Source organism: Microbacterium paludicola (assembly GCF_039529675.1).
Taxonomy (GTDB): Bacteria; Actinomycetota; Actinomycetes; order Actinomycetales; family Microbacteriaceae; genus Microbacterium; species Microbacterium paludicola.
The window spans coordinates 114,616-226,371 of record NZ_BAAANG010000002.1; the positions used below are offsets into that span (position 1 = coordinate 114,616).

General features: G+C 71.1%; 101 protein-coding genes and 2 riboswitches. Of the genes, 53 read left to right on the top strand and 48 right to left on the bottom strand.

What is annotated here, in order from left to right; translation table 11 throughout:
* Positions 1-298 precede the first annotated feature (298 nt).
* Positions 299-2,068 carry an acetyl/propionyl/methylcrotonyl-CoA carboxylase subunit alpha gene (locus ABD161_RS02275; RefSeq protein ID WP_343999311.1) on the top strand — a complete coding sequence of 590 codons (1,770 nt, stop codon included), beginning with the start codon at positions 299-301 and terminating at the stop codon, positions 2,066-2,068.
* A 75-nt stretch (positions 2,069-2,143) separates the two neighbouring features.
* Here the strand turns inward: ABD161_RS02275 and ABD161_RS02280 are convergent, their stop codons facing one another.
* Together ABD161_RS02280 and ABD161_RS02285 are read right to left on the bottom strand one after the other, a co-directional pair.
* The gene (locus ABD161_RS02280; protein ID WP_343999313.1) at positions 2,144-2,812 is read right to left on the bottom strand and encodes a hypothetical protein; all 669 of its coding nucleotides are present in this window, start codon (positions 2,810-2,812) and stop codon (positions 2,144-2,146) included.
* Between the two features lie 22 nt (positions 2,813-2,834).
* Positions 2,835-4,268 carry an NAD(P)H-quinone dehydrogenase gene (locus ABD161_RS02285; protein WP_135115557.1) on the bottom strand — a complete coding sequence of 478 codons (1,434 nt, stop codon included), beginning with the start codon at positions 4,266-4,268 and terminating at the stop codon, positions 2,835-2,837.
* Positions 4,269-4,384: 116 nt separating this feature from the next.
* Here ABD161_RS02285 and ABD161_RS02290 point away from each other — a divergent pair, with 116 nt between their 5' ends.
* The 3 genes from ABD161_RS02290 to ABD161_RS02300 all read left to right on the top strand — a co-directional run bounded on the left by ABD161_RS02290 (position 4,385) and on the right by ABD161_RS02300 (position 7,356).
* Positions 4,385-5,209, top strand: coding sequence for a purine-nucleoside phosphorylase (locus ABD161_RS02290; RefSeq protein WP_135115556.1), 825 nt, complete (start codon positions 4,385-4,387; stop codon positions 5,207-5,209).
* Positions 5,209-6,867: a phospho-sugar mutase gene (locus ABD161_RS02295; RefSeq protein ID WP_343999337.1), complete on the top strand. Its 1,659-nt coding sequence runs from the start codon at positions 5,209-5,211 to the stop codon at positions 6,865-6,867. The genes ABD161_RS02290 and ABD161_RS02295 overlap by 1 nt, the downstream gene beginning before the upstream one ends.
* Positions 6,868-6,951: 84 nt before the next feature.
* Positions 6,952-7,356, top strand: a complete 405-nt coding sequence (locus ABD161_RS02300) for a four-helix bundle copper-binding protein (protein WP_343999338.1) — start codon at positions 6,952-6,954, stop codon at positions 7,354-7,356.
* A 12-nt stretch (positions 7,357-7,368) separates the two neighbouring features.
* Here the strand turns inward: ABD161_RS02300 and ABD161_RS02305 are convergent, their stop codons facing one another.
* Positions 7,369-7,617 carry a hypothetical protein gene (locus ABD161_RS02305; protein WP_135115554.1) on the bottom strand — a complete coding sequence of 83 codons (249 nt, stop codon included), beginning with the start codon at positions 7,615-7,617 and terminating at the stop codon, positions 7,369-7,371.
* On the opposite strand from ABD161_RS02305, the gene ABD161_RS02310 reads away from it, so the two are divergent.
* Both ABD161_RS02310 and ABD161_RS02315 read left to right on the top strand, forming a co-directional pair.
* Complete coding sequence (locus ABD161_RS02310) at positions 7,607-8,860, top strand: type IV toxin-antitoxin system AbiEi family antitoxin domain-containing protein (protein WP_343999339.1); 1,254 nt, start codon at positions 7,607-7,609, stop codon at positions 8,858-8,860. The two genes, ABD161_RS02305 and ABD161_RS02310, sit on opposite strands and share 11 nt — an antisense overlap.
* 114 nt (positions 8,861-8,974) lie before the next feature.
* A complete protein-coding gene (locus tag ABD161_RS02315) occupies positions 8,975-9,235 on the top strand; it encodes an HPr family phosphocarrier protein (RefSeq protein ID WP_343999340.1) in 261 nt (86 codons plus the stop codon).
* A 61-nt stretch (positions 9,236-9,296) separates the two neighbouring features.
* On the opposite strand, the gene ABD161_RS02320 is transcribed toward ABD161_RS02315, so the two are convergent.
* Entirely contained in the window at positions 9,297-11,234 is a 1,938-nt protein-coding gene (locus ABD161_RS02320) for a BglG family transcription antiterminator (RefSeq protein WP_343999341.1), read from the bottom strand.
* A 117-nt stretch (positions 11,235-11,351) separates the two neighbouring features.
* On the opposite strand from ABD161_RS02320, the gene ABD161_RS02325 reads away from it, so the two are divergent.
* The 6 genes from ABD161_RS02325 (at position 11,352) to ABD161_RS02350 (ending at position 17,877) form a co-directional block, all read left to right on the top strand.
* A complete protein-coding gene (locus ABD161_RS02325; protein WP_135114205.1) occupies positions 11,352-11,684 on the top strand; it encodes a PTS sugar transporter subunit IIB in 333 nt (110 codons plus the stop codon).
* A 13-nt stretch (positions 11,685-11,697) separates the two neighbouring features.
* The gene (locus ABD161_RS02330; protein WP_343999342.1) at positions 11,698-11,967 is read left to right on the top strand and encodes an HPr family phosphocarrier protein; all 270 of its coding nucleotides are present in this window, start codon (positions 11,698-11,700) and stop codon (positions 11,965-11,967) included.
* A 100-nt stretch (positions 11,968-12,067) separates the two neighbouring features.
* Positions 12,068-13,678: a phosphoenolpyruvate--protein phosphotransferase gene (gene ptsP, locus ABD161_RS02335; protein ID WP_425560759.1), complete on the top strand. Its 1,611-nt coding sequence runs from the start codon at positions 12,068-12,070 to the stop codon at positions 13,676-13,678.
* A gap of 51 nt (positions 13,679-13,729) precedes the next feature.
* Positions 13,730-15,853 carry a PTS mannitol transporter subunit IICBA gene (locus tag ABD161_RS02340; protein ID WP_343999345.1) on the top strand — a complete coding sequence of 708 codons (2,124 nt, stop codon included), beginning with the start codon at positions 13,730-13,732 and terminating at the stop codon, positions 15,851-15,853.
* Positions 15,854-15,856: 3 nt separating this feature from the next.
* Positions 15,857-17,005, top strand: a complete 1,149-nt coding sequence (locus ABD161_RS02345; RefSeq protein ID WP_343999346.1) for a mannitol-1-phosphate 5-dehydrogenase — start codon at positions 15,857-15,859, stop codon at positions 17,003-17,005.
* Between the two features lie 131 nt (positions 17,006-17,136).
* Entirely contained in the window at positions 17,137-17,877 is a 741-nt protein-coding gene (locus ABD161_RS02350) for an IclR family transcriptional regulator (RefSeq protein ID WP_343999347.1), read from the top strand.
* A 33-nt stretch (positions 17,878-17,910) separates the two neighbouring features.
* On the opposite strand, the gene ABD161_RS02355 is transcribed toward ABD161_RS02350, so the two are convergent.
* The gene (locus tag ABD161_RS02355) at positions 17,911-19,830 is read right to left on the bottom strand and encodes an FAD-binding monooxygenase (RefSeq protein ID WP_343999348.1); all 1,920 of its coding nucleotides are present in this window, start codon (positions 19,828-19,830) and stop codon (positions 17,911-17,913) included.
* Positions 19,831-20,118: 288 nt separating this feature from the next.
* On the opposite strand from ABD161_RS02355, the gene ABD161_RS02360 reads away from it, so the two are divergent.
* Complete coding sequence (locus ABD161_RS02360; RefSeq protein WP_343999349.1) at positions 20,119-21,765, top strand: thiamine pyrophosphate-binding protein; 1,647 nt, start codon at positions 20,119-20,121, stop codon at positions 21,763-21,765.
* Positions 21,766-21,850: 85 nt separating this feature from the next.
* On the opposite strand, the gene ABD161_RS02365 is transcribed toward ABD161_RS02360, so the two are convergent.
* From ABD161_RS02365 to ABD161_RS02405, 9 genes are all read right to left on the bottom strand, one after another.
* Positions 21,851-23,233, bottom strand: coding sequence for an MFS transporter (locus tag ABD161_RS02365; RefSeq protein ID WP_343999350.1), 1,383 nt, complete (start codon positions 23,231-23,233; stop codon positions 21,851-21,853).
* A 378-nt stretch (positions 23,234-23,611) separates the two neighbouring features.
* Complete coding sequence (locus tag ABD161_RS02370) at positions 23,612-24,718, bottom strand: adenosine deaminase (RefSeq protein ID WP_343999351.1); 1,107 nt, start codon at positions 24,716-24,718, stop codon at positions 23,612-23,614.
* 76 nt (positions 24,719-24,794) lie between these two features.
* On the bottom strand, positions 24,795-26,114 hold the full coding sequence (locus tag ABD161_RS02375) for a thymidine phosphorylase (RefSeq protein WP_343999353.1): 1,320 nt from the start codon (positions 26,112-26,114) through the stop codon (positions 24,795-24,797).
* On the bottom strand, positions 26,111-26,533 hold the full coding sequence (locus ABD161_RS02380; protein WP_135114194.1) for a cytidine deaminase: 423 nt from the start codon (positions 26,531-26,533) through the stop codon (positions 26,111-26,113). The genes ABD161_RS02375 and ABD161_RS02380 overlap by 4 nt, the downstream gene beginning before the upstream one ends.
* Position 26,534: 1 nt before the next feature.
* A complete protein-coding gene (locus ABD161_RS02385; protein ID WP_425560750.1) occupies positions 26,535-27,812 on the bottom strand; it encodes an ABC transporter permease in 1,278 nt (425 codons plus the stop codon).
* Complete coding sequence (locus ABD161_RS02390) at positions 27,809-29,071, bottom strand: ABC transporter permease (RefSeq protein ID WP_343999354.1); 1,263 nt, start codon at positions 29,069-29,071, stop codon at positions 27,809-27,811. The genes ABD161_RS02385 and ABD161_RS02390 overlap by 4 nt, the downstream gene beginning before the upstream one ends.
* The gene (locus ABD161_RS02395; protein WP_343999356.1) at positions 29,068-30,612 is read right to left on the bottom strand and encodes an ABC transporter ATP-binding protein; all 1,545 of its coding nucleotides are present in this window, start codon (positions 30,610-30,612) and stop codon (positions 29,068-29,070) included. The genes ABD161_RS02390 and ABD161_RS02395 overlap by 4 nt, the downstream gene beginning before the upstream one ends.
* 102 nt (positions 30,613-30,714) lie before the next feature.
* Positions 30,715-31,848: a BMP family lipoprotein gene (locus ABD161_RS02400; protein WP_425560751.1), complete on the bottom strand. Its 1,134-nt coding sequence runs from the start codon at positions 31,846-31,848 to the stop codon at positions 30,715-30,717.
* 183 nt (positions 31,849-32,031) lie between these two features.
* A complete protein-coding gene (locus ABD161_RS02405) occupies positions 32,032-33,144 on the bottom strand; it encodes a mannose-1-phosphate guanylyltransferase (RefSeq protein ID WP_343999357.1) in 1,113 nt (370 codons plus the stop codon).
* A 191-nt stretch (positions 33,145-33,335) separates the two neighbouring features.
* On the opposite strand from ABD161_RS02405, the gene sdhC reads away from it, so the two are divergent.
* The 9 genes from sdhC (at position 33,336) to ABD161_RS02450 (ending at position 40,871) form a co-directional block, all read left to right on the top strand.
* The gene (gene sdhC / locus ABD161_RS02410; RefSeq protein ID WP_135114188.1) at positions 33,336-33,770 is read left to right on the top strand and encodes a succinate dehydrogenase, cytochrome b556 subunit; all 435 of its coding nucleotides are present in this window, start codon (positions 33,336-33,338) and stop codon (positions 33,768-33,770) included.
* Complete coding sequence (gene sdhD, locus ABD161_RS02415; RefSeq protein ID WP_135114187.1) at positions 33,770-34,243, top strand: succinate dehydrogenase, hydrophobic membrane anchor protein; 474 nt, start codon at positions 33,770-33,772, stop codon at positions 34,241-34,243. The genes sdhC and sdhD overlap by 1 nt, the downstream gene beginning before the upstream one ends.
* Before the next feature lie 28 nt (positions 34,244-34,271).
* Positions 34,272-36,098 (top strand): succinate dehydrogenase flavoprotein subunit, encoded by a 1,827-nt coding sequence (gene sdhA / locus ABD161_RS02420; protein ID WP_343999359.1) that lies wholly within the window; start codon positions 34,272-34,274, stop codon positions 36,096-36,098.
* Positions 36,098-36,913: a succinate dehydrogenase iron-sulfur subunit gene (locus ABD161_RS02425; protein WP_343999361.1), complete on the top strand. Its 816-nt coding sequence runs from the start codon at positions 36,098-36,100 to the stop codon at positions 36,911-36,913. The genes sdhA and ABD161_RS02425 overlap by 1 nt, the downstream gene beginning before the upstream one ends.
* A 137-nt stretch (positions 36,914-37,050) precedes the next feature.
* Complete coding sequence (locus ABD161_RS02430; RefSeq protein WP_343999362.1) at positions 37,051-38,535, top strand: aromatic ring-hydroxylating dioxygenase subunit alpha; 1,485 nt, start codon at positions 37,051-37,053, stop codon at positions 38,533-38,535.
* Positions 38,532-39,119 (top strand): 3-phenylpropionate/cinnamic acid dioxygenase subunit beta, encoded by a 588-nt coding sequence (locus tag ABD161_RS02435; RefSeq protein ID WP_055990437.1) that lies wholly within the window; start codon positions 38,532-38,534, stop codon positions 39,117-39,119. The genes ABD161_RS02430 and ABD161_RS02435 overlap by 4 nt, the downstream gene beginning before the upstream one ends.
* Positions 39,116-39,451: a hypothetical protein gene (locus tag ABD161_RS02440; protein ID WP_343999363.1), complete on the top strand. Its 336-nt coding sequence runs from the start codon at positions 39,116-39,118 to the stop codon at positions 39,449-39,451. Before ABD161_RS02435 ends, ABD161_RS02440 begins: the two co-directional genes overlap by 4 nt.
* On the top strand, positions 39,448-39,648 hold the full coding sequence (locus ABD161_RS02445; protein ID WP_343999364.1) for a ferredoxin: 201 nt from the start codon (positions 39,448-39,450) through the stop codon (positions 39,646-39,648). Before ABD161_RS02440 ends, ABD161_RS02445 begins: the two co-directional genes overlap by 4 nt.
* Entirely contained in the window at positions 39,645-40,871 is a 1,227-nt protein-coding gene (locus ABD161_RS02450) for an NAD(P)/FAD-dependent oxidoreductase (RefSeq protein ID WP_343999367.1), read from the top strand. The genes ABD161_RS02445 and ABD161_RS02450 overlap by 4 nt, the downstream gene beginning before the upstream one ends.
* 27 nt (positions 40,872-40,898) lie before the next feature.
* Here the strand turns inward: ABD161_RS02450 and ABD161_RS02455 are convergent, their stop codons facing one another.
* The 7 genes from ABD161_RS02455 to ABD161_RS02485 form a co-directional block, all read right to left on the bottom strand.
* On the bottom strand, positions 40,899-41,693 hold the full coding sequence (locus ABD161_RS02455) for an IclR family transcriptional regulator (RefSeq protein WP_055990449.1): 795 nt from the start codon (positions 41,691-41,693) through the stop codon (positions 40,899-40,901).
* Between the two features lie 70 nt (positions 41,694-41,763).
* Entirely contained in the window at positions 41,764-42,504 is a 741-nt protein-coding gene (gene phtC / locus ABD161_RS02460) for a 3,4-dihydroxyphthalate decarboxylase (RefSeq protein WP_230667726.1), read from the bottom strand.
* A complete protein-coding gene (hcaB, locus tag ABD161_RS02465) occupies positions 42,501-43,292 on the bottom strand; it encodes a 3-(cis-5,6-dihydroxycyclohexa-1,3-dien-1-yl)propanoate dehydrogenase (protein ID WP_055990451.1) in 792 nt (263 codons plus the stop codon). The genes phtC and hcaB overlap by 4 nt, the downstream gene beginning before the upstream one ends.
* A complete protein-coding gene (locus ABD161_RS02470) occupies positions 43,285-44,274 on the bottom strand; it encodes a substrate-binding domain-containing protein (RefSeq protein ID WP_055990453.1) in 990 nt (329 codons plus the stop codon). Before ABD161_RS02470 ends, hcaB begins: the two co-directional genes overlap by 8 nt.
* On the bottom strand, positions 44,271-44,972 hold the full coding sequence (locus ABD161_RS02475; RefSeq protein WP_055990697.1) for a class II aldolase/adducin family protein: 702 nt from the start codon (positions 44,970-44,972) through the stop codon (positions 44,271-44,273). The genes ABD161_RS02470 and ABD161_RS02475 overlap by 4 nt, the downstream gene beginning before the upstream one ends.
* A gap of 38 nt (positions 44,973-45,010) precedes the next feature.
* Positions 45,011-46,375, bottom strand: coding sequence for an SLC13 family permease (locus ABD161_RS02480; protein WP_343999371.1), 1,365 nt, complete (start codon positions 46,373-46,375; stop codon positions 45,011-45,013).
* Between the two features lie 149 nt (positions 46,376-46,524).
* Positions 46,525-47,676, bottom strand: a complete 1,152-nt coding sequence (locus tag ABD161_RS02485) for an MFS transporter (protein WP_343999372.1) — start codon at positions 47,674-47,676, stop codon at positions 46,525-46,527.
* A 79-nt stretch (positions 47,677-47,755) separates the two neighbouring features.
* Here ABD161_RS02485 and ABD161_RS02490 point away from each other — a divergent pair, with 79 nt between their 5' ends.
* The 15 genes from ABD161_RS02490 (at position 47,756) to ABD161_RS02560 (ending at position 65,317) form a co-directional block, all read left to right on the top strand.
* The gene (locus ABD161_RS02490; protein ID WP_343999374.1) at positions 47,756-48,652 is read left to right on the top strand and encodes an exodeoxyribonuclease III; all 897 of its coding nucleotides are present in this window, start codon (positions 47,756-47,758) and stop codon (positions 48,650-48,652) included.
* Between the two features lie 202 nt (positions 48,653-48,854).
* Positions 48,855-49,859 carry a tryptophan--tRNA ligase gene (gene trpS, locus ABD161_RS02495; protein ID WP_343999375.1) on the top strand — a complete coding sequence of 335 codons (1,005 nt, stop codon included), beginning with the start codon at positions 48,855-48,857 and terminating at the stop codon, positions 49,857-49,859.
* The gene (locus ABD161_RS02500; protein WP_343999376.1) at positions 49,852-50,403 is read left to right on the top strand and encodes a GNAT family N-acetyltransferase; all 552 of its coding nucleotides are present in this window, start codon (positions 49,852-49,854) and stop codon (positions 50,401-50,403) included. Before trpS ends, ABD161_RS02500 begins: the two co-directional genes overlap by 8 nt.
* A 76-nt stretch (positions 50,404-50,479) precedes the next feature.
* Entirely contained in the window at positions 50,480-51,280 is an 801-nt protein-coding gene (locus tag ABD161_RS02505) for a mechanosensitive ion channel family protein (protein WP_425560760.1), read from the top strand.
* A 79-nt stretch (positions 51,281-51,359) separates the two neighbouring features.
* Positions 51,360-52,220 carry an Fpg/Nei family DNA glycosylase gene (locus tag ABD161_RS02510; protein WP_343999380.1) on the top strand — a complete coding sequence of 287 codons (861 nt, stop codon included), beginning with the start codon at positions 51,360-51,362 and terminating at the stop codon, positions 52,218-52,220.
* Between the two features lie 150 nt (positions 52,221-52,370).
* On the top strand, positions 52,371-53,963 hold the full coding sequence (locus tag ABD161_RS02515) for an ABC transporter substrate-binding protein (protein WP_343999382.1): 1,593 nt from the start codon (positions 52,371-52,373) through the stop codon (positions 53,961-53,963).
* A 76-nt stretch (positions 53,964-54,039) separates the two neighbouring features.
* On the top strand, positions 54,040-54,981 hold the full coding sequence (locus ABD161_RS02520) for an ABC transporter permease (protein WP_343999385.1): 942 nt from the start codon (positions 54,040-54,042) through the stop codon (positions 54,979-54,981).
* Complete coding sequence (locus ABD161_RS02525; RefSeq protein WP_343999387.1) at positions 54,978-57,581, top strand: dipeptide ABC transporter ATP-binding protein; 2,604 nt, start codon at positions 54,978-54,980, stop codon at positions 57,579-57,581. Before ABD161_RS02520 ends, ABD161_RS02525 begins: the two co-directional genes overlap by 4 nt.
* Positions 57,578-58,585: a LacI family DNA-binding transcriptional regulator gene (locus tag ABD161_RS02530; protein ID WP_343999389.1), complete on the top strand. Its 1,008-nt coding sequence runs from the start codon at positions 57,578-57,580 to the stop codon at positions 58,583-58,585. Before ABD161_RS02525 ends, ABD161_RS02530 begins: the two co-directional genes overlap by 4 nt.
* Entirely contained in the window at positions 58,585-59,739 is a 1,155-nt protein-coding gene (locus tag ABD161_RS02535; protein ID WP_343999479.1) for an alpha/beta fold hydrolase, read from the top strand. Before ABD161_RS02530 ends, ABD161_RS02535 begins: the two co-directional genes overlap by 1 nt.
* Positions 59,740-59,794: 55 nt before the next feature.
* Positions 59,795-59,947, top strand: a riboswitch (FMN riboswitch).
* A gap of 78 nt (positions 59,948-60,025) precedes the next feature.
* A complete protein-coding gene (ribD, locus tag ABD161_RS02540; protein ID WP_343999391.1) occupies positions 60,026-61,117 on the top strand; it encodes a bifunctional diaminohydroxyphosphoribosylaminopyrimidine deaminase/5-amino-6-(5-phosphoribosylamino)uracil reductase RibD in 1,092 nt (363 codons plus the stop codon).
* On the top strand, positions 61,117-61,854 hold the full coding sequence (locus tag ABD161_RS02545) for a riboflavin synthase (RefSeq protein ID WP_343999393.1): 738 nt from the start codon (positions 61,117-61,119) through the stop codon (positions 61,852-61,854). The genes ribD and ABD161_RS02545 overlap by 1 nt, the downstream gene beginning before the upstream one ends.
* Entirely contained in the window at positions 61,851-63,158 is a 1,308-nt protein-coding gene (gene ribA / locus ABD161_RS02550; RefSeq protein WP_343999395.1) for a GTP cyclohydrolase II, read from the top strand. The genes ABD161_RS02545 and ribA overlap by 4 nt, the downstream gene beginning before the upstream one ends.
* Before the next feature lie 34 nt (positions 63,159-63,192).
* Entirely contained in the window at positions 63,193-63,699 is a 507-nt protein-coding gene (gene ribH / locus ABD161_RS02555; protein ID WP_343999397.1) for a 6,7-dimethyl-8-ribityllumazine synthase, read from the top strand.
* Between the two features lie 211 nt (positions 63,700-63,910).
* Positions 63,911-65,317 carry an MFS transporter gene (locus ABD161_RS02560; RefSeq protein WP_343999398.1) on the top strand — a complete coding sequence of 469 codons (1,407 nt, stop codon included), beginning with the start codon at positions 63,911-63,913 and terminating at the stop codon, positions 65,315-65,317.
* Positions 65,318-65,377: 60 nt separating this feature from the next.
* On the opposite strand, the gene ABD161_RS02565 is transcribed toward ABD161_RS02560, so the two are convergent.
* Entirely contained in the window at positions 65,378-66,778 is a 1,401-nt protein-coding gene (locus tag ABD161_RS02565) for a dihydrolipoyl dehydrogenase family protein (protein ID WP_343999399.1), read from the bottom strand.
* A gap of 47 nt (positions 66,779-66,825) precedes the next feature.
* On the opposite strand from ABD161_RS02565, the gene ABD161_RS02570 reads away from it, so the two are divergent.
* Positions 66,826-67,179 carry a Fe-S protein gene (locus ABD161_RS02570; protein WP_135114173.1) on the top strand — a complete coding sequence of 118 codons (354 nt, stop codon included), beginning with the start codon at positions 66,826-66,828 and terminating at the stop codon, positions 67,177-67,179.
* A gap of 526 nt (positions 67,180-67,705) precedes the next feature.
* Here ABD161_RS02570 and ABD161_RS02575 read toward each other — a convergent pair.
* The 4 genes from ABD161_RS02575 to ABD161_RS02590 are packed head-to-tail and all read right to left on the bottom strand — an operon-like array spanning position 67,706 to position 71,218.
* Positions 67,706-68,656 (bottom strand): VOC family protein, encoded by a 951-nt coding sequence (locus ABD161_RS02575; RefSeq protein ID WP_343999402.1) that lies wholly within the window; start codon positions 68,654-68,656, stop codon positions 67,706-67,708.
* A 25-nt stretch (positions 68,657-68,681) separates the two neighbouring features.
* Positions 68,682-69,758, bottom strand: coding sequence for a 4-oxalomesaconate tautomerase (locus ABD161_RS02580; protein WP_343999404.1), 1,077 nt, complete (start codon positions 69,756-69,758; stop codon positions 68,682-68,684).
* Positions 69,748-70,452 carry a 4-carboxy-4-hydroxy-2-oxoadipate aldolase/oxaloacetate decarboxylase gene (locus tag ABD161_RS02585; protein WP_343999406.1) on the bottom strand — a complete coding sequence of 235 codons (705 nt, stop codon included), beginning with the start codon at positions 70,450-70,452 and terminating at the stop codon, positions 69,748-69,750. The genes ABD161_RS02580 and ABD161_RS02585 overlap by 11 nt, the downstream gene beginning before the upstream one ends.
* A 10-nt stretch (positions 70,453-70,462) precedes the next feature.
* On the bottom strand, positions 70,463-71,218 hold the full coding sequence (locus ABD161_RS02590; RefSeq protein ID WP_135114169.1) for a PIG-L deacetylase family protein: 756 nt from the start codon (positions 71,216-71,218) through the stop codon (positions 70,463-70,465).
* Between the two features lie 118 nt (positions 71,219-71,336).
* Here ABD161_RS02590 and ligM point away from each other — a divergent pair, with 118 nt between their 5' ends.
* Positions 71,337-72,740, top strand: coding sequence for a vanillate/3-O-methylgallate O-demethylase (gene ligM, locus ABD161_RS02595; RefSeq protein ID WP_343999408.1), 1,404 nt, complete (start codon positions 71,337-71,339; stop codon positions 72,738-72,740).
* 10 nt (positions 72,741-72,750) lie between these two features.
* On the opposite strand, the gene ABD161_RS02600 is transcribed toward ligM, so the two are convergent.
* Positions 72,751-73,524 carry an NAD(P)-binding domain-containing protein gene (locus ABD161_RS02600; RefSeq protein WP_343999410.1) on the bottom strand — a complete coding sequence of 258 codons (774 nt, stop codon included), beginning with the start codon at positions 73,522-73,524 and terminating at the stop codon, positions 72,751-72,753.
* Positions 73,525-73,690: 166 nt separating this feature from the next.
* On the opposite strand from ABD161_RS02600, the gene ABD161_RS02605 reads away from it, so the two are divergent.
* From ABD161_RS02605 to ABD161_RS02625, 5 genes are read left to right on the top strand one after another with little or no spacing between them, the layout of a single operon-like run.
* Positions 73,691-74,473, top strand: coding sequence for an ABC transporter ATP-binding protein (locus tag ABD161_RS02605; protein WP_135114166.1), 783 nt, complete (start codon positions 73,691-73,693; stop codon positions 74,471-74,473).
* The gene (locus tag ABD161_RS02610; protein WP_343999414.1) at positions 74,460-75,170 is read left to right on the top strand and encodes an ABC transporter ATP-binding protein; all 711 of its coding nucleotides are present in this window, start codon (positions 74,460-74,462) and stop codon (positions 75,168-75,170) included. Before ABD161_RS02605 ends, ABD161_RS02610 begins: the two co-directional genes overlap by 14 nt.
* 1 nt (position 75,171) lies before the next feature.
* Positions 75,172-76,053, top strand: a complete 882-nt coding sequence (locus tag ABD161_RS02615) for a branched-chain amino acid ABC transporter permease (protein ID WP_135114164.1) — start codon at positions 75,172-75,174, stop codon at positions 76,051-76,053.
* Positions 76,053-77,093: a branched-chain amino acid ABC transporter permease gene (locus tag ABD161_RS02620; RefSeq protein ID WP_343999415.1), complete on the top strand. Its 1,041-nt coding sequence runs from the start codon at positions 76,053-76,055 to the stop codon at positions 77,091-77,093. Before ABD161_RS02615 ends, ABD161_RS02620 begins: the two co-directional genes overlap by 1 nt.
* Positions 77,094-77,113: 20 nt before the next feature.
* Positions 77,114-78,367, top strand: coding sequence for an ABC transporter substrate-binding protein (locus ABD161_RS02625; RefSeq protein ID WP_135114162.1), 1,254 nt, complete (start codon positions 77,114-77,116; stop codon positions 78,365-78,367).
* A gap of 82 nt (positions 78,368-78,449) precedes the next feature.
* Here ABD161_RS02625 and ABD161_RS02630 read toward each other — a convergent pair whose 3' ends face one another.
* Positions 78,450-79,103: a GntR family transcriptional regulator gene (locus ABD161_RS02630; protein WP_343999418.1), complete on the bottom strand. Its 654-nt coding sequence runs from the start codon at positions 79,101-79,103 to the stop codon at positions 78,450-78,452.
* A 213-nt stretch (positions 79,104-79,316) separates the two neighbouring features.
* Between ABD161_RS02630 and ABD161_RS02635 the strand changes: the two genes are divergently transcribed.
* Positions 79,317-80,873: an aldehyde dehydrogenase family protein gene (locus ABD161_RS02635; protein WP_343999420.1), complete on the top strand. Its 1,557-nt coding sequence runs from the start codon at positions 79,317-79,319 to the stop codon at positions 80,871-80,873.
* A 93-nt stretch (positions 80,874-80,966) separates the two neighbouring features.
* Here the strand turns inward: ABD161_RS02635 and ABD161_RS02640 are convergent, their stop codons facing one another.
* The 9 genes from ABD161_RS02640 to ABD161_RS02680 form a co-directional block, all read right to left on the bottom strand.
* The gene (locus ABD161_RS02640; RefSeq protein WP_343999422.1) at positions 80,967-81,749 is read right to left on the bottom strand and encodes an LLM class flavin-dependent oxidoreductase; all 783 of its coding nucleotides are present in this window, start codon (positions 81,747-81,749) and stop codon (positions 80,967-80,969) included.
* Positions 81,746-82,636 (bottom strand): alpha/beta hydrolase, encoded by an 891-nt coding sequence (locus ABD161_RS02645; RefSeq protein WP_343999424.1) that lies wholly within the window; start codon positions 82,634-82,636, stop codon positions 81,746-81,748. The genes ABD161_RS02640 and ABD161_RS02645 overlap by 4 nt, the downstream gene beginning before the upstream one ends.
* 113 nt (positions 82,637-82,749) lie before the next feature.
* Complete coding sequence (locus ABD161_RS02650) at positions 82,750-84,258, bottom strand: helix-turn-helix domain-containing protein (RefSeq protein ID WP_343999426.1); 1,509 nt, start codon at positions 84,256-84,258, stop codon at positions 82,750-82,752.
* Positions 84,252-85,283: a DUF917 domain-containing protein gene (locus tag ABD161_RS02655; protein WP_343999428.1), complete on the bottom strand. Its 1,032-nt coding sequence runs from the start codon at positions 85,281-85,283 to the stop codon at positions 84,252-84,254. Before ABD161_RS02655 ends, ABD161_RS02650 begins: the two co-directional genes overlap by 7 nt.
* 25 nt (positions 85,284-85,308) lie before the next feature.
* Entirely contained in the window at positions 85,309-86,397 is a 1,089-nt protein-coding gene (locus ABD161_RS02660; RefSeq protein ID WP_343999429.1) for an S-methyl thiohydantoin desulfurase family protein, read from the bottom strand.
* Complete coding sequence (locus ABD161_RS02665; RefSeq protein ID WP_343999430.1) at positions 86,394-87,473, bottom strand: S-methyl thiohydantoin desulfurase family protein; 1,080 nt, start codon at positions 87,471-87,473, stop codon at positions 86,394-86,396. The genes ABD161_RS02660 and ABD161_RS02665 overlap by 4 nt, the downstream gene beginning before the upstream one ends.
* Positions 87,470-89,020, bottom strand: a complete 1,551-nt coding sequence (locus tag ABD161_RS02670; protein WP_343999432.1) for a hydantoinase/oxoprolinase N-terminal domain-containing protein — start codon at positions 89,018-89,020, stop codon at positions 87,470-87,472. The genes ABD161_RS02665 and ABD161_RS02670 overlap by 4 nt, the downstream gene beginning before the upstream one ends.
* Positions 89,021-89,105: 85 nt before the next feature.
* Complete coding sequence (locus ABD161_RS02675; protein ID WP_343999434.1) at positions 89,106-90,446, bottom strand: purine-cytosine permease family protein; 1,341 nt, start codon at positions 90,444-90,446, stop codon at positions 89,106-89,108.
* Between the two features lie 144 nt (positions 90,447-90,590).
* Complete coding sequence (locus ABD161_RS02680) at positions 90,591-91,418, bottom strand: DUF1684 domain-containing protein (protein ID WP_343999435.1); 828 nt, start codon at positions 91,416-91,418, stop codon at positions 90,591-90,593.
* Between the two features lie 105 nt (positions 91,419-91,523).
* On the opposite strand from ABD161_RS02680, the gene ABD161_RS02685 reads away from it, so the two are divergent.
* The 4 genes from ABD161_RS02685 to ABD161_RS02700 all read left to right on the top strand — a co-directional run bounded on the left by ABD161_RS02685 (position 91,524) and on the right by ABD161_RS02700 (position 95,014).
* Complete coding sequence (locus ABD161_RS02685; protein WP_343999437.1) at positions 91,524-91,730, top strand: AsnC family protein; 207 nt, start codon at positions 91,524-91,526, stop codon at positions 91,728-91,730.
* A 5-nt stretch (positions 91,731-91,735) separates the two neighbouring features.
* A complete protein-coding gene (locus tag ABD161_RS02690) occupies positions 91,736-93,595 on the top strand; it encodes an ABC transporter ATP-binding protein (protein WP_343999481.1) in 1,860 nt (619 codons plus the stop codon).
* Between the two features lie 64 nt (positions 93,596-93,659).
* Complete coding sequence (locus tag ABD161_RS02695; RefSeq protein WP_343999440.1) at positions 93,660-94,217, top strand: dihydrofolate reductase family protein; 558 nt, start codon at positions 93,660-93,662, stop codon at positions 94,215-94,217.
* Positions 94,218-94,252: 35 nt separating this feature from the next.
* Positions 94,253-95,014 carry an alpha/beta hydrolase family protein gene (locus tag ABD161_RS02700; RefSeq protein ID WP_343999442.1) on the top strand — a complete coding sequence of 254 codons (762 nt, stop codon included), beginning with the start codon at positions 94,253-94,255 and terminating at the stop codon, positions 95,012-95,014.
* Positions 95,015-95,160: 146 nt separating this feature from the next.
* On the opposite strand, the gene ABD161_RS02705 is transcribed toward ABD161_RS02700, so the two are convergent.
* Positions 95,161-97,017 carry a phosphoenolpyruvate carboxykinase (GTP) gene (locus ABD161_RS02705; protein WP_343999444.1) on the bottom strand — a complete coding sequence of 619 codons (1,857 nt, stop codon included), beginning with the start codon at positions 97,015-97,017 and terminating at the stop codon, positions 95,161-95,163.
* Between the two features lie 128 nt (positions 97,018-97,145).
* Here ABD161_RS02705 and ABD161_RS02710 point away from each other — a divergent pair, with 128 nt between their 5' ends.
* Entirely contained in the window at positions 97,146-98,603 is a 1,458-nt protein-coding gene (locus ABD161_RS02710) for a helix-turn-helix domain-containing protein (RefSeq protein ID WP_343999446.1), read from the top strand.
* Between the two features lie 6 nt (positions 98,604-98,609).
* On the opposite strand, the gene ABD161_RS02715 is transcribed toward ABD161_RS02710, so the two are convergent.
* Genes ABD161_RS02715 through ABD161_RS02725 form a run of 3 tightly spaced genes read right to left on the bottom strand, consistent with a single transcriptional unit; the run spans position 98,610 to position 101,355 of the window.
* A complete protein-coding gene (locus ABD161_RS02715; protein ID WP_343999447.1) occupies positions 98,610-99,230 on the bottom strand; it encodes a pyridoxamine 5'-phosphate oxidase family protein in 621 nt (206 codons plus the stop codon).
* Between the two features lie 8 nt (positions 99,231-99,238).
* A complete protein-coding gene (locus tag ABD161_RS02720; protein WP_343999448.1) occupies positions 99,239-100,036 on the bottom strand; it encodes a creatininase family protein in 798 nt (265 codons plus the stop codon).
* Entirely contained in the window at positions 100,033-101,355 is a 1,323-nt protein-coding gene (locus tag ABD161_RS02725; protein ID WP_343999449.1) for an FAD-binding oxidoreductase, read from the bottom strand. The genes ABD161_RS02720 and ABD161_RS02725 overlap by 4 nt, the downstream gene beginning before the upstream one ends.
* 42 nt (positions 101,356-101,397) lie before the next feature.
* On the opposite strand from ABD161_RS02725, the gene ABD161_RS02730 reads away from it, so the two are divergent.
* The gene (locus ABD161_RS02730; protein ID WP_343999452.1) at positions 101,398-102,000 is read left to right on the top strand and encodes a helix-turn-helix domain-containing protein; all 603 of its coding nucleotides are present in this window, start codon (positions 101,398-101,400) and stop codon (positions 101,998-102,000) included.
* 20 nt (positions 102,001-102,020) lie between these two features.
* Here ABD161_RS02730 and ABD161_RS02735 read toward each other — a convergent pair whose 3' ends face one another.
* The 4 genes from ABD161_RS02735 to ABD161_RS02750 all read right to left on the bottom strand — a co-directional run bounded on the left by ABD161_RS02735 (position 102,021) and on the right by ABD161_RS02750 (position 106,204).
* Complete coding sequence (locus ABD161_RS02735) at positions 102,021-103,229, bottom strand: substrate-binding domain-containing protein (RefSeq protein WP_343999454.1); 1,209 nt, start codon at positions 103,227-103,229, stop codon at positions 102,021-102,023.
* Positions 103,230-103,311: 82 nt separating this feature from the next.
* Positions 103,312-104,190, bottom strand: coding sequence for an ABC transporter permease (locus ABD161_RS02740; RefSeq protein ID WP_343999456.1), 879 nt, complete (start codon positions 104,188-104,190; stop codon positions 103,312-103,314).
* Complete coding sequence (locus tag ABD161_RS02745) at positions 104,187-104,933, bottom strand: ABC transporter ATP-binding protein (protein WP_343999458.1); 747 nt, start codon at positions 104,931-104,933, stop codon at positions 104,187-104,189. The genes ABD161_RS02740 and ABD161_RS02745 overlap by 4 nt, the downstream gene beginning before the upstream one ends.
* Entirely contained in the window at positions 104,930-106,204 is a 1,275-nt protein-coding gene (locus ABD161_RS02750; RefSeq protein WP_343999460.1) for an amidohydrolase family protein, read from the bottom strand. Before ABD161_RS02750 ends, ABD161_RS02745 begins: the two co-directional genes overlap by 4 nt.
* A 179-nt stretch (positions 106,205-106,383) precedes the next feature.
* Between ABD161_RS02750 and ABD161_RS02755 the strand changes: the two genes are divergently transcribed.
* The gene (locus ABD161_RS02755) at positions 106,384-107,397 is read left to right on the top strand and encodes a PDR/VanB family oxidoreductase (RefSeq protein ID WP_343999462.1); all 1,014 of its coding nucleotides are present in this window, start codon (positions 106,384-106,386) and stop codon (positions 107,395-107,397) included.
* 16 nt (positions 107,398-107,413) lie between these two features.
* On the opposite strand, the gene ABD161_RS02760 is transcribed toward ABD161_RS02755, so the two are convergent.
* The 3 genes from ABD161_RS02760 to glyA form a co-directional block, all read right to left on the bottom strand.
* Positions 107,414-108,727, bottom strand: coding sequence for an amidohydrolase family protein (locus ABD161_RS02760; protein WP_343999464.1), 1,314 nt, complete (start codon positions 108,725-108,727; stop codon positions 107,414-107,416).
* A gap of 147 nt (positions 108,728-108,874) precedes the next feature.
* Positions 108,875-109,756, bottom strand: coding sequence for a bifunctional methylenetetrahydrofolate dehydrogenase/methenyltetrahydrofolate cyclohydrolase (locus ABD161_RS02765; protein ID WP_343999466.1), 882 nt, complete (start codon positions 109,754-109,756; stop codon positions 108,875-108,877).
* Positions 109,757-109,758: 2 nt separating this feature from the next.
* Positions 109,759-111,027 (bottom strand): serine hydroxymethyltransferase, encoded by a 1,269-nt coding sequence (glyA, locus tag ABD161_RS02770; protein WP_343999468.1) that lies wholly within the window; start codon positions 111,025-111,027, stop codon positions 109,759-109,761.
* 35 nt (positions 111,028-111,062) lie between these two features.
* Positions 111,063-111,146: riboswitch (ZMP/ZTP riboswitch) on the bottom strand.
* Between the two features lie 280 nt (positions 111,147-111,426).
* Between glyA and ABD161_RS02775 the strand changes: the two genes are divergently transcribed.
* Positions 111,427-111,678 carry an RNA polymerase sigma factor gene (locus ABD161_RS02775; protein ID WP_343999482.1) on the top strand — a complete coding sequence of 84 codons (252 nt, stop codon included), beginning with the start codon at positions 111,427-111,429 and terminating at the stop codon, positions 111,676-111,678.
* Positions 111,679-111,756 lie beyond the last annotated feature (78 nt).

Below are 111,756 nucleotides of genomic sequence, written 5' to 3' on the forward strand. Positions count from 1 at the left end.
CCAGCACCTGCCAGCGAAGCGAGCGCGCCGCGGACGCGGCAGGCGCGACAACGCCAGCACCCACCCCGTGCGAGCGAAGCGAGCGTGCCGCGGATGCGGCCCGCAGCGCGAAGCGCTGCCCTCACGCCTTCGATGGAGCGAAGCGACAGCGTCCGCAGACGCGAGCGGCATCCGCGAAGCGGGTGCCCGAGCGGATGCGGCAGGCGTGAGCAACCAGTGGACCGCCCCACACGTTATGGCGGTTTTCTTGTCGAGCGGCGTCAAATGCCGCGGCACGCCCGTGGGTAGGCTCGAATCCATGCCTTCCATCGCCAAGGTGCTCATCGCGAACCGCGGCGAGATCGCCGTACGCATCGTCCGCGCGGCGCGCGACTCGGGGATCTCGTCTGTCGCCGTCTACGCCGACCCGGATCGCGATGCGCTTCACGCACGTCTCGCCGACGAGGCCTACGCCCTCGACGGCGCCACCAGCGCCGACACGTACCTGCAGATCGACAAGATCCTCTCGGTCGCCCGCCGCTCCGGCGCCGACGCCGTGCACCCCGGCTACGGCTTCCTCGCCGAGAACGCCGAGTTCGCGCGCGCCGTCATCGGCGCGGGACTGATCTGGATCGGCCCGTCGCCCGAGGCGATCGAGGCCCTCGGCGACAAGGTGACCGCGCGTCACGTCGCCGAGAAGGTCGGCGCCCCGCTCGCCCCCGGCACGCCGGGCCCGGTCGAGACCGCCGACGAAGTCGTCGCCTTCGCCCGCGAGGTGGGTCTTCCCATCGCGATCAAGGCCGCCTACGGCGGCGGCGGGCGCGGCCTGAAGGTGGCCCGCACGATCGACGAGGTGCCCGAGCAGTTCGAGTCGGCGACGCGCGAGGCGATCGCGGCGTTCGGTCGCGGCGAGTGCTTCGTCGAGAAGTACCTCGACAAGCCGCGCCACGTCGAGACGCAGTGTCTCGCGGATGCCGCCGGCAACGTGGTCGTGATCTCGACGCGCGACTGCTCGCTGCAGCGCCGCCACCAGAAGCTCGTCGAGGAGGCGCCCGCGCCGTTCCTCACGGACGAGCAGAACGCCACGCTCTACGAGGCGTCCAAGGCGATCCTGCGCGAGGTCGGCTACGTCGGCGCCGGAACCTGCGAGTTCCTCATCGGCGCCGACGGCACCATCTCGTTCCTCGAGGTCAACACGCGGCTGCAGGTCGAGCACCCCGTCTCCGAGGAGGTCACGGGCATCGACCTGGTGCGCGAGCAGTTCCGCATCGCCGCGGGCGGGCTGATCGACTACGACGACCCCGCGCCGACGGGCCACTCGATCGAGTTCCGCATCAACGGCGAGGACCCGGGTCGCGGGTTCCTCCCCCAGCCCGGCCCGATCCACGTCTTCAAGACCTTCGGCGGCCCCGGCATCCGTCTCGACTCCGGCGTCACCGCCGGCGACGTCGTGGGCGGTGCGTTCGACTCGCTGCTGGCGAAGATCATCGTCACGGGACGCGACCGCGCGGAGGCGATCGAGCGCTCCCGCCGAGCCCTCGACGAGTTCGAGGTCGCCGGGCTTCCGACCGTGCTGCCCTTCCACCGCAAGGTCGTGCGCGATCCCGCCTTCACGGCCGAGGACGGCACGTTCGGGGTCTTCACCCGCTGGATCGAGACCGAGTTCGTCAACGACATCCCCGCCTGGGATGGCGAGCTCGAGGCCGCCAAGCCCGCCGAGACGCGCCACACGGTCGTCGTCGAGGTCGCGGGAAAGCGCCTGGAGGTCTCGCTTCCCGACCGCATCGCCCAGGCCCCGGGCACGCAGGGACGCCCGGCGATCGTGCCGCCCTCGCGTCGCAGCCACGCCTCGGCCGCCGTGTCGAGCGGGGCGTCCGGCGACGCCGTGAAGTCGCCCATGCAGGCGACGATCGTGAAGGTCGCCGTCGAGGAGGGCCAGTCGGTCGTCAAGGGCGACCTGGTGGTCGTGCTCGAGGCGATGAAGATGGAGCAGCCGCTCCAGGCCCACAAGGACGGCGTGGTCCGCGCGATCGACGCGACTCCCGGTGCGACGGTGTCGGCCGGCCACCAGCTGCTGCAGATCAGCTGACGAGGACGCAGAAGAGGCCCGGATCCACTCGGATCCGGGCCTCTCTCACGTCTGCACGACGGGCGCGCGGCCGGGTCAGCGGCGGGAGCCCGCGGAGTCCTCGAAGACGAACGTGAGCTCGATCTCCGGATCGATCCCCGTCACGATCCGGCGATAGAAGCTCTCGGTCTGCTCCCGCAGCAGCGCCTCGTTGTCGGCGACGTACTGCGCCTTCACGTCGTCGCTCAGGATGCCGCGGACCATCTCGAGCTCGTCGATCTCGGGCGTGATCCAGCTGAGGGCGCCGTTGCGCTCCGTGATCAGCTCGAAGTGCTCGTCGTCGTGCCCGATGAAGACGAACTCCGGCACCGTGATCCGGTACTCGCCCTCGCCGGTCTCGTCGATGCGGACGTCCCCTCCCTCGATCCCGAGCTTGGCGCTGAACGAGTACTGCACGAACGTGGCGCGCTCGCTGCCGGGGATGTCGACGCCGAGGAACGTCGTCCTGTCCGTCTTCTCGTCGATCCCCTCGATCCCGAGGCTCAGCAGCACGACCTGCTCCTCGCGGGAGACGGCGGTGAGCACCTGCGCGTTGCGCTCCTCGGACTCATTGCCGAACAGCGCGATCTCGGGGATGACCTTCATCGCGCCGAGCAGCGCGAGCGACCCGAGGACGGCGAGGAACACCACGACGGCGCCGAGCACCCACCGCAGCACCCGCTGGGGCGCAGTCGACCCGGCCGGAGGATCCGTCGTCTCGGTCATGAGCGCCGCCTCCGGAGTCGTGTCAGGACTGGACGTGGTGCATGGCGCGGGCCGCATCCGTGATGGATCCGGACAGCGACGGGTAGGCCGCGAACGCCCGGGCGAGCTGGTCGACGGTGAGGCGCCGCTCGACCGCGAGGGACAGGGGGAAGATCAGCTCGGACGCCTTGGGCGCCACGATCACGCCGCCGATGACGGTGCCCGACCCGGTGCGCGCGAAGAGCTTCACGAAGCCGTCCTTGACGCCCATCATCTTCGCGCGCGCGTTGGACGACAGCGGGAGGGTGTGCACCTCGCCGTCGACGACGCGCTCCTCGATCTGCTTCTCGGTCCAGCCGACCGTCGCGATCTCGGGGTTGGTGAAGATGTTCGACGCGATCTTGCGCTCCTCGAGCGGGATCGCCGTGTCGCCCATCGCGTGGAAGACGGCGGTGCGCCCCTGCATCGACGCGACGGAGGCGAGCGGCAGCAGCGTGGTGCAGTCGCCCGCGGCGTAGATGTTCGGCACCGAGGTGCGACTGACCTTGTTGACCCGGATGTGGCCGGACTCGGTCATCTGCACACCGGCCTCCTCGAGGCCGATGCCCGCCGTGTTGGGCACAGCGCCGACGGCCATGAGGCAGTGCGAGCCCTCGATCGTGCGGCCGTCCGAGAGCGTGACGACGACGCCCTCGCCGGTGTTCTCGACCTTGTCGGCGCGAGCCTTGGCGAGGAGCGTCATGCCGCCGCGCTTGAAGACCTTCTCGAGCACCTTGGCGGCGTCGGCGTCCTCACCGGGCAGCACCTGGTCGCGGCTCGAGACCAGCGTGACCTTCGCACCGAGGTTCATGTAGGCCGAGGCGAACTCGGCGCCGGTCACGCCCGAGCCGACCACGATCAGGTGCTCGGGGACGGCCGTGAGGTTGTACAGCTGCTTCCACGTCAGGATGCGGTCGCCGTCCGGGCGCGCCGCGGGCAGCTCGCGGGGCGTCGCCCCGGTGGAGATGACGATCGTGTCGGCCTCGATGCGGTCGAAGTCGGTGCCGTCCTGGCCCGTCGAGACGACGACCGCGTCCTCGCCCTCGAGCCGGCCATGACCGGCGATGATCCGCACGCCCGCCTCGAGCAGGCTGCTGCGCATGTCCTCCGACTGCTGCCCGGCGAGCGCCAGAAGCCGCTTGTTGATCGCCAGCAGGTTGATCGCGATCTCGGGCTTGAGCGGTTTGCCGCTGTCGCCCTTGGCGTAGAACTGCACGCCGAGGTCGCCCGCCTCCGCGACCGCGAGCGCCGCGTCGGCCGTGGCGATCAGGGTCTTCGAGGGCACGACGTCGGTGATCACCGCCGAGCCGCCGATCCCGACGCGCTCGATGACGGTGACATCCGCCCCGAGCTGTGCGCCGGCGAGCGCCGCCTCATATCCGCCCGGGCCACCGCCGAGGATCGCGATCCGCTGCCTGCGTTCGAAGTCGAAGACCATGCCCCCATTCTTGTCCCCCGCGGGGCCCGCGTCGAACGGGCGCGGGTTCGGCGGCGCGAAGCGTCGCCCGAGCGGGTGCGAGCGGAAGAAAAGAACGGAACATCTATCGTGGATCCATGACCCAGGCACATCCGCTCGACGCTCCCGCCGATCCGTTCGAGGTCGCCACCGCGGCCGCCGCCGACATCGCCCGGCTGACCGGCGTCGACCGCCACGACATCGCCGTGACGCTCGGAAGCGGCTGGGGCAAGGCCGCCGAGCTCATCGGCGAGACGGTCGCGGAGATCCCCGCGACCGAGGTCACCGGGTTCTCGAAGCCCGCGCTCGCCGGCCACGTGGGAACGATCCGGTCGCTGCGCACCGAGGGCGGCAAGGCAGTGCTGGTGATCGGCGCCCGCACCCACTACTACGAGGGCCACGGCGTCCGCCGCGTCGTCCACAGCGTCCGCACGGCCGCCGCCGCCGGCGCGAAGACCATGGTGCTGACGAACGGCGCGGGCGGCATCAAGGAGCACTGGGCACCCGGCCAGCCGGTGCTGATCAGCGACCACCTCAACCTCACGGCCGACTCTCCGCTGGAGGGCGCCACCTTCATCGACCTGACCGACCTCTACTCGCGCCGCCTGCGCGACCTCGCGCGCGAGATCGACCCGAGCCTCGACGAGGGTGTCTACTGCCAGTTCCGCGGGCCGCACTACGAGACCCCCGCCGAGGTGCAGATGGCGAAGGCGATGGGCGGCCACATCGTCGGCATGTCGACCGCTCTCGAGGCGATCGCCGCCCGCCAGGCCGGCATGGAAGTGCTCGGCTTCTCGCTGATCACGAACCTCGCGGCCGGGATCTCGCCCGATCCGCTCAGTCACGAAGAGGTGATCGACGCCGGCCGTCAGGCCGAGCCGGTGATCTCCGACCTGCTCGCCCGCGTGATCGGACGACTCTGATGGGCGCGGCGATCCTGGATCGCGCCCGCGCCTGGCTCGCACAGGACCCCGACGAGCAGACCCGCACCGAGCTCGCCGCGCTGATCGAGCGCGTCGAGGCCGGCGACGAGGACGCGGCCGACGACCTCGCCGACCGCTTCGACGGCCGGCTGCAGTTCGGCACCGCGGGCCTTCGCGGGGCGCTCGGCGCCGGCAGCAACCGGATGAACCGCGTGCTCGTCGCGCAGGCCGCCGCGGGCTTCGCCGAGTTCCTGCGGACGCGCGACCCCGAGGCGACTCCGACGGTCGTCGTCGGCTACGACGGCCGCCGCAACTCCGACGTCTTCGCGCGCGACTCCGCCGAGCTGTTCGCCGGTGCCGGGCTGCGGGCCATCCTGCTCCCCCGTCGCCTGCCGACGCCCGTGCTCGCCTTCGCGGTGCGCCATTTCGGCGCCGACGCCGGCGTCATGGTGACCGCCAGCCACAACCCGCCGAACGACAACGGCTACAAGGTGTACCTCGGCGGCAGCGACGCCGGCTCCCAGATCGTCGCCCCGTCGGACGCCGACATCGCCGCCAGCATCCGTCGGGTCGCCGACGAGCAGTCGGTGAGCGACCTGCCGCGCTCGAGCGCGTACGAGATCGCCGACGAGGCCGTGATCGAGGCCTACGTCTCGGCCACCGCCGCCGTCGGGCCCGCGCCCGAGGGCGCCGCCGGCACGCGCTGGGTCTACACCGCGATGCACGGCGTCGGATGGGAGACCTTCTCGCGCGTGCTCGAGGAGGCGGGCTACCCCCAGCCGACGGTCGTGCCCGAGCAGATCGAGCCCGACGGCACCTTCCCGACCGTGGCGTTCCCGAACCCCGAGGAGCCGGGCGCCATGGACCTCGCGTTCGCGACCGCGGCGGCCTCGGGCGCGGAGTTCGTGCTCGCGCAGGATCCGGATGCCGACCGCCTCGCGGTCGCCATCCCCGCTGAGAGCGGCTGGCGTCGTCTCACCGGCAACGAGGTGGGCCTGCTGCTCGGCCGCCGCGCCGCCCGTGCCGCCGCCGGGACGCCGGATGCGTCGCTCGCGTGCTCGCTCGTGTCGTCGCCGGGGCTCGGCGCGATCGCGGAGAAGTACGGACTCGGCTTCCACGAGACGCTCACGGGCTTCAAGTGGATCTCCCGCGCCCCCGGCCTCGTCTTCGGCTTCGAGGAGGCCCTCGGCTACCTCGTGAACCCCGAGACGGTGCGCGACAAGGACGGGATCTCCGCCTCGATCGCGTTCCTCGAGCTCGCGGCGGAGGCGCGCGGACGCGGCGCCACCATCGCCGACCTGCTCGACGAGCTGACGGCCGAGATCGGCTTCTACGCGAGCGGCCAGGTGTCGCTGCGCGTCGAGGACGTCTCGACGATCGCCACGATCATGGCCTCGCTGCGCGCCGAGCCGCCCGCGGCCTTCGGCGAGACCGCCGTCGAGCGTGCCGACGACCTGCTGCAGGACCCGGCGCGGCTCGGCGGCGACGTCCTGCGCTACGCGCTCGCGGACGGATCCCGCGTCATCGCCCGCCCGAGCGGCACGGAGCCGAAGCTGAAGGCGTACCTGGATGTGCGCGGCGAGTCGGCGGAGGACTCGGCCGCACGCCTCGTCGCCCTCGAGCAGGCGGTGCGGGAGCTGCTCGACCGGCTCTCCTGACCCCTTGGCCGCCGTCTGCCCGAGTCGTAGCATTCGAGCAGACGGACGGCCGCCCGGCGCCGCCCCCGAGGAGAGGAAACGCGCATGGGAATGATGATGGAGATGATGGAGTCGATGCCGAGCGCTCAGACGAGCGGCATGGACATGGGCATGATGCAGGAGTGCATCGAGGCGTGCTCGGCCGTGAGCATGACCGCCACGATGTGCGCCGACGCCGATGCCGGCGAGGACATGGCGCGATGCGCGGCGATGTGCGCGAACATGGCCGACGTGGCGACGACCATGATGCGCATGATGATGCGCCCGCAGGGCTACGACATGGGCGTCATGCAGGGGATGATGACCGCGTGCATGACCATGGGCGAGGCGTGCGCCGCCGAGTGCCGCATGCACGCCGAGATGGCCGAGCACTGCCGCATCTGCGCCATGGCCTGCGAGGCGATGGTCGAGACCTGCCGCAGGATGATGGGTTCGATGCAGATGGCCTGACGGCCGCCGCCGTCAGCTGCGGCGAGCGCGGATGAGCTCGCCGCCGACCGAGACCACCTCGGCGACCGGATGGAACGCGACCGGCTCGCCGACGGCGACGCGCGCCCGCGTGTCGACCGAGAGGAGCTCTCCCGCGAGGGTGCTGAGCAGCAGGCCCGTGGCGTCCGAGCACATCACGAGCGCGTCGATCCATGCGCTCGGCCATGCCGAGGCGACGGCGCGCTGCACGGGCAGCACATCCTGGGTCGTCTTGTCGCTCATGCCCTCCACGGTAGAAACCGCCCCCTGCCCCTGTCACGCCGCCCGTCACACGCCGCAACACAGCCCGCTCGGCGCGGACCAGGCGTCCCTGCAGCGAACAGGCATCCCTGCCGCGAGCAGGCATGGGCGCGCATGCCTGATGGCGGCGCGGATGCCTGCTCGGCGCGGATGCGCGGTGGCGGCCCGGCGGCGCCGGGCGGCGCGGTGGCTCGTCCACAGCGGCGGTGTGCGCGCGGGCTTCGCCAGGACCGGGGTCGAGCCGAGCTGCGAGCAGAGTCGCCCGGCGATCATCGACGGCATGGCCGAGGAGATCGTCGTCAGAACCCTTGCTGAGCTCGAGGCACGCGGCATGAGCCAGCGGGAGGTGCTCGCAGCCGCCAAGCGCAAGGAACTCCGACGGCTGCACCCCGGGGTCTATGCCCGCGAATCCGAGTGGAAGGCCCAGTTCACGGAAGGGCGGCAACGCGCAAACGCGCGAGCGGCCGCGCGCGCCTTCCGAGCACCGCGGGTGTACTCACTGTTCACCGCCGCGGCTCTCCAGGACCTGCCGCTGTTCAGAGTCAGGGGCGAAGACGAACGCGTCCACACGATCACCTCTGTCGCCGCACCGGATACCGGCTCCGTGATCCGCCATGAAGTGCCGCTCCCCGACTCCGACGTCGTCGAGCGCGACGGCCTTCTGATGACGAGTCTCGAGCGGACCGTCTTCGACCTGATCCGGGTGCTGCCGACGGAAGCGGGCATCGCTCTGGCCGATGCCGCTCTGCGTCAGCGCGAAGACGAGGTCGTCGGCGGGGCGGAGCGTCTCCGGGCGACCCTTCTCGAGCGCATCGCACGCTCTCCCGGTGCACGCGGCATCCGACGGGCGCGCACGGTGATGGCGTTCGCGGATCACCGCGCCGACTCCCCCGGTGAGAGCGCGGGACGCTGGTTCCTTCACGTCCTCGGATTCCGGGACGTCCGGATCCAGGTGCCGTTTCCCGGCCCGAACGGCGCGGACTATCGGCTGGATTTCAAGTTCCGTCACGGCATCGGCGAGCTCGACGGGGCGGCGAAGTACACCGACCCACGATTCCTCAACGGTCGCACCCCCGAGCAGGCACTGATCGACGAGAAACGGCGCGAGGACTGGATCCGGGGGCGCACGCAGGAGCCGTTCGTGCGCTGGATGGACAAGGACATGCCCGACGCCGACACCCTCGGCCGGCACCTGGCGCGCTTCGGCATCATCCCGCCCGGGTGAGCCCGCTCACCGTCGCCGACCAGGCATCCCTGCCGCGAGCAGGCATGGACGCGCATGCCTGCTGGGGGCGCGGATGCCTGCTCGCGGGCGTGGCGCGGACGGTAGCGTGGGCGCATGGCGCTGCGCAGGGTCGTGATCACCGCTCACGCGGGGCTGCACGCGCGGCCCGCCGCGGAGCTGGCCCGGCTCGCGCAGGGGCGGGAGGGCGGCATCCGGATCCGCACGGCGGGCGCGACGGTGGATGCGACGAGCGTGCTCGCGGTGATGGACCTCGCGCTGGAGCGTGGCGCGGAGGTCGTGCTCGAGACGGACGGTCCCGAGGCGGAGGCCACGCTGGACATCGCGGCCGGCCTGCTCGATCCGCGCGGGGTGTGACGACCACGCTCGACTCGTCCGGAGCAGTGCCCAAGGTCTCCGGCTTCGGCGCGCCCTAGGATCAGCCGTCGATCACGGCGGCGAGCTCGTCAAGGAACGACGACAGGTCGACGCCGCGGCGGACGAGGCGCTGCGCGCTCTCGGGCTCGCCGAACACCTCGACGAGCTGCTCGAACACCGTCTGGAAGGCCGGGCGGTCGCTCTCGCTGAAGGCGACGAGGGCGACGACGTGCACCCGCGCATCGCCCCATGCGATCGGCTGCTCGCTGATCCCGATGGCGATGGCGGTGCGCGCGGCGGTCATCTTCAGCGCGTGCGGCACGGCCAGCGTCTCGGTGAACGCCGTCGACGACAGCCGCTCGCGCTCGATCGTGCTGTCGACGTAGTCGTCGCCGATCACTCCCTGCGCGACGAGCAGCGCTCCGAGATCCCGGATGACGCCCTCCTCGCCGCGGGACGCATCCACTCCCCGCAGGAACGCGCCGGGCGCGAAGTAGCGGGCGAGCTCCGCGCGCAGCCGGCCGAGGCGGCGGGCCCGGCGCACGCGCCCCGCCGCGGCGGTCACGCGCTCCACGTCGGCGTCGGTCAGGAAGGGCTGGATCCGCACGATGCGCTCCGAGGGGAGTCCCGTGACGTGGACGGGCGGCTCGATCGTGGTGAGCACGAGGTCGGAGTCGATCGCCGACCAGTCGGGGTCGACGCGGGTCTCGACGCCCGTCACCTCGATCGAGCGGCCGAGCGAGCGGTCGACGCTCGAGCGCAGCAGCTCGTGGAGCTCGTAGTAGCCGGGGCACACGATCGTCGCCGTGAGCATCGTCTCGGCGCGGCGGCTGCGCTCGAGGCGGCCTCCCACGTGCATCGCGATGTAGGCGATCTCGTCGTCGTGGATGGGAACGCCGAGCGTGACCGACAGCTCGCCGGCGATCGAGACGGCGACGTCGAAGATCATCGGATACGCCGACTTCAGCGTGCGGGTGAGCGGGTTCCGCGACCACGCCTGCTCGCGTGCCCGGTGCACGAGGTTCTGCACATGCAGCGCGAGACGCTCGACGAAGTCGTCGTGCGCGATGTCGACGAGGTACGACTCGGCCGCCCGCTCGACCGCCGTGCGCACGACGGCCGCGATGCGCGGATCCGGCGCGACGGCCGGCTCCTCGCGCGAACCGGGCACGACGACGCGCGTGAGCAGCAGCGCCGCGAGGTGGAGGCGGTCGCCCTGGCCGAGCTCGACCCCGAAGTGCCGACTGGTGAGCTCTCCGACGATGTCGGCGAGGCGGGCGCGGGCGGGCTCCGGGTCGCCGTGCACCGCGTCGAGCGCCCGGCCCTGCGCGACGCGGTCGGCGGCGATCGCGACATGCAGCACGACATCCGCGGCGGCGAACTCGTTGACGAAGTACCCGAGCTCGCCGAGCCGCGCGACGAGGTCGGTCTTGAACGCTCCGAGCGCCTCAGACGGGATCGCCATCGCGTCCGCCGCGCGCCGGAGGGCCTCGAGGTCGAACGCCCCTTCGTCCATCTCGTCGTGGGCGAGCCGGCTGACGAACCGCCGCTGCGCGAGCTCCGAGCCGACGAGCCGGATGCGCGAGCCCGCGCGCACCAGCGTCAGCCCCGCGCCGTCGCCGAGCAGCGACCGCACGCGTCCGAGGTCGGCCTCGAGCGTGGCGGAGCTGACGTGCATCCTGTCCGCCGTCTCGTGCACGTCGATCCCGTCGCCGGCGTCGAGCAGCGCGCGGACGACGCCGTGAAGGCGCTCGCGGGGCGTTCCCGGATCCGTCTCGGCGCCGGCCCGCAGCACGGCCGCGGCCGCGCCCGTGGCCCGGTATCCGGCCGGCCCCGACTCGATCGCCTCGGCGCCCGGCACGCGCGCGTTGACCGCGGTGACGTAGCTGCGGACGCTGCGCGGGGTCACTCCCAGCTGATCGGCGAGCGTCGCGGCCGTCACCCAGTCGCCGCGGCGGATCAGGATGCCGAGCACCCGGTCCTGCCGCCGCCTCGTCATATCCGCAAGTCAATCACGCGCGCGCACGCGGGATCTTCCGCGGGGGCGGAAACAATCCTCGTTGCGCCGCTCCCAGCCGAAGATCAGGATCGATTCCGAAGGGATGTGTGGGAATCGATGAGGATCCTCGTTGTGTGCGGTGCGGGCGCGTCCAGTACGTTCGTCGCGCTGCGGCTTCGTCGTGCCGCCGCATCGGCCGGCATCGACCTCACGGCCATCGCCGGCGCCGCCCCCTCCCTCGCGACCGACCTCGACACGGCGGATGTCGTGATGGTCGGCCCGCATCTCGAGCGCTCGCTCGACGAGATCCGCGCCCTCGCGAGACCGCGAGGAGTGCGCGTCGTGCTGCTGCCCGACGACATCTTCACCGACGGTGACGGCAGCCGAGCGCTCGCGCTCGCGGTCGCCGCCCCCTCCGACGTGGACTCCGCGGCCGCGGAGCCCGCCTGACGAAAGGATCACCATGGCCACTCGCACCCTTCAGCTGGGCTCGTCTCACGGACTCCACGCGCGCCCCGCGAAGCTGTTCGCGCAGGCAGCGAAGGAGGCCGGCATCCCGGTCACGATCGCGAAGGGCGACGGAAAGCCGGTCAACGCCGCCAGCATCCTCGGTGTCATCGCGCTCGGCGTCGAGCAGGGGGACGAGGTCACGCTGACGGCGGAGGGCGAGGGCGCGGAGGGCGTGCTCGACACGCTCGAGCAGCTGCTTGTCACCGACCACGACGCGCAGTGATCCCGATGCGACGCACCCACGAGCGGAACGAGACCAAGTGAGCGACACCATCAGCGGCGTCGGCATCGGCCTGGGCGTGGCCCAGGGGCCGATCGCGCGGATGCCTGAGCGCACGCCGGCGCCGAAGGACACGCGCAGCGAGCGTTCTCCCGAGGAGGAGGCCGCGCGCGTGCGCGAGGCCGTCGGCGCGGTCGCGGCCGAGCTGACGCGCCGCGCCGAGGCCGCGGGCGGTGCCGCCCACGACGTGCTCGAGGCGCAGGCGATGATGGCGGAGGACCCGTCGCTCGAGGAGGCAGTGCAGGCCCGCCTCGACGAGGGCAAGACCGCCGAGTGGGCGGTGCACGACGCGTTCGCCGAGTTCCGCGCGACGCTCGAGGCCGTGGGCGGCTACCTCGGGGAGCGCGCCGCGGACCTCGACGACGTCGCCGCGCGCGTGATCGCGCACCTGCGCGGCGAGCCGGCGCCGGGCGTCCCCTCGCCGGGGCACCCGTTTGTGCTGCTGGCTCCGGATCTCGCACCAGCCGACACGGCGCTGCTGGATCTCGACCCCGAGTCCCCCAACCGCGTCCTCGCGCTCGTCACCACCGACGGCGGCCCGACCTCGCACACCGCGATCCTCGCCCGCGAGAAGGGGATCGTCGCGGTCGTCGGCGCATCCGGCGCGACCGGCCTCGCCGAGGGCGACGTCGTGATCGTGGATGCCGCCGCGGGCGCGGTCGTCGCCTCTCCCACCGACGAGCAGCTCGCCGAGGCTCAGCGCCGCTCCGACGAGCGCGCGGCGGCCGTCGCCGCTCCGGTCACGCCGGGCGCCCTCGCCGATGGCACGCCCGTGCCGCTGCTGGCCAACCTCGGCTCCCCGAAGGGCGCGGACGAGGCACTCGAGCTGGGCGCGGAGGGTGTCGGCCTGTTCCGCACCGAGTTCCTGTTCCTGAGCTCGAAGGAGGCCCCGACGGTCGAGGCGCAGCAGGCGGAGTACACGAAGCTGCTCGCCGCCTTCGCGGGCAAGAAGGTCGTCGTGCGCGTGCTCGACGCCGGCGCCGACAAGCCCCTGCCGTTCCTCAACGACGCCGAGGAGGAGAACCCCGCCCTCGGGCTTCGCGGTCTCCGCGCCCTGCGGGCGAACGAGCAGATCCTGCGCGACCAGCTCACGGCTCTCGCTCGGGCCGACGCCGACAGCGACGCCGACCTCTGGGTCATGGCGCCGATGATCGCCACGGTCGAGGAGACCCGGTACTTCACCGACCTCGCCCGCGAGCTCGGCCTGAAGACCGCCGGCGTGATGGTCGAGGTCCCGGCGGTGGCACTGCTCGCCGAGCGCGTGCTGAACCACGCCGACTTCGCGTCGATCGGCACGAACGACCTGACGCAGTACACGATGGCGGCGGATCGCCTGCTCGGCTCGGTCGCGACGCTGCAGGATCCGTGGCATCCGGCCGTCCTGAAGCTCATCGCCGAGGTCGGCGAGGCGGGCAGGGCGCACGGCAAGCCGGTCGGCATCTGCGGCGAGGCCGCCGCGGATCCGCTGCTCGCCGTCGTGCTCGTCGGTCTCGGCGCGACCACGCTGTCGATGGCGCCCGCGGCCCTCGCCGACGTGCGCTTCTCGCTCGGCCGCTACACGATCGAGGACGCCCGGCGCATCGCGCAGGCGGCCCTCGACGCGGACGACGCGCCCGCGGCCCGTGCCGCGGCGCAGGCCGCGGCCGCCTCCTGACATCTCTCCCACCCGAAATCACAGCAGAACACAGCAGAAAGACGAGTCATCATGACTGACACCCAGGTCGCGGCGAAGGCGCCCGGCGGCATCCGCGTGGGCGTGCAGAAGGTCGGCACGTTCCTCTCGGGCATGATCATGCCCAACATCCCCGCGCTCATCGCGTGGGGCATCTTCACGGCGTTCTTCATCGCCGTGGGCTGGACGCCGAATCCGGCGCTCGAGTCGATCGTCGGCCCGATGATCCATTACCTGCTGCCGATCCTGATCGCCTACCAGGGCGGTCGGATGGTCTACGAGACGCGCGGTGCCGTGGTCGGCGCCGTCGCCACGTTCGGCGCCATCGCCGGCTCCGACTGGCTGATCGCCCTCCTCAACGAGGATCTCGTCGCGGCCGGAGAGAAGGAGATCGGCCAGATCCACATGTTCATCGGCGCCATGATCATGGGTCCGCTCGCGGCCTGGGTCATGAAGAAGCTCGACGCCCTATGGGAAGGCAAGATCAAGGCCGGCTTCGAGATGCTCGTGAACATGTTCTCGGCGGGAATCTTCGGATTCATCGCCGCAGTGTTCGCGTTCTATGTGCTCGCGCCGATCGTGAACTGGATCATGGACCTCCTCGGTGGCGCCGTGGGATGGCTTGTCGACAACGGCCTGCTGCCGCTGACCAGCATCCTGATCGAGCCCGCCAAGGTCTTCTTCCTCAACAACGCCATCAACCACGGCGTCCTGACGCCGCTCGGCACCGCCGAGTCGGCCGAGGCGGGCAAGTCGATCCTGTTCCTGCTGGAGGCGAACCCCGGCCCCGGCCTGGGCATCCTCCTCGCCTTCACCCTGTTCGGGGTGGGCGCCGCGCGCGCCTCGGCGCCCGGCGCGGCGATCATCCAGTTCTTCGGCGGCATCCACGAGGTCTACTTCCCGTACGTCCTGATGAAGCCTGCTCTGCTCCTCGCGGTCATCGCCGGTGGTGCGACCGGTGTCGGCACGAACGCGATCTTCCAGTCGGGCCTCGTCGCCCCCGCCGCGCCGGGATCGATCATCGCGGTGCTCGCGCAGACCGCGCGTGACAGCTACGTCGGCGTGATCCTCTCCGTCGTCCTGTCGGCGCTGGTGTCGTTCCTCATCGCCGCCGTCATCCTGCGCGCGAGCCGCACGCGCGACCTCGCCGCCGAGGCGGCAGGTTCCGACGGGTTCGCCACGGCCGTCGCTCGGACGCAGGCGAACAAGGGCAAGTCGTCGGCCACGCTGAGCGGCCTCGCTGGTGCGGGTGCCGCGGGCGGCACCGCCACCCTCACCGCCCCGGCGCACACCATCGAGCGCGTCGTGTTCGCGTGCGACGCCGGCATGGGCTCGTCCGCGATGGGCGCCAGCGTGCTGCGCAACAAGTTCAAGGCCGCCGGCATCGAGGGAGTGAACGTCACGAACAAGGCGATCGCCGCGCTCGACGGATCCGCGGACCTCGTCGTCACCCAGCAGCAGCTGACCGACCGCGCCCGCCAGCGCGAGCAGTCGGCGGTGCACGTCTCGGTGGACAACTTCATGAACTCGCCGAAGTACGACGAGATCGTGCAGATGCTGCTCGTGCAGCAGTCGGCCGACGAGACCAAGGCCGAGCACGGCGAGCCGACGGATGAGGGCGCCGGCTTCGTCGCCACGCCGACCCCGGCGACCGACGCTCCGGCCACGCGTGCCGAGGCGCGCGCCGCCGCGGCGGCCGTCGACTCCGGCGCCGCGGCGTCGGAGGGCGTGCTCACGCAGGGAAGCGTCCGGATCCACGCCGGCTCGGTCTCGCGTGACGAGGCGATCCGCGAGGCGGCCGACATCCTCGAGTCCGCCGGCGCCGTCACGGGCAAGTACTACGACGCGATGCTCACCCGTGAGCAGACGGTCTCGACGTTCATGGGCAACGAGCTCGCGATCCCGCACGGCACGAACGACGCCAAGGACGCGGTGCTCGCCTCGGCCCTGACCGTCGTCCGCTACGACGGCGGCGTCGACTGGGACGGCGACAGGGTCACGTTCGTCGTCGGCATCGCCGGCCGCGGTGACGAGCACCTCGGCCTCCTGCAGAACGTCGCACTGCTCTTCTCGGACGAGGAGCAGGTCGAGCAGCTCAAGCGGGCCGAGACGCCCGAGGAGCTGTACACGCTGCTCAAGACGGTGAACGAGGGCTGATCCATGGCGAAAGCGGTCCACTTCGGAGCGGGCAACATCGGACGCGGTTTCGTGGGGCTCCTGCTCCACGAGGGCGGGTACGAGGTGGTGTTCTCGGACGTCGCGACGGCGCTCGTCGACGCGATCAACGCGGCAGACGAGTACACCGTGCACGAGGTCGGTGAGGGGGGCCGCGATCGTGTGGTGACCGGCTTCCGCGCGATCGACAGCGCGGCCGATCCGGATGCGGTGGCGGCGGAGGTGGCGACGGCGGACGTCGTCACCACTGCCGTCGGCCCGACGGTGCTGCGCTTCATCGCGCCGCACATCGTCGCAGGTCTCGCGCGGCGGGACCCGGATGCCGCTCCCCTGCAGGTGATGGCGTGCGAGAACGCGATCGGCGCGACCGACACGCTGCGCCAGCAGATGCAGGACTCGGCGGGCGAGGGCTGGGATGCCCTCGCCGGCCGGGCCGTGTTCGCCAACACGGCGGTGGATCGGATCGTTCCCGGCCAGCCCGAGGGACACGGCATCGACGTGACCGTCGAGCCGTTCTTCGAGTGGGCCATCGAGCGGCCGCCGTTCGGCGACACCCCGCCGTCGATCCCCGGTGCCCACTTCGTGGACGACCTCGCGCCGTACATCGAGCGCAAGCTCTTCACGGTGAACACGGGTCACGCGACGGCGGCCTACCTCGGTGCGCGCGCGGGCCTCGAGAAGATCTCCGACGCACTCGCCGACACGGCCGTGGCCGACGGCGTCGCGGCGGCGCTCGAGGAGACCTCGGCGCTGCTGGCCGCGAAGCACGGGTTCGACCCGGCGGATCTCGCGCAGTACCGGGCGACGATCCTCGGCCGCTTCCGCAACCCGGCCCTTCCCGACACCGTGTGGCGCGTCGGGCGCCAGCCGCTGCGCAAGCTGTCGCGCCACGAGCGCTTCGTCGGCCCGGCGGCGGAGGCCGTCGAGCGCGCCCTGCCGGTGGACGGCCTCCTCGCCGCGGTCGACGCCCTCCTCGCGTTCGACGATCCCGAGGACGAGCAGTCGGTCGACCTGCAGCGCCTGCTGCGCGAGCTCGACGCCGCGGCCTTCACGGCGCAGGTGACGGGCCTCGAGCCCGAGCACCCCCTGTTCGCCCGGATCGCGCAGGTCGTGGAGCGCGCGCAGGCGGCGTAGGCCCCGAACACAGCAGAGGATCCCGCCGGGTCCGTGGCGCATGCCCCGGATCCGGCGGGATCCTCTGTTTCTGGGGCCGCCGGCGGTCCGGGCCATTCGATAATCGAACGCCGCGGCATAGGATCGAGCACGTGGCCACGCCGACCGAGACATCCGCCGGATCCGCCGCCTCCCACTCGGGCGCGCAGGCCGGATCGCAGACGCTGAGCCGCGGCATCCGCCTGCTGGAGGTGCTCGCGGCGGCCGACCGCGCGATGTCGATCGACGAGCTCGCGGCCTCCCTCGGGGTGCACCGCTCGGTCGCCTACCGGCTGCTGCGCACGCTCGAGGACCACGGGCTCGTCTCGCGTGGTGGCTCTGGCCTCGTCTCGCTGGGCGCGGGCCTCGCGGCGCTCGCGGCGAGCGTCTCGCGCGACCTGCAGCAGGCAGCGCTTCCCGAGCTCGCCGAGGCGGCCGACGATCTCGGCATGACCTGCCTGCTCGTGCTGCTGGAGTCGGATGAGGGGATCACGGTCGTGAGCACTCCCCCGCGCCGGACGGTCGCCGTGTCGTACCAGCCAGGCCACCGGCATTCGATCACGCGCGGCGCACCCGGCAAGGCCCTGCTGATGGAGCTTCCCGACACCGCGTGGCCCCGTGATGCGTCGCCCGAGCTGCGCGAGGAGATCGCGATCAGCCGGGAGCGCGGGTACGCGACGAGCCACGACGAGGTCGTCGCGTCGCTCTGGTCCGTCGCCGTGCCGCTTGTGCTGCCGGGTCAGCCGCTCGCCGCCGTCGCGGCGATCCACGTCTCACTCACCCGCCCCGAGCCCGAACTGGCCGAGCGGCTGCACGCCGCCGCCGCCGGCATCGCCCGCGCCTTCGGGGCGTAGGGCCTGCGTCAGGCACGCCTTCCGACGCGCGCCTCAGACGGCAGCCCGCTGCGGCGCGAACACCCCCGAGAAGAACGCGGCGAGCTCGTCGATCGCGTCGAGCGGCAGCACCTGCGCCACGTAGTGGTCGGGCCGCACGACGACGATCACCCCGTCGCGGCTGATCTCGCGCGCCTCGAAGATGTCGTCGGCGGGATCCGCCGCGTACACCTTCTCGTAGTCGACGATCTGGAAGGGACCGACCTTCGGCAGGAAGAGCCTCGGCACGTCGTTCGTCTCGACCCGCGTATGGTCCTGCTGGTACACGACCTTGACGTCGAACCACGCGTCGACGTCGGCACCCTCCGGCGTGAAGGCGACGACCGGGGAGTCCGGCGACGACGCGAGCCACTCGGCGAGATCCGTCGTGCGCGAGGCCTCGCCCGGCGCCGCCGCGTCCGCGAACACGTAGATCCGCCAGCGGCCGTCCGCCCGGTGGTGGTGGCCGAGGTGCTGCGGGTTCGCGTCGCATACCCGCACGACCGGGTGCGACTTGAAGCGCTTGCCGACCGGGAACCCCGCCGCGAGCTGCGGATGCGCATCCGTCCCCATGATCATCGACGGCCCGTACTGCGTCATAAATCCCGCCGGGAACTCGATGGTCTTCATGTAGAAGTCCTCGAGCGCCGACGGATCCTCCATCTCCTCGGGCTTCGCGGCCATGAGCGTCGACCACTGCTTGTCGAACTCGATCAGATTCACTGCCACCTGCTGGCGCTCGGCCGAGTAGGTGTCGAGCAGCGCCTCGGGTGCCCGCCCCTCGAGCACGTGCGCAAGCTTCCAGGCGATGTTCCAGCCGTCCTGCATCGACACGTTCATCCCCTGGCCGGCCTTCGCGCTGTGCGTGTGGCACGCGTCGCCGGCGATGAACACGCGGGGCGTGCGCGCCCCGTCCTCACCGGACGGCACGTCGTCGAACTTGTCGGTGACGCGGTGGCCGACCTCGTAGACACTGCGCCACGCGACGTTCTTCACGGTGAGCGTGTAGGGGTGAAGGATGCGGTTCGCCCGCGCCTCGACCTCCTCCTGCGTGGTCTGGCGCACGCGGCCGTTGTCGTCGGGCGGCACCTCGCCGAGGTCGACGTACATCCGGAACAGGTGGTTTCCCTCGCGGGGGATGTGCAGGATGCTGCCGCCGTCGTGCGACTGGATGGCGCACTTGGTGCGGATGTCGGGGAAGTCGGTCTCGGCGAGCACATCCATGACGCCCCACGCGTGGAAGGCCTGGTCGCCGACGAGCCTGCGGCCGATCGCCTCGCGCACCCGACTGCGCGCCCCGTCGGCGCCGATCGCGTACCTGGCGCGGACGGCGCGCTCCTCGCCCTCCGCCACGCCGGCCGACGCGCCCGCGCCCTCGGCGCGGCGCAGCGTGGCGACCACGGGGTGGTCGCCCTCGTCCTCGACCCGCAGCGTCACGAACTCCCAGCCCCAGTCGGGCTCGAGGCGTCCGGGGGCGTTTCGCGCGTACTCGGCGAAGTAGTCGAGCACACGCGCCTGGTTCACGATCAGGTGCGGGAACTCGCTCATCCCGTGCGGATCATCCGGGGTGCGGGCCGAGCGGACGATGTTCTGCGGGTTCTCCGGGTCGGGCTTCCAGAAGCACATCTCGGTGATGCGGTACGCCTCGTCGGTGATCCGGTTCGCGAAGCCGAACGCCTGGAACGTCTCGACGCTGCGCGCCTGGATGCCGTCGGCCTGTCCCACCGCGAGCCGCCCGGGACGCCGATCGATCAGGCGCGTGGAGATGCCGGGGAACTGCGCGAGCTGCGCCGCGGCGATCATGCCCGCGGGCCCCGCGCCGACGATCAGGACGTCCATCTCGTCGGGAAGCTCCGGCGAGCGGTCGAGCCCGATGCCCTCGGCCGGCTGCACGCGCGGGTCGCCGGACACGTAGCCGTGGTGGTGGAACTGCACGCGATCTCCCTCGATCCTCGCCCTGCGCCCGCGTCGTCGCGGGTAACGCCCGTGATCGCATATCGAACACACTGTTCGCTTATCGATCACGGAAAGTCTACGAATGCCTAAGGACGACCGCAACCGATTAGGATCGTGCCCGTCCGGCCGACGATGTTGAGGCCGGTGCTCGAAAAAGGGGCACGAAGCACTGCCGATGACGGCGGCGAGACACATACGGAGTATCTGACCCGGGTGCCGCACGAGCGGCGCCTGCCGGCTCGTCCACCCCGTCTCGAAAGGCATCCGATGCCGTCTGTCTCCGCGCATGTCGCCGCCGCCCTCTCCCGCCACATCGACCAGGTGTTCGGCCTGATGGGCAACGGCAACGCCTACTTCCTCGACGCGCTGCTGCGCGACACCGGCACCACCTACACCGCCGTGCGGCATGAGGCCGGCGCCGTCGTCGCCGCCGACGCGCACTTCCGCGTCTCCGGCCGGATCGCCGCGGCGAGCACCACCTATGGCGCCGGGTTCACCAACACGCTCACGGCGCTGGCGGAGTCGGCCCAGGCGCGCATCCCGCTGGTGCTCGTCGTCGGCGACCAGCCGACCGCGGGGCCGCGCCCCTGGGACGTGGATCAGATCGCGCTCGCCTCGGCCGTGGGAGTGCGCACCTATACGGTCGGCCGCCTCGACGCGGCGGCCACCACGGTCATCGCGATCGAGCACGCGCTCGCCAACCGCACTCCCGTCGTGCTCGCGCTTCCCTACGACACCCCGACGCTCGAGGCGGGTCCCGTCCCGGACCTGCCCGAGCCGCGCCTGCCCCAGCCGATCGCCCCGACCCCCGACGGCCGGGCGGCGATCCGCCGCGCGGCGCTCGCCCTCGCCGGCGCCGAGCGGCCCGTGCTCCTCGCCGGGCGCGGCGCCTGGCTCGCCGGGGCCGGCGAGGCGCTCGGGCGCCTCGCGGATGCGGCGGGGGCCGTGACGGCGACCACAGCGCTCGGACGGGGAGTGTTCCCGGATGACGCCCACGACCTCGGCGTCACCGGCGGCTTCGGCGCCCCCGCGGCGATGGAGCTCATCCGCAGCGCCGACGTCGTCGTCGCGATCGGCGCGAGCCTCAGCCCCTTCACGATGCGCTTCGGCGAGCTGCTCGCCCCCGAGGCGCGACTCATCCAGGTCGACATCGCCCCGACCGCGACGCACCCTCGCGTGGGCGAGTACGTCCGCGGCGACGCGCGGGTCGTGACCGAACTGCTCGCGGACGAGGTCGCGGCCGCGCACGCGACGGCGACGTGGCGCGACGGTCTCGACGTGGCGGCCCTGCGCCGCCAGGTCGTCGAGGGCGAGTTCGCCCCCGACGGCCGCCTCGATCCGCGTGCCGCCGCGGCCCGCATCGGCGAGCTGCTGCCCGAGAACCGGGTGGTGGTGAGCGACGGCGGGCACTTCATCGCCTGGGCGAACATGTTCTGGCCGGTGGCATCGCCGGGCCGGATGATCATGATCGGCACGGCGTTCCAGTCGATCGGGCTCGGCTGGCCGAGCGTCGCTGGCGCGGCCCAGGCGGACCCGGACGCCGCGATCGTCCTGACCACGGGCGACGGCGGCGGGCTGATGGCGCTCGCCGACCTCGAGACCGCCGTGCGCAGCGCGGCCGGTCGCGGCCTCGCCGTTGTCTGGAACGACGCCGCCTACGGCGCCGAGGTGAACCTCTACGGTCTCAAGGGCCTTCACGAGGGGCCCATGCGGATCCCTCAGGTCGACTTCGCCGCGCTCGGTCGCGCCGCGGGCGCCGAGGGCGTCGTCGTCGAGCGCCTCGCCGACCTCGACCGGCTCGCCGCGTGGGCGGCCGAGCCCGTCGCGACGCGCCCGTTCCTCGTCCTCGACCTCCGCATCTCGGGATCGGTCATCGCCCCGTACCAGCACGAGGTCATCCGCTTCAACAGCTGACCCGCGCACGAGAATGCCGCCCCGGCAGAGCAGCCGGGGCGGCCTTCACGTGGAGCACTGCGCGAGCGCGGAGGCGCCCCCGCCGTCACTTCCAGATGTAGATGCGCTTCTCCTGGTTCGCCTCGTTCGCCGGCGAGAGGTCGATCCCCTTGCGGTCACGCAGCAGCAGCGTGCCGAGCATCGACACCGCGACGGTGCCGAGCAGGTACCAGGTGATGCCCGTGGTGGAGCCCGTCGACCCGAGGATCGCCGTGGCGATCGTGGGGGCGAACGCGCCGCCGAAGATCGAGCCGATCGCGTAGGCGATCGAGACGCCCGAGAAGCGCACGGAGGCGGGGAACAGCTCCGAGTACCAGGACGACTGCGCGCCGTAGGTCAGACCGAGGCCCAGGCCGAGCAGCACGACGCCCGCGGTCAGTCCGCCGATCGTGCCGGTGTTGACCAGCGGGAACAGCGCGACAACGGTGACGGCGAGCACGATCCAGCCCCCGATGTACACCGTGCGCCGGCCGAAGCGGTCGGACAGGATGCCCGCGGCGAGGGTCGTCACGAGCCAGGCGACGGCGGAGGCGACGATCGCCCACTGCACGGCGGCGGGGTTCAGCGCGAGCGGACCGTCGGGGTTGCTCGCGTAGTTCTGGATGAAGCCGCCGGTGGTCATGTAGCCGACGGCGTTGTTGCCGACGAACACGAAGGCCGCGAGCAGCACGAGCGGCGCGTACCGGGCGAAGAGGCGCACGACCGGGATCTTCGCCTGCTCGCGACGCTCGGCGATCTCCTCGAACACCGGGCTCTCCTCGACCCGACGGCGCACCCAGTAGCCGACGAAGATCAGCACGAAGCTCAGCAGGAACGGCACGCGCCAGCCCCAGGCGAGGAAGCTCTCCTGGTCGGGGGTGATGAGGCGCATGACGCCGACCACGGCGCTGGCGAGCAGCAGGCCGATCGGCACGCCGATCTGCGGCATGGCGCCGTACAGACCGCGGCGGTTCTTCGGCGCGTGCTCGACGGCCATAAGCACCGCGCCACCCCACTCGCCGCCGGCGGACAGGCCCTGCAGGATGCGGAGGAACACGAGCAGGATCGGGGCGGCGACGCCGATGGCGGCGTACGTCGGAAGCAGGCCGACGAGCATCGTCGCGCCACCCATCAGGATGAGCGTCGCGACCAGCATCGGGCGGCGACCGATCTTGTCGCCGAAGTGGCCCGCGAGGAACGCGCCGAGCGGGCGGAACAGGAAGCTCACGCCGATCGTGATCGTCGACCAGATCGGGGCGAGAGACTCGCCTGCCGGCTGGAAGAACAGCACCGCGAAGACCGAGCTTGCGGCGAACGCGTAGGTGAAGAAGTCGTACCACTCGACGGTGGTGCCGACGACGGTGGCGACGACCACGCGACGACGGTCGACGGGGCTGGCGATGGTGCCGGTGGGGGTGAGCGTGCCGGGGGCTGCGTCTCGGGATGACATCTGACCTCCCTTGGTCAAAGGCATGCGGCGCATCGTCGCGCCGGTTCGAGGGAAGAACTCCGCGAACGGGCTGTTCGCATATGGAACACCCTGTTCGCATACGGAATCGGGCGATCCGGATGCGACGCTACACCACGCGCGACCGCGGAACCAGCACAAAGCGACCGATCGGTCAGTATTGTTGCCGGAAGTCCGCCGAGACCGGTTCCTGATCTCCCCGCGAGCGCCGTGCGAGCGAACCCCGTGCGAGCGCAGCGAGCGTGCCCCGGATGGGGCCCGCAGCGCGAAGCGCTGCCGGCGATGGAGCGAAGCGACAGCGCCCTCGCTCGCGAGTGTCCGGCGCGCCAGCGCCGGCGCGAGCGTGCAAGCCGCGAAGAATCAGAAGCCCTCGCCGATGAGCTCGATGAGCTCCTCGCGCTCCTCGATCGGCAGGAAGGCCGCTGCCGCGGCGTTCAGCTGGAAGGTCTCGAGGTCGTCGAGGCCGTAGCCGAAGGCGGCGACGAGCTGGGCGAGCTCGCGCGTCAGCGAGGTGCGGCTCATCAGACGGTTGTCGGTGTTGACCGTCACGGCGAAGCCGAGCTGGTACAGCAGGTCGAACGGGTGGTCGTCGAGCTGCTTGCCCCACGCCGCGATGGCGCCGGTCTGCAGGTTCGACGACGGCGACAGCTCGAGCGGGATCTCGCGGTCGCGCACCCAGCGTGCGAGGTCGCCGAAGCGCACGCGCACCTCCTCGCCCTCGCGGGCGACGACATCCAGGTCCTCGGCGATGCGGACGCCGTGGCCGAGCCGCAGCGCGCGGCCGTCGAGCAGCGCGGAGCGGATCGAGTCGAGGCCCGCGCCCTCCCCCGCGTGGATGGTCGTCGGCAGGAACGCCCCGCTGACGATGTCGATCGCCTCGCGATGACCGGAGGCGGGGAAACCCTCCTCGGGGCCGGCGAGGTCGAAGCCGACGACGCCCTCATCGCGGAAGTCCACGGCGAGGCGCGCGATGTCCGCCGACCGGCCGTTGTGGCGCAGCGCGGAAAGCAGCTGCCCCACCCGGATGCTGCGGCCGGCGTCATCCGCGGCGTCCTCGCCCTCCTCGATGCCCTCCTGGACGGCCTCGACGGCCTCCTCGAGGGTCAGCCCGCCCTGCAGGTGCTGCTCGGGCGCCCAGCGCACCTCGCCGTAGATCACGCCGTCCTCCGCGAGATCCTCGACGAACTCGCGCGCCACGCGCGTGAGGCCCTCGCGGGTCTGCATGACGGCGGTCGTGACGGCGAACGTCTCGAGGTACTTCTCGAGCGAGCCGGCCTCGCTCTGCCGCCCGAACCAGGCGGCGAGCCGCGTCGGGTCGGTCTCGGGCAGATCGATTCCCGCCTCGTCGGCGAGCTCGACGATCGTGTCGGGCCGCAGGCCGCCGTCGAGGTGGTCGTGCAGCGACACCTTCGGCAGGCTGCGGATCGACACGCCCTCCACGCGGGCGTCTCCGAACGGATCGATCATTGTGCGCTCCTCGCGGTCGGTGTCCGCCCCGGCGAGCCGGCGGCGAGTCGAGAGCCCCCTCGGGGACCGTCGGTGTTCAGGATGTGGCCGCGATGCGCTCGCGCACAAGCGGAGTGCCCTCGGGCGCGGCGTCGCCGAGCTCCCACGCGCCGTCGAGCGCGTCGAGGGCGCGGGTGAAGCGGCTGTCGTCCGGCCCGCCCAGGGTGAACAGCGGCTGGCCCGCGGCGACGCGGTCGCCGGGCTTGGCGTGGAGGTCGATCCCCGCCGAGTGGAGCACCGGGTCCTCGGCGCGGGCGCGGCCGGCGCCGAGGCGCCACGCGGCGACGCCGAAGCCGTAGGCGTCGAGGCGGGTGACGTACCCGTCGCGCGGCGCCACCACCGTGTGCGTCTCGTTCGGCACGGGAAGCGCGGCATCCGGATCGCCGTCCTGCGCCTGGATCATCCGGCGCCACGCGTCCATCGCGCGGCCGTCGCGCAGCGCGGCCTCGACATCGGCGTCCGGCTGTCCCGCGAGGGCGAGCATCTCGCGCGCGAGCGCCACGGTCAGCTCGACCACGTCGGCGGGGCCGCCGCCGGCGAGCACCTCGACCGACTCGCGCACCTCGTTGGCGTTGCCGATCGCGAGGCCGAGCGGGGTGTCCATGTCGGTCAGCAGCGCGGTGGTGCGCACGCCCGAGTCGGTGCCGAGCTCCACCATCGTGCGGGCGAGCTCGCGCGCCCGGTCGAAGTCCTTCATAAATGCGCCGGATCCGAACTTCACGTCGAGCACGAGCGCATCGGTGCCCTCGGCGATCTTCTTCGACATGATGCTCGACGCGATCAGCGGGATCGCCTCGACCGTGCCGGTCACGTCGCGCAGCGCGTACAGGCGCTTGTCGGCGGGCGCGAGGCCCGAGCCGGCGGCGCAGATCACGGCTCCGATGTCGCGCAGCTGCGCGGTCATCTCGTCGTTCGTGAGCGCCGCGCGCCACCCGGGGATCGACTCGAGCTTGTCGAGCGTGCCGCCCGTGTGGCCGAGGCCGCGGCCCGACAGCTGCGGCACCGCGACGCCGAACGCCGCCACCAGCGGGGCAAGCGGCAGGGTGATCTTGTCGCCGACACCGCCGGTTGAGTGCTTGTCGACCGTCGGCTTGCCCAGCCCGGCGAAGCTCATCCGCTCCCCCGACGCGATCATCGCGTCGGTCATCACGCGGATCTCGTCGCGGTCCATGCCGTTGAGCAGCACGGCCATCGCGAACGCGGCCATCTGCGAGTCGGCCACGTAGCCGCGCGTGAACGCGTCGATCATCCAGCGCAGGGCCTCCTCGTCGACTCGGCCGCCGTCGCGCTTCGCACGGATGACATCGACCGCGTCGAAGGGCTCGACCGCCGCCGTCCCGGTGAGGGTGTCGCTCATCGTCCTGCCTCCTCGAGGTCGCGGGGCCCGAAGGCGTCCGGCAGCACCTCGTCGATCGTGCGGATGCCCGAGACGGTCTCGAGCAGCATGCCCGGGACCGCGTGCTCGAACAGCAGCTGGCGGCACCGGCCGCAGGGCATGATCGTCGCGCCCGTGCCGTCAACGCAGACGAAGGCGACGAGCTGGCCGCCGCCGCTGCGGTGGAGCTCGGACACGAGCCCGCACTCTGCGCACAGCGTCACGCCGTACGCGGCGTTCTCCACGTTGCAGCCGGAGACGATCCGGCCATCCGACGCGATCGCGGCGGCGCCGACCTTGTAGCGCGAATAGGGGGCGTAGGCGTGGTGCATGGCCTCGGTGGCGACGGCGCGGAGCTCGTCCCAGTCGATGTCGCCCGACCACGCGGTGGCGTCTGTCATCTCATCCCTTGATATACGGCTTGCCCGCGGCGGCGGGGCCCCGCGACTGTCCGACGAAGCCCGCGACCGCGAGGATCGTCACGACGTACGGAAGCATCTGCATGAACTGGCCGGGGATCGGCGATCCCAGCACGGTGAGCAGGTTCTGGAGGTTGGTGGCGAAGCCGAACAGCAGCGCCGCGAGCGCCGCGCGGATCGGGTCCCACCGGCCGAAGATGACGGCCGCGAGCGCGATGAAGCCGAGGCCGTCGGTCATGTCCTCGCCGAACTGCGGCACCGACACGAGCGTGAAGTACGCGCCGCCGGCACCGGCGATGACGCCCGCGAGGCTGACGTTCCAGAACCGCGTCGCGTTGACCTTGATGCCGACGGTGTCGGCGGCCTGCGGGTGCTCGCCGACGGCGCGCAGGCGCAGTCCCCAGCGCGTGCGGTACAGGCCCCACGCGACGAGGGCGACCGTGATGAACATCAGGTACACGATGAACGGCTGGTTGAAAAGCACCGGCCCGAGCACGGGGATCTCCACCAGACCGGGGATCGGCAGGCGCGGGAACGTCGCGGGGCGGTTCAGCAGCTCCTCGTTGGGCACCAGCAGGATGCCGTAGAGGAAGCCGGTCAGGCCCATCACGAGGACGTTCAGCACCACGCCGACGATGACCTGCTCGACAAGGTACTTGATCGCGAACACCGCGAGCACCAGCGAGACGAGCACACCGCCGATCATGGCGCCGACGAGTCCCACGTACGGGTTGCCGGTGAGGCTGCCGAGCACCGCGGCACTGAACGCGCCGAGCAGCAGCTGACCCTCGATCGCGACGTTGACGACGCCCACGCGCTCGCCGATCACGCCGCCCATGGCGCCGAACACGATCGGCACCGAGATCGAGAGCGCACCCGCCAGCAGGCTCACGACGGGCACGAGCCCGCCCGCGCCAGCCCAGGTGAGGAACGCGAACAGCGCGAGCACGCCGAAGGCGAGCGCGACCCAGACGCCGGGCGTCCGGTAGCGCCACGCCTGCACGGACGCGTACGCCGTGAGCGCGACCAGGAGCACCACGACGACCCAGACCGTCGGCCCGGCGGGAACGCTTACGTCGCCGAGGGCGAGCAGCGCCTCGCCGCCGCTCAGGCGGAAGGTGGTCACGCCGTCGCGTGCGCCGAACAGGAACAACGCGGCGAGCAGGATCGTCGCGATGCCGAGGGTGACGGGCACCTTCGGATGCCGCACGCGCACCACGGCGGGAGCGGCGCTCTCGGGGATCGTGGTCACGGCACTCACTGGGCCACCGCCTTCCGCAGGGCCTTGGCTCGCGCCTTGGCGCTCTTCTCCGCGTCGCCCTTGGGCAGGAAGAAGATCGTCCGCACCAGCGGAGGCGCGGCGACGAACAGCACAACGAGCGCCTGCACGACGAGCACGAAGTCGACCGGGATGCCGGCCGCCTGCATCTGGTAGGCGCCCGCCTTCAGCGCGCCGAACAGCAGGCCCGCCGCGAACGTGCCCCACGCGCGGCTGCGGCCGAGCAGCGCGACGGTGATCGCGTCGAAGCCGAAGCCCGCGTCGATGTGCTGGTTGAAGCCGCTCGTCACGGCGCCCTGCACCTGGTTCATGCCGGCGAGACCGGCGAGGCCGCCGGCGAACAGCATCGCGTAGATGTAGATGCGCGGCACGGAGATGCCCGCCGCGCGCGCAGCGTGCGGGTTCTCACCCACTGCCCGCATCCGCAGGCCGAGGCTCGAGTGCTCGAGCAGCCACCACACGAACACGGTCGCGAGGATGACGAACAGGAAGCCGAGGTCGAGGTTGGGGAAGGCCGGCCCGAGGTCGGGGAAGACGGCGCCGGACGGAGTGGGGTTCGAGATCGGCTGCGTGGTGCCGGCCTTCTGCAGCACTCCCTGCGTGCTGACCATCCACTCGACGAACAGCACGCCGACGTAGTTGAGCATGATCGTGAGGATTACTTCGTGTGCACCGGTGCGCGCCTTGAGCACTCCCGCGATGCCGGCCCAGATCGCGCCGCCGATGATGCCGCCGAGCAGCGTGATGGGAAGCTGCAGCGCGAGCGGCAGGTCGAGGCGGAACGTCATCAGCGCGGTGAACGCGACGCCGAAGACGATCTGGCCCTGGGCGCCGATGTTGAACAGGCCGACGCGGAACGCGACCGCGACGCCGAGCCCGGCGGCGATCAGCGGGGCGGCGGCGCCCAGCGAGTTCGTGAGCGAGCGGATGCCGCCGACGAAGTCGTCCGCGCGGGTGTTGAAGATCGCGCCGCGGAACAGCGCCTCGTAGCCGCCGGCGACGGCGGACCAGATCGCGGCGAGCGTGTCACCGGGCCGCGCGAAGAAGTACCCGGCCGACTCGGCCACGTCCTCGTCCGTCACCGCGATGAGGATGCCGCCGACGACGAACGCCGCGACGAGCGCGAGCACCGTCGTGACGACGCTGCCGCGCAGGATCTCGCGGAGGACCGTGTTCGACCTCGGCGCCTCGGCCGCGGTGTGGGGCTGTGGCGCCTGGGGCGCCGGAAGGGTCTCGCTCACTTCGACTCGCTCCGCTCGCGCAGTGCGTCGCCTGCGGCGTTCTCGTTCTCCTGTGCGCCGGCCATCATCAGGCCGAGCGTGTCGCGCGGTGTGTCTGCCGGGACGATGCCGACGATCCTGCCCCGGTACATCACCGCGATCCGATCGGCGAGCGCCGTGACCTCGTCGAGCTCGGTCGACACCACGATCACCGCCACTCCCGCGTCGCGCGCGGCGACGATCCGGGAGTGGATGAACTCGATGGATCCGACGTCGACGCCGCGGGTGGGCTGGGAGGCGAGCAGCAGACTCAGCTCGCGGCTCATCTCGCGAGCGACGACCACCTTCTGCTGGTTTCCTCCGGACAGCGTGCCCGCGGGGGTCAGCGGTCCCTGGGCGCGGATGTCGAACTCCTCGATCCGATCGCGCGCGAATCCTTCGAGCGCGCGGCGCATCAGTGTGCCGGCCCTGACGAACTCCGGCGACGACGAGCGGTCGAGCACGAGGTTCTCGGCGATCGACATGCCGCCGACGAGGCCGTCGACCTTGCGGTCCTCGGGGACGAAGCCGACGCCCGCGTCGAGGATGTCCTTGACCCCCTCGCCGACGAGCTGGCGGCCGTCGAGCGTGATCGATCCGGTCACGTGGGACTGGAGCCCCATGAGGGCCTCGGTGAGCTCGGTCTGGCCGTTCCCCTGCACGCCGGCGATCGCGAGGATCTCCCCTGGCCGCACGTCGAAGCTCACGTCGTCGACGACCACCGCGCCGGAGGCGGTGCGCACGTGCAGATCGCGCACCTCGAGCCCGCCCTCGCCGGGCGAGGCGGGGCCCTTGTGCACCGTGAGCTCGACCGCGCGGCCGACCATGAGGGCTGCGAGCTCGGCGTTCGTCGACTGCGGGGACGCCTCGCCGACGACCGTGCCGCGGCGGATGACGGTGATGCGGTCGGCGACCTCGCGCACCTCGCGCAGCTTGTGGGTGATGAAGACGATGCCCGTGCCGCCGTCGCGCAGCTGGCGCATCATCGCCATCAGCTCGTCCGTCTCCTGCGGCGTCAGCACGGCCGTCGGCTCGTCGAACACAAGCACCTCGGCGTCGCGCGCGAGCGCCTTGATGATCTCGACGCGCTGCTGCACGCCGACCGGCAGATCCTCGACGAGCGCATCCGGGTCGACGTCGAAGCCGAAGCGGTCGGCGATCTCGCGCACGCGTGCACGCGCGGCGTCGAGGTCGAGCCGGCCGAGGCGCGTCGACTCGTGACCGAGCGCGACGTTCTCGGCGACGGTGAAGACCGGCACCAGCATGAAGTGCTGGTGCACCATGCCGATGCCGGCGGCCATCGCGTCGCCGGGGCCGCGGAAGCGCTGCGGCTGGTCGTCGAGGAGGATCTCGCCTTCGTCGGCCTGATAGAGGCCGTACAGGACGTTCATCAGCGTCGACTTGCCGGCGCCGTTCTCGCCGAGAAGCGCGTGGATCTCACCCGGTTCGACGGTCAGGTCGATGTGGTCGTTTGCGACGAGGCTGCCGAATCGCTTGGTGATTCCGCGGAGCTCGAGCTTCATGATGGGCACCCTACCGTGCGGGTCTGGACGGGAAACGGAAGCAGGCACAGCACGAGGGCGACCGGACCGTGGCGGCCCGATCGCCCTCGTCGCACCTGCGGATTACGGGGAGTTCGGCGACTCGACGGTGATCTCGCCGGCGACGATCTGCTCCTGCAGCGCGGCGATCTCGTCGAGCGTGCCCTCGGGCAGCTCGGCCTCGAAGTCGTGGAAGCTCGAGAGCGCGACGCCCTCGTTCTCCAGCGTGCCGACGTACGGCGTGACGTCGAACTCGCCACCGGCGGCGGCGACGGTGGTGTCGAACACCGCCTGGTCGATCGCCTTCAGGATCGACACGAGCGTCAGGTCGGCGAGCTCCGGGTCCTTGACGGCGAGGTCGCTGTCGACGCCGAGGAGCTTGACGTCCGCTCCACCGTCGCGGATCGCGGCCGCGGCGCTGGTGTAGATCGGGCCGCCGACGGGAAGGATCACGTCGACACCCTGGTCGAGGATGCCCTGCGCGGTCTGGCGAGCGACGTCGTTGGCCTCGAAGCCGCCCGTGAACGAGCCCTTCTGCGCCTCGACGTCCCAGCCGACGACGCCGACCTCGGCGCCCTTGTCCTCGTTGTACTTCTCGACGCCCAGCTGGAAGCCGTCCATGAAGACCTTCACCGAGGGGATCTCGCCGCCGCCGAAGGTGCCGACCTTGTTGCCGCCGGCCTGCGCCGACCAGGCCGCCGCGGCGTAGCCGCCGAGGTAGGCGGCCTCCGCCGTGTTGAAGACGAGGGGCTTGATGTTCGGCGCGTCCGTCTCGCCGTCGAACTCGAGGTCGGCGTAGTCGTCGATGATCGCGTACTCGACGTCGGGGTTGGCGAGGGCCGACTCGACCGTGGCGGCAGCGAGGTTGAAGCCGACCGAGATGATCAGGCTGCAGCCGTTCGAGACGAGCGTCTCGAGGTTCGGCGCGTAGTCGTTCGCGGTCGTCGACTCCATCTCCTGGGCCTCGATGCGCAGCTCCTCGGCGGCGCGGTCCATGCCCTCCTTGGCGGACTGGTTGAACGAGCGGTCGTTCCAGCCGCCCTCGTCCGAGATGAGGCAGGGGATGAAGTCGTCGGCGGGCTCGGGTGCACCCGAGCCGCTGCCGGCGGGCTCCTCCTCCGGGGCGGTGCCGCAGCCGGCGAGAAGGATCGCCGACGAGACGATCGCGAGACCGGCGAGCGCGGCCTTCCGGGTGGTCCTGATCACACTGTCCTCCATGAAAGAGCTTCGGCCCGGCGTTGAGCGGGGCGTGCGCGACCCCGTTAGGGTGCGGGGCGATACGCACACGGTACAGAACGACAACCGCGCATATTGCACGGAGGGCACCGCTGAAACGCGATAGTTACAAACCCGTCTCAGAGGGATGCCATCCGCCTCGCAGGACGGAAGTCCGCCGCGGGCTCAGAGCACGCGGTCGTCGCCGCGCGACTGCAGAGTGCCGACCACGCTCTTCACACGCTGCGCGTGCTCGCTGGTGGTGACGAGCAGCGCGTCCTCGGTGTCGACGACGATGAGTCCCTGCACGCCGACCACGGCGATCACGCGGTTGGTCTGCGAGACGACGAGCCCCGTGGACTCGTCGGCGAGCACCATCTCGTTCCGGCCGAGGATCGACATGCGATCCGGACGCCCGCCGGAGATCAGCTTGGCGAGGCTCGCGAAGTCGCCGACGTCGTCCCAGTCGAAGTGGCCGGGCACAACGGCGAGGCGGCCCTTCTCGGCCGCGGGCTCGGCGACGGCGTAGTCGATCGCGATCTTCTTGAGCCCCGGCCAGATCCGGTCGGTGACCTCGGCGCGGCGGTCGGTGTCCCACGCCTCGGCGATCTCGAGGAGCCCGGCATGCAGCTCCGGCTCGTTCGCCGCGAGCTCGGCGAGCAGCACGTCGGCACGGGATATGAACATGCCGGCGTTCCAGAGGAAGTTGCGATCGGCGTAGTACTTGCGGGCCGTGTCGAGGTCGGGCTTCTCGACGAACTGCTCGACGATCGCCGCCATCGGGGCGCCCTCGACGTCGATCTCGTCGCCCTTCTGGATGTAGCCGAACCCGACCGACGGCTCCGTCGGCGCGATGCCGATGGTCGAGATGTAGCCGGCCCGCGCCAGCGCCACCGACTGCCGCACCGCGAACTCGAACGCGCGCTGGCGGGAGATGTGGTGGTCGGCCGCGAAGGATCCGATGATCACGTCCGGCTCGCGTCGCTGCAGGATTGCCGCCGCCAGCCCGATCGCCGCGGCCGACTCGCGCGGCGACGACTCGATGAAGACGTTGCCCTCGGGGATGTCGGGCAGCTCGTCCTCGACGCGATGCTCGTGCGCCTTGCCGGTGACGACGGCGATCCGGTTCGGTCCGGTCAGCGGCAGCAGGCGATCCCACGTGTTGCGCAGCAGCGAGACGCCCGACCCCGTGAGGTCGTGAAGGAACTTCGGCGCCTCGGCACGGGACAGCGGCCAGAGCCGGGAGCCGACGCCTCCCGCGGGGATCACTGCGTAGAAGTCCTCGATCGGCTCAGCCATGACAGCGAGGTTATCTTCTCCGGGCGTCGCGCATGGTCCCCTCGACAGGGGCGACGGTTTTATCTCGACGTCGAGATAGTTAGGTTCGCCTTCATCGCGGCGTTCGCCGAGGGCGAAGTAGAGTTGGTGGGCCCACGGACGCTCCGCGTGCCATCCGGGCGAGAGACCTCGCAACGACAGGGAGGAACGACGTGTCCGCTCCTACGCGCACGACATTGTCGGTCAAGGAGACCACTTCGAAAGTCCCCCGAGGAACCCTTTACCGGGGTCGCGAGGGAATGTGGTCGTGGGTCCTGCACCGCATCACCGGTGTGGCGATCTTCTTCTTCCTCCTTGTGCACGTGCTCGACACCGGCCTCATCCGCATGGCCCCCGAGGCGTACGACGCCGTGATCGGCACGTACAAGAACCCGATCATGGGCCTCGGCGAGATCGCACTGGTCGGCGCGATCCTGTTCCACGCCTTCAACGGGCTGCGGATCATCCTCGTCGACTTCTGGGCGAAGGGCGCGATGTACCAGCGCCAGCTCTTCTGGGGAGTCATCGCGATCTGGGTCGTGCTGATGGCCGGCTTCGTGCCGCGTCAGCTGATCAACACGTTCTCGCACATCGGAGGGGGACACTGATGACCGCCGACACGCTCGCCGCGCCGCGCGCGCCGCACCGGGCTCCCCGCAAGGGCGTCAACCTCGAGAAGTGGGGCTGGATCTACATGCGCGTCTCCGGCGTGCTGCTGGTCGTGCTCATCCTGACCCACCTCATGGTGAACCTCGTCCTCCCGGAGAACGGCGTGCACGCGCTCAACTTCGCGTTCGTGACGGGCAAGTTCTCCACGCCGTTCTGGCAGTGGTGGGACGTGCTCATGCTCTGGCTGGCGCTCATCCACGGCGGCAACGGAATGCGCACGATCATCAACGACTACGTGCACAACCAGAAGGTGCGCACGACGCTGGTGGCCGTCGTCTGGATCGTCGTGGCCTTCATGGTGCTCGGTGGCACGTGGGTCGTCTTCTCGTTCGACCCGTGCTTCGACGGCCTGGGCAACCCGTTCCAGCACGAGGCGGGCAGCATGCTCGCCGAGATGTGCGCCGCTCAGTAACCGTCGTCCGACGAAGAGATCCAGGAATATGACGATCCAGACCAGCGAGTCCGTCGTGCGCGACGGCGTCCACTACCACCAGTTCGACATCGTGATCGTCGGCGCCGGCGGCGCCGGCATGCGCGCGGCGATCGAGGCGGGCCCCGGCGCGAAGACCGCGGTGATCACGAAGCTCTACCCGACCCGCTCGCACACGGGCGCGGCGCAGGGCGGCATGGCCGCGGCGCTCGCGAACGTCGAGGAGGACTCCTGGGAGTGGCACACCTTCGACACCGTCAAGGGCGGCGACTACCTCGTCGACCAGGACGCGGCGGAGATCCTGGCGAAGGAGGCCATCGAGGCCGTCATCGACCTCGAGAACATGGGCCTTCCGTTCAACCGCACCCCGGACGGCAAGATCGACCAGCGCCGCTTCGGCGGGCACACCGCCGAGCACGGCAAGACGCCCGTGCGCCGCGCCTGCTACGCCGCGGACCGCACCGGCCACATGATCCTGCAGACGCTGTTCCAGAACTGCGTCAAGCTCGGCATCAACTTCTTCAACGAGTTCTACGCGCTCGACCTGATCACCGTGAAGGACGCCGACGGCAAGACGCAGATCGCCGGCGTCGTCGCCTACGAGCTGGCCACCGGTGAGCTCCACGTCTTCCACTCGAAGGCCGTCATCTTCGCGACCGGCGGCTTCGGCAAGATCTTCAAGACCACCTCGAACGCGCACACGCTCACGGGCGACGGCGTCGGCATCGTGTGGCGCAAGGGCCTGCCGCTCGAGGACGTGGAGTTCTTCCAGTTCCACCCGACGGGCCTCGCCGGGCTCGGCATCCTGCTCACGGAGGGCGCCCGAGGCGAGGGCGCCATCCTGCGCAACGCGTCAGGTGAGCGCTTCATGGAGCGCTACGCCCCCACCATCAAGGACCTCGCACCCCGCGACATCGTCGCCCGCTGCATGGTGCAGGAGGTCCGCGAGGGTCGCGGCGCCGGCCCGAACAAGGACTACGTGCTTCTCGACTGCACGCACCTGGGCGCCGAGGTGCTCGAGACGAAGCTCCCCGACATCACCGAGTTCGCGCGCACCTACCTCGGCATCGACCCCGTGGTCGAGCCGGTGCCCGTGATGCCGACCGCGCACTACGCGATGGGCGGCATCCCGACCAACAACGCCGGCGAGGTGCTCAGCGACAACGACACCGTGGTCCCGGGCCTCTACGCCGCCGGCGAGTGCGCCTGCGTCTCGGTGCACGGCGCCAACCGCCTCGGCACCAACTCGCTGCTCGACATCAACGTCTTCGGCAAGCGCTCCGGCCGCAACGCGGTGGAGTACGTCAAGACCGCCGACTTCGTGCCGCTCCCGGAGGACCCGGCCGCCGGCGTCCGCGAGATGATCGAGGGCATCCGCAACTCGCAGGGCACCGAGCGCATCGCCGACATCCGCAAGAAGCTGCAGGACGAGATGGACGACAAGGCGCAGGTGTTCCGCACCGAGGAGAGCCTGACGGACGTGCTCGGCACGATCGCCGAGCTGCGCGACCGGTACCGCAACATCTACGTCGACGACAAGGGCAAGCGGTACAACACCGACCTGCTCGAGGCCGTCGAGCTGGGCTTCCTGCTCGACATCGCGGAGATCGTCGCCTACGCCGCGCGCAACCGCCGCGAGAGCCGCGGCGGCCACATGCGCGAGGACTACCAGACGCGCGACGACGAGAACTACATGCAGCACACGATGGCGTACCTCACGGGCGACCCGCACTCGTCCGACCCCGAGGACCACATCAAGCTCGATTGGAAGCCCGTCGTGTTCACCAAGAACGACAAGGGCGAGTTGAACTACCCGCCGCTGGAGAGGAAGTACTGATGGCCGCCACCGCCGTCGTCGCCGAGACCACCGAGACCGCCCCCGCCGAGTCCGCCGACCCGGCGATCCAGTCGTACCTCGTCACCTTCATCATCCGGCGCTTCGACCCGGAGAAGGACAGCGAGCCGCGCTGGGTCGACTACGACGTCGAGATGTACTCGACCGACCGCGTGCTCGACGCCCTCCACCGCATCAAGTGGGACCAGGACGGATCGCTCGCGTTCCGCCGCTCGTGCGCCCACGGCATCTGCGGGTCGGACGCCATGCGCATCAACGGCCGCAACCGCCTCGCCTGCAAGACGCTGATCAAGGACCTCGACATCTCGAAGCCGATCTACGTCGAGGCGATCAAGGGCCTGCCGCTCGAGAAGGACCTCATCGTCGACATGGACCCGTTCTTCGACGCCTACCGCGAGGTGCAGCCCTTCCTGCAGGCGTCGTCGAAGCCCGAGAAGGGCAAGGAGCGCCTGCAGACGGTCGCCGACCGCGCGATCTTCGACGACACCACGAAGTGCATCCTGTGCGCCGCGTGCACCTCGTCGTGCCCCGTGTTCTGGACCGACGGGCAGTACTTCGGCCCCGCCGCGATCGTGAACGCGCACCGCTTCATCTTCGACTCGCGTGACGACGCGGGCGACGCGCGCCTCGAGATCCTCAACGACAAGGAGGGCGTCTGGCGCTGCCGCACGACCTTCAACTGCACCGAGGCCTGCCCCCGCGGCATCGAGATCACGAAGGCCATCGCCGACGTGAAGCAGGCAGTGATGCGCGGCACCGAGAGCCAGAAGAAGTCGCTCAAGCTGCTGCACGCCTGACGCCTCCTCGCTCGTCAAGGGCCCGTGGCTGATGCCACGGGCCCTTTCGCATGCCCGGGCTGGTGTCTCTCCGGATCTCGCGGTACAGTTTCTGCAGAGCAGATTTCGTTTCTGCAGATGACCGTGAAGGATTGGCGATGACGACAAGCCCCACCATCTACGACGAGGTGCGCAACGGCATGCTGCCCGCGCACATCTACAACGATGCCGAGATCTTCGAACGCGAACGCAGGAACCTCTTCAGCCGCGCGTGGCTGTTCGTCGGCCACGAGTCGGAGATTCCCCAGCCGGGCGATTACGTCGTCCGCAAGGTGCTGGACGACTCGTTCATCGTGGTGCGAGACGAGAAGGGCGAGATCCGCGCCCACTTCAACATGTGTCTGCACCGCGGCATGCAGGTGTGCCGTGCGGAGATGGGCAACGCCTCGCACTTCCGCTGCCCTTATCACGGCTGGTCCTACCGCAACGACGGCCGGATCGTGGGACTGCCGTTCCATCAGGAGGCGTACGGCGGCGAAGAGGGCTTCAGCCGCAAGGGGGCCCGCCTCCTTCCGGCGCCGAACCTCGACACGTACAACGGGTTGATCTTCATCAGCATGGATCCGGACGCACCGAGTCTCCCCGACTACCTCGGCGACTTCGCGTTCTTCCTCGACTTCTACACGAAGCAGTCCGCCGCGGGCATCGAGCTGCGGGGCCCGCAACGCTGGCGCGTGAACGCCAACTGGAAGATCGGCGCCGAGAACTTCGCGGGCGACATGTACCACACGCCCCAGACGCACACGTCCGTCGTGGAGATCGGCCTGTTCCGCGAGCCGAAGGCCGAGAAGCGCAAGGACGGCAACACGTACTGGGCCGGAAACGGCGGCGGCACCACCTACAAACTGCCGCCGGGGACGCTCGAGGAGCGGCTGCGCTACGTCGGATATCCCGACGACATGATCGAGCGGATGAAGCAGACCTGGTCGCAGGAGCAGCTCGATGTGATCGGCGACAACGGATTCATGATCTCGGCCGCATCCGTCTTCCCGAACATGAGCCTGGTGCACAACTGGCCCAAGGTGGAGGACGGCGACGATGTGCTCCCCTTCATCTCGCTGCGCACCTGGGTGCCGATCAGCGAGTGCGAGACCGAGGTCTACTCGTGGTTCGCGGTCGCGGCCGATGCGCCCGAGGAGTTCAAGGAGCTCAGCTACAAGGCGTACCTCATGTGCTTCGGCTCGACCGGCATGTTCGAGCAGGACGACGTCGAGAACTGGGTGTCGCTGACGAACACCGCCAAGGGCGCGATGGCGAGGCGCCTGCTGCTGAACAGCCGCATGGGCATGATGAAGGACGGCAGCCCCGTCGTGGAGCCGCTCGGCGACGACGAGTGGGCGGGGCCCGGCGTCGCGCACGTCGGATACGGCGAGTACAACCAGCGCCACCTGCTCGAGCGCTGGGCCGACTACGTGGAGGCGGATGCGCCGGAGCCGCAGCGGCCGATCGGACTGGGCGGGGTGCGACTGACGCCCTCGGCGGCGGTCGCCGCCGCGACGGGCGACTGCGCGACCGGTGATTCCTGCGACGCGGGCACCGCGGCCGGCGACGGCGCGGTGGACACGGAAGGAGTGACGGCATGACGTTCGTCGGAGCGGAGCTGTCCGCGGAGTCCGTGCTGAATCGGGGCGCGACGCAGGCCCGCAAGGTCGGACCGTCGCTGTCCTTCGGGGACGCGCGGCACCTCGAGCTGTCGCGCTGGCTGGTCGAGGAGGCGTACACGCTCGACGACCAGCGGTACGAGGACTGGCTCGCCACCATCGCGGACGATGTGCACTACCTCATGCCCGTGCGGGTCACGACCGCCCTCGGCGCGGGCTACACGACCTCTCCGGGCATGGCGCACTGGGACGAGAACAAGTACTCCCTGAGTCGCCGCGTAGCGCGGTTTCTCACCGAGCACGCGTGGACCGAGGATCCCCCGTCCCGCCTGCGGCACTACGTCACCAACGTGCGCACGTTCGAGACCGACGTGGAGGGCGAGCTCATCGTCGACTCCGCCGTGCTGCTGTTCCGCAGCCGCAGCGACACGAATCCCGCGTCGATCCTGTCCGCGCAGCGCGAGGACGTCCTGCGGTGCACGGAGGACGGCTACGTGCTGGCGCGACGTGTGATCATGATCGACGAGTCGGTGCTGCGCACCCAGAACCTGGCGATCTTCCTATGACTCTCGAATGGGAAGGCGAGGACATCGATCGCGCCGCCGCGCACCGCGCGTACGAGGCGCATCAGCGGCTCGTCGAGCGCACGATCGGCGTGCCGCTGACGATCGCAAACGAATTCAGCGAGATCCGTGTATCGCACGTGGAGACCCGAAACGGTGCGCGCCTGCTGATCGAGTCGCCGAAGTCGGGCCAGTGGATCGCCCTCGACCCGCTCGAGCTCGAAGCGCTCACGTGGCAGACGACGCAGACCTTCTCGGCGATGATCGCGTCGCCGTACGAGCCCATGTTCCCGGAGCCGGCACAGTCGCCGGCGGAGGGAGAGGTGATGAGATGACCGCCATTGTGAAGGCCGACCACGGCGCCTGCCAGGGCTACGCGAACTGCGTGGTCGGCGCCTCGGACTACTTCGACATCGACGACGACGGCGTGGTCGTGCTGCTGCAGACGGACGTCCCGGACGCGGAGCTGACGCGCGTCGAGGAGGCGGCCCGCAGCTGCCCGGTGTCGGCGCTGAAGGTGATCCGGGGATGACCAGGATCGTCATCGTCGGCGCCTCGGTCGGCGGTGTGAAGACGGCGCAGGGTCTGCGCTCCGGAGGATTCGACGGCGAGATCGTCGTGGTCGAGAAGGAGGACGTCGCGCACCCGTACGACAAGCCGCCCCTGTCGAAGGCCTACCTCACATCGCCGGACGACCTCGGCGCGATCCGGCTGATCGATCAGGAAGACCTCGCCGCGATCGACGCGTCCTGGCGCTTCGGCGTCGCCGCGACGGGGCTCGACCCTGCGGCGAAGGAGCTGCTGCTCGAGGACGGCGAGCGGCTGGCGTACGACGCACTGGTGATCGCAACCGGATCCCGCGCGCGCACGTCACCGTGGGGCGAGGGGCCGGGCATCCATGTGCTGCGCACGACCGCCGACGCACACGCGCTGCGTTCCGCGCTGCAGCCGGGCCGTCGTCTCGTGATCGTGGGCGGCGGGTTCATCGGCGCGGAGGTCGCGGCGACCGCACGCAAGGCCGGCGTCGACGTGACGATCGTCGATCCGCTGCCCGCGCCGATGTCCCGCGTGCTCAACGAGGACGTCGGGCGGATCTTCCTCGACAAGCACGCCGCCGAGGGGGTCCGGACGCGTTTTGGGACGGGCGTCGACGGTGTCGAGCGCGTCGGCCGGGAGCTCGGGGTCCGCCTCTCAGATGGCGAGCGGATCACCGCTGACGCGCTGCTCGTGGGCATCGGCGCCGTCGTCAACACCGAGTGGCTCGAGGGATCCGGGCTCGTTGTCGACAACGGCATCGTCACGGACGGCCGGCTCCGCGCGATCGGCGCCGCGGACGTGTTCGTCGTCGGCGATGTCTGCCGCTGGCAGCATGAGGACGGGTCGGGCTCGACCCGCCTGGAGCACTGGACGAGCGCCGCGGATCAGGCGCGTCTCGTCGCGCACAACCTGCTCTCCCCGGCGGAGGCGCGCGCGTATGTGCCGGTCGAGTACGTCTGGAGCGACCAGTACGACTGGAAGATTCAGGTGGTTGGCCGCACGGGCTCCGCCGAATCGCAGCTGATCGGCGACCCCGCGCACGATCGCTTCGCCGTCGTGTACTCCGACGGCGCGCGCGTGACGGGCGCCGTCATCGTGAACTGGCCGCGCGCGCTCATCGCCGCCCGCCGCGCGGTGGCCGATCGAGGCGACGCGGATGCGCTCGTGACGATGCTGACGGAGATCACCGCCAAGGCGCCGGCGCCCGTCGTCTCCTGAACGGATCGGCTGCGCGTCGCGCACTCCTCAGAGCGCCGTGATGGCGCTCTCGTCGATCGCCGACGCGAGCCGCTCGCCGAGGCGGGCGCGCGTGGTGTCGTCCATGCGGCTTGCGGGGACGGAGACGTTGATCGCGAGCCGCATCGGCAGGGCACCGGCGGGGAACGCGGCCGCGACCGAGCACACGCCGTGCTCGCTCTCCTCGTCACCCACGGCGTACCCGCGGCGGCGGACCTCTTCCAAGGCGCGCTCCAGCTCGGGGAGCCGTCGGATCGACTTCTCCGTCAGCGTCTCGAGCTCCTCACCGGGGAACGTCCTGTGCAGCTCGTCGGCCGACAGCGACGCGAGCATCGACTTCCCGGACGACGTGCAGTTGGCGGGCATGGTCCGCCCGAGGCGCGACGCCACCCGCACGGCCTGGGGGCTCTCGATGGCGTCGATGAAGCGCACCTGCGCGCCGTCGAGCGTCGCGAGGTGCACCGTCTCGCGGAACTCCTCGTTCAGCCGACGCAGCAGCGGGCGCACGGCCTCGCGCACGTCGAACCGCTGCAGGATCGCGAACGACACGCTCGAGAGCGCCCCGCCGGCCCGATAGGTCTTCGACGCCGCATCCTGGCGGACGAACCCGCGATACTGCAGCATCGCGAGCAGCCGGTGCGCGGTCGACGATGCGACACCGAGTGCCTCCGCCACCTCGGTCAGCCGCAGCTCGGGCCGCGCGCCGAGGAGATGGATGATCTTGAGTGCGTTGTCGACCGACTCGATCGGGTACTGCGGCGCGGGGCCGCTCGCCGGGAGGTCGACCGTACCGCTCTTCTTCATGACAGAAATCCTATGCGCGGCGCGGAGAGTCGCGGCCGGGCGTTCCGGACACTCGGCGCGGCGCGGTGGCTCATTCCGTGCGGACGACGCCCCGCAGCCGGGCGAGCTCATGCCGCCAGGCCGTGGCCGTGTTGAAACCGGTGCCGAGGTCCGGCAGCTCGGCCATGTCCGTCTCGGGAAGATCGACGATCTCTCCTCCCGCCGACGCGACAACGAGCGACAGACCCGCCAGGATGTCGACGCTGATCGCCTGCAGCACCGCCTGCTCGACGCCGGCGGCCGCGCTGGTGATGCCGTGCCCGCGCAGCACCACCAGCGGGCGCTCGCCCATCGCGTCCGCCATCTCGGCCGCCAACGTCCGGTTGCGGACGAGGACGCCGCGCGCGTACACGGGCACGCCGCCGGCCGCGAGCCGCGTGCCGGGGATGTCGAACGCGCCGATGAGAGGACGGATCCGGATCCCGGCGAGATCGGCCGCCACGACGCGAGGCGGGTGAGCGTGCACCACTGCCGCCACGGCCGGCCGGCGGCGCAGCACCTCCGCGTGCAGAGGCAGTTCGTTGGGGACCGACCAGCCGTCGAGCTCACCTGGTGCCGCGGCCTCGCCTTCGAAGTCCACGAGCCGGATGTCGTCGGGCGTGGTGTACCCGAGGCCGCGCTCGTGCGGGCCGCGGCACCGCACGAGCATGATGTGCTCGCCCACGCGCAGGCTGATGTGCCCCAGGATGCCATCTGCGAGACCGCGCCCCGCCAGCACACGGCAGGCGTCCGCGATGAGCCGCCGTTCCGCCGCGAAGTCCGCCCGCATCATGCCTTGATCCCCATTCCCCCGTCGGTGTGGATGACATCCCCCGTGATCCCCCGCGCACGGTCGGACGCGAGGAACACGTAGCTCCACGCGTGATCCGCGCCGGACAGCGCGACCTTCAGCGGGACTCGCGCGGCGATGTCGTCCGCGCGGTTCGGGACGTCGCCGAGACTGCGCGCGCCGAGGCCGAGGCTGCCGACGCCGCGCAGATCCGTGCCCACCGTGCCCCCGGGCGCGATGCCGTTCACCCGGATGTCCGGCGCCAGCTCGTGCCCGAGGGCCGTCACGAGCCCGCGCACCGCGAACTTGCTCGGCACGTACAGCACGCCGCCGCGCCCCGGGTAGTACGCGGATGTCGACTCCGTCAGCAGGATCGATCCGCGCGCCTCGCGCAGCGCCGACAGCGCGGCCTTGACGGCGTGGAGTTGGCTCTTCACGTTCACGCGGAACATCTCGTCGAACGAGGCGTCGATCTGATCCGCGTCGATGTCCGAGATCCCGCGATAGAAGTCGAAGATGCCGACGCAGCTGACGAGGACGTCCAGCCCGCCGTACGCGGCCACGGTCGCGGCGACCGCCGCCTCGTTCGCCTCGCGAGTCGTCGCATCCCCCTGCACGGCGGGCACCTCCGGCAGCTCGCTCCGGAGCGCGGCGACCTTCGCCGGGTCCCGCTCCAGGACCGCGACCCGCGCCCCCTCCGCGCGGTACGCGTCGACGACGGCCCTGCCGATCCCCGACCCTGCTCCGACGATCAGCGCGCGCTTCCCCTGGAGCCACCCGACCTCAGACAATGACGCGCTCCAGCGTCTCGGGGGCGAACAGGTCCTCGGCGCGATAGCGCTCGGGCGCGAGCCCCTGCTCATGTGAGTACCGCAGGAAGGTGTCCAGCACGTGGCGATTCGCCTCCAGCCCGTACGGCCACCAGTCGTCGCCGAGTGCCTCGCGTGTGCGCTCCACCTCCGCCCACAGCCAGGGCAGGGCGAACCTCAGCGCCGCGGTCTCGTCGATCCCCGCGAGCCCCACCCGCTTGGAGAGCTCCGCGGCTTTCATCAGCTCCCGCGGCAGCCACCGGTGCTGTTCATAGACGTCGCGGCGCACCACCAGGACGTGCATGATCGGGAAGATCCCGGTGCGCGCGAAGTAGTCCCGCTCCACCGCCTCGGTGTCCGGGAACAGTCGCCGTATGCCGCCATGGCCGGGTGCGTTGTACGGGCCAGGATTGCGCGCGCTGTGGATCGCGTCGATTTCGCCGTCGAGCAGCATCTGCGACAGCGTCCGGCCTTCGGAGATCGGGGTCACGGAGACATCGTCGGGCAGGTCGAGAGCGATCTTCTCGTAACGGCCCGGCTCGTCCAGGCCCCCTGTGCGGTACGACACGGACGAGACAGGCAGCCCGTGGTGCTCCGCGAGGATGCCCCGGATCCAGACGGCGGCCGTGATCTGGTACTCGGGGACTCCGACCGCGCGGCCTGCGAGCTGCGCGGCGTCGGTGATCTCGGAGTCCTCGCGCACGTAGATCGCGCTGTGCCGGAACGCACGCGAAGGGAACACGGGGATCGCGACGAACGGCGCTCCGCGGCTCAGACTCAGCGTGTAGGACGACAGCGACATCTCGGCGATGTCGAACTCGCGGAACCGCGCCATGCGGAAGAACGTCTCCTCCACCGGGAGATCGAGGAAGTTGACCTCCGCGTCCCCGAGCCGAACAGCGCCTCGGCGCAGCAGATCCATGCGGTCGTATGCCTGACAGGCCATCGTGAAGGTCAGGCTCATCCGCGCGCTCCTTCTCCCGGCAGCCGTCGCACGAGGTAGTCCCACACGCTCGCGAGCGCGGCCTCGTGATAGATGTGCCCGCGCTTGGCGAGCGACTCCTCGGCCGCGGACCAGCTGGGCCATCCACCGGCGGCGTGCGTGAGGATCTGCTGCTCGCACGCCCGCTCGAGCAGCACGGCCGTCACGGTGGCCTCTCGGATGTCCCGGCCGACAGCGACGATGCCGTGGTTCACGAGGAACAGCGCCTTCGCCTCGCCCAGCGCCGCCGCCACCGCCGCGCCGAGTTCGCGCGTCAGGATGAGGTCGGCCGTCTGCGTGAAGCGCGGCACGGCGGGCGGAACGAACATGTTCGCGGCGTGGCTCACCGGCCGCAGCTCCTGTCCCGTCGCGGCGAGCGCGACCGCGTGGGGCGGATGCGTGTGCACGACGGCCCCCACGTCCGGACGCGCCGCCATCACCTCGGAGTGGATCGCGCACTCGCTGTGCGGCTGCCCCTCGCCCTCGACGAGGCGGCCGTCGTCGTCCACGAGATGCACGCGCGACGGCGTGATCTCGTCCAGTCCCCACCCCGCGGCCTTGATCCAGATGCCGCGGCCCTCGGGATCCCGCGCCGACGCGTGCCCCCAGACGAGATCCCCGTGCCCGGCTGCGGCGAGCACACGGGAGGACAGCGAGACCTGCTCACGCACTTCGCCCATGGAGTCGTTCCCTCTCTTCGCGATCGTCATGTCGGTGGTCATGCCAGCGACGCCGGGAGGATGAAGGCGAGCCAGGTGAAGACCGGCGCCGTGACGATCATGATCCCGCCCCACAGGAGCATGAATCGGAACAGCTTCGGGCGCTCCTCCTCCGGCGCGGTCGACAGCGTCAGAGCGCCGACCGAGGAGAACGGCATCGCGTCCACCACCGTCGCGGAGATGACGAGCGCGACCAGCACCCACGTGGCATCGATCCCGCCCATGGCGATGAACGGCACCGCGAGAGGCACCAGTACGCCGATCAGCCCGGCACTCGAGCCGAACGCCGATGTCACGGCCCCGATGAGGCACAGCAGGAACGCCGTGAGCAGCGGCGCGCCGATGTCGGCGAGTCCGCCCCCGATCCACTCGACGGTGCCGAAGCGCTGCATGGCTCCCACGAGGGTGGTGATGCCGCAGATCAGGAGGACGACGGACCAGACGATCTTCTTGTCCGCGCCGTCGAAGTAGTTCGCGAAGATCGAGTGCAGCAGGGCCGCTGCCACCAGCGTGACGAAGCCCAGATCGAAGTCGAACACGAGCGCGGCGATCGCGACGCCGATGATGACGATCAGCGTGACCACCTGATCGAGGCGGATCGGGGTCTTCGGGTGCCCGAGCAGCTCCGTGAACCCGCCCTTGGCCGGGCCACCCGCGGACGTCCCACCGGTGACCGCCGCGCCCGTCGCGCCGATCGTCGCGCCGTCCGCAGCGACGAGCACGCGCTCGCTCACCGCGACGCGGTGGGCACGCGCATCGCGCATCAGGGTGCGCCCGCCGAAGACGAAGTAGATGACGACCGCGAGAGCCACGTTGTACCCGAGGTTGCCCAGGAACAGCGCGGTCCCCGACACGTGCAGGCCGTTGTTCTCCGCCGCGTGCTGTGCGATGATCGCGAGCCCGTTGATCGGCGAGAAGTTGCCCGCGCAGGATCCGTGCATGGTCATGAGCGCGGACATCCGCCGGCTGAGCCCGTAGCGCTCGCCGAGCCGAAGGCACAGCGGCGCGAGCATCGCGACCCCGGCCGGGCCCAGGGCGCCCGCCATGGTGGGCAGCGACGAGAAGATGAAGATCAGCCACGGGACAAGTGCCGGACGATCTCCGAACGCACGGGCAGCGCGTTCGACGATCCACTCCAGCGTCCCATTGGTCGAGGCGAGGCCGAACAGGTATGTCACGCCGACGAGCAGCACGAAGATGTCCGCGGGGAAGCCGGCCAGCACCTCCTTCGGATCCTCGCCTGCCATCGTGACGCCGATCGCGAATGTCGCGATCAGAGCGAAGATGCCGATGTTCACGGGGCGCACGGTGCCGAGTACGAACACCAGGACCAGCGCGATGACTCCGACGACGTGAATGCTCACGTTACGTCCTCTCCGCGCACGCCACTGTGCGCGTCTGTGAAGGGAGCGACAACGCCGCCGTCATCGCTTTCTGTCTTGCAGAACATGATTCTGATTGAACGAGACCGTGTCAACCCCCGCCGCTATGCCCCGTCCGCGCTCGGCGGTGCTCACCGGCCGCGGCGCGGACGGATCAGGGCGGCGAGCACTCCCGGCGCGCCCGCGGCGATCCCGCCCGCAGCCATGGCAATGGCCATCGGCGCGACGAGCGTGACCGCCGTCACGAGAAGCGGCATGGCCAGGAGCGCGCCCGCACGGAAGACGCCCGCGAACACGACGGCACTACCGCGTTGAGGATCGGGGACGGCCGCCGCCACGACCGTCGGCCCGAGCGTCAGGACCACACCCGACGCGATCCCCGCCCCGACGACGCCGGCGATCGACAGGACGGGTGCCGCGTCCGCCGCCGCGAGCGCGACGACACCCAACCCGATGGCCGCGGTCATCGCCGTGAGTGCAGGCGTGTGGCGACGGCGTGGCAGCCACCCACCGAGCAGCGCGCCGACCACGAGCCCACCGTTCGCCGTGCCGACCAGCAGCCCCACATCCGCCTCCGACCATCCGACATCGTCGAACAGCACCGGGACGAACGTGACGAGGATCGCATTGAAGCCCCCTGCCGCGAGGCTTCCCAGGGATCCGACCCTCACGTCGCGGTACCGCCAGATGCGGTTGTCGGCGCTCTTCGGCACGCGCTCGAAGAGCGGCAGCGGCGCCAACAGCGCGCACAGCCCCGCGCCCAGCACAGCGACGACAGCGATCGGGACGGCTGCGGATCGCGGGCCACCGTCCGCCAGCGCGCCCGCGAGCATCGGGCCGAGCGCGCCGAGCCCGTTGGCGATGAACTGGTTGCGAGCCATTCGCGGAGCGGGTCGGGCCGCGATCCGGATCACATGCACCTGCGAGCCACTCCAGAAGCACGCCCTCGAGACACCCTGCAGGACCTGGGCGAGCACGAGCCCTGTGACCCCAGGCGCCGCCAGCACAAGGACCATCGAAGCCGCAAGCATCCCGAGGGCGCCCGCCATGATCACACGATCGGTCGCCACGCGGTACAGCGCCCCGACCGCGACGCGCGAGACGAACTGCGCCGCCGCGGAAGTCGCCCCGAGAGCAGCGATGACCGCGAGGGAGAGCCCATCCGCAATGGCGACGAACGTGAGCATGACTCCCGACGCGGCGAGCGCGAGCGCGTAGAGCCCCGTCACGACATCGATCGCGACGGAGCCCGCCTTGCCACCCTGCCCTCGAAGACCGCGCACCCTGCGCATGCTATTCCACTGTGCAGAGACGGATTCCACGGCAGGACGTGATGTCGGGGGTCCTTGTTACGTTTAGGGCATGCCTCGTTCGGTCCGCATCGCCTCTGTCAACGTCAACGGGATCCGGGCCGCCGCCCGCAACGGGATGGGCGCGTGGGTCGAGGCCGCGCAGCCCGACATCATCACGCTGCAGGAGGTGCGCGCCGAGCTCGAGCACCTCGAGGCGGCGCTGCCGGGGTGGCGTATCGTGGCCGACGCGTCGCTGCAGAAGGGCCGCGCGGGCGTCGCGATCGCGAGCCGCGAGGAGTGCTCGATCTCGCGCGTCGAGCTCGGCGACGACGCGCTCGAGTCCAACGGCCGCTGGATCGAGGCCGACTTCGAGTTCGGGGACGAGACACTGACCGTCGTCAGCGCATACGTGCCCACGGGTGAGGCAGAGACCCCGGCGAAGCAGGATCCCAAGTGGGCGTTCCTCGACGCGATGGAGCGCCGGCTGCCGGAGCTGTCCGCCGACGGCGGTCTCGCCCTCGTGACCGGCGACCTGAACGTCGGGCACCGGCCGTTCGACATCCGCAACTGGAAGGGCAACGTCACCAAGGCCGGCTTCCTGCCGCGCGAGCGGGCGTACTTCGACCGCTTCCTGACCGCCGCGGGCGAGCCCGTGACCGGCCAGGAGGGCATCGGGCGTGGTCTCGGCTACGAGCGCAGCGACACCCGTGCCTTCAGCGCGGGCGCCACGGGTCTCGGCTGGGTCGACGTGGGCCGGGCGGCCGCGGGCGAGGTCGACGGCCCGTACTCGTGGTGGTCCATGCGCGGCAAGGCGTTCGACAACGACTCGGGCTGGCGCATCGACTACCACCTGGCCTCCCCCGCGCTGGCGCCGCGCGCCTCGGGCTATCGGGTCGACCGCGCCCCGTCCTACGACACCCGCTGGAGCGACCATTCCCCCGTGGTGGCGGACTACACCGTCGACTGACACACCGAGAACGCCTGCTCCGGATCCCGACGCTGCTGTTCCGACCACGTGCGAGCGAAGCGAGCGTGCCGCGAAGCGGCCCACCAGCGCGCCCCGGACGGAGCGGAGCGACGTGTCATCGATCGCGAGTCCCGGCGCGGAGCGTCGGGCGAGCGATCGATCAGCGCGCGGCGCGAGCGAAGCGAGCAAATAGACTCAACGGGTGACCAAGCAGCGCCTCTACTCCGGAATGCAGCCCTCCGCCGATTCGCTCCAGATCGGCAACTACATCGGGGCTCTCCTGCAGTGGCGCGGCATGCAGGACGAGTACGACGCATTCTTCTCGGTCGTCGACCTGCACGCCATCACGGTGGCGCAGGACCCGGAGCACCTGCGGGAGAAGACCCGTCGCACGGCGGCGCAGTACATCGCGGCGGGGATCGAGCCGTCGCGCTCGACCCTGTACGTGCAGTCGCACGTGCGCGCGCACGCCGAGCTGGCGTGGATCCTGTCGACCATCACGGGCTTCGGCGAGGCCGGCCGGATGACGCAGTTCAAGGACAAGTCGCAGAAGCAGGGCGCGGACGCGACCAGCGTGGGCCTGTTCACGTACCCCATCCTGATGGCGGCGGACATCCTGCTGTACCAGACGGATGTGGTGCCCGTCGGCGACGACCAGAAGCAGCACGTCGAGCTGACGCGCGACCTGGCCGAGCGCTTCAACTCGCGCTTCGGCGACACGTTCGTGGTGCCGAAGCCGGTGATCCAGGCCGAGACCGCGCGCATCTACGACCTGCAGGATCCGACGTCGAAGATGTCGAAGTCGGCCGAGTCGCACGCCGGCGTGCTGTGGCTGCTGGACGAGCCGAGCGTGACCGCGAAGAAGATCATGCGCGCGGTCACCGACAGCGAGGGGTCGGTGCGCTACGACCGCGCCGAGAAGCCCGGCGTCTCGAACCTGCTCACGATCTACGCGGCCCTCTCGGGGCGTCCGATCCCCGAGATCGAGGACGAGTACGCGGGCCGCGGCTACGGCGACTTCAAGAAGGGCCTGCGCGACGTCGTCGTGGCCGAGTTCGAGCCGGTGCGCGCCCGCGCGCTCGAGCTGCTCGACGACCCGGCCGAGCTCGACCGCGTCCTCGCCGCGAACGCCGACCGCGCGGCCGAGGTCGCCGACGCGACCCTCGCCACCGTCTACGAGCGCGTGGGTCTTCTCCGTCGTGGGTGAGCCGGTCGTCCTCCGGACCGCCCGCCTCACACTCTCGCGCCCCGTCGACGCGGACGTCGACGCGATCTTCGACGCCTGCCAGGATCCGCTGATCCAGCAGTACACGACGGTCCCCTCGCCATACGCACGCGAGGACGCCGAGAAGTTCGTCGCACTCGCGGCCCACTGGTGGGACGTCGGATCCGAGCTGGTCTGGGCGATCCGCGACGCCTCGGGGCTCGCGGGGATGATCGGGCTGCACCGGATCAAGGACGGCGCCGCCGAGCTCGGGTACTGGCTGGCGGCGCAGGGCCGCGGTCGCGGCTACATGGGCGAGGCCGCGCGCACCGTCGTCGACTTCGCGTTCGGCCCTCTGCGGCTCGAGCGCCTCGAGTGGCACGCGGTCGTGGGGAACACGGCGTCGGCGCGGGTGGCGCAGGACCTCGGCTTCCGGCTCGAGGGCATCCGCCGTCGGGGCCTCGCCGGGCATGGCCCGCGTGTCGACGGCTGGATCGCGGGGCTCCTCTCCACCGATCCCCGCACGCCTCAGGCCTGGGCGATCTGACCCGCAGCCAGGGCATTCCGCGCCCCGATCGGGCACGATACCCCCGCCTGGGCGTTCACGTGGTATCGGAGCCGGGCTGGGCGCGACGCTCGCCGGAGTCGGCGCGTTCGTGCTGCAGCTCATCGTGTTCCTGGTCATCCTGCTGATCGGATGGCTGATCGCGAAGGGCGTCGTCAAGGCGCTCACGTTCCTGCTGAACAAGATCGGGTTCCAGCGCATGCTCGACAGGTCGGGCCTGACGAAACTGCTCGCCCCGACGGGCATCAGCCCGATCGATCTGCTGCTGAAGCTGATCTACTACTTCATCCTGCTCATCACGCTGCAGCTCGCGCTCGGCGCGTTCGGCCAGGACAACCCCGTGTCTCAGATCGTGAACGACATCGTGGCGTTCATCCCGAGCGCCCTCGTCGCGGTCGTCATCGTGATCGTCGTCTCGGCGATCGCGAACGTCGTCGGCGATCTGCTGCGTCCGGTCCTGTCGAGGTTCTCGTTCGGGCCGCTTCTGACGCGGATCGTCGTGATCGCGATCATCGCGCTCGGGGTCATCGCCGCGCTGAACCAGATCGGCGTCGCCGTCACCGTCACGATGCCCATCCTCATCGCCGTGCTCGCCGCCATCGTCGGCGTGGTCGTCGTGGGTGTCGGCGGTGGGCTCATCAAGCCGATGCAGTCCCGCTGGGAGGGCTGGCTCGGCGCGCTCTCGCATGAGGCGGCGAAGGCCCCGGCCCCGGCGGCTGCCACCCGGACGGACGGCGCGCCGAGCGGGCCCGCGACCGCGCCGACCCGGCCGAACCCGGCCGCACACGACGTGCCGCCGGTCCCGCCTGTGCCGCCGACCCCGCCGGTCACGCGGCCTGGCGAGACACCGCCGGTCTGACCCCGCGCGCCGCGGCCCGCACCGCTCTCGGTGCGGGCCGCGTTGTGCGCGCGACCCACGGCGAGGCAGGATGGTCCGCATGCCGGAGATGCCCGAGGTCGAGGGTCTCGTCGAGTTCCTGCGCGCCAGGATCGGCGGTCTCGAGATCGCCTCGGCGCGGCTCGCGCAGATCGCCGCGCTGAAGACGTTCGATCCGCGGCTCGACGCGCTCGTCGGCAGCGCGGTGAGCGGAGTCGAGCGGCACGGCAAGTTCGTCGACGTCGCTGCCGGCGACCTCCACCTCGTCTTCCACCTTGCCAAGGCGGGGTGGCTGCGGTGGCACGACGCACTGCCCGCAACGGTGATCAAACCCGGCCGCTCGCCGATCGCGCTGCGCATCGGATTCGCCGACGGTTCCGGCTTCGACCTCACCGAGGCGGGCACGAAGAAGTCGCTCGCGGTGTATGTCGTCCGCGACCCCGCCGAGGTGCCGGGCGTCGCGCGGCTCGGCCCCGACCCGTTGGACGACGCCTTCACCCGCGACACCCTCGCCGGCCTGCTCGCCGGGCGCCGCACGCAGATCAAGGGCGTGCTGCGCGATCAGCAGACGGTCGCCGGCATCGGCAACGCGTACTCGGACGAGATCCTGCACGCCGCCCGGATGTCCCCCTACGCGCTCGCTGCCAACCTCGGCTCCGACGACGTCGACCGGCTGTACGTCGCGATGCGCGAGACACTGACAGACGCGGTCGCCGCCGCCCGCGGTCGCCCGCCGGCGGAGCTGAAGGACGCGAAGCGCCGCGGCATGAGCGTGCACGCGCGGGCGGGCGAGGAATGCCCGGTGTGCAGCGACACCGTACGCAGCGTGTTCCTCGCCGACCGCAGCTTCGAATACTGCCCGACGTGCCAGACGGGCGGCAAAGTACTCGCCGACCGGCGACTGTCGCGCCTGCTCAAGTAGCGCGTCCCTGGATCCTGGCGGTGCCGTGCGCCGGGTGGATGTAAAACTGTTCACATAAAGTGTTTTGCAGGGTGTCGAGGCCCTGATTGACTTCCCGGCACAGGGACGCGATGGCCACGTGAAGGCCGCCGCATCAGACGAGGAGGTCTCATGTCCGCTTCACCCATGCGTGCGGCATCCCGGGCCGGCGCGCACCGCGCCGCGACACCGCGCCGAACGCTCGCCGTCACCGCCACGCTGGTCACGATCGGCATCGCGGCTTCGGGCTGCGCGTCGTCGAAGGCCGACGACAGCGGCTCCGCCCGCGGCACTCTCACGATCGGCCTCGCCGCTCCCCCGTCGAGCCTCGATCCCGCGAACATGGAGCAGTCGACGAGCCCATTCGCGCAGCCCGCGTACGACGCGCTCATCCGCGTCGAGCTCGACGGCACGCTCAGCCCCGGGCTGGCGACCGAGTGGGGATTCGTCGACGACCAGAACCGCGTCTTCGAGATCACGGTCCGCGACGATGTGACCTTCTCCGACGGCGCGCAGCTCGACGCAGACGCCGTGATCGCGAACTTCGAGCACCTCGACACGGGTCGCAGCAACGTCGCGACGCTCGTCAACGGCGGGGCCTACGAGAAGGTCGACGACGACACGGTGCGGATCACGTGGGACACCCCGCACCCGCTCGCGCCCCAGGCGCTGACGCAGACGTGGGTGGCCGGCATGATGGTCTCGCCGGAGGCTCTGGCCGACGACCCCGAAGGGCTGGCGACGACCACGGCCGGTGCCGGTCCGTACGCTCTGGACGCGACGCAGACCGTCGCGGGGTCGCGCTATGTGTACGAGGCGCGTGACGACTACTGGGACGCGGACCGCCAACACTGGGATGAGATCGTCATCCAGGTGATGGAGAACCCGGAGCAGCGGCTGAACGCGCTGCAGGCCGGGGAGATCGACTACGCCGTCGGCGACCTCGCGACGGCCGGATCGGCCGAGTCCGCGGGCCTGGACGTGCTGTTCGCGCCCACCATCGCGTACGGCCTGAGCCTGTTGGATCGCGACGGCGAGCTGGGCTCGCCGCTGGGCGACGTGCGTGTGCGCCAGGCAATCAACTACGCGCTCGATCGCGAGGGCATCTCGGACGCGCTCCTGGGCGAGTACGGGTTCCCGACCGAGCAGGTGATGGTGCCGAGCGAGCCCGGATACGTCGAGAGCCTCGAGCAGCACTACCCGTTCGATCAGGAGCGGGCCCGCGAGCTGCTGGCCGAGGCCGGCTACCCGGACGGGTTCACGCTGCCCGTGATCGCCAGTACGTCGGCCACCGCCGCCACGCTCGCGCAGGTGTACGTCGAACAGCTCTCGCAGGTCGGCATCACGCTGGAGCTCGAGTCGCGGCCTGGTCCCGAGTACTTCGAGCTCATGACGGGCGGCACCTATCCGGCCGCGGGCATCGGGTACGGGTCGCAGCCGCTGCCGATGGAGTACGACGGGCTGTTCGGTCCCGACGCGATCTTCAACCCCCTTGGCTCCACGAGCGACTCGATCGAGGCGGCATACGCGGAAGCCGTGGCCGCGCCCGCGGCGGAGGCGACCGCGCTTTACGAGCAGATCACCACGGAGCTCGTGGAGGATGCCTGGTTCGCTCCGGTGGTTTTCGCTCCGGTGTTCTACTTCGCCACCGACACGATCGCTCCCGTGGAAGTGAGCGAGGCGCGCCCGCAGGTGCCACTGTCCGACATCGCCCCGGCCGAGTGACCGCGGGGCGGGGCGGATCCCTCCGGTCCGCTCCGTCCCACGCTCGTCCCACCGCTCCCGATCTGGAGGAGGACCCGTGCCACTGCGGCGCTTCGTCAATTGGCTCGTCATGAGCGTCATCCTGTTCTTCGTCATCTCGGCGCTGATCTTCGTGCTGGTCTCGCTGACGCCCGGCGATGCCGCCCGCGCGATCGTCGGTCCGACGGCGTCGCAGGAGCGCTATGAGCAGGTGCGCGGCGAGCTCGGCCTCGACCTGCCGCTCTGGCAGCAGTACGCCCGCTGGCTCGGCGGCCTGTTCCAGGGCGATCTCGGCGATTCGGTCGTGAGCGGCGTGCCGGTGATGCAGGTACTCGCCGATCGCCTCGAGCCCACCCTGGCGCTCATCGTCTGCACCTTCGTGTGCGCGTCGATCCTCGGCATCGTCCTCGGCGTCGTCGGCGCAGCGCGACCGGGTGTGGTGGGCAAGGCCGCCGACGTGGGAAGCGTGATCGGGTCGGCGGTGCCCAGCTTCTGGATCGGACTCGTGCTCGCGAGCGTGTTCGCGGTGCAGCTCGGCGTCGTTCCCACGAGCGGGTACACGCCGCTGATCGACGGCCTCGGACCCTGGTTGTCCCACATGATCCTGCCGATCGTCACGCTCACGATCGGCGGTACCGCGCTGCTCGCGAAGCAGACGCGCGATGCCGTCGCCGAGCAGCTGTCGCAGCCTTACATCGTGCTGCTGCGCGCGCACGGCGTGAGCGAGCGCCGCATCCTGTGGCGCCATGCCCTGCGCGGGGCCGCGGTGCCCATCGTGACGATCCTGGGCATGAAGATGATCGGTCTGACCAGCGGAACCGTGCTGGTCGAGAGCGTCTTCGTGATCCCCGGCTTCGCCGGATACTCCGTGAACGCCACGCTGCTGCACGACATCCCCGTGGTGCAGGCCATCACGCTGATCTTCACGATCGTGATCATCCTGACGAACCTCGTCGTCGAGCTCGTGTACGCCCGGCTGAATGTGAAGGAAACCGCATGACCAAGCCCGCCGAGGATCGCACGGAGGCGGTCCGCCAGCCCCGCGACACCCGGGTCGTCCGGCCCCTGTGGGCGCTTCTGCTGGCGCGCCCGCAGTTCGTGATCTGCACGACGATCGTGCTGGCTCTCGTGATCGCGGTGAGCTTCGCGCCCGTGCTCGCGCCGTACTCACCCGTGGCGCAGAACCTGACGGACACGCTCGCGGGCCCGTCGCTCGCCCATCCGCTGGGAACAGACGACCTCGGCCGGGATGTGCTGTCGCGCCTGCTCTACGGCGGCCAGGCGACGCTGGCCGGTGTCGCGCAGGCACTCGCGGTGTTCCTCCTCGTCGGCATCACCCTCGGGCTCGCGGCCGGGATGGCGCGGGGCGTGCTCGACACGGTCATCATGCGGGCCGCCGAGATCCTGCTGAGCGTGCCCGCGTTCATCATCCTGCTCGTGATGCTCTCGATCGTCCCGGGCAACATGTCGGTCGCGATGATCTCGTTCGGCGTGCTCACCAGCCCGCTCCTGGTGCGCGTCGTGCGCGGCACCACCCGCACCATCCGCAACGAGCTGTTCGTGCGGGGCGCCCGCACCATGGGCCTCACCGAAGCCCAGATCACGATCCGCCACGTGCTGCCTCGCCTCGCGGGGCCGATCATCGTGCAGGCAACGATCTTCGCCGGCGCGGTCATCATCTCCGAGACCGGGCTCGGCTACCTCGGGTTCGGCGTCAAGCCGCCCGCGCCGAGCTGGGGCAACATGGTGCAGACCGCCAGCGAGAACATCAGCCGTTCGCCGTGGCTGCTGGTGCCGACCGGCGGCGTGATCATCGTCACGATCATGGCGCTCATGCTCGTGGGCGACAGCGTGCGCGACACGGTGGCCGAGCGGTGGACGGGCACGTCCCGTCGGCCGCGCCCGTCGCGCGGCGCTCGTCCCGAGCCCGCCTCGCGCGCGGTACCCGAATCGCCCGAGGCACACGGCATTCTCGAGGTGAGCGGCCTCACGATCGTCGTCGACGGCCCCGCCGGACCCGTCACCCTGGTCGAGGACGTCTCGTTCGATCTGCGACGCGGCGAGACGCTGTGCCTGGTGGGCGAGTCCGGATCGGGGAAGTCGATCACGTCGCTCGCGCTGCTCGGCCTCAGCCGCGGCACGCGCGTCGCCTCCGGCCGCATCGTGGTGGACGGGCAGGAGGTCGTCGCGGACGATGCCGAGAAGATGCGGCGGCTGCGCTCGCGGCTGTTCGGCTACATCACGCAGGACCCCCAGCCGTCGCTCGACCCGTCGATGCGCGTCGGCGATCTGCTGGTGCAGCTGATCCGGCTGCATCAGGGCGTCGACAAGGCGACGGCGCGCACCCACGCGCTCGAACTGCTCGAGCGCGTGCGGATCCCCGATCCCGAGGCCGTCGCGCGACGCTACCCGCACCAGCTGTCGGGCGGCATGGCCCAGCGCGTCGTCATCGCCGCGGCGCTCAGCGCACGTCCGCGGATCCTGATCGCCGACGAGCCGACGACCGCGCTCGATGTGACCGTCCAGGCCGAGATCCTCGCGCTGCTGCACGATCTGTGCGACGACGACGACTCGATGTCGCTGCTGCTCGTCACGCACGACTGGGGCGTCGTCGCGGACATCGCCGACCGCGTCATCGTGCTGCGCGACGGGCGGATCGTGGAGGAGGCCCCCGTCGACGAGATCTTCACGGCGCCGGAGCACCCCCACACGCGGGCGATGCTCGCCGCCGACCCTGCCCGGCTGGAGATCCATCCGGTGCGCCCGCGCACAGAGCGGCTGCTCTCGGTCCGGGATCTCGAGATCGAGTACACCGGCCGCGACGCACGGGGGCGCGCGTCACGGATGACGGCCGTGAAGGGCATCGACCTCGACATCGACCGGGGAAGGACACTCGGCCTGATCGGCGAATCCGGATCCGGCAAGTCGAGCGTGGGCAACGCGATCGTCGGACTCGTGCCGACGGCATCGGGAAGCATCCGTCTCGGCGAGGACGAACTGGCCGGGGCGTCCCGGCAGCGACGGCGTGAGCTGAGCCGTCGCGCGCAGATCATCTTCCAGGATCCGTACGGGTCGCTGAACCCGGTGCGCACGATCGGCTCGACGCTCACTGAGCCTCTCGTACTCGCGCACGGCAAGAGCCAGTCGGACGCGCGGCGCCTGGTTCGCGAGGCGCTGGAGCGGGTCGGGCTGCCGGCCGGCGCGGTCGACCGCTATCCCGCACAGTTCTCCGGCGGGCAGCGCCAGCGCGTCGCGATCGCGCGGGCGATCGTGCTGCGGCCCGAGCTGATCGTCTGCGACGAGCCCGTCAGCGCGCTGGACCTGACGGTGCAGGAACAGGTTCTCTCACTGCTCACCGAGCTGCAGGACGACCTGGGCATCGCCTACCTCTTCATCTCGCACGATCTGTCGGTCGTGCGCAGCTTCTGCGACGATGTCGCGGTGATGCACCGGGGCACGATCGTCGAGCGCGGCACCGCGCACGATGTGATCCTGGACCCGCAGCACGCGTATACACGCTCGCTGCTCGAGGCCGCGCCGATCCCGGATCCGGCAGTTCAGCGACGCCGATCGCTCACGACAGAGAGATACATGGCGTGACCCGCGCCGTCACGATCCGCGATGTCGCCGAGGACGCCGGGGTCTCCATCGCCACCGTCTCGAACACCATGAATCGGCCCGCTCGCGTCGCGGCCGAGACGCGCAGCCGCGTGCTGCGGTCGGCCGACCGGCTGGGGTACGTCCCGCATTCGGCGTCCAACGACAAGGCGCCCTCCGCGAGCAAGCGGCTCGGGGTGATCGCACCGTTCCGCGCCTACCCCTCGTACGCGGCGCGCCTCAACGGCATCCTCGAGGTGATCGGCGGCGACCGGGTCGATGCCGTCGTCATCGACCACCCCTCTGCAAGCCGCTCCCCCTCGCCTCGTCTGGCGTCGCTGCCGTTCTCCGCCCGCCTCGACGGCCTGCTCATCATGGGCATCCCCGTCGACACCGGCCTGGGTGAGCGGATCCTCGATCGGGAGCTGCCGACGGTGCTGATCGACTCCACCCATCCCCGGTTCTCGTCCGTCGTGCTCGACGAGGCACACGGCACCCGGCTCGCCGGTGAGCACCTGCTGGCCAGGGGCTTCGAGCGCTTCGTCTATGTGACCGAGGGCCAAGTGTCGAACGACTACATCTCGCAGGGCAAGCGGCGCCTGTCGGGCTTCCTGCGCGTGCTCGAGCAGCACGGCGTGGAGGAGGAGCACGTACGACGCATCACGGCCCGCTCTGGCGACGTCGCGGCGGGCAGGAGCGCGGCGGACGTGATCGCCTCCATGTCGCGCGAGGCGCGTGTGGGTGTGCTCGCCGGGCACGACACGCTCGCCGCGGGCGTGATCGCCGGGCTGCGCGATCGGGGCATCGACGTCCCCGGGCGGGTCGGCGTGATGGGCTGGGACGGCGGCGACATCGTGGAGGCGCTCGGGCTCACGACCATCCGGCAGCCCCTTGCGGAGTCGGGCCGCCTCGGCGCGGAGCGGCTGATCGCCCTGATGCGGAGCGAGAGCGCTCCGCTCGAGCGTGTGCTGCTGGTCCCCGCGCTCGTCGAAGGGGTCACGACGTGATGATTCCGGACGAGCGGGTGCGCCTGCTGTTCGAGGCCGCCGCGCGCGAGCGAGGACGAACGGCGCCGGCACAGCCGCCCGCCGCGCCGTCTCCCGGCGAGGCCATCGACGATTGGCGAGGCAGGGTCGAGTCCGCCCGGCACGCCGCCGACGCTCATGCCGTCGCTCATCGCGCCGCGGTCGATCGTGCGGCCCAGCGACTGTTCGGGTCGACCGCGAGCGAGATCCTCGCACACGACGACTCCCCGCTCGTGCGAAGCACGTTCGAGCTGCCGGTGCCGGCGGCGCACAGCATCGGCGAGGTCGTACGGCAGCTGGATGGGCGGACCCCCGCCGGGCCCGGTCCGCGCGTGCCCGGCGTGCCCGCGCCTGTGCGCGTCACGCTGACCGCCCCGGCCAGGCCGAGTGGAGGCGCGATCCTGCAGCTGCACGGTGGGGCGTTCTGGATGGGCGGGGGCGACGCCGCCACGCGCATCGACGAGCTCCTCATCGAGCATCTCGCGCGCGCGACCGGCGCGACAGTGCTCAGCATCGACCATCGGCTCGCCCCTGAGCACCCGTTCCCGGCCGCCATCATCGATGCTCTCTGTGTGCTTGACGCGGTCCGCCACGGCCGCATCGCGGCCGACATCGATCCCGCCCGTCTCGCTCTCGTGGGCACATCGTCGGGCTCGAACATCGCGACGGTCGCGGCCATGGCCGATGCCGCCGCGCATCCGGCGCACCGGCTCGCCGCACTCGTGCTGATCGCGCCGTCGATGCTGCTGCATCGTGCACCGCCCACCATGCGCGCGAACCCCCACGGCTGGGAGATGCGACAGCGACAGCTGCGCGGTTACCTGGGCGATGCCGTCGCGGCCGACGACCGATGGGTCTCGCCCGGTGTGGCCGACGAGTTGCCCGGCATGCCGCCCACGCTCGCGGTGATCGCGGCGTACGACGAGATCGCGATGGGGGGTCACGAGCTCTGCGCGGCCATCGCCTCCGGCGGCTCGCCAGCGCGTGCACGCGAGTACCCGATGACTCATACGGTCGCCCCGCCGGACGTCGAGGCGGCGATCTACGCCGACATCGCCGAGTTCCTCTCGCCCTATGTCGGCGCCGCCGGCGCCCACCACGCCCACTCGGACGCTCAGGAAGCGTCATCATCCTGACCGGATGACGGGAATGGATCCGACCCGGATGCGTTCGGATAACCTGAGTGCAGCAACACGTGCTCCGGGGTCGGTGAGAATCCGAACCGGCGGTGACAGTCCGCGAGCCGAAGCGTCCCCTGGACGCCACGCTGATCCGGTGGAATTCCGGGACCGACGGTGATGTGCGACGACAGTCGCGCGAGTCCGGATGGGAGGCAGCACGGAGGTCTGTCGCGGTCAGCCGACCGCGCGATCTCCCGAGCATCGGCGATGTTCGACCCCGGGTTTCATCGAGGAGGGTCGGATGGCGCACAGCCCCGTGGAGGAGCGCGCGATGAGTCGCGCCCTCGAGCTCGCGCAGCGCGGGCCCCGCAGCCGCAACCCCCAGGTCGGCGCCGTCCTCCTCTCCCCCGAGGGCGAGATCCTCGCCGAGGGCTGGCACCGCGGCGCCGGCACGGCACACGCCGAGGTCGATGCGCTGAGCCGGCTTGCCGAGGGCGGCGCCCAAGGCGCGACCGCGGTCGTCACGCTCGAGCCGTGCAACCACACCGGCCGGACGGGCCCCTGCGCCGAAGCGCTGATCCGCGCGGGTGTCGCGCGGGTCGTGTACGCGCTGGACGACCCGGGCGAGGTCTCGGGCGGAGGCGCCGAGCGCCTTCGCGCCCACGGCGTCGACGTCGAGGCGGGCGTGCTGCGCGACGAGGCGGCGGCCCTGATCGGCCCGTGGCTCACCGCCACCCGCCTCGGCCGTCCGCACGTGACGGTGAAGTGGGCGCAGAGCCTCGACGGCCGCGCCGCCGCCGCGGACGGCTCCAGCCAGTGGATCACCGGGCCGCAGGCGCGCGCCGACGTCCACGCCCGTCGCGCGCAGGCGGACGCGATCGTCGTCGGCACGGGCACGGTGCTCGCCGACGACCCGGCGCTCACCGCCCGCGACGGCGACGCGCTGCGTCCTGAGCAGCCAGTGCCCGTGGTGATCGGCGCGCGCGAGACGCCGGCCGACGCGACCGTGCGCTCGCACCCGCGGGAGCCCCTGTTCTACGACACCCACGACCTCGACTTCGTGCTCGCCGATCTGTGGGACCAGGGCCTTCACCGTGTGTTCGTCGAGGGCGGACCGACGCTCGCCAGCGCGTTCATCGCCGCCGGCCTCGCCGATCGCGTCCTCGCCTACGTCGCCCCCGTCATCCTCGGCGGACCCCGCGTCGCGCTCGCCGATGTGGGCGTGCCGTCGATCGACCAGGCCCTGCGGCTGCGGGTGACCGAGACCGACGCCCTGGGCGACGACATCCTCTACGTCGCGGAGCTCCGCGACGCCGCCGAGCACAACACGAGAGAACACCCCGTCGCGGAGCAGGACCCGCCCGCGACCGCACCGACAGAAGGAGCCGCCTGATGTTCACCGGGATCATCGAGGAGATCGGCCGCATCACGGCCATCGAGCCCTCCGGCGACGGCGTGCGCCTCACGCTTCACGCGCCGCGTTCGATCGAGGGCGTGCAGCACGGCGACTCGATCGCCGTGAGCGGTGTCTGTCTGACGGTCGTCGACTGGACCGCCGACGGCTTCACCGCCGACGTCATGCGCCAGACGCTCGACATGTCGACGCTCGATGCCGCGCGGGAGGGGACGCCTGTGAACCTCGAGCGCGCGACCGCCGCGGGAGGCCGCCTCGGCGGGCACATCGTGCAGGGCCACATCGACGGCACCGGCGTGGTCCGCGAGGTGCGTCCCGGCGCGCAGTGGCGCGTCGTGCGGATCGGGCTGCCGGGGCACCTCGCCCCGCTCGTGGTGGACAAGGGCTCGATCGCCGTCGACGGCGTCTCGCTGACGGTCAGCGCGGTGAGCGCGGCCGGCGTCGCCGACCCGTGGTTCGAGGTCTCGCTCATCCCCGAGACGCTCACGGCGACGACGCTCGGCGAGCGCCTCGCCGGAGACCGCGTCAACCTCGAGACCGACATCCTCGCCCGCCACGTCCAGCGCCTGCTCGCCTTCGGTGCGAGCGCGCCCGAGGACCCGCGCCCGTGGTCGTTCGCGACCACCGAGGTCCCCGCCGCCGACTATTCGATCCTCGACCCGACACTCGCCCCGGCTCCGGCCATGGGCAGCCGCACAGAAGGAGGCTCCCGATGAGCCTGAACACCGACGACACGGTGAGCACGAGCTCGCTCGCCTCGATCGACGAGGCACTGGATGCGCTCCGCGCGGGACGTCCGGTGATCGTCGCCGACGACGAAGACCGCGAGAACGAGGGCGACGTCGTACTGTCCGCCGAGCTCGCCTCGCCCGAGTGGGTCGCGTGGGCCGTGCGCTGGTCATCCGGCTTCCTCTGCGCACCCATGCCCCAGGAGTACGCGGACCGCCTCGATCTGCCGCCGATGGTCGAGCACAACGAGGACGCCCGCTCCACCGCCTACACCGTGAGCGTGGACGCCGCCGTGGGCGTGACGACGGGAATCAGCGCGGCAGACCGCGCGCACACCCTCAACGTGCTCGCCGACCCGTCGTCGACCGCGACCGACCTGATCCGGCCGGGCCACGTCCTGCCGCTGCGCGCGGTTCCCGGAGGCGTGCGCGATCGCGCCGGCCACACCGAGGCATCGGTCGAGCTGATGCGACTGGCGGGTCTCGCACCGGTCGGCGTGATCGGCGAGCTCGTCGCCGAGGACGGCAGCATGATGCGGATGCCGGGGCTCGTCGAGCTGGGACGCCGCGAGGGGATCCCGGTCATCACGATCGAGCAGCTCATCGCCTACCTTGACGAGAAGGAGCCCCGCGACGGCGACCACCCGGTGGCGCGCCGCCAGGTGAGCCTTCGCGCCGATGCGACCGTGCCGACGGCGCACGGGACCTTCCGCTTCCTGGCGTACAAGGACCGGCAGACCGGCACCGACCACATCGCCGTCGTCTCGGGCGACCTCTCGGCCGAGGCCCCGCTCGTGCGCGTCCACTCGGAGTGCCTGACGGGCGAGGCCTTCGGGTCGCTCAAGTGCGAGTGCGGCCCGCAGCTCGAAGCGGCGCTCGACGCGATCGAGCAGGACGGCGGCGTCGTCATCTACATGCGCGGTCACGAGGGGCGCGGCATCGGCCTCATCAACAAGCTGCGCGCCTACGCGCTGCAGGAGCGCGGCCTCGACACCGTCGACGCCAACACGGCGCTCGGGCTCCCCGCCGACGCGCGCGACTACGCGGCGGCTGCGGGAATCCTCGCCGACCTCGGGATCGACAAGATCCGCCTGCTCACGAACAACACGGATAAGGTGGCTCAGCTGCGTGGTTTCGGCCTCGACGTCGTCGAGCAGGTTCCGCTGATCGTGGGCGTCGGACCGAACAACCACCAGTACCTGGAGACGAAGCGCGACCGGATGGGACACATCATCGGCGAGGAACAGCTCGCCGAGGCGATCGCCCGCATGACCGACGGCGGGCAGCGCTGATGGGGATCGGCGCCGACAAGAGGGGGAACAGCAGATGAGTGGAACAGGATCGCCGGAGCGGGCGACCGTCGACGGATCGGGACTGGATGTCGTGATCGTCGCCGGCACCTGGCACGAGCAGATCACGAACGGCCTCATCGCGGGCGCTCAGCGCACGCTCGACGCGGCCGGGGCGACGCACCACCTCGTGCGCGTGGCGGGCTCGTTCGAGCTCCCCGTGGTCGCGAAGGCGGCGCTCGACGCGGGCGCGGACGCGGTCGTGGCGCTCGGCGTCGTGATCCGGGGCGGCACGCCCCACTTCGACTTCGTGTCCTCGGCCGCGACGGACGGCCTCACGCGGGTCGCCCTCGACACCGGCAAGCCGGTCGGGTTCGGCGTGCTCACGCTTGACGACGAGCAGCAGGGCCTCGATCGCGCCGGCCTCGAGGGCTCCAAGGAGGACAAGGGCGCCGAGGCGGCGGACGCGGCGATGCGCACGGCGCTGACGCTCAAGGAGCTCCGCACGCTGCGCCTCGCGGACGACATCGACGACGAGGGCTGATCCGGGATCGGATCCGCCCGACGACGGGGACTCGGCATTACGCCGGGTCCCCGTTGTCGTCTGTCATCAGATTGCGAGATGCGCAGGCGAGCGGATCAGCGAAGAGCGCAACTGGGCAATTGTCGCCATTCTGGGCGAATAGACTTGCAACCTGCCATGCCGGCCACGCCGGCATGAGTCCCCCTTTTGTTGTTCCCCAGACAGGCATCACATGACCAACGCTGTTCAGCGCCCCACGAGCGCTGCCGCCCAGCCCGCCAACTCACGCTCGCGCGTGATCACGGCGAGCCTCATCGGCACCACCATCGAGTTCTACGACTTCTACGCGTACGCCACCGCGGCCGTGCTCGTGTTCCCGGCCCTGTTCTTCCCGACCGGGAACGACACCACCGCGCTGCTCGCGTCGTTTGCGACGTTCGGCGCGGCGATGGTCGCCCGCCCCATCGGCGCGGTCGTCTTCGGCCACTTCGGCGACAAGTTCGGCCGCAAGGCCACGCTCGTGGCGTCGCTGCTCACGATGGGAATCGCGACGTTCCTGATCGGCGTGCTGCCGACCTTCCAGAACATCGGCTGGTTCGCGGCATTCCTGCTGCTGATCCTCCGCCTTGCGCAGGGCTTCGCCCTGGGCGGCGAGTGGTCGGGCGCGGCGCTTGTGGCCACCGAGAACGCCCCGGCGGGCAAGCGCGCGCTGTACGGAACGTTCCCGCAGCTGGGCGCGCCGATCGGCTTCATCATCGCCAACGGCCTGTTCCTCATCATCAACTTCTCGATGCCCGGCGAGAACGGTGCCCCCTCCGAGGCGTTCCTCGCCTGGGGCTGGCGCATCCCGTTCCTGTTCTCGGCTGTGATGGTCATCATCGGACTGTGGGTGCGCCTGAAGCTCGTCGAGTCGGCGAGCTTCGAGAAGGCTCAGGCGACCGGCGCGATCAAGCGCTTCCCGCTGGGCGAGGCGTTCCGTCGCTACTGGAAGCAGCTGATCCTCGGCACGTTCATCATGCTCGCGACCTACGTGCTGTTCTACCTGCTGACGAGCTTCATGCTCTCGTACGGCACGAAGGCGCCGGTCGCCCCCGAGGGCTACGACGCCGCCACCTCCGGTCCGTGGGTTCCGGGCCTCGGCTTCACGTACGTCGAGTTCGTGCTGATGCAGATCGTGGGAGTGGTGTTCTTCGGCATCTTCACGATCCTGGCCGGACCGATCGCCGACCGGGTCGGTCGCCGCAAGCTGCTGATCGGCGTGACCATCGGCATCATCGTCTTCGGCACGCTGTTCCCCCTGTTCCTGCAGCCGCAGGGCGCCGCGACCGGCACCCTGATGGTGATCTTCCTGATCCTCGGCTTCGCGCTGATGGGGTCGACCTTCGGCCCGATGGGAGCGCTGCTTCCCGAGCTGTTCCCGACCCACGTGCGCTACACCGGCTCGGCCGTCGCCTACAACGTGTCGTCGATCCTCGGTGCCGCGCTCGCGCCGCTCGTGGCCGTGGTGCTGTGGGCGTGGGGCGGCGGCAACCCGTGGCTCGTCGGTCTGTACCTCTCCGCGGCGGGTGTCCTGACGCTCGTGGCGCTCATCCTGTCGCGCGAGACGAAGGACGTCGACTACGACGCCACGGAGCACTGAGCCCCGCGCTGATCCGCGACGAGGCCCCCGGAGCGATCCGGGGGCCTCGTCGCGTCCGGCTCAGAGTCCGTACTCCTCCAGCAGGCGCAGCCAGAACTCGCTGAGCGTCGGGTAGGACGGCACCGCATGCCACAGGCGCGTGAGCGGCACCTCGCCCGCGATCGCGATCGTCGCCGCGTGGATCTGCTCGCCGACACCGGGGCCGACGAGCGTGAGACCCACGAGCACGCCGCGATCCTCGTCGACGACCGCGCGGGCGCGTCCGGCGTAGTCGTCGGCGATCAGACCGGCGCCGGCGACGTGGGACAGGTCGTAGTCGACGACGCGGTTGCGCATCCCGCGCTTCTCGGCCTCCGCCGCGGTGAGCCCCGCGGACGCGACCTCGGGGTCGGAGAACACGACCTGCGGCACTGCCGCGTGATCCGCCGTCGCGACGTGACGGCCCCACGGCGCGTCGTCGACGGGCTCGCCCTTCGCGCGCGCGGCGATCACGTCGCCCGCGGCGCGGGCCTCGTACTTCCCCTGGTGCGTGAGCAGCACGCGCCCGGCCGCGTCGCCGACCGCGTAGAGCCACTCGGTCCCGGCGACGCGGAGCGTGTCGTCCACGTCGAGCCCGTGATCGCCGAGCAGGTCGTCGACCCCGATGCCGTGAACGCGCGGCGCGCGGCCCATCGCCACCGCGACCTCGTCGGCAAGGATCTCCTCGCCGCCATCGAGCAGGATGCGCACGGACCCGTCATCCTGTCGCGTGACCTCGGCGGGGCTCGCGTCCTCGCGCACCGTGACGCCGCGGGCGCGCAGCGCGTCGCGCACGGCCTCGCCCGCGAACGGCTCGAGCGAGCGCAGCAGGGGGCTGCGCGAGAGCAGTGTCACCTGGCTGCTGAGGTCGGCGAACATCGTCGCGGCCTCCACGGCGACGACGCCGCCGCCGAGCACCGCGAGCCGCCGTGGGATGGTCTGCGCGGACGTGACCTCGCGGCTCGTCCACGGCTTCGCCGCGCGCAGGCCGGGGATGTCGGGGATGCGGGCCTCGCTGCCGGTCGCGATCACGACCGCGTGACGCGCGACGATCTCGGTCTCGCGGTCCTCGCCCTCGACGATCACGCGGTGCTCCCCCGCGACGCGCGCGCGGCCGCGCACGAGCGCGATGCCGGCCGAGTCGAGCCACTGCACCTGGCCGGAGTCGTCCCAGTTCGCCGCGAACCCGTCGCGTCGCTTCAGGACGGCCGCCGGATCGAGGGCTCCGCCGGTGACACCCTCGACCGCCTGCGCGGCCCGCAGCGCGGCCCCCGGACGCAGCAGCGCCTTGGAGGGCATGCACGCCCAGTAGGAGCATTCGCCGCCGACGAGTTCGGCCTCGACGATCACCGCCTCGAGCCCGCCCCGCACGGCACGGTCGGCGACGTTCTCGCCGACCGGCCCCGCCCCGATGACAACGACATCCGTCTCGATCTTCGTCATGAGGCGAACGTACTGCGGCCTGGATCGCACGCGGTACCGTGGGCGGCATGGAAACCCTGCGCGACATCGTCATCGTCATCCACCTGATCGGATTCGCCATCCTGTTCGGCTCGTGGGTCGTCGAGGCGGTGGCCCGCCGCTACCAGGCGACGCGCCTGATGGACCTCGGCGTGCTCGTCGCGGGCGTCGCCGGCCTCGCCCTGGCCGCGCCGTGGGGTCTCGACGGCGGCGAGCTCAACTACGTGAAGATCGGCATCAAGCTCGTGGTGCTGATCGTCATCGGCGGCCTGATCGGCGCCAGCACGGGCCGCGCCAAGAAGGGCCGCCCGCTGCCGTCCTGGGTCTTCTGGCTGATCGGCGGCCTCACCCTCTTCAACGCCGCCCTCGCCGTCATCTGGTAGGAGCGAGCGCCCCGGGTACAGCCCCGATCGTTAAGCGAAGTCGAACCATCGGCCGAGGGGCCGGTCATAGCGGCTTCGACTCGCGGAGACCCGCACTGAGCGAGCGAAGCGAGTCGAAGTGTCGCTCAGCCCGTTTCGACTCCGCTTCGCTCCGCTCAACGACCAGTGGGCGGTCACAACCTTCTGGTCGTTGAGCGAAGTCGAAACGGGTTGAGCGACGAGCGCCAGCGAGGAGTCGAAACCATCGGCCGAGGGGCCGGTCACGGCGGCTTCGACTCGCGGAGACCCGCACTGAGCGAGCGAAGCGAGTCGAAGTGTCGCTCAGCCCGTTTCGACTCCGCTTCGCTCCGCTCAACGACCAGTGTGATCCACGGGCGAGCGGAGGCGGAGGGATCGGGTCCCGAAGGCGCATCAGGGTGTCTGGTCGGCTCGTCCGCTCTGCGGGCGAGCCGGCCAGACGGGTCCCCTGCTAGCGCCGGAGGGATCCGATCCCGCAGCCGCAGCGCAAGGTCCTCCAGTCGAAGCGCTACACAACCGGCGTCCCGTGGGTGTGGAACGTCTCAATGGTCTTCATGCCCCACGCCTGGCCCTTGCGGCGCTCGGCCTCCGACCATTCGACGACCGGCTGGTCGGGGTCGAGCAGCAGGCGGGCGCCGGCGTTGGCGAACTCGATGCGGTTGCCGCCGGGCTCCCACACGTACAGGAAGAACGTCTGGTTGATCGCGTGCTTGTGCGGGCCCGACTCGATGTGGATGCCGTTCTCGAGGAAGATGTCGGCGGCCTTCAGGATGTCCTCGCGCGTGTCGGGCGCGAACGCGATGTGGTGAAGGCGGTTGCCGTGCTTGGTCCAGTCGTCCGAATACACGACGTCGTACGACTTGAGCGAGAAGTGGAACCACCACGCCGCGAACCTGCCGTTGTCGAGCCGGATCCGCTCCGACTCGCGCATGCCGAGCGCCTTCGCGAGGAACTCGCCGTTCGCCTCGACGTCCTTCGCGAGGTAGTTGATGTGGTCGATGCGGCGGGCGTTCACGCCGCGGCCGGGGAACCGCGACGCCTGGTTCTTCAGCGCGGGACGGTCCTCGTCCGAGGCGACGTACCGCTCGGTCTCGTAATAGATCGCCATCTCGTGGCCGTCGGGGTCGTGGAAGCGGAACGTCGGCCCGGTGCCGACCTCGCCGTCGACCCAGCCGTCGCCGAGGCCCATCTCCTCGATCGCCGCGACGCGGCGCAGCAGCGCGTCCTGGCTCGCGGCGCGGAACGACGTGCGACCGACGCCCGCGGCCTCGCGCCGCGTGAGCTTGATCGTGTAGAGCTCGTAGTCGTCCCAGGTGCGCAGGTACACCGAGTCGCCGTGCTCGGCGACGACCCGCATCGCGAGCAGATCGCGGAAGAACCACAGGCTCCCCTCGAACTCCGGCGTGAACAGCTCGACGTTCGCGAGATGCGCGACGTCGAAGGCGGTGGAGTCGGTCATTGCGGTCCTCTCTGACAGCGACGTTTCAGGTGCGGGGGCGCGGAAAGACCGTGCCGTCCATGATCTTTCGCGCCGTCCGCAGGGCGGCGGAGCGCTCGACGACCAGGCCGTCGCCGCGACCGGCGATGGCGACGTCCACGTCGAAGTGCCCGGTCGGGTGCTCGATCGCGAACGGATCACCCGGGGCCGGGAGCCGTGCCAGGTCGCGTCCGACCGATCCGTCGGCGAGGACGCCCGCGGCGACCGTGAGCGCGCCGAGCACACCGATCGACGTGTGCACGCGGTGCGGCAGGAAGCTGCGGGTCGCGATGGCACCCCCGCTCCGCGGCGCGCTCAGCAGCACCATCTTGGGGACCGTCGCCTCGCTCACGTCGCCGAGCCCCATCCGCTCGCCGGCGGCGAGCCGGATCCGCTCGAGCCGCTCCGCGAGGGCTTTGTCGGCCTCGAGCGCCTCCGGGTCCTCGTCCCCCTCGAGCCCGAGATCGGACGCCCGGATCAGCACGCTCGGCATTCCGTTGTCGACGCAGGTCACGCGGATGCCGTCGACGTCGTCCGGGGTGGCGCCGGTCGGGAACAGGGCGCCCGTGGACGATCCGGCGGTTCCCTCGAAGTCGAGCGAGATCGCGCCCGCGGTGCCGGGCACGCCGTCGATGGCGGTACCGCCGTCGTAGTCGACGGCGCCGCCGGGCGTGGCGAACTCGGCCGTCGCGATTCCGCCCGTGTTGACCATCCGGATCCGGACGCGCGTGCGGTCCGGCGCGGCGGTGACGAGGCCCCGTTCGACGGCGAACGGCCCGATCCCCGCGAGGATGTTGCCGCAGTTCTGGCGGTCGGTGACGACCGCCTCGTCCACGACGACCTGCAGGAAGAGGTAGTCGACGTCGACGTCCGGATCGGCGGACGGCGAGACGACGGCGACCTTGGAGGTGAGCGGATGCGCGCCGCCGAGCCCGTCGATCTGCCGCGGATCGGGTGAGCCCATGATCCGCAGCAGCAGGTCGTCGCGCTCCGCAGGGTCGGCGGGCAGGTCGGACGCGAGGAAGTAGGCGCCCTTCGAGGTGCCACCCCGCATGAGCATGCAGCGGATGCCGTCAGCGGTCATGCTCGTCCTGACGGACGTATCGGATGCCGAGGTCGGACAGCAGCGCGCGCAGCCCCTTGCGGTCGAGGCTGAGCTCGACGCCACTTCCGTACGCCGCGCGATCCGCATCCTCCTTGGCGACGCGCGCGTCGGCCGCGGCGAGCGCACCCTCGGCCTCGAGCCGCGGCACGCACACAACCCCGTCGTCATCCGCGATCACGACGTCCCCCGGGTGCACGAGCATCCCGTCGACGACCACCGGGACGTTGACGGATCCGGCCGTCGCCTTGACGGTTCCCTGCGCGTGAACGCCGTTCGACCAGACGGGGAAGCCCATCTCCCGCAGGTCCTGTGTGTCCCGTACGCCGGTCGCGGTGACGAGGCCCCGCACACCGCGGGCCTTCAGCGCCGTGGCGAACAGGTCGCCGAACGCCCCATCCGTCGAGGGCGAGGTCGTCGCGACCACCAGGATGTCGCCGGCCTCGCACTGCTCGATCGCGGCGTGGATCATGAGGTTGTCGCCGGGCCAGCTCAGCACCGTCACGGCCGTTCCCGCCACGCGCGCGCCCCGCTGGACCGGCCGGATCGACGGCCCGGCGAGGCCCCGGCGTCCCATCGCCTCGTGCACGGTCGCGACGCCGTGGGCCGCCAGGGCGTCGACCGTCGCGCCGTCCGCGCGCGCGATGTCGGTCACGACGATGCCGAGCTCGCTCATCCGGTCTCCCTCATTCAAGGACGGAGGTGACCTGCGGGTAGTACCGCATGTACGCCTCGCCCATCGTCTCGTGGGGCAGGCCGAGGTTGGGGCCCGCGTTGCGCGTGAGCTGCACCCCGCGGCGCACGGCGAGCGACGTGTAGTACTCCCACATGTGCTTCTGGGCCGGCAGGCACTCCATCGCGGCCTTCTTGCGTGGGAACGCCTCCGTGATGTCCAGCAGCAGATCGGGCTTGAAGTCGGACTGCTCGGGCTGGTGCGGCTCGAAGAAGAACACCGGCGGCGCGCCGATGATGTCGTCCTTCGTCGGATACGAGCCGTCCGAGTTCGCCACACCGATCGCCTGCGCGAGAACGCGCGCCTGCAGCGCCATGCGCGCGGCGGCCGGGTGGTCGCCGTTGTACGGATCGGCGAGCGGATGCGTCAGCACGACCGTGGGCCGCACGCGGCGGTACACGTCGACGAGCCGCTGCACGGCCTCCGGGCTCTCGAGAAGGGGGTAGTCGCCGAGGTCGAGGAACTCGATCTCGGCGCCGAGCGCATCGGCCGCGGCCTGAGCCTCCGCGCGCCGGATCTGCTTGATCTCGTCCAGCGGCTTGCCGGCAAGCCACTGGCTCGCAGACTCGCCGCGCTCCCCGTACGACAGGCACACAACGGTCGCCCTGTCGCCGCGCTGAGCGGCGGCGGCGATGGCACCGCCGGCGCGCCACACGAAGTCTCCGGCGTGCGCGCTCACCACGAGGAGCGACGGCGGGGTCTGCGCCATGAGGTCATCCGTTCGTCATGGGCTCGCCCGGCGGTGGGCGGCCCCTGTTGCAGTGGCCACCATTATGTCTACAATTCTGGCGACGATGCAATGACGCTCGATTGAGGAAGAGGATCCGATGGCGAACAACCTGCAGGAGCTGCTGGACGAGCACGGCGACACCGTGGGGATGCTCCGCAACGCCCGCCTCGGCACGTACATCTATCCCGTGGTGCCGACGGAGTTCACCAACTGGCGGCGCGAGCAGAAGGCCTGGCGCGAGACTGCCGTCCTCTACGACCAGACCCACCACATGGTCAACTTCTTCCTCTCGGGCCCGGATGCGCTGACGCTGCTGAGCGACACCGGGATCAACGGCTTCGCGGACTTTCCCGTCGACACCGCCAAGCAGTTCGTGCCGACAGCCTCGAACGGCGGAGTGATCGGCGACGGCATCCTGTTCCACGAGGCAGACCTCGATTACGTGTACGTCGGCCGCGCTCCCGGCGCGAACTGGCTGCAGTTCCACGCGGAGACCGGCGGGTATGACGTCGAGTTCCGCTACGACGACCGCTCGCCGTCGCGGCCCTACGGCCAGGCGGTTCACCGCGACTACTACCGCTTCCAGATCCAAGGCCCGCGCGCCTGGGACATCATCGAGAAGCTCAACGGCGGGCCGCTCGAGAAGGTCCGCTTCTTCCGGATGGGCCACCTGAGGATCGCCGGCCGGCAGGTGCGGACGCTCCGCCACGGCATGGCGGGAGCCCCCGGGCTGGAGCTGTGGGGCCCGTACGAGGACCACGGCCTGATCCGCGACGCCATCCTCGAGGCGGGCGCCGAGTTCGGGATCGAACCGTGCGGGTCCCGCGCGTACTCGTCCAACACGCTCGAGTCGGGATGGATCCCCTCTCCCCTCCCCGCGATCTACTCGAGCGACGCGGAGCGGGCCTACCGCGAGTGGCTGCCGACGACGAGCTACGAGGCGATCAACGCGATCGCCGGATCCTTCGTGTCCGAGAACATCGAGGACTACTACCTGAACCCGTGGGAGCTCGGCTACGGCTCGTTCGTGAAGTTCGACCACGACTTCATCGGGCGCGACGCCCTGGAACGGATCGAGCCGGAGCGGCAGCGCCGCAAGGTCACGCTCGCGTGGAACGACGAGGACCTCGGCCGGATCCTGACCTCGGTTCTCGACCGCGAGAGCGAGGGATACCAGTTCTTCGACCTGCCGAATGCGAACTACGGCTCGAGCAACTTCGACGCGGTGATCGACGCCGACGGCAGGAACATCGGCCTGTCGCTGTTCACCGGGATCACGGCGAATGAGAAGCGGGGCCTGTCACTCGCGACCGTCGACCGGGAGGTGCCGGAGGGCGCCGAGGTGCGCGTGATCTGGGGCGAGCCGGACGGCGGATCGGGCAAGACCACGGTCGAGCCGCACACGCAGATCGAGGTGCGGGCGATCGTCAGCCCCGTCCCCTATGCCACCGTCGCGCGCGAGACGTACCACGGCGGCTGGCGCTCGTCCGGGCGGGTCTGAGGCCCGCCCGTCAGCGGCTCTCGGCAAGGATGCGAGCGAGCCACGCGTGCGTGGCTCGCGTCATGTCTGCCGGGGTGCCCGCCTCGTCCAGCACGCTCAGCACGTCGCGCAGCTCGTGCTCCCGGCGCTCGACGTGCATGTACGTGCCGGCCACGAGCCGCTCGACCGCCGTGTCGCCGTCGGCACCGAGCTCGTCGGCGATCTGTGCACGCAGCCACTCCTCGGCGCCGGTGGCGCGGGCGGCCTCCAGACCCTCGATGACGAGGGCGGCGAGGCCCTTCATGAACACTGCGCGCAGCAGCTTCAGCCGTGCCGCGTCGCCGATGCCGCCCGGGGCGACATCCACGGGCACGCCGAGCGGGCGCATCCGCCGCGCGAACTCCTCGGCGGCGTCGCCGCTGGCAAGCAGCGGCGTCCGGTGCCCGGCGCGGGGCACCGGCGCGAGCACGGCGACATCCGCGACGGCCATCCCGGCGCCGCGCGCGAGCGCCGCGACCTCCCGCTTCGTCGCCGGTGCGGCGGTGTTCAGGTCAGCGAGCAGGGCGCCCGGCGCCATCCGCTCCACCGCGTCGCGCGCCGCGTCGACGGACGCCCTTGCGCCGACGAGGCTCAGCACGAGCTCTGCGCCCTCGAGGCAGTCGGCGAGCGTCTGCCGCTGGGCGATGCCGAGCGCGGACACATCGACGTGCGGGTCGTATCCGGTCACCTCCGCGCCGGCATCGGCGAGGCCCCGCGCGTAGAGCGCGCCGGCCTCGCCCAGCCCCATCACCGCGATCCGCACCATGGCGGCCACCCTACGACGACGCCGCGATTCACGCCACGATTGTTGACACTTCGTACCTCTGTCCATAGCCTTCCGGTACGGGAGCACCGGCGCTCCACCCGACGCGGGTCCATCCGCGGGCGCGCCGGTCTCCACCGACCGCGATGACGCACGGAAGACTGGGGCGATGGCCGCTCGACTGACCCTGCAGGATGTGAACCTCCGCTTCGGCGGGGTCACGGTGCTGCACGACGTCGGCTTCGCGGTGGAGCCCGGCGAGATCCTCGGACTCGTCGGCCCCAACGGAGCCGGCAAGACCTCGCTGTTCAACTGCATCAGCGGGCATTACCGCCCCACCTCCGGATCCATCCGCATCGACGACACCGAGGTCAGCGGCCTTCACCCCGCGCGGCTCGCGGGGCATGGACTCGCCCGGACCTTCCAGCACCCCGCGCTGCAGCTGCACGAGACGGTGCTCGAGAACGTGCTGCTCGGCGGCCACACGCGCCTCGCCGGCGGCCCCCTCGCCTGGTCGCTGCGCGTGCCGCCCACCGGCCGCCGCGAGCGCGAGCTTCGCGCCGAGGCGCTCGAGCTCCTCGACGCCCACGACCTCGGCTGGGCCGCCCACCTCGCGGCCGACGAGCTCTCGCACGGCCTCCACAAGGGCGTCGAGCTGTGCCGCGCCCTGCTGATGCGTCCCAGCCTGCTGCTGCTCGACGAGCCCGCCGCCGGCCTCTCGCACGGCGAGGTCGAGCGCTTCATCCAGACAGTGCGGGCCCTGCGGGCCGACGCCGACATCACCGTCGTGATCGTCGAGCACCACATGGGCCTCATCTCGGCCCTGACGGATCGCGTCGTCGTGCTCGACCACGGCCGCAAGCTCATGGAGGGGACGGCCGCCGAGGCGCAGTCGGATCCTCGCGTGATCGAGGCGTACATCGGCAAGGAGGCGGCGGATGACGCTGCTTGAGCTCGTCGACGTCACCGCGTCCTACGGCCCCGTGCAGGTGCTCGAGGGCGTCTCGCTGAGCGTTCCCGACGGCGGCGCGGTGGGCATCCTGGGGGCCAACGGCGCCGGAAAGACCACCACGCTGCGCGCGATCAGCGGCGTCGTCCGCACGAGCGGGCGCATCGTGTTCGACGGCAAGGACATCAGCGGCCTGCGCCCCGACCAGGTCGCCGCCCGCGGAATCGCGCACGTGCCGGAGGGCCGCGGCACGCTGCCCAATCTCACCGTGCGCGAGAACCTCATGGTGGGCGCCTACCTGCGCAAGGACCGCCGCGCCCTCGCCGCCGACGTCGACTACCTGATCGACCTGTTCCCGAACCTCGGAGAGCGGATCGGATCGAACGCCTCCGCACTGTCAGGTGGCGAGCAGCAGATGCTCGCCGTGGGCCGGGCGTTCATGGCCCGGCCCCGCCTGCTGCTGCTCGACGAGCCGTCGCTGGGCCTCGCGCCCAGCACCGCCAAGAACGTGTACGACGCCATCCGCCGGCTCCGCGTCGAGTCGGGCATCGCGATGCTCGTCGTCGAGCAGAACGCCACTCTCGCCTTCAACATCGTCGACACCGCCACGGTGCTCGAGACCGGTCGCAGCGTGCTCACGGGCAGCTCGGCCGAGCTGAAGGGCCGGGACGAGATCCGACGCGCATACCTGGGAGGCTGACGTGGGCACCTTCATCCAGCTCGTCATCGACGGCCTCGCCATGGGATCGATCTACGCGGCCCTGGCGCTCGCGATCGTGCTCGTGAACCAGTCGACCGGCATGATCAACTTCGCCCAGGGCGGCATGGCCGTGCTGTCCGCCTACGTGTCGTATGCGTTCCTCGGCATGGGAGTTCCGCTGATCCTCGCCATCGCGATCGCCGTCGTGATCTCCTTCGCGCTCGGCGCGGTCGTCGAGCGCCTGCTGATGCGCAGGTTCGAGGGAGGCGATCCAGACACCGCCGTCGTTGTGACGGTCGGCCTGCTGACGCTCATCACGGGCGTGTGCGGAATGATCTGGTCGTACAACAACCTGCAGTTCCCCTCACTGTTCCCCGGCGACTCGTTCCCGTTCCTCGGCGCGGCGATCAGCTGGCGCTCCCTCGGCACGTTCCTCGTCATCGCGGCGATCATGGTCCTTCTGCAGCTGCTGTTCCGGAAGACGAAGATCGGTCTCGCGCTGCGCGCCGTCGCGGACAACCCGCGCTCGTCGTCGTTCTCGGGCCTGCCGGTGGGGCGCCTGCTGATGGTCGGCTGGGGTCTCGCCGCCGCGCTCGGCGCGGTCGCGGGAGCGCTCGTCGCTCCGCGGCTCTCGCTCACGCCCGGCATGCTGGACGGCGCGCTCGTCTACGCGCTGGCGGCGGTCATCCTGGGCGGCGCGTCGAGCCCGATCGGGGTCGTCGTCGCCGCGTGGCTCATCGGCGTGCTCGAGAACCTCGGCGCTGTGTACGTGCCGTTCATCGGACACGACCTGAAGATCGCCGTGCCGTTCATCCTGCTGTTCGTTGTGCTGCTGATCCGCCCGCAGGGCCTGTTCGGCCGCAAGACAGTGGTGCGTGTGTGATGGCCCGGCAGAAGGTGAGCGGCGCGATGTTCTGGAGCAATCGCTGGGTGCGCATCGGCGTCGCCGTCGTGATCGCGCTTGTGCTCGTGTTCGCGCCATGGAACCTGGACGTCGCGACGAACCAGGCCCTCGCTCGCGTCGGGGTCTTCGCGGTGGCGGTGCTCGGCCTGAACGTGATCATGGGGTACGCGGGCCAGGTGTCCCTCGGCCAGATCTTCTTCCTCGGCCTCGGCGCCTACGTCACCGCGTACGGCGTGAACGAGGGGTGGAACGTCGCCCTCGTGTTCGTGCTGGCCGTGCTGATCCCGGGGCTCGCGGGCTACGTCGTGGCGCTGGCGGCGGCGCGCCTCGGCGGACTCGCGATCGCCATGGTCACGATCGCGCTGCCCATCATCGGCGTCCCGCTCGCCAAGCGACTCGCCGACTTGACGGGCGGATCCCAGGGAACGTCGGCTCGGTTCAGCTCGGCACCGGACTGGTTCGGCAGCGACCTCGACGACATCTGGCAGTACTACATCGTGCTCGCCGTCGCCGCGGTCGTCTTCGTGCTCGTGCACAACCTCGTGCGCGGCAAGTTCGGCCGCGCGCTCGCGATCGTCAAGGAGAACGAGGCCGTCGCCTCGTCCATGGGCATCTCGCCGTACCGCTACAAGGTCATGGCGTTCACGATCGCGGCGATGATCGGCGGCGTCAGCGGATTCCTGTACATGGTCGTCGTGCAGTACACCTCGCCCGAGACCCTCGCATTCCACCACTCGATCAGCCTCCTCGCGTCCATGGTCGTCGGGGGCGCGGCGAGCATCGTCGGCTCGCTCATCGGCGGGGCGTATTACGTGCTCGTGCCGAATGTGACGAACGAGATCGACGCGACGTTGACCGCGGTCATCCAGGGCGTCATCCTGCTCTTCGTGCTGTTCGTCCTGCCGGGCGGCATCGCGAGCCTCCCCCGTGTCCTCCGCCGCCTGTTCCGCGGCCGCAGCGGCACGCCGCGATCGGATGCCGAGCGGGAACGCGCCGCGCAGACCCCCACCACAGAGTGATCACCAGAGAGAAGGTCAGCATGAACACGCGCAGCAAGACCGCCGGCATCGTCGCCGTCGGATCGATCATCGCGCTCACGCTCGCGGGCTGTTCGCGCGGCGCCGAGGCAGGGCCCGACCCGTCGGGCGACGGCGAGGTCGCCGCGAGCCCCGGCATCACCGACGACAGCATCACGCTGGGCGTCACCACCCCGCTCTCGGGCGGCACCGCCGGCCCCGGAAACTGCACCGTCGCGGGCCTCGTCGCCTACTTCGGCGAGGCGGGGCCGATCGAGTTCGGGGACGGCAAGACCCGTGAGGTCACCGTCGAGGCGTACGACGACACGTACGACCCCCAGAAGGCGCTGACCAACTTCCAGCAGAACCAGGCGAACGTGTTCGCGTTCACCTCGGGCCTCGGCACGCCGACGAACCGCGCCTACCGCGACGCGGCGATCGAGGAGGAGGTGCCGCAGGTGCTCGTCATGACCGGCGACCCGCTCTTCAGCGACCGCGAGCAGAGCCCCTGGCAGCTCGGCTTCGTGCCGATCTACCAGAACGAGGGCGCGGCGTTCGGCGAGCTGCTCGCCGCCTCGACCGAGGAGCACAAGGTCGCGATCCTGTCGCAGAACGACGACTACGGCAAGGGATACGTCGAGGGCTTCAAGGAGGCCATCGAGGGAGCCGCGAACATCGAGGTCGTCGAGGAGCTCACCTACGAGGCGACCGACACCTCGGTCGACGCGCAGCTGACCGAGCTCGCCGCCAGCGGAGCCGACGTGTTCTTCAACGCCATGTCGATCACGCCGCTCACGATCAGCACCATCGAGAAGGCGCGCGAGCTGTCCTGGTCGCCGAGCTGGTTCCTGCCGTCGAACACCTCCAGCCCCGGTGCGATCCTGGGCCCGGCGGGCGCGAACCCCGACGACGGGTTCTATTCGGTGTCGTTCGCGAAGGCCCCGCAGAGCCCCGCGTTCGCGGAGGACGAGGACGTGACGACGTTCCTCGCCGCGCTCGAGGAGCACTCGGGCGATTACACCACGACGCCCGACTTCCCTCACTGCATGTGGAGCTACATGGTCGGCGCCACGCTCGAGGAGGCCTTCGCGGCGATGGAGGAGCCGACGCGCGAGAGCTTCATGGAGGCCCTCGGCGGCATCTCGGGCTTCACCGCCCCGCTGATGCTGGAGGGCACGTCGATCGACACCACGCAGGACGGCCAGCCCGCCGTCTCGTCGGTCGTCGTCCAGCGCTACAACGGTCAGGGCTACGCGAACGCCGACGCGTTCGAGTGAACCCCACCCGCGGAGGGGCTCGGTCCGACCGAGCCCCTTCGCGGAGCGTCGGCGCGAGCGTGCGAGCCGCGAGCGAAGCGAGCTAAAGAAGACCAGCCAGCAGCGTCACGATCCCCTGGAGGTGGCGGCGGGTCGCCTCGGCGGCCGCGTCGGGATCGCGGGCGAGCACCGCGTCGATGATCGCGATGTGCTCGGGCGCCGACTGGTTGATGCGCCCCGGGTGGTACGCGAGCCGGAACTGATGGCGGGCCGACTGGGCGAGCAGCCGCTCGAGCAGCTGCGTGGCGGTCGCGTGCCCGCTCAGGTCGCGGATGCGGCGATCCACCTCCTGATTCAGGGACGCGTAGCCGACGAGGTCTCCCCCGTCCGCCGCCGCCCGGATCCGCTCGCGCAGCTCGGCGAGCTCGACCGCGTCCTCGTCCGACAGGTTCTGGGCAGCCTTGCGTGCGCACAGCTCCTCGAGACCCATGCGCACCTCGACGATCTCGATCGCCTCCTCGACGCTGATCGCCCTCACCCGGGCGCCGCGGTTCGGCAGGCGTTCGACGAGCCCCTCGCCCGCGAGGTTCATGAGCGCGGTGCGCACTGAGGCACGGCTCGCCTCGAACCGGTCGCTGAGGTCGGCCTCGATCAGCCGCTGATGGGGCGCGAAGTCGCCGCGCAGGATCGCGTCGCGGATGCGGGCCGTCAGATCCTGCTGGGTCACGTCGATTGCCGCCTCGGTCGTCGTCGACACGCGTATCCCCTCTCGGCAGGCCCGCCGGGCGGCGGGCTGAGGCCTATTCTGCAAGACCCGTGTCGGATTGTCGCGGATCCTGTGTACAAAGCGCGCGGTGTCGCGCACACTTGTCGCATACCCGCGCATACACGGGCCGGGACGCCCGGACCGGCACCCGAGGCGCAGAACCCCGGCCACAGCCCTGGCACACACAAAGAGGTGAGTGATCCCATGACGGACACCCAGAACGCGGTCGTGAGCACCGACGCGGCATCCGGAGAGGCCTCGGACACCGAGGTCGGATCGGCTGCCGAGGCCGCCGTCCGCACCGGCCTGTTCATCGGCGGCGAGCAGCGCTTCACCGATGAGGTCGTGAAGATCGCCGACCCCGCCAAGCCCGGTGTCGTGGTCGGCGAGGCCGCCTCCGCCTCGCCCCAGGACGTCGCGGATGCGGTCGCGGCCGCGAAGGCCGCCTACCCCGCATGGTCGGCACTGTCGGCCGCAGAGCGCGCCGCGAAGATGGCCGAGGCCATCGCCGGCATCGCGGACGACCGCGACACGGACGCCGCCATCCTGTCGCAGGAGAACGGCAAGATCCGGATGGAGGCGTGGATCGACGCGCTGGTGTTCGAGATCCGCTGGAACCTCGCCCTCGCCGTCGCCGACCAGGTCGACGAGGTCACCACGCTCGAGCCCGCGCCCGGCCTCCCCGTGACCACGAAGGTCGCGCACTCGCCGCTGGGAGTCGTCTCGATCATCGTGCCGTTCAACTGGCCGATCGCCATCCTCGGCGCCGGCCTGCCGTACGCCCTGCTCGCGGGGAACACCGTCGTGGTGAAGCCGCCGGCATCGGCGCCCCTCGCGACGGCGCGCCTCGTGCAGCGCGTGGCGGAGAAGCTCCCCGCCGGCGTGCTGAACATCGTCACCGGCAAGGACGAGAACATGTCCGCCTTGATCCAGAACCCGGATGTCGCGAAGGTGTCCTTCACGGGCAGCGTCAACGGCGGCAAGCGGATGATGGAGATGGCCTCGAAGACGCTGACCCGTGTCACGCTCGAGCTCGGCGGCAACGACGCCGCGGTGCTCGCCGAGGATGTCGACCTGAGCGATGCGCACCTCGACCGTCTGTTCGGCGCGATCTACGACACCACGGGCCAGATCTGCATGAACGCCAAGCGCGTGTACGTGCACCGCTCGCGCCTCGACGAGCTGGTCGCGGGCCTCGAGGCGCGGCTGCAGAAGGTCGTGATCGGCTACGGCCTCGACGAGGGGACGACGATGGGCCCGCTGCACCAGCCGGCGCAGAAGGCGTTCGTGGAGGAGATCATCCAGGAGGCGAAGGACGCCGGCGCCGAGGTGCGCGAGTACGGCGAGCTTCCCGGTGGCGAGCTGGCGGGCGGCAACTTCCTGCGCCCGGCGCTCGTGATCGATCCGGATCCGTCGCTGCGCGTCGTGACGCGGGAGCAGTTCGGCCCGGTCATCCCGATCATCCCGTTCGACAGCGACGACGAGGCGATCGCCGCCGCCAACGACACGTGGGCGGGCCTCGGCGGCTCGGTCTGGACCTCCAGCCCCGAGACCGCGCAGCGCATCGGCTCGCGCCTTCAGTGCGGCTACGTCTGGATCAACGACCACGGCGCCAACCGCCTCGACCTTCGCGCGCCCTTCGGCGGCGTGAAGCAGTCGGGCATGGGTCGCGAGCAGGGCATCGAGGGCGTCCGGGACTTCCAGGACACCCACTCGGTCGCCACGCTCGACGAGGAGGCGCTGAAGGCCATGGCGCACTGAGGCCCGCGAAACCTCAACGCCGTCGCGAGACCGCAGCTGCGCGCTGCGGTCTCGTGGCGTGTCTGAGGTCTCGCGGCGGTGTCGCGGCGGGCGTCAGCGCGCCGCCGCGGCGCGGCACGTCAGGGCCGGGATGACGTGCTCGTCGAACAGGTCGAGCGAGCGCAAGGCGGCGTCGGCGGGCAGGCCGCCCCACGCGAAGGCCCCTGCGAGGTAGTTCACGCCCGTGACGTCCACGGCGTGCGACACCTGGTCACGGACCGACTCGGGCGAGCCCACGAAGAACAGGTGGCGCTCCACGAGGTCACGCAGGTCGGGCGTGTCGTCGGATCCGGGCGTGCCCGCCTTGCGCCACAGCCACGTGAAGCTCGCGTGGTGCTCGGCGAACGCGCGCTCCGCGAGCGCGAACGCCTCCCGGTCGGTGTCGGCCACGAGCGTGTGCCGCAGGATGCCGAAGCGCGGCGCCGCGCCCGTCGCCTGCGCGAAGTACGCGACCGTGTCGCGGTCGAAGCCGAACATGGCGGCCTCGACCGGCGAGGAGCCCTTGCCGATGCCGACCTCGAGGCGTCCGTGCGAGAGCGCGTCGAGCATGCCGATCTCCTCCACGAGGCGCAGCGGATCGTAGAACGGCACGATGAACGTCGTGGGCACGAGCCGGATGCGCCGGGTCTCGCGCGCGACGGCGGCCAGCCACACGGCGGGCGACGACACGAGGCCGAGCGGCGTGCCGTGGTGCTCGGCGACGTGGTAGCGGGCGAAGCCGCCCTCGTCGGCGCGGCGCGCGAGCGCGAGCCGCTCGTCGTAGTGCGTCGTGGTGTCGCGGCCGGACGCGTCCATCCAGTCGAACAGCCCGAACTCGATCGGCGCGGGTTCCGTCATGCGTGCGTCCCTTCGTCTGCGGGGGCGTCCTCGCCCACCGCCCTGCGGATGAATCCGGCCACGACCGCGCCGTACGTGTCGCCCGTTCCCAGGGCGAGCACGGGCGTGACGTGGCTGTGGCCCTGCGCGACTTGCGCGAGCGGCAGGGATCCGCGCTCGCGCAGTATCGCGGCGAGCGCGGCGGCGGTCTGGCGCTGGAAGCTCGCGGGGTCGAACTCCGCGGCCCCCAGCAGCAGCGGCACGCGCGTCGCAGCGAGCGCGGGCAGCGTCGCGCGCGCGGGCCGCTCTGCCGCGTCGCCGTAGTACAGCGCGACCATCGCCGCGATCTCGTCCTCCGCCGCGGCGGGATCGTAGATGCCGGACTGGAGGATCGCGCAGGCGGGCGCCGCGGCCGTCGGACCGCCGTGACCGGCCAGGAATCCGGCGACGTGGGCCGCGCCGGCCGAGTGGCCGAACAGCACGATCCGGTCGGGGTCCGCCCCGATCTCCGCGGCGCCGGCGCTGAGCCGCTCGACCGCGGCGGCGACGTCCCGGGAGCCTGCCGGCCAGGCGTGCTCGGGAGCCCGCCGGTAGGTCATGGTCGCGCCGATCCAGCCGCGCTCGGCCGCCCACGCTCCGACGTCGTCGAAGAACGGCAGCTCGGGGTCGCTCTTGTCGCCGCCCGAGAAGCCGCCGCCGTGCACGAACAGCACGACGGGCCTCGCCCCGCCGGGCGCGAGGGGCTCGCGCGCATGCAGGTCCAGCCGCTGGCGCACGTCCGGCCCGTAGGCGACGTCGCGGCGGACGTGCGGCGCGCGGATGTCGCCGAGCGCGAGGGCGATGAGCCGGCGCTGCGCCGCGATCACGTCCGGCGTGAAGGCGCGCCCGTGCGCGCGCAGCGCGGCCAAGACCTCCTCGGGGTCCCTCGAGACTCCCACGTCCGCGCCGTCGCCCGCACGCACGGCACCGCGGACCGGGAGGCGCCGGACCGGCGCCGCGCGACCCGGCCGGAGGGCAACCGTCAGCGCAGCACGGCGCGGCACGCCAGATGCAGCGCCAGGCGCACGCCCGGATCGCCCATGTCGACGCCGAGCAGCTCCTGGATGCGGTGCACGCGCGTGCTGACCGTGTTGCGGTGCACGGCGAGCGCGTCGGCCGTCGCGGCGATCCCCGACTCGTTGTCGAGGTACGTAGCGAGCGTGCGCAGCAGCGCGTCGTCGTCGCCCCGCAGGGGTGCGAGCAGCGACTCGGCGGCGGGCACGAACGTGTCGTTCTCGGTGCGCGCCAGCAGCAGCTGCTCGAGCCCGAACGTGTCCACGCGCACGAACCATCCCGTCGAGGACCGGTCGCTCGCGATGCGCGCGGCGTCGGCCGCCTCACCCAGCGTCGCGCCGAGGCCCGCGGCGTCGCGCTGGAGCGACCCGACGCCCGTGGCCACGTTGAACGCGCGCCGCGTGGACTCGTGCAGGGCGCGCAGCGCCCCCACGGTGGCCTCGAGCTGCGCGGGAGCCGGACGCTCGACGAAGCGCAGCCACCCCGTCACGCCGCGGCCCATGGCCGTGGCGTGGTGCTCGACGCCGAGCGCGCTGAGCCCGGCGGCCACGGATCGCAGCAGCCCGTGGGGATCGACCCGGCCGCGCGCGACGATCCGGAACCCCAGGTGGTGGCCGCTCTGGCGCCACCCTCGTTCGAGCATGCGCCGCTCGACGTCCGCGTCGTGCGCGCCCCGCAGCTCCAGGAACTCGCGCAGCAGATCCGCCGAGACCGAGGCGTCGCTGACCGCCGCGACCTCGTCGATCAGGATGCGCGCCGCGACGGCTGGCATGGCGACCTCGGCGGCCACGGCGAGCGCGCGGCGCTGCGGGGCGCGGATGCCGGTCGCGAAGAACGCCAGTCGCAGACCGGGCCGTGAGGGGCTGTCGACGCGCACGCTCGCGACCGACACGTCCCCGAGCGCCGTGATGTCGACCCACCGGTCCCAGTCGACGGCCGACACGGCCTCGCCGAGCTCGCCGCCCGACTGCTCGAGCACGCCGGACGCGTCCAGCAGCGCGACGCCGCATCCCGTGGCGGTCGCGAGGTGCGCGAGCAGGTCGCGCAGGTCGGTCGCCGGGTATCGGAAGGCGCTCGCGAGGCGCCGGACGATGTCGAGCGCGAGCGCGTCGCGCGCCTGCGCGAGTCGCCAGCACGTCTCGGCCAGCTCGAACGGCCGCTGCACGTCCAGCACGAGCAGTCCGATGCGCTCGGCCAGTCGCCTGGCGCCCGGACCGAGGTCGGCCGCGCCCGGCACGGCGAGCGCGGCGTAGCCCCGGTCGCGCACGCGCCGCAGCAGCGCGTCCGTGCGCCACGGCTCCGCGGGAAGCGGCGTCGCGAGGATCGCCAGGCGGCCGTCGCCGTCGTCCGGCAGCTGCTCGTCCGTCAGCGCGAGCGCCGCCGCGGGCCACTCGCCGTGCGCGGGTCCCGCGACGTGCCGGATGCCGCCGTGCGCGGCCTCGGCCCGCAGCGCGTCGAGGTCGAGGGCGCTCACCATGCCGGATCCAGCGCCTCGAGGCCGTAGAACGAGGGCACCACGCGGCGCATCCGCTCGCGCGAGGCGCGCCACCAGTCCGACACCGGCACCTGCACGACGGCGACGTGCTGGCCCAGCTTGAGCTGCGGCACCTCCAGGATCGCGCGCGTGCGGGCGTCGACGACCGCAAGGATGTCGGGCGCGGCTCCCACGAGGGCGCCGTCCGTCACGAGGGCGAGCGTCTCGGAGCGCGTGACGAGCCGGTGCACGGCGCCGTCCGGGCCCGCGATCTCGAACGACTGCACCTGCGGATCCGTCGCGCCTGCCTGCGCCGCATGGATGCGCCCTGCGGCCAGCAGGCGACCGCCCAGCGCCTCGGCGAACGCGTCCAGGGGACGCTCGCGGGCCGCGAGGAACGCCCGGCCGAGCTCCAGGGCGCGCGACAGCATCCCTGGCATGGCGTGCCGGCGCAGGTCTCCGACCGTGAAGCCGCCCACGACCACCGCGCCCGTGCCGCCCGCCTGCTGCAGCGCCGCGCGCACGAGGGCCTCGACGTCGTCGGGCCGCGTGCTCTCCACGAGCGTGACGCCCGCGCCCGTCGTGGTGGCGAAGACCAGGCCGGGCACGCCGTCCACGACGAGCGAGACCTGATCGATGCGCGGCAGCGCCCTGCCCATGCAGTCGGCGTCCACGAGCGTGCGCCCGCCGGCCGCGACGAGCCCCGTGAGGCCGTTCATGCCGCCGATCTCGAACGAGCACAGCGCGGGCACGTGGCGGCCGACCCATCGTTCGACGGCCGCGATGAGCGGCGCGAACGGCTCCACGCCCGGGAGCCGCTCCGTGAGCACCATGGTCGAGCCGGCGAACGCCGCCGCGATGCAGGGCGTGGCCGGGTCCAGGTCGTCCACGTCGGCGAGCTCGACGGGCCAGGCGGCCGATCGGGCGATCAGCTCGAGGTGCGTCGTGACGCCGCCGCCGCCCGAGCCCAGCAGCGCGCAGCCGCTCGCGAGGGCCGCGATCTCCGATCGTTCGACGCGTCGCACCACGCCCGCCAGCCTAGGCCGTGGCGGATCAGCGCGACTCGACGGGGCGGAACGACTCCTCGAGACCGAACGCGGACGGCCCGAACGCCGCGAGCGCCTCGGGCGTGCGCATCATCTCGGGGGTCGAGATCCCCAGCACGCGCACGCGCTGGCCGTAGCGCAGGCCCTCCGTCGTGATGGGCTCGGCGCTCTCGTGATCGACCACGCAGATGAGGTCGGGCACGATCGCCAGCAGCTCGCCGCCGCGCCGCGCCGTCAGGTTCTCGTTCTGGAACGCGATCTCGAGCTCGGGGCCGTCGCCCTGGGGCGCGATGCGCGCAAGGCCGCGGGCGAAGCCCTCGGTCGTGCGGCGGTCGACGTCCACCACCTTGCCCACGAACAGCTCGCGCACGTGCGAGTAGAGCGTGGGCGCGAGGGTGTCGGCGATCGCCTCGAACGGCGAGCGCTTCTGCTCGCGCGCCTCGCGGATGGCCCGGCCGAGCGCGAGCGCCATGGAGATCGTGCGGGGCACGGCGGTGCGCTTCACGTCCGCGCCGCTCATCGCGTACTCCGCGATGTGGCCCACGCCGCCCAGCCGGATGGTCACGGCGCGCGCGAGCCATTCCATCTGCCGGTCGTCGTCGCCCGTGTCGATGATCACGCGCTCGCCGCGCTCGCCCGCCAGCGCGAGCGGCGAGCCGTGCACGCCGTACACCGCGAACGTCTCCATGGACAGCTCGGGGAACGCCCGGCCCATGCCGTCGGCGTCGACCACGGGCAGACCGGTCTCGGCGGCCACGACGAACGGGATCATCGAGTTGATGCCGCCGCACTCGATCGGCATGGTGGCATCCGCCGCGCGCCCCAGGTGGTCCTCCAGCGTGCGCAGGGCGAGCGTCGGCTCGGTGCCCGCCGGGATCTTCTCGATCATGACGGTCGGAGCGCCCATCTGGGCGGTGGGGATCACGAACGCGTCGTCGACCAGCTCGTCCGGGTCCAGCACCGTGATGGCGCCGTCGCCGAGCACGCGCTCGACGAGCTTGGAACCGATGTAGGGATCTCCCCCGCCGCCCGTGCCGAGCAGCGTCGCGCCGCGCGCGAGATCCGGGAGGTCGGCGGCGGTCAGCTGCCAGCTCATGCGGAGGCCTCCGAGATCGTGCCGTCGAAGCGGTGGGCGGGGATGTCGTAGCCGAAGTACCGGGGTCCCACCATCGCCAGGGCCTCCTCCGAGTGCCAGCGCGGATCGCTCGGCGCTGCGATCACCCGCACGCGCTGGCCGTACCGCAGCCCCTCGGTCGTGATCGGCTCGCCCGAGTCGTGCTCGAGCACCATGATCAGGTCGGGCGTCGTCGCCAGGGTGAGACCGTCGCGCTCGGCGATCAGGTGCTCGTTCTGGAAGCGCAGCGTGAGCTCGCCGTCGCCCGCGATGCGGGCCGTGCCGCGCGCGAACCCGCTGGTGGTGCCGCGCTGCACGTCGACGACCTTGCCCGCGAACAGCTCGCGTCCGCCCAGGAGGTCGACCGTGCGCTCGACCGGGTCGAGCTTCCGGTCGCGTGCGTCGCGGATGCCGGCGCCGATGTCGATGCACTGGCGCAGCGACCCGTCCACGAGCGCCTCGCGGGCCTGCGCGCCGGTCATCGCGAAGCCGGAGATCATGATCGAGCAGCCCATCTCGACGGCCGCGACGCGCGCGATCCGCTCGGTCCAGGCGTTGTCGACGGTCTGCAGCACGCCGACGTTGCCCTTCTCGTCGCTGAACGCGAGGGGCGATGCGCTCACGCCGTACAGCGTGGGCAGCACCATCTGCAGCTCGGGGAAGGCGCGGCCCATGCCGTCGCCGTCGACGAGCGGCAGCCCGAGCGCCGCGGCGGCGGCGATCGGGATCGTCGAGTTCACGCCACCCGCCTCCGCGCACGCGACGTGCGTGACCGGCCGACCCAGGTACGTCCCGAGGGCGCGCACGGGGCCCATGACCTCGTCGAGCCCCGGGAGCTTCTCGACCATGACGGTGGGCGCGCCCATCATCGCGACCGTCAGCACGAGCGCGTCCTCCGGCAGCTCCGCGAGCGGCACGGTCGTGACGGGGCCGTGCTCGGCGATCGCCTGCTTGGCCAGCAGCGCGCCGATGTACGGGTCGCCGCCGCCGCCCGTGCCGAGCACGGCGGCGCCGCGCGCGAGGTCGTCGATCGCGGCGTGGTCGATCTGCCAGGTCATCGTGCACCCATCTCGAGGTCGCCGACGGCCTTGACGCGCACGCGCGTGGCGTTGCCCGGCAGGTACGGGATCGGCACCTCGTCGAAGTCGACGATCGCGACCGAGTCGGGGCGCGCGCCCGCGGCGACGGCCTTCTCGACGGCCTCCTGCTTCACGGCGGCGATGATCTCGTCGCGCTTGCCCGGCTCGACGGCCGTGACCTTGTCGATCTCGCCGCCCACCTGCGCGATGGAGGCCCCGATCGCATTCGCGACCGCGTAGTTCTCGGGCCGGCGCACCGCGCCGAACACGGGCAGCTCGTCCGGCAGGAGGATCGATCCGCCGCCGACCGCCACCACGGGGATCGGATCCGGCGACGTCCGCATGCGGTCGACCGCCTCCGCCACGCGCTCGGCGATGCGGGCCAGCACGCGCTCGACGAGCTGCGGATCGAGGTGGGCGACCTTGGCGGGGTCGCCGACCTCGGCGCGGCCTGCGGCCACCGCGATGTCCGTGGCGGTGAGCGTCGAGCCGCCGAACACGAGCGCCTCGCTGGTCAGGCGGTAGCCGACCGACTCGGGCCCGACCTCGGCCGTCTCCACGTCGACGATGCTGCCGCCGCCGATGCCGATCGACAGGACGTCGGGCATGCGGAAGTTCGTGCGGATGCCGGCGACCTTGACCTCGTTCGCCGTCTCGCGCGGGAACCCGCCGATCAGCAGGCCGACGTCGGCGGTCGTGCCGCCCACATCCACGACCGCGCACGTGGCGAGCCCGCTGGTCACGGCCGCGCCGCGCATCGAGTTGGTCGGTCCCGACGCGAACGTGGCGACGGGGTAGCGGCGCACGAAGTCCTCGTCCATGAGCGTGCCGTCGTTCTGGCTCAGGAAGATCGGGGCGTCGATGCCGTGCGCGCGCACGGCCGCGGTCAAGCCGTCCACGATCTCGCCGGCCAGCTCGCGCAGCGCCGCGTTGATGATCGTGGCGTTCTCGCGCTCGAGCAGGCCGATGCGGCCGATCTCGTGGCTGAGCGACACCGCGACGTCGTCGCCGAGCACCTCGCCGACGATGCGGGCCGCCTCGAGCTCCAGGTCGTGGTTGACGGGGCTGAACACGCTCGAGATGGCCACCGACCGCACGCCGTGGGCCTTCATGTCGCGCGCGTGCTCGCGCAGCTCCTCGGGGTCCAGCGGCGAGATCGGCCTGCCGTCGAACTCGTAGCCGCCGTGCGCCAGATACGTGCGTGCCTGCAGCGCCTCGACGAGCGTCTCGGGCCAGTCGACGAGCGGCGGCAGGGCGCGCGTGGCGGGCAGGCCCAGCCGCAGCGCGGCGGTCGGGGCCAGGCGCTTGGCCTGCACCAGCGCGTTGATGAAGTGCGTCGTGCCGATCATCACGGCCTCGACATCGCCGCCGTCGAACGGGTGCTGCTCGCGCAGCGCCTCCACCGCCTGCACGATGCCGCTCGTGACGTCCGGGGTGGTCGAGTGCTTGACCGCCGCGAGGGTGGTGGTGCCGTCCATGAGGACCGCGTCGGTGTTGGTGCCGCCGACGTCGATGCCGATGTGCATGTCGCTCGTCTCTCTCGTGTGCGCGGGATGCGCGTGTTCGGGATGCGCGCCGAGGCGCGGAGGATGGCGCGTGGCGCCGGACCGGTCAGGCCGGCTGGGCCTGCTGCTGGGCCGCCGCGACCTCGGGGGTCCGGGCGCTGCCGACGCCGCGCACCCAGCCGAGGCGACCGGCCACGATGTAGAGCACCATCGACAGCACGAGGCTGAGCACGGACGGGATGCCCCACGTCACGAAGTAGCCGACGACGGCCGACACGGCCCAGATGACGAGCGTGGCGGGCACGAAGCGGGGCGCGGACTCCGGCAGGGTGCCCGAGCTCTTGCTCACCTCGAGGTCGCTGCGCCAGCGCTTCACGATGAAGTACTCCGCGACCATGATGCCCGCGATGGGCGGGAACACGACCGACAGCACGGTCAGGAACGCGGTGAACTGGCCGAGGATGCCGACGGCGGCGAGCACGGTGCCCACCACGCCGAGCACGATGGTCGTCGAGACGCGGTGCAGCTGGCGGCGGAACGTCGTGGACACGAAGTTCACGAGGCCGAGCGACGAGGAGTACAGGTTCCAGTCGTTGATCTTGAGCGTGCCGCTGATCACGATCAGGAGGCCGACCAGGCCGACCGACGAGGTCACGATGGCCACGATGTCGCCGCTGCGGGCGGCGTGGGCCAGCAGGACGCCCGCGAGCCCGATCACGAACTCGCCGAGGCTCACGCCCACGACGGTCTGCTTGACCACGTCGGGGCCCGAGCGGTTGAAGCGCGTCATGTCGCCCGTGATGATGGCGCCGACGATCACGCCGCCGGCCACGATGCCGGAGCCCGCGAGGATCGACATCTCCGGGCCCGCGGGAGCGCTGGTCAGCAGCGTGCCGAGGTCGTGGCGCGACAGCTCGGCGATGACCGACCAGCCGACCAGCACGAGGAACAGCGGGACCGTGATGTTGGCGAGCCACTGCATGCCCTTGAAGCCGAACGCCACGATCGCGGTGACGGCCAGACCGCAGATCATGCTCCACGCCCACGCGGGCAGCACGCCCGGCATGAGGGCGTCGAGCGAGTCGGCCGCGATGGCCGACTGGATGCCGAACCAGCCGATCAGGCTGATGCCGACCGCGAGCCCGACGAGCGAGGCGCCGACCTCGCCGAAGCCGGTCCACCTCGCGAGCAGCGCGGTGTTGAGCCCCTCGCGCTGGCCGATGATGCCGACCAGGCACATGATGAGCTCGACGATGATCGAGCCGAGCAGGATCGCCCAGAACGCGTTGGCGAAGCTCATGCTGTAGCCGAGCGTGGCGCCCAGCAGGAACTGCGAGAGTGCGGAGACCTGTCCGAAGCGCTGGACGGCGATGCCGAACCAGTGCTTGCGGTCGGAGAGCGGGACGCGCGCGAGCGCGTAGTCGTCGACGTGGGCGGAGCTAGCCATGACGGCTCCTTCGGGGAGGTGGGTCCCGGGTAGGGGGTGGGGTCCCGCCAGAGTAAGAGCGAGCTCCGGACCGCGCGATGTGCAGACCGTCGAAGTCAGCTCCCGAACTGTGCGAACCACACAGTCACCACCCGGCGCACCGCGTCAGTGACGGCTCGACCCGGCGCGCCAGCGGGCACGCAGCTCCCCGGCACGCACGGCGACACCCACGCGGTTCTCGGCGGGCGGGATGGGGCACGAGTAGAAGTCGCTGAAGCCGCACGGCGGCACGATCGCGCGATTGAAGTCCAGCGTGAGCCTCTCCCCCGACGCGACGGGGTCCAGGCGCAGGAACCGTCCGGGCGCGTAGCTGTCGACGCCGGTGGTCGCGTCCGCGAACACCAGCACGAGCGCGGGCCCGTCCGCGAACACCGAGAACGCGTACGGCGTCCCGCCGATCTCGGCGTGCACGGTTCCCGGCACGGCCTTGGTGTGACCCGTGTCCGACTCCCGCGTGAACCCCCACGGCACCTGCTGCACGCTCTCGTGGGCCTCGAACACGGCGGGGACCAGCCATGCGGGGTCGTACTGCGCGGTCTCGATCCCCTCGAAGTCGGCCAGCGCCGGCGCGTGCGCGTCGTAGATGCGCAGCTCGTAGCCCGTCCCGTCGAGGCTGAACACGTCGACCGTGATGCCGCCCGCGCGCAGCAGCGGCAGGCCGTCGGCACCGAGCCGCGGGACGAACGCCTCGCCGGCGACCGCCTGCGCGCCGTCCGCCGTGACCAGCTCGAGCTCGCCGAGCGCCCGCACGCGCACGCCCTGCTCCCCCTCGACGCGGTGCACGGTCGCGGGCAGGCCGCGCACCTGCTCGGGCGCCTCGCCCACCCGCTGGTAGTCGACGAGCGCGATGTTGCCGGCGGGTCCCGAGACCTGCTGCAGCCGCACCTCCCGCCAGGCGTCGTGCGCGGACCGGTCCGTGTCGCTCGTGGTCATGCCGCTATTCTCACGTGCCGCGAGACGGGCGGGGCGCGCGCGTCGGCCCGTCGCGCGCGCAGCGGGATTTGCCCTGCCCCCGGTTCGTCAACTATTGTTGACGGCATGGCCGAGCCCCTCACCGCCACCGGGTCCGATCCCGATGAGCCGATCGCGCAGCTCTTCCGCATCGCCGAGCAGCGCCGCGAGCTGAGCCGCGCGGAGGAGGCGCAGGTGCGCCGAGCCCGCGTGCGCGGATACTCCTGGGAGGCCATCGCGACCGCGCTCGGCATCACCAAGCAGGCCGCCCACAAGAAGTTCGGCCGGAAGTGAGCACCATGTCCGACGCCCCCGCACGACGCCGCCCGTTCGGCCGCCCTCCCAAGACGGACGACGGCCCCCGCGCGACCTTCCGGCAGCTGCTGCCGTTCATCTTCGAGCACAAGCGCGTGCTCGTCTGGGTCTCGCTGCTCAGCGTCCTGGCGGCCGTCACGACGCTCGTCCAGCCGCTGCTGATCGGCCAGGTCATCGAGCGGGTGCAGGCGGGCGAGACCCTCGGCGCGCTCGTGTGGGGCCTGGTGCTGTTCGTCGTCGTCTCGTCCGCGCTCAGCGCCTACCAGCACTTCCTACTCCAGCGCACCGGCACGGCGGTCGTGCTGTCGAGCCGCCGGCGCCTGATCGCCCGCATCCTGCACCTGCCGATCTCCGAGTTCGACGCGCGCCGCACGGGCGACCTCGTCTCGCGCGTGGGCACCGACACCACGATGCTGTACGCGGTCCTGACGCAGGGGCTCGCCGACAGCGTCGGCAACGTCCTGCTGTTCATCGGGGCGCTCGTGGCGATGCTCGTGATCGACCCGATCCTGCTGCTGAGCATCGTGGGCGTGCTGGGGATCAGCGTGATCGCGGTCGTCGCCCTGAGCGGCCGCATGCGCCGCGCCACCACCCGGCAGCAGGAGCGCGTGGGCGAGCTGACCAGCGGCATCGAGCGCGCGATCGGCGCCGTGCGCACCATCCGCGCGGCCGGCGCCGCCCGCCGCGAGCAGGAGACCGTGACGCGCAAGGCCGCCGAGGCCTACGACGCGGGCGTCGAGGTGGCCAAGGCGTCGGCGCTCGTGGTGCCGATCGCCGGCATCGCGCTGCAGGCGTCCATGCTCGTGGTGCTCGGCGTGGGCGGCATGCGCGTCGCGTCGGGAGCCGTGTCGGTGTCGAGCCTCGTGACGTTCGTCATGTTCCTGTTCCTCATGGTGATGCCGCTCGCGTCCGCGTTCGGCGCGATCGCGAGCGTCGGCCAGGCGCTCGGCGCGCTCGGGCGCATCCAGGAGATCCTCGACCTCCCCGACGAGACCGCGACCGACGCGACGCCGCGCGCCGCGGCCCCGGTTCCGGGCGCGCCGGCGATCGCCTTCCGCGACGTCCGCTTCCGCTACCCGGAGGCCGTCGTCGCCGCCAGGGAGCAGGCGACGCGCGAGGCGATCGAGGCCCACGTGCCGCTCGGCGACGAGGAGCCGTCGGCCGACGACGTGCTGCGCGGCGTCTCGTTCGAGGTGCCGCGCGGGGCGCGCGTCGCGCTCGTCGGCCCGAGCGGGGCCGGCAAGTCGACGATCCTGGCGCTGCTCGAGCGGTTCTACGACCCGACCTCGGGCAGGATCGAGCTCGACGGGCAGGATGTCCGCGAGCTGTCTCGCGACGAGCTGCGGGCGCGCTTCGGCTACGTGGAGCAGGATGCGCCGACGCTCGCCGGCACGATCGCCGACAACCTGCGCCTCGCCTCGCCCGACGCGACCGACGCCGACTGCGAGCGCGTGCTGCGCGCCGTGAATCTCGGCTCGGTGATCGACCGCTCGCCCGCGGGGATCGACACCCCGGTCGGCGAGGACGGTGTGATGCTCTCGGGCGGCGAGCGTCAGCGCCTCGCGATCGCGCGCGCCCTGCTGGCGGCGCCGCCGATCCTGCTGCTCGACGAGTCGACCTCCTCGCTCGACGGCCTCAACGAGCAGCTGATGCGCGACGCGATCGACGCCGTCGCCCACGGCCGCACGCTGCTCGTGATCGCGCACCGCCTCTCGACCGTGATCGACAGCGACCGGATCGTCGTGCTCGACAAGGGGGAGGTCGTCGGGCAGGGCACGCACTCCGAGCTCGTGGAGAGCGTCCCCCTCTACCGCGACCTCGCCCGCCACCAGCTGCTCGTCTGATCCGCACCGGCTGCCGAGCGAGCGCCGGCGAGCGATGTCGGACCCCCGCGCGACACTTGGCGCCATGACGAAGCTCACGTACTACACGGCGACGACGCTGGACGGGTTCATCGCCGACCCCGACGACTCGCTCGCGTGGCTGCTGCGGCAGCCCCTGGACGAGAAGGGCGCCCTCAACTACGACGACTTCATCGCCGGGGTCGGCGCCATCGTGATGGGCTCGACGACGTACGAGTGGGTGCTGCGCCATGACCCCGAAGGCTGGGCCTACGCGATGCCGACCTGGGTGATGACGACCCGGGACCTGCCGGAGCCGCCGACGCAGGGCACGGATGTGCGCTTCGCCTCGGGGGATGTGGCTGACGTCCATGCCCAGATGGTCGCGGCAGCCGGCGGCAAGGACCTCTGGGTCGTGGGAGGCGGAGAGCTCGCGGGGCAGTTCGCGGACGCCGGGCTGCTCGACGAGGTGATCGTGAGCATCGCGCCGGTCACGCTCGGCGCAGGGCGCCAGATCCTTCCCCGCAGACTCGACCTCGAACTGCTCGAGGTCTTCCGGAACGGGGCGTTCGTCGCGGCACGCTACAAGTGCGTCGGCCCGCTGGCGGAGGACCGCACGGCCTGACCGACGCCGCGCGCCCCGGCTGGCACGATTGACGCATGACCAGCGAGACGATCCAGTTCCCCTCGACGTCCGGTCCGATGCTCGCGGGGGTGCTCGAGATCCCCGAGGGCGAGGTGCGCGGCTGGGGCGTCTTCAGCCACGGCCTGACCCTCGGCAAGGACAGCCCCGCGGCGTCGCGCATCTCGAAGGCGCTCGCGGCCTCGGGGATCGGGATGCTCCGCTTCGACAATCTCGGCCTCGGCGACTCCGGCGGCGACTGGGCCGACAGCTCGTTCTCGCTCAAGGTCGCCGACACCGTCGCCGCGACGCGGGTGATGGCCGAGCGCGGCACCCCCGCCTCCCTCCTCGTCGGCCACTCGTTCGGCGGGGCGGCGGTGCTCGCCGCCGGCCCGCAGTGTCCGGATGTGCGCGCGGTCGCCACGGTGGGCGCGCCCTACGAGCCGAAGCACGCCGAGTACAACTTCGACCACATCGTCGATCTGGTGATGGCGCAGGGCGAGGCCGAATGGCGCATCGGGGGCCGGGAGCTCACCCTGCGCCGCGGGTTCATCGAGGACCTGCGCCGCACCGATCTCGACGACGTGATCGAGCGCCTCGGCAAGCCGCTGCTGATTCTGCACGCCCCGGACGACGACATGGTGCCGATCACGAACGCGCAGGAGATCTTCTTCGCCGCGCGTCATCCCCGCAGCTTCGTGGATCTCGACGGCGCGGGCCACTTCCTCACCGGCAAGGGACAGGCCGCCCGCGCCGCGCGCATCATCGCCGGCTGGGCCGACAGCTACCTGCAGGGCTGACCCCGTCCGGCCGGCGCCGTGGCGGCGACAAGGTGAACGGCCCGCCCCCGGATCGGAAGACGGGGGCGGGCCGTTTCTGGTTCGCGGCTGATCCGGGCGTGTGCGGCGCCTGATCGGATCGTTCGCGGCGAGGGACCGGTGTGCGGTCAGTCCCTCGCAGTCTGGAGGCGGGTGCGCAGCTCCTGCAGCTGCGTCCGCAGTTCGGCGGGTGTGCTCTCGCCGAACAGGTCGTAGAACTCCTCGGTGAGGTCTGCTTCCTCGAGCCACGCGTCGACATCGATCGCGAACAGCTCGTCGAGATCCTGCCGCGAGACGTCGATCCCGTCCAGGTTCAGCGAACCGGGGGCGGGGATGAGCCCGATCGGTGTCACGACCGCCTCGGCCTCACCCTGCAGGCGGCGGACGATCCAGTCGATGACGCGCGAGTTGTCGCCGAAGCCCGGCCACAGGAACCGGCCGTCGGCCCCGCGGCGGAACCAGTTCACCTGGTACACCTTCGGCAGCTCCGAGGCGAGATCGCCCATCTCGAGCCAGTGCGCGAAGTAGTCGGCCATGTTGTAGCCGCAGAACGGCATCATCGCGAAGGGGTCTCGGCGCAGCTCGCCGACCTTTCCCTCCGCGGCGGCGGTGCGCTCGGACGAGATGTTCGAGCCGAGGAAGACGCCGTGCTCCCAGTTGAAGGCCTCGACGACGAGCGGCACGTTCGTCGCGCGGCGTCCGCCGAACAGGATGACGTCGAGCGGCACCGCCTCCTCCCAGTCGTCCGCGATGGACGGGGCCTGGGAGGCCGAGACCGTGAACCGGGAGTTCGGATGCGCCGCCGGGCGGCCCGCATCCGGGGTCCAGTCCTCGCCACGCCAGTCGATCAGGTGCGCGGGAGGCTCCTCCGTGAGCCCCTCCCACCACACGTCGCCGTCGTCCGTCAGCGCGACGTTCGTGAACAGGACGTTGCCCCAGAGCGTCTCGACCGCCGTGACGTTGGTGGACTCGCCCGTGCCGGGCGCGACGCCGAAGAAGCCCGCCTCGGGGTTGATCGCGTAGAGGCGGCCGTCCTGCCCGGGACGGATCCACGTGATGTCGTCGCCGAGGGTCTCGACCTTCCAGCCGGGGATGGTCGGGCGCAGCATCGCGAGGTTCGTCTTGCCGCAGGCCGACGGGAACGCGGCCGCCACGTGGTACGCCTCGCCCTTGGGGTCGATGACGCGGATGAGCAGCATGTGCTCGGCCATCCAGCCCTGGTCGCGTCCGAGCACCGAGGCGATGCGCAGCGCGTAGCACTTCTTCGCGAGGATCGCGTTGCCGCCGTAGCCGGAGCCGAACGACCACACCTCGAGCGTGTCGGGGAAGTGGACGATGTACTTCTCCTCGTTGCTGGGCCAGGCGACGTCCTCGTCGTCGGCGTGCAGGGGCGATCCGACCGAGTGGACGGTGCGCACCCACGGCGTGCCCTCGGCGATCAGCCTCGTGACCTCGACGCCGACGCGGGTCATGACCTCGATCGAGGCGACCGCGTACGGGCTGTCGGTGAGCTGGACGCCGAGCTGCGAGATCGGGCCGCCGATCTTGCCCATCGAGAACGGCACGACGAACATCGTGCGGCCCTTCATGGATCCGTCGAACAGCGGCGTGAGCGTCGCACGCATCTCGTCGGGCGCGGCCCAGTTGTTCGTGGGTCCGGCGTCCTCCTGCCTCTCGGAGCAGATGAACGTGCGCGACTCGAGCCGGGCGACGTCGCCCTCGTCGGAGCGCGCCAGGTAGGAGCCGGGGCGCTTGCGCTCGTTGAGCTTGATGAGCGTGCCGTCCTCGGCCATCTGGGCGAGCAGAGCCTCGTTCTCCTCGGCAGAGCCGTCGACCCAGTGGATGCGGTCGGGCTTCGTGAGGGCGGCGATCTGCTCCACCCAGGCCACGAGAGCGGCCATTCCGGGTCCGTCGACCGCGGGCCGGGCGCCGAAGGCGTCCAGGGGTGCGGTCGTTCGGGTGGAGGGGCTCTCGATGATGGCCATGCGCTGGTTCCTAACCGTCATTCCCGTGGCGGGAGGTGCGGGGGGCTTCTCCAGGATCACCCTCCGAACGGCGCACTTTCCGAGATCGAGGCTCAAAAGAATCGCAGTTTTTTCGATACGATCAAGGAATGACCCCTCGGGACGATCAGAAGACCGGCATCGAGCTGAAGACCCTCGGCCACCGGATCCGGCACTACCGGCTGCAGCAGGGGTTCACGCTCGACGAGCTCGGCGCGGCCGTTGGCGTGGCAGGCAGCCAGCTCAGCCTGATCGAGAACGGCAAGCGGGAGCCCAAGCTGTCGCTGCTGCAGTCGATCGCCGCCGCGACCCACACGGCGGTGACCGACCTCATCTCGGGCGAGCCGCCGAACCGCCGTGCCGCGCTCGAGATCGAGCTCGAGAAGGCGCAGTCGAGCTCGCTGTTCCGCAGTCTCGGCATCCCCCCGATCAAGGTCACGAAGACGCTGTCGGACGAGACCATCGAGTCGGTGCTCGGCCTGCACCGTGAGCTGCAGCGCCGCGAGAGCGAGGCGATCGCGACGCCGGAGGAGGCCCGCCGCGCGAACACCGAGCTGCGGCTGCGCATGCGCGGCCTGAACAACTACCTGCCCGAGCTCGAGCAGCTCGCCGAGAAGCAGCTCAAGGCCGCCGGCCACACCCAGGGCGCGCTGACGCACCGCACCGTCAGCATCATGGCCGAGCAGCTCGGGTTCGAGCTGATCTACGCGAACGACCTGCCGCCGTCGACCCGATCGATCACGGATCTCGAGAACGGCCGGATCTACCTGCCGCCCGCGTCGATCCCCGGCGGGCACGGCCTGCGGTCGATGGCGCTGCAGGCGATGGCGCATCGCCTGCTCGGCCACAAGCCGCCCACGTCGTACGCCGACTTCCTGCAGCAGCGCCTCGAGATCAACTACTACGCGGCGTGCTGCCTGATGCCCGAGGCGAACTCGGTCGCCTTCCTGCAGCAGGCGAAGAAGGACCGCAACCTCGCGGTCGAGGACTTCCGCGACGCGTTCGGCGTCACCCACGAGGCCGCCGCGATGCGCATGACGAACCTCATGACCGAGCACCTCGGCATGCCCCTGCACTTCCTGCGCGTGGGAGAGGCGGGGCAGATCGAGCGCGTGTACGAGAACGATGCGCTGCCGCTTCCGGAGGATGTGACCGGATCCGTCGAGGGCCAGATCGTGTGCCGCAAGTTCGCCGCGCGCGACGCGTTCGACCAGCAGAACCGCACGACGGAGCACTACCAGTACACCGACACCCCCGCCGGCACCTTCTGGTGCTCCACGCAGACCGGCACGAGCGACCGCGGCGGGTTCTCGATCACCGTGGGCGTGCGCTTCGACGACGCCAAGTGGTGGCGCGGCCGCGAGACGCAGAACCGCGAGACGTCCACGTGCCCCGAGGAGAGTTGCTGCCGCCGCGCCCCCGCCGAGCAGTCGGCGCGCTGGAGCGGGCGGGCGTGGCCGAGCGCCCGCGTGCACACGCACATCTTCGCGCCGCTCCCCCGCGGCGCCTTCCCGGGCGTCGACGAGACGGCGGTCTACGAGTTCCTCGACCGCCACCAGAGCGCCTGACCGGGTTCAGCCGGGCAGGTGGCGCACGTCCCAGCCGTCCGAGCCGCGCGTGTACTCGAGGCGACGACTCGCGGCTCGTCCGGTCGACGCCCAGAACAGCAGGCGGTGCGGGGTGACCGCGAAACCCGTCCAGGTCTGCGGCTGGGGCGGGTCAGGATGTTCCCGCGCGAAGTCGGCCCACCGTCGTTCGCGCTGGGCGAGCGAGAGCGTCGCGTACTCCGGGGAGTTCAGCCACGCGAGCTGCTTGAGGTACGGCGGCAGGGCCTCGTAGGCGCGCTCCCGCTGGGAGCCGGTGGTGGCGCGGGCTGTGCCCTGGACGACGAGTTGCCGCGCGTCCTCCGCCCAGAGGAGGGTCAGCGCGACCCTGGGCTCGGCTGCGAGCTCGGCGACCTTGCTGCTTCGTGCATCCGTATGGAAGAGGAACCGTTCGCCGTCGTAGCCCGTGAGGCGCACCGTGCGCGCGCGTGGGCACCCCTCGGCGTCCACGGTCGAGACGGTCATGAGCATTGCATCCGCCCCCGCCCCCGGAAGCCACGACCGCACGAGGCCCGCGGGATGCGGCAGCGGGGCGTCCGCATGCACCGGGTTCCGCTCCCACCCGGCCGTCGGATCCGGCGTGCTCTCCATGCGTCTCCCTACGCGAATTCGAAACGATCGATCTCAGCCAGCGCCTCGCTGACGAATGCGACGCCCTGTTCAAACAGCACCTTTCCGTGCGCGGCGTTCGCGCCCGTGGGATCGCCGATCACGCCCGTCGGGCCGAAGTCGTCGCTCGTCCAGCCGAACATCACGGGTTTGCGGTTGAAGCCGATGTGCGTCATCGCCGCGATCTTCTCGGGCACGTTCCGTGGCGGCAGGACCGGAGCGACCAGATGGGGAGCGAGGTGCATCATGAGCGACGTCTCCCCGAACCCCGCGTGGATCCCCTGCCCGAGCTCGTCGGGCCGGCCGTCCCGTCCGTCGCCCGCGGTTCCCGCTCCGGACGGCATGGAGAACGAGCGCAGCCCGAAGCGGCGGCGGAGCTCGCGGTTCGCCCAGCCGAGCAGCATGACGTTGCCGCCATGGCCGTTCACGAACGCGATGGTCTTCACGGGGGTCATCGCGATCGCCCGGCCGAGCTCGATCAGCTGATCGAGCAGGGTGGTGCCCTCGATCCACAGCGTGCCGGGCGCCCAGTGGTGCTCGTCCGACTTCGCGTACGTGATGGTCGGAAGCAGCCACGCGTCGATCCCTGCCGCGACGGCGCGCTCGACCGCGGCGGTGGCCACCGCCTCGGCCACGAGGGAGTCCGTGCGCAGGGGAAGGTGCGGCCCGTGGTGCTCGATCGCCCCGATGGGCACCACCGCGACCGAGCGCTCCGAGGTCGCGGCGACGAGCGACGGGCCGGTGAGGTCGTCCCACCGACGGGTCGGGGGAAGGTGCGCATCAGTCATCGGATCGCTCCCTTGACGGGACCTCGATAGTCGGGATTGAGCTTGCCGGGGTTGAGCAGGTGCGCGGGATCGGTCCTCGCGGCGAGCGCCACCGTCTCCGCGAGGCGGAAATCGACGTTCCATTGGTGGGGGCTGTGGACGCCGACGCCGAGCGACGTCAGCCGGTCGATGCCGGCATAGACCGCCTCGGGGCTCTCGTAGATGCCCGCGAGCATTCCGATCGGCGCGGTGTGCCCCGCCTCGATGTGCAGCATGCCGCCGGGGTAGACGGCCTGCACCTCGTCGATGCGCTCGACCAGCGCATCCCCCGACACCTCGACATGGAAGTACACGCCGGGCTCCGACTTCTGCAGCCATTCGATCGGGTGGTTGTAGCTCAGCACCGACAGTGCGGCCGACACTCCGGGCCCCTCACGCACGTCCTCGACGCGACCTCCCGCGCCCTCGATGACGGCGGTCGCCTCGGCGACGGTCTCGGCATCCGCGATCATGCGCAGCGAGGCGCGTCCCTCGGGAAAGGCGGGGTCCGGCGGCAGCTGCGCCGTGATGTGTGGAGGGTCCGCCGAGACCAGCCGCGGAGTCGGACGGAGCCGCCCGAGCGCGCGCAGCACCGACAGCGCGCCCGCGAACGTCTCGAAGGACGCGTACAGTCCACGCCAGTCCTGCAGCGGCTCGATGCGGACGGTCGCGCGCGCGATGATCCCCGCCGTCCCGTAGTTGTGCACGTACCCGAGGGCCTCGTCCCCCTCCACGTGGATGAGCCGACCTCCGGATGCGGGTGTGACGACGTCCAGCGCGACGACGAAACCCATGTGGTTGCTGCCGTGCGCGATCGTCCCGGTGCCGCCGGACCCGCCGGCGAGGAACCCGCCGATCGTCGAATGCACCGTGGAGGGGTACATCCACAGCTGGCTACCGGCCGCCCGCGCGGCCTGCTCGAGCGCCGACATGGTCGCTCCCGCTTCCGCCGTGATCGTGTCGTCCCCGATCTCGACGATGGCGCGAGCCCGCGACGTGTCGATCACCAGGCCGCCCGGCATCGGGATGCCCTGCCCGTAGTTCCCGGTCCCCTTGCCGCGGGGAGTGATCGGGGCTCCGTGGTCGACCGCGAGCTTCACGACCGCGGCGAGCTCCTGGGCCGACGTCGGGAACGCCACGAGATCGGCGACGCCGAGGGGCAGCAGCTCGGCGATGATCGGCGACATCCGTGCGCCGTCGACGGAGGCCTTCTCCCGCTGTCGCAGGTCACTGCTGACGCCGCGTGGTCCGAGCAGCCGGGCGAGGTCGGATTCGAGAGCCGAGTAGTCGGGCGGGGTCATGTGTGTCCTCCTGGGCGATGGGGCGGCCGGTAATCTTCAGCCATGACAGACGCGACCGAGGGCTCGGCTGCACCGGGCCGGGCCACGGACGTGGACGAGTCGGCGCGCGCGCTGGGCGCGCGGATCCGGGCGCTGCGTCAGCGCCGGGGAATGACGCTGACGCAGGCGGCCGCGGAGGCGGAGCTGTCGCACTCGTTCCTGAGTCAGGTGGAGCGCGGCCTCGAGCGGCTCAGCATGGCGTCCCTGTTCCGCATCGCGCGCGCCCTGGGGACGACCCAGCAGGATCTGCTCACGGATGATCCACCGGACCGTCCCGAGGGGGCGTACTACGTCTACCGGCAGGAGTCGGGGTCGCCGGTTGACGCGGGGACCGGGCCCCTGGCCGTTCTCGCGCAGCATCGTGCACGCTTCCTTCCGATGATCTTCTCGGGCGCGTTCGATGACGGCGCCTGGTGGCAGCACGACGAGGAGGAGTTCCTCTACGTGCTCGAAGGGGAGGTCATCGTGTCGCTCGGCGACACCGAGGTCCTTCTTCGCGCGGGTGATGCGACCTACTACGAGAGCGGCATCCGCCACCGGTGGCGCACCCCGGAGGGCGGAAGCTGCCGTGTCCTCGTCGTGAAGGAGCAGCAGCACAGCCGCTGAGGGGCGCGCCACCGGCCGCGTCACTCCATCGAGATGGACGTGTCGAGGAAGTCGTTCGTGTAGAGCGACTCGACGTCGATCGCATCGGCGTCGGCCTGGCTGATGCTGCCCGCGTCGACCAGGAACGGCACGAAGTCGTCGACGATCGTCCGCATGCGCTCGGGGTCGAAGGCGCCGAAGACGCCGGAGGCGGGGTCGTCCTCCACCAGGCCGAGATCGAGCTGCTGCTGCACGGAGTACTCTGCGACGCCCTCGGAGTAGGTCCATCCGGTGTCGTACCGCTCCACCAGGTCGAGGATCAGGGCGATGGCCTTGTCGGGCTCCTCGAGGAAGTCGAGCTGCGACTGCTGCATGATCGGGATCAGCTTCTCGAGGCAGTCGCCGTGCTCCTCGATCGCCTCCGGGCGCACGGCCAGCGGCTCCGGATACACCGACCAGCCGATCTCCGAGAGCAGCTGGTAGCCCACCGGCTTGCCCCATTCCGGGATCTCGTTCTCGTAGATGTACGGTTCGGCGGTGGCGAAACCCTGCTGGAGGATCGTCGGGTCGGACACGAACCGCTGCGGCGTGCCCTCATAGCTCGTGTCGATCTGCGAATCGTCGATCATGCCCTGGGAGCGCAGCAGCGACGGGATGACGTCGCCCGCCGTGACGACGATCGCGCCGTCGGCCGTCGCCTCCTCGATGGTCTGCGCGCCGTCGTGGCTCTCGGGGTCCCACATCAGGATCTGCGGGCTCCAGGTGAGCTGCGACGCGACCGCGACGGTGGGCTGGTCCGCCGCCGCGACGATCGCGGCATCGGTCGTGACCGCGCCCAGCAGGATGTCGGGGTCGAGGTACATCAGCGCCGGCACGGGCTGGAAGTTGACGTTCGGGCCGCCGGGGCGCACTTCGATGTCGACGCCCGTGTCCACTCCCTGCGCGACGAGCGAGCCGGTCACGGTCTTGGTGTCGGTGTCGACCGTGTAGTCGTCGCCGACGAGGTTGTACATGGCGCCGTGCTCGGCCTCGGGCTGCCAGTCCTGCTGCATCACGACGGTCGCGGGGCAGACGTCCGACAGATCGAGCGCGCTTCCGGCCTCGGCGGCCGGGGCGCTGCTCGCGGAGCCGCCGCTGGGCGCGGCGGCGGGGGCGGCGCCCGCGCACGACGCGAGGCCTATGGCGGTGGAGAGGACGACTCCTGCGGCGAGCGCGCGGCGCGTCCGCGCGGCGACGGAAGTGGTGGGCACGGGTTCCTCCTGTGGGGTTGGCTGTGTTCTCGGGGTGGGACGGATCAGGCGCGCCGCGGACGGCGAGCGGTTCGGCGTCGGCTCATCGCTTCTTCCAGCCGAACAGGCGACCGACGACCGCACGGTCGAGGGCCGCGAAGATCGAGAAGACGACGACGCCGAAGAGCGCGGTGAAGATGATCGCCAGGAAGAGGGACTCCATGTTGAGCCGCAGCGTGTACGTGCGCAGCAGCCCGCCGATGCCCTGGGAGCCCTGCTGGAAGAAGAAGTCGCCCACGATCGCGCCGATGACGGACAGCCCGGCCGCGTTGCGCAGACCGGTGAAGATCGACGGGATCGCGGCGGGGAGCTGCAGCTTCGTCAGCCGCTGCCATCGGGTGGCCTTGTTGAGCGTGAAGAGATCGTGCGCGGACGCCTCGGCCGAATGCAGCCCGAAGAGCGTGTTCGAGATCATCGGGAACACCGCGATGATCACGCACACGACGATGCGCGCCGGGATCCCGTACCCCATCCAGATCCCGATCAGGGGTGTGAGCGCGAGGATCGGGATCGTCTGCAGGATGACCGCGTAGGGATAGAGGATCTTCTCCGCCAGCGTCGACTGCGACATCAGGATCGCCCAGCCCATCCCGATCACCACGGCGAGGGCGAGCCCGATCAGTGCGACCGCGGTGGTCTGGCCGAGCGCCTCGAGCATGGGACCGATGACCTGGGGGTTTCCGAGCGTCTCGGCGAACACCTGATGCGGCGGCGGGAGGAGGAATCGGCGGTCCTCGCTGAGCAGCACGTACGAGACCGCGTACCAGATCGCGACGATGCCGACGAGGGCCAGTGCGATGGGCAGCGCGCGGGATCCTGTCGCACCTGCGACCTTGGCGAAGGATGTGACCTCGCGCGGTGCGTTCTCGCGAGCGGGGGCCATCGCCATCGGCTCGCGGGTCATGATGGCCTCGTCGCTCACGAGTGCTCCTCCAGTGCCTTCGAGATGCGTCCGGCGATGCGGCCGAACTCTGGCTCGTACCGCAGCTCGGGCGGCCGCGGGTACGACCAGGGCAGTTCGATGTCGTCCACGATGCGGCCAGGGCGGCCGCTCATCACGAGCACGCGGCTCGACAGGTACACCGCCTCCGAGATGGAGTGCGTGATGAACATCGCGGCGAAGGACTTCAGCTGGAAGATCCGCTGCAGCTCGGTCTGCATCTTGAGCCGCGTGATCTCGTCGAGCGCGCCGAACGGCTCGTCGAAGAGCGCGAGCTGCGGCTCGGCGACGAGGGCCCTCGCGATGGAGACGCGCATGCGCATGCCGCCGGACAGCTGGCGCGGGTGCTGCTTCTCGAAACCGTCCAGGCCGACGAGCGCCAGCGCCTCACGAGCGCGGCGGGCGCGCTCCGCGGCCGGCACCCCCGCGAGTTCGCCGACGAGTTCGACGTTCTTCTGGGCGGATCGCCATTCGAGCAGGGTCGCATCCTGGAACACGAAGCTCGTCACGGCGGCGTCGACCTCGAGCGTTCCCTGGCTGACGTCGTCGAGGCCCGACGCGAGCCGCAGGAGCGTGGACTTGCCGCAGCCGGACGGCCCGACGACCGACACGAATTCGCCTCGCGAGACGGAGAGGCTCACACCGGCGAGCGCGCGGGTGCCGGTCGCGAACTCCTTGGTCACATCGTCCAGACGGAGCGTCGGGATGGTGGCGGTGGCACTCATAGCGCTACCTCCTTCCTGGTGGAGACGGGGACCGCGTCGGACGCGGTCAGGCGGGTCGCGACGACGCGGCCCCGGCGCACGACGATCCGATCGGGGGCCCGCTCGGCGAGCGCCTCCGCCACCGACGCGGCGCGCACGAGGATCATGTCCGCGTCGTCGCCGACGGTGCCGGCGGCCGCGCCCAGTCCGAGCAGTTCCCGACCCCTCGCCACCACGTCCCACGCCCGGCGGGGTGCGAGATGGCCGGCCAGGACGAGCGCCGCCGCGACGTGCACCATGTCGCCGTTGCCCAGCGGGTTGAAGGGATCCTGCACGTTGTCGCCGCCGGCGGCGAGCACGACCCCCGCGTCGAGGATGGCTGCGAGCGGGGGCAGGGCCCGCGGCGTGGCGACCGGATGCTCCCACCCCTGCAGGTAGAGGTTCGTGAGGGGGTTGGTGATGATGCTCACCCGCGCCTCCGCGGCCGCGTCGAGCACCGCGGCGAGACGATCGGGGGGCTGGACGGCAAGGCTCACACAGTGCCCCGCCGAGCGCGTGATCTCTTCGGGCCAATCCGCGGTGCGCCGGGCGAGGTGGAGCAGGTCCAGAGACTCGGGGTCGAGCGTCTCGTCGGTGTGGAGATCGACGCCGATTCCCATCTCCTCCGCAAGCGTCACGGCGCGATCGATCTCCCCGTGCGGATCCGTGCTCAGGTGGGGCGCGGCGCCGATCAGGTCGATCCCGAGGGCGATCGCCTCTCGGATCATGCCCGTGTCGCGGAATTGGTCGTGCATCGCGACCACCTGCACGTCCACGAGCCCGCGGTAGTCCTCGCGCGCCTCGAGCACCGCCCGGATCCCGCGCAGCGGATCGACGCCCTCGTGATAGTTGACGTGTGTGCGCACGGCCGTCACCCCCGCGCGCAGCGCCGCGTCGAGCTGTCGCCGCGCGTTCCGCGCGATCCGCTCTTCCGTCACGGCGGACCCGAAGGCCCGCCAGCACGCGACGGCGTCCTCCAGTGAGCCCTCTGGTTCGCCCGCCGCGCTCCAGGTGTAGGCCTTGTCGATGTGGGCATGCAGGTCGGCCGCCGGCGGCAGCAGGAGCCAGCCGGTCGCCTCCACCTCCCGCTCCGCGATGGCCGCCACGGCGGGGGCGAGCGGAGCATCCGGCGGGGCGATGATCCGCCCGTCGGCGATGCTCAGCGTGCTGCTCGAGCCGTCCGGCAGCGTGACGCCGCGCAGGGTCGCGATCGCCTGTCCCGGCCGGAGATCCTGGGGGTGGACGCGTCGCACGGTTCTCGCTTTCTCACGTCGATCGGGTCGTCTGGCAGTGTTGGCATGACCAACACTGGGTGTGAGAGCATTCAACGCGCGGCGTGTTACCGGGCACGTCGGCGCGTGTTGCGGGCTCGTAACGTGTCGTGCCGGGACCCCGCCTCAGACGTCTGTTCCGGCGGGATGCGAGGAGGAACGTGAGCTATTTCAGCGACGTGGAGCGTGACCTCGTGGTCGCGGCGCGCACGGATCTCGCCGACGGCGTCGTGGCGTTGGACCTCGTCACCCCGAACGGGCGCGCCCTGCCGGCCTGGACGCCCGGGTCTCACATCGACCTGATCCTTCCCGCGCGGGACGGTGAGGCCCTCGAGCGGCAGTACTCGCTGTGCGGCGATCCGGATGATCGGTCCACGTGGCGCGTCGCTGTGCTGCGCGAGGAGGCCGGCCGCGGCGGCTCGGTGCGCCTGCACGAGGACATCGTGGTCGGCCAGCGGCTGCGAGTGCGCGGGCCGCGCAACCACTTCGCGTTCGAGGTGTCCCCCGGTACCCGCTACCGATTCGTCGCGGGCGGCATCGGCATCACGCCCCTGCGCGCCATGGTCGCGATCGCGGAGGCAGCCGGCGCCGAGTGGACCCTCGACTACTCCGGGCGCTCCCGGCGCACCATGGCGTTCGCGGAAGAGCTCAGTGCGGCCTATCCGGAGCACGTGCGGATCCATGCCTCCGACGAGGGAGACCGCCTCGACGTCCGCGCCTTCGCGGAGGCCGTCGTCGCGGACACGGCCGTCTACGCCTGCGGACCCGCGCGGCTGCTCGAGGCTCTTGAGGGCGCGGTGACGGAGCGTGCGACGAGCGTCGGTCTCGCAGCGCCACGGATCGACGCGCTCCTGCACGTCGAGCGCTTCGAGGCCAAGGAGTTCGGCGAGCCGGTATGGCCCGACCCGTTCGAGGTGGAGCTGGCGCTCAGCGGCGAGGTCGTGACGGTGAACCCGGATCAGTCGGTGCTCGACGCGATCCGCGAGCAGGCTCCCGACGCGATGGTGCTCTCGAGCTGCCGCCGCGGCACGTGCGGCACGTGCGAGGTGGCGGTGCTCGAGGGCGAGATCGAGCACCGCGACTCCGTGCTCACGCCGGTCGAGCAGGCGGACGGCGCCGTCATGATGGTGTGCGTCTCCCGGGCGGCCTGCCCGCGGATCGTCCTGGACCTCTGAGTCCCCGCTCGCCGCGTCAGCGGCCGACGCGTCCGCTCAGGGCCCGCACGAGGTCACGCTCGTCCGCCGCGACGAGTCGGTGATCCCGCACGACGACGCGACCGCCGACGATCACGTGGCGCGGCCGCCGGCCCGGGGCCGCCCACAGCAGCCCCGCGATCGGATCGGCCACCCCTGCGTCGGCGACGCCGGAGACGTCCCAGACGCACACGTCGCCTCGTGCTCCGGGGCGCAGCTGCCCGAGATCCGCACGGCCGAGGCCCGTCGCGCCGCCCTCCGTCGCCATTCCGAGCACCGTGCGCGCCGGGAGCTGCGGGCCGACCAGTCCCGAGATCTGCATCGCGAGCCGCGCGTCGGCGAGCAGGTGGCCTGCGTCGTTCGAGCCGCCACCCGACGTGCCGAGCCCCACCGGGATGCCGGCCTGGAGCAGGCGGGCCACGGGCGCGATGCCCCAGCCCATGGGGACATCGCAGCCGGGCGCGTGCGTCGCGGTGATCCCCCGTTCCGCGAGCAGGGCGATCTCGTCGTCCGTGACGTCGCACAGGTGCGCGATCGTGACGTCCGGCGCGAGCCACCCCCATTCGTCGAGCAGGTCGAGAGGACGACGACCGTGACGTTGCAGCGCGACCTCGGTGTCGACCTGCTCATTCGCCTGCGTGCGTCGCCGCAGCCCGTGCCGCCGCGCCACCTCGGCGAGGCGCCGGAACGTCTCCTCCCCGTCGGAGTGCACCCCCGCCGGCCCGACGCCCACCTGCAGCCTGCCGTCCCGCGTGACTCCGCCCTCGTGCCCCTGGGCGAGCAGGCGCTCGGCGATGGCGTCCGCGCTGTCGGCGGCGGCGTGCGCATCGTCGCGCGCCGATCCCCGCACGAACACCAGCCGAGCCCCCAGCTCGCCGGCCGCCGCGGCGACGGCCTCGGCCATCGCGACCGTGCGAGCGACGGGATCGGCACCATCCTGTGCGGGCCAGTTCAGGTGATGGTCCGCGATCGTCGTGACACCGCACAGCAGTGACTCCGCGAGCCCGACGGCCGCGGTGGCATGCACCAGGGACGCGTCGATTCCGGCTGCGCCGTAGGCGGCTGCCATGGCCGGCAGCCAGTCCCGCATGGGGACGCCACGGGTGCCGGGGAGGGTGCGGAAGCCCGACTGCAGCAGGTGATGGTGGGCGTTCACGAGCCCGGGCGTCAGCACGCAGCCGGTGACATCCAGCGTCTCCGCTCCCGGAACCTCACCGTCGGCCACCAGGCCGTCGGCGCCGATCCCGAGAGGCCCGTCCCGCTCGGTGCGAGCGTCGACCAGGATGCGGCGAGCGCCGATGAGGTTCAGCATGCTCCGTTGATAGCACGCTCCTCGTGCTGTTCACGGTCCGCGTCCCCGGACGGAAGGCCCCGCTCCAGGGCACCGGCCCCCTCGGCCTCCGTTCGTCCGAGACCAGCTCGGCCGGATCACCGGGCTCGAGGCCGCGCTGAGCGGCTCCTAGGCGATCGAGCGCTCGGCCGCCTCGACCACGTTGGTCATCAGCAGCGCGACGGTCATCGGGCCGACGCCGCCGGGGTTCGGCGACAGGTAGCCCGCGACCTCGGCGACATCCGGATGCACGTCGCCGTAGACCTTCGACTTGCCGGTCTCCGGATCCCGCTCGCGCGTGACTCCCACGTCGAGCACTGCCGCACCGGGCTTGACGTCCTCCGCCGTGATCAGGTGCTTCACGCCCGCGCCGGCGACGATCACGTCCGCCTGGCGCAGGTACGGGCTCATGTCGGGCGTTCCGGTGTGCACCTGCGTGACGGTGGCGTTCACGTCGCGGCGCGTCAGCAGCAGTCCCATCGGGCGGCCGATCGTCACGCCGCGGCCGACGACGACGACATGCTTGCCCTTGAGGTCGTAGCCGTTGCGCGTGAGCAGCTCGATCACGCCGCGCGGCGTGCACGGAAGCGGGGTCGTGATCGGCTCGTTCACGTTCAGCACGAGGCGACCGAGGTTGGTCGGGTGAAGGCCGTCGGCGTCCTTCGCCGGATCGATCCGCTCGAGGATCGCGTCCGTGTCCAGGTGCTTCGGCAGGGGCAGCTGCACGATGTAGCCGTGGCAGGCGGGATCGGCGTTGAGCTCGTCGATCAGGGCCTCGACCTGCTCCTGCGTCGCGTCGGCGGGGAGCTCGCGCTGTATCGAGTTCATTCCGATCGCGACCGACTGCTTGTGCTTCATCCCGACGTACAGCTGCGAGGCCGGATCGGCGCCGACGAGCACGGTCGCGATGCCGGGCGTGACGCCCTTCTCGGCAAGCGCCGCGACGCGCTGCGCCAGCTCGTCCTTGATCGCCGCGGCGGTCGCGACCCCGTCAAGCTTCTGCGCGGTCATGCTCACAGCCCCGGGTAGAGCGGGAAGGCGTCGGCGAGGGCCGCGACGCGCTGACGCAGCGCGGGAACGTCGGCACCGGGCTGGAGCGCGAGCGCGATCACATCCGCGACCTCCGTGAACTCGGCGTCGCCGAAGCCGCGGGTGGCGAGCGCGGGGGTGCCGATCCGCAGGCCGGACGTCACCATCGGCGGGCGCGGGTCGTTCGGCACCGAGTTGCGGTTCACCGTGATCCGGATGTCGTGAAGGAGGTCCTCGGCCTGCTTGCCGTCGATCGCGGCGTCACGCAGGTCGACGAGCACCAGGTGCACGTCGGTGCCGCCGGAGCGGACGGCGATGCGGGCGTCAACGACATCCTGCTGCGAGAGCCGGTCGGCGAGGATGCGCGCGCCGCGGAGGGTGCGCTCCTGGCGGTCCTTGAACGCATCCGTGGCGGCGAGCTTGAACGCGGTCGCCTTGGCGGCGATCACATGCATCAGCGGGCCGCCCTGCTGACCGGGGAACACCGCCGAGTTGATCTTCTTCGCGAGGTCCGCGTCGTTGGTCAGGATGAAGCCCGAGCGCGGACCGCCGATGGTCTTGTGCACGGTGGAGGACACCACGTGCGCGTGCGGCACGGGGCTCGGGTGAAGGCCCGCGGCGACGAGACCGGCGAAGTGGGCCATGTCGACCCAGAGCAGCGCGCCCACCTCGTCGGCGATCGCGCGGAAGGCGGCGAAGTCGAGCTGACGCGGGTAGGCGGACCAGCCGGCGATGATGACCTTCGGCTTGTGCTCGAGCGCGAGGCGACGCACCTCGTCCATGTCGACGAGCGAGGTCTCGGCGTCGACGCCGTACGCGACGATGTTGTACAGCCGGCCCGAGAAGTTGATCTTCATGCCGTGCGTGAGGTGGCCGCCGTGGTCGAGCGAGAGGCCGAGCAGCGTGTCGCCGGGACGCGCGATGGCGTGAAGCACGGCAGCGTTGGCCGAGGCGCCCGAGTGGGGCTGGACGTTCGCGAACTCCGAGCCGAACAGCGCCTTCGCGCGCTCGATCGCGAGCTCCTCCGCGACGTCGACCTCCTCGCAGCCGCCGTAGTAGCGGCGGCCGGGGTAGCCCTCGGCGTACTTGTTGGTGAGCACGGAGCCCTGCGACTCGAGCACCGAGACGGGCACGAAGTTCTCGGAGGCGATCATCTCGAGGAAGCCGCGCTGGCGATCGAGCTCGCGCTGCAGCACCTGCGCGATCTCGGGGTCGACCTCGGCGAGAGGGGCGTTGAAAAGCGGATCGGTCATGGCGATCTCCAGACGACGTTCGGGATGGGGAATCTCGCATCGGCCCAGGCGTGCGGTCGAATGCCGTCTCGGTCGCTTCCCGGTGGTACCCCACCTCAACGCCAGTCGCGACGCCGCAAGTCTAGCGGCATCCCGTCTTGGGGCCGCAGGGTCCCGGCCCGGGGGAGTCACACACCGTCACCAGGCTCGACTGGCCGGGCACCGATGGTGGAATCTCGGCATATATGAACAATTGGTCATACGGGTCGGCCCCGCCGCCCGTGCCGGCGCTCCCCCTGGCGCCCGACCGACCGCTGCCCCCGAAGCGAGAGATCCCTGAACCGCTCCCCCGATGCGTCCCTGGCCGACACCGATCTCGTCCTTCGCTCGCGCGCGGGCGACGCCGGGGCATTCGCGCAGCTGTGGCAGCGCCATTACTCCGCCGGATTGACGGTCGCGCGGTCGATCACCTCGACCGTCGACCCGGATGACCTCGTGCAGGAGGCGTACACGCGCATCTTCCAGGCGATCCGGCGAGGCGGCGGCCCCACGGGCGCGTTCCGCGCGTACCTGTTCACGGCGATCCGCAACACCGCGGCGTCCTGGGGCCGCGGCCGCCGCGAGTTCGCGATCGAGGAGCTGGAGGCCGTCGCCGATCCGTCGTCGACCTAGGGCATGTCTGACAATTGCCGGGTCCAGGCGATGACGGCGTTGAGGATGACAGCGGCCCGGTAGGTGATCGCGAGTTTG

Coding starts and splice junctions, on each gene's coding strand:
- ABD161_RS02395 (WP_343999356.1), bottom strand. CDS start 30,612: ATGAAGCTCGAGCTCCGCGGAATCACCAAGCGATTCGGCAGCCTCGTC.
- ABD161_RS02305 (WP_135115554.1), bottom strand. CDS start 7,617: ATGAGCGACAAGACGACCCAGGATGTGCTGCCCGTGCAGCGCGCCGTC.
- ABD161_RS02285 (WP_135115557.1), bottom strand. CDS start 4,268: ATGGTCTTCGACTTCGAACGCAGGCAGCGGATCGCGATCCTCGGCGGT.
- ABD161_RS02425 (WP_343999361.1), top strand. CDS start 36,098: ATGGCCGCCACCGCCGTCGTCGCCGAGACCACCGAGACCGCCCCCGCC.
- ABD161_RS02665 (WP_343999430.1), bottom strand. CDS start 87,473: ATGACCTGGCAGATCGACCACGCCGCGATCGACGACCTCGCGCGCGGC.
- ABD161_RS02605 (WP_135114166.1), top strand. CDS start 73,691: ATGGCCGCTCGACTGACCCTGCAGGATGTGAACCTCCGCTTCGGCGGG.
- ABD161_RS02525 (WP_343999387.1), top strand. CDS start 54,978: ATGACCAAGCCCGCCGAGGATCGCACGGAGGCGGTCCGCCAGCCCCGC.
- ABD161_RS02375 (WP_343999353.1), bottom strand. CDS start 26,114: ATGAGCGACACCCTCACCGGGACGGCGGCGGTCGAGCCCTTCGACGCG.
- glyA (WP_343999468.1), bottom strand. CDS start 111,027: ATGACCGATCCGCTTTTCAACGCCCCTCTCGCCGAGGTCGACCCCGAG.
- ABD161_RS02490 (WP_343999374.1), top strand. CDS start 47,756: ATGCCTCGTTCGGTCCGCATCGCCTCTGTCAACGTCAACGGGATCCGG.
- ABD161_RS02275 (WP_343999311.1), top strand. CDS start 299: ATGCCTTCCATCGCCAAGGTGCTCATCGCGAACCGCGGCGAGATCGCC.
- ABD161_RS02330 (WP_343999342.1), top strand. CDS start 11,698: ATGGCCACTCGCACCCTTCAGCTGGGCTCGTCTCACGGACTCCACGCG.
- ABD161_RS02705 (WP_343999444.1), bottom strand. CDS start 97,017: ATGGCCATCATCGAGAGCCCCTCCACCCGAACGACCGCACCCCTGGAC.
- phtC (WP_230667726.1), bottom strand. CDS start 42,504: ATGATGCGGGCGGACTTCGCGGCGGAACGGCGGCTCATCGCGGACGCC.
- ABD161_RS02535 (WP_343999479.1), top strand. CDS start 58,585: ATGATTCCGGACGAGCGGGTGCGCCTGCTGTTCGAGGCCGCCGCGCGC.
- ABD161_RS02590 (WP_135114169.1), bottom strand. CDS start 71,218: ATGGCGCAGACCCCGCCGTCGCTCCTCGTGGTGAGCGCGCACGCCGGA.
- ABD161_RS02405 (WP_343999357.1), bottom strand. CDS start 33,144: ATGGCTGAGCCGATCGAGGACTTCTACGCAGTGATCCCCGCGGGAGGC.
- ABD161_RS02640 (WP_343999422.1), bottom strand. CDS start 81,749: ATGACGGAACCCGCGCCGATCGAGTTCGGGCTGTTCGACTGGATGGAC.
- ABD161_RS02450 (WP_343999367.1), top strand. CDS start 39,645: ATGACCAGGATCGTCATCGTCGGCGCCTCGGTCGGCGGTGTGAAGACG.
- ABD161_RS02585 (WP_343999406.1), bottom strand. CDS start 70,452: ATGAGCGAGCTCGGCATCGTCGTGACCGACATCGCGCGCGCGGACGGC.
- ABD161_RS02475 (WP_055990697.1), bottom strand. CDS start 44,972: ATGGGCGAAGTGCGTGAGCAGGTCTCGCTGTCCTCCCGTGTGCTCGCC.
- ABD161_RS02360 (WP_343999349.1), top strand. CDS start 20,119: ATGCCGTCTGTCTCCGCGCATGTCGCCGCCGCCCTCTCCCGCCACATC.
- ABD161_RS02575 (WP_343999402.1), bottom strand. CDS start 68,656: ATGACCGACTCCACCGCCTTCGACGTCGCGCATCTCGCGAACGTCGAG.
- ABD161_RS02435 (WP_055990437.1), top strand. CDS start 38,532: ATGACGTTCGTCGGAGCGGAGCTGTCCGCGGAGTCCGTGCTGAATCGG.
- ABD161_RS02370 (WP_343999351.1), bottom strand. CDS start 24,718: ATGATCGATCCGTTCGGAGACGCCCGCGTGGAGGGCGTGTCGATCCGC.
- ABD161_RS02340 (WP_343999345.1), top strand. CDS start 13,730: ATGACTGACACCCAGGTCGCGGCGAAGGCGCCCGGCGGCATCCGCGTG.
- ABD161_RS02710 (WP_343999446.1), top strand. CDS start 97,146: ATGACCCCTCGGGACGATCAGAAGACCGGCATCGAGCTGAAGACCCTC.
- ABD161_RS02695 (WP_343999440.1), top strand. CDS start 93,660: ATGACGAAGCTCACGTACTACACGGCGACGACGCTGGACGGGTTCATC.
- ABD161_RS02675 (WP_343999434.1), bottom strand. CDS start 90,446: ATGGCTAGCTCCGCCCACGTCGACGACTACGCGCTCGCGCGCGTCCCG.
- ribA (WP_343999395.1), top strand. CDS start 61,851: ATGAGCCTGAACACCGACGACACGGTGAGCACGAGCTCGCTCGCCTCG.
- ribH (WP_343999397.1), top strand. CDS start 63,193: ATGAGTGGAACAGGATCGCCGGAGCGGGCGACCGTCGACGGATCGGGA.
- ptsP (WP_425560759.1), top strand. CDS start 12,068: ATGCCTGAGCGCACGCCGGCGCCGAAGGACACGCGCAGCGAGCGTTCT.
- ABD161_RS02685 (WP_343999437.1), top strand. CDS start 91,524: ATGGCCGAGCCCCTCACCGCCACCGGGTCCGATCCCGATGAGCCGATC.
- ABD161_RS02730 (WP_343999452.1), top strand. CDS start 101,398: ATGACAGACGCGACCGAGGGCTCGGCTGCACCGGGCCGGGCCACGGAC.
- ligM (WP_343999408.1), top strand. CDS start 71,337: ATGGCGAACAACCTGCAGGAGCTGCTGGACGAGCACGGCGACACCGTG.
- ABD161_RS02680 (WP_343999435.1), bottom strand. CDS start 91,418: ATGACCACGAGCGACACGGACCGGTCCGCGCACGACGCCTGGCGGGAG.
- ABD161_RS02760 (WP_343999464.1), bottom strand. CDS start 108,727: ATGCTGAACCTCATCGGCGCTCGCCGCATCCTGGTCGACGCTCGCACC.
- ABD161_RS02430 (WP_343999362.1), top strand. CDS start 37,051: ATGACGACAAGCCCCACCATCTACGACGAGGTGCGCAACGGCATGCTG.
- ABD161_RS02300 (WP_343999338.1), top strand. CDS start 6,952: ATGGGAATGATGATGGAGATGATGGAGTCGATGCCGAGCGCTCAGACG.
- ABD161_RS02745 (WP_343999458.1), bottom strand. CDS start 104,933: ATGAGTGCCACCGCCACCATCCCGACGCTCCGTCTGGACGATGTGACC.
- ABD161_RS02455 (WP_055990449.1), bottom strand. CDS start 41,693: ATGAAGAAGAGCGGTACGGTCGACCTCCCGGCGAGCGGCCCCGCGCCG.
- sdhD (WP_135114187.1), top strand. CDS start 33,770: ATGACCGCCGACACGCTCGCCGCGCCGCGCGCGCCGCACCGGGCTCCC.
- ABD161_RS02660 (WP_343999429.1), bottom strand. CDS start 86,397: ATGAGCTGGCAGCTGACCGCCGCCGACCTCCCGGATCTCGCGCGCGGC.
- ABD161_RS02380 (WP_135114194.1), bottom strand. CDS start 26,533: ATGACAGACGCCACCGCGTGGTCGGGCGACATCGACTGGGACGAGCTC.
- ABD161_RS02565 (WP_343999399.1), bottom strand. CDS start 66,778: ATGACGAAGATCGAGACGGATGTCGTTGTCATCGGGGCGGGGCCGGTC.
- ABD161_RS02470 (WP_055990453.1), bottom strand. CDS start 44,274: ATGAGCCTGACCTTCACGATGGCCTGTCAGGCATACGACCGCATGGAT.
- ABD161_RS02725 (WP_343999449.1), bottom strand. CDS start 101,355: ATGACCCCGCCCGACTACTCGGCTCTCGAATCCGACCTCGCCCGGCTG.
- ABD161_RS02765 (WP_343999466.1), bottom strand. CDS start 109,756: ATGACCGCGCAGAAGCTTGACGGGGTCGCGACCGCCGCGGCGATCAAG.
- ABD161_RS02345 (WP_343999346.1), top strand. CDS start 15,857: ATGGCGAAAGCGGTCCACTTCGGAGCGGGCAACATCGGACGCGGTTTC.
- ABD161_RS02280 (WP_343999313.1), bottom strand. CDS start 2,812: ATGACCGAGACGACGGATCCTCCGGCCGGGTCGACTGCGCCCCAGCGG.
- ABD161_RS02545 (WP_343999393.1), top strand. CDS start 61,117: ATGTTCACCGGGATCATCGAGGAGATCGGCCGCATCACGGCCATCGAG.
- ABD161_RS02445 (WP_343999364.1), top strand. CDS start 39,448: ATGACCGCCATTGTGAAGGCCGACCACGGCGCCTGCCAGGGCTACGCG.
- ABD161_RS02290 (WP_135115556.1), top strand. CDS start 4,385: ATGACCCAGGCACATCCGCTCGACGCTCCCGCCGATCCGTTCGAGGTC.
- ABD161_RS02620 (WP_343999415.1), top strand. CDS start 76,053: ATGGCCCGGCAGAAGGTGAGCGGCGCGATGTTCTGGAGCAATCGCTGG.
- ABD161_RS02365 (WP_343999350.1), bottom strand. CDS start 23,233: ATGTCATCCCGAGACGCAGCCCCCGGCACGCTCACCCCCACCGGCACC.
- ABD161_RS02440 (WP_343999363.1), top strand. CDS start 39,116: ATGACTCTCGAATGGGAAGGCGAGGACATCGATCGCGCCGCCGCGCAC.
- ABD161_RS02400 (WP_425560751.1), bottom strand. CDS start 31,848: ATGGAGGACAGTGTGATCAGGACCACCCGGAAGGCCGCGCTCGCCGGT.
- ABD161_RS02295 (WP_343999337.1), top strand. CDS start 5,209: ATGGGCGCGGCGATCCTGGATCGCGCCCGCGCCTGGCTCGCACAGGAC.
- ABD161_RS02515 (WP_343999382.1), top strand. CDS start 52,371: ATGTCCGCTTCACCCATGCGTGCGGCATCCCGGGCCGGCGCGCACCGC.
- ABD161_RS02635 (WP_343999420.1), top strand. CDS start 79,317: ATGACGGACACCCAGAACGCGGTCGTGAGCACCGACGCGGCATCCGGA.
- ABD161_RS02625 (WP_135114162.1), top strand. CDS start 77,114: ATGAACACGCGCAGCAAGACCGCCGGCATCGTCGCCGTCGGATCGATC.
- ABD161_RS02715 (WP_343999447.1), bottom strand. CDS start 99,230: ATGGAGAGCACGCCGGATCCGACGGCCGGGTGGGAGCGGAACCCGGTG.
- sdhA (WP_343999359.1), top strand. CDS start 34,272: ATGACGATCCAGACCAGCGAGTCCGTCGTGCGCGACGGCGTCCACTAC.
- ABD161_RS02690 (WP_343999481.1), top strand. CDS start 91,736: ATGTCCGACGCCCCCGCACGACGCCGCCCGTTCGGCCGCCCTCCCAAG.
- ribD (WP_343999391.1), top strand. CDS start 60,026: ATGGCGCACAGCCCCGTGGAGGAGCGCGCGATGAGTCGCGCCCTCGAG.
- ABD161_RS02610 (WP_343999414.1), top strand. CDS start 74,460: ATGACGCTGCTTGAGCTCGTCGACGTCACCGCGTCCTACGGCCCCGTG.
- ABD161_RS02325 (WP_135114205.1), top strand. CDS start 11,352: ATGAGGATCCTCGTTGTGTGCGGTGCGGGCGCGTCCAGTACGTTCGTC.
- ABD161_RS02670 (WP_343999432.1), bottom strand. CDS start 89,020: ATGCACATCGGCATCGACGTCGGCGGCACCAACACCGACGCGGTCCTC.
- ABD161_RS02720 (WP_343999448.1), bottom strand. CDS start 100,036: ATGACTGATGCGCACCTTCCCCCGACCCGTCGGTGGGACGACCTCACC.
- ABD161_RS02700 (WP_343999442.1), top strand. CDS start 94,253: ATGACCAGCGAGACGATCCAGTTCCCCTCGACGTCCGGTCCGATGCTC.
- ABD161_RS02560 (WP_343999398.1), top strand. CDS start 63,911: ATGACCAACGCTGTTCAGCGCCCCACGAGCGCTGCCGCCCAGCCCGCC.
- ABD161_RS02600 (WP_343999410.1), bottom strand. CDS start 73,524: ATGGTGCGGATCGCGGTGATGGGGCTGGGCGAGGCCGGCGCGCTCTAC.
- ABD161_RS02570 (WP_135114173.1), top strand. CDS start 66,826: ATGGAAACCCTGCGCGACATCGTCATCGTCATCCACCTGATCGGATTC.
- ABD161_RS02510 (WP_343999380.1), top strand. CDS start 51,360: ATGCCGGAGATGCCCGAGGTCGAGGGTCTCGTCGAGTTCCTGCGCGCC.
- ABD161_RS02320 (WP_343999341.1), bottom strand. CDS start 11,234: ATGACGAGGCGGCGGCAGGACCGGGTGCTCGGCATCCTGATCCGCCGC.
- ABD161_RS02580 (WP_343999404.1), bottom strand. CDS start 69,758: ATGACCGCTGACGGCATCCGCTGCATGCTCATGCGGGGTGGCACCTCG.
- ABD161_RS02650 (WP_343999426.1), bottom strand. CDS start 84,258: ATGGTGAGCGCCCTCGACCTCGACGCGCTGCGGGCCGAGGCCGCGCAC.
- ABD161_RS02315 (WP_343999340.1), top strand. CDS start 8,975: ATGGCGCTGCGCAGGGTCGTGATCACCGCTCACGCGGGGCTGCACGCG.